The following is a 115343-nucleotide window of genomic DNA, read 5'->3' as shown; positions in this document are numbered from 1 at the left end:
CGTCTGTCCCCCGTTTTCTACGAGGAAGCTCCGACCTTCCGTTCGAAGAGAAAATCTTCATGAAGAACCTTGAATTTAAGGCTAAGATCCCCGGCCAGAAAGGCGGTCTATTCTTGGATGTTCGGAATTTGAGGATGACTTTGTTGGAAAGGAAAGAGTTGGCTCAAGACAGAAACTGCCTACATCTGTTTTGTCATACCGGTTTAACCTCGCTCTGTATGCAGGCTGCCGGCGCTCAATCAATCGTTTCTATCGACGGCTCGAGAGAATCCCTGTTGGAATTTGCATCGCAACTGACCGAGGTTGCACCTGGAAATGCTTTCGAACACAAGAATGTCAAGGTATCAATCGGTATTCATGAGCTCATTAGAGCCGATCTTTTTAAAGCCTGGGATTTTCTAGAACACCGGAAATTTGAACTCATAGTTTTGGATCCGCCGAATCTCGCACCGACTCAGGCCTCCATACCTTCCGCAAGGAAAGCATATCGAGCATTCATTGCAAAATCCTTAGAACATCTGGAGCCGGGCGGAGATCTTGTGCTTCTCTCCTGTTCGGGAAGGATTCCGGAACAGGAATTTGAAAAGATTGGCCGAGAAACTATAGCGTCTCAAGGATGGAATTATAGGAATTTAGTTCGACTATCTCCTGAACCGGATCATCCGATTCGCAAGGAGTTCCCCGAAGGTAGATACTTCAAAGTTCATTTATATCTAAATGTTAATCGACTAAAGTCATACACGAGTACTGAATGAAACGAGCAATATCCAGCGGCACCTACGAACTTATAGATTCGGGTAATTTTAAGAAACTCGAACAGATTGGGCCGTACAAAATCATTCGCCCATCCCCCGTTAGCGCCTGGCCACCGACTAAGATCGCTCTCTGGAAAGATGCCGATGGAGAATACTATAGAAGCGATAAGGGAGGCGGAAATTGGAAATGGGCGGACATGCCCGAGGATGAATTCTTCGTGGAGATCGATGATTTGTCCGTAAAGATTCGATTCACTCCGTTCGGTCATCTCGGACTGTTTGCGGAACAAAGGCAAAACTGGAATAGGATTCGAAATTTTTCTTCGCAACTTTCCGGTAACGGAGAGGTTTTAAATTTATTCGCCTATTCCGGGCTTTCTACTCTTTCAGTATTGGCGGGAGGAATGGATGCTTGCCACCTCGATGCATCCAAAGGAATGGTCGAATGGGCTAAGGAGAATGCGGTAGCGTCCGGATTGGCGAATAAGAAAGTACGATGGATGGTGGAAGACGTACTTAAATTTCTAGGACGCGAAATCCGCAGAAAGAAAAAGTATGCAGGATTTATTTTAGATCCGCCTACGTTCGGAAGAGGAGCCAGCGGTGAAGTTTTTAAAATCGAACGAGATCTTCCGGAGATGATGGACCTCCTCATGCAACTCTGCGATTCAAAACCGGAATTCGTAGTTTTAACCTGCCATTCGGCTGGATTCAGTCCGCTTGCCTTACGAAGAATATTGGAAGGAAGAATTCGAAGCAAAGGAAATTATCTTACCGAAGAACTTTCCATACAAGAAACCACGGGAAGGATTTATCCGGCCGGCTCCAATTGCATCTTCTACTCCGAGAGGTTGGAACTTTGACGGGAAAACGGTACTATCTCGAGATCACCAGCTTCTCAAACGAGAAATTGAAATATATAGCCGGACTCAAGGAAAAAAAGAATAGGGAAAAAGCGGACGCATTCTTTATCGAAGGCTATCGGGAAATTTCCAGAGCCTTTACCTCGGGCAAATTAAAATTCGAATATATACTCACCTGCCCCGAATGCTATTTAGGAGAAAACGAAGATGCATTAGTGGAATCCTTACAAGCAAAGACAATCATCGTTCCTAAACAAATTTTCGAAAAGATTTCGTATCGAGATCGACCGGACGGCCTAATCGCAACTGCCTTCTTACCGGACTTTTCGCTCCCAGAAACAATTCCCTTTAACGGTTCGCCGATTTTAGTCGTCGAAGGCGTGGAGAAACCCGGAAATTTAGGTACGATCCTTAGGACTGCGGAAGGCGCCGGCTTTAACACGGTTTTAGTTGCGGATCCCAAACTGGATTTACTGAACCCGAACGTGATTCGTTCTTCAACCGGAACCTTATTTACTTTAAACGTTTATCAAGCTTTAATCCAGGATTTATACCCTGCTTTAAAGAAAGAGGGATATAAGATAGTAGCCGTTACGCCGGAAGCGAAATCCATCTATTGGGACTCCGACTTACAAGGTAAGATAGCTTTAGTATTCGGGAGTGAACAATACGGATTAAGCGAATTTGCTAGATCAAAAAGCGATCTCTACATCTCGTTGCCGATGAAAGGTCATGCCGACAGTTTAAATCTGGCCATGTCCGCCGGAATTTTAATGTACGAAGTATTAAGGCAAAACAAATAAAAATGGCAAAAGTCCGCTTACTAGTCTATTTGAGTAGTCACGGTTTCGGGCATATAAGCCGGTCCCTTGAAGCGATTTCTTTTTTGCTCGCAAATCATGCCAACTGGTCTGCAACGATCGTTTCTGAACGAGCGGAAGATTTTTCGCTTACTTTAAATAAAAACGAATCTTGGCTTCGATCTTCGGATAGAATCGAATTTCGAAAGGCGAAAACGGATGTTGGTATCGTTCAAAGAGATTCTCTCGGAATGGATTTGTCTGCGACCGAAAAGGAGATCGAGCTATTTCGTTCTCAAAAAGAAATGTGGCTCGAAACGGAATATTCACACTCGCAAAAAGGCGCGTACGATCTCATTTGGTCCGATGCCGCGTCCCTTCCGTTTGCAGTTTCCTCTAAATCAAAAATCCCGTCTATTTTCCTAGGTAATTTTACTTGGGACTTCGTTTATTCACACTATAAGCGACCTATTTTTTCCCGGTTTGCCGAAGAAATTCGGAACGAATATGCGCTCTGTGAGCTCGCGCTTATTCTTCCTTTTTCCTGCCCGACAACATCTTTGAAAAACAAGAGAGAGATCGGATTACTAGGTCGAAAACCGAAGCTATCCAAGGAAGAAGCGCGGCGACAATTCGGCTTTGAGAAGGATGTCGAATATTATCTGTTCTCCTTTGGAGCTTACGGAATCGATCCCGATAGGTTTTCGTGGCAAGATTGGAACCCTGCAAGAAAACGGATCGTGATCAGCGGCACCGAACTGAAGGGACCTGCCCCCAATTCTCTAGGAGTAGTTTCAGTTCCTCCTTGCCACTATCCCGATTTAATTAAGGCCTGCGATTTCGTATTAACGAAACCGGGATACGGAATCTTAAGCGAAACTCTATTGGCAAATACCCGCGTTTTGTACACCGATCGAGGTGATTTTCCGGAATATCCGTTTTTGGTCGAAGCTCTGAACAGGAATTTTTACTCTTCGTTTATCAGTCACGAAGATCTATACAATTTCAACTGGGAAGAAGCCTCCTTAAAGGCAGGTAATAAGCGACCCGAAATCGAGCCCCGTTTACAAAAAAACGGAGCGATAGATATCGATCAAGCGATCGAAGAACTTCTATCTTAAATATATAAGTATTATAATATTCACTAATTGTAATTCCATAATTAGCAACCCGAATACTCAACTTAGCGAATCGTTAAGGCATGTTGGAGCTCCCACAAAATTTCGCGCACAAAAAATACTTGAAATTTTTTCAAACCCGTGATAAATGCGCAACTGCCGCCTGCAGGGCCGGGTACCACCGCACCGGCCCCCACCCAGTAGGGTGGGGCCCGCCATACAGTGATACTTCCGCTTACGAATCGCGTTTGTCGGAATTCGCGCAAACGAACGTTCCGCTTCATCCAGTTTGGATTTCCTTGAAATTCTTTAAAACATTCCTCACAACCGGATAAGCCTGTCCCATCGGGTTCGGGGACCGGTTAAGTTGACACCGAGTTCGCCCCCAAATGCTGAAATATTGGGAAACTTCAACTTTTAAGAAATCCGATTCAAGTCGAAAAAAGAAAATAAGACGGCCGCATAGCGGCCGTCTCTTCTACTCTTACGCTAATTGACTGAATTACTTAGGAACGACTTTCACGAAATACTTTTTAGAATCTTCCCAACTCTTAAGAATCTCGTCCGACAATTCAGAACCGGTAAGTTTCGTATGCTCAGTAATTAAGGTTTTGATAGCATCGTTATCTTCGTGTTCCAATTCAACGATCTTAACATATTCCTTATTCAGTAACGGCTCGAGTTCCCAACCTTTCTGGAAGAAGTAAGCTTTTCCTCCAGTCATACCGGCGCCCATATTCTTGCCGACGGTTCCGAGGCAAACTACGGTTCCGCTAGTCATATATTCCAAGAAATGATCTCCCGCTCCTCCGACAACTGCATCCGCACCGGAGTTTCTGACTCCGAAACGTTCCCCTGCACGACCTGAGCAGAATAGTTTTCCGGAAGTAGCACCGTATAAGCAGGTATTACCTATGATTACGTTTTCATAGGCTTTCAGTTTGGAACGACGATGCTTGCGAATTGCGATCGTTCCTCCGCAAAGCCCTTTTCCGACATAGTCATTTGCGTCGCCGTGCAGCGTAATTTGAACGCCTTTTGCCAACCAGGCCCCCAAAGATTGTCCCGCAGTCCCTTCTAGGATCACTTCGAGTTTACCTGGAAGACCTTTTGAGCCGTACTTCCGGGAAATGATACCGGAAACTTTCGCTCCTACCGTACGATTCGTATTTCTTATGGAATACGAGAGAGACATGGAAGTTTTTCCTTCGAGCGCAGGCTCAGCGTCCTTAATGATTCTATCGTCTAGGACTTCTCCGACAGGCTCTCTTCTTTCCAGACGATTTTTCTTCTTCGCAGGATCGTAGAGGAGAGGAAGGCGAACTAATATCGGATTGAGATCCAACGAGTCCAAACGGTCCTGCTCGTAGCGAGTGATCTGTTTAAGGAGATCAGTACGGCCGACGATTTCGTCCATTGAATGGAAACCTAGTTTCGCTAAGTATTCCCTAACTTCCATAGCGAGTAAGGTCATAAGGTTCGCGACTTGGTCCGGAGATCCTTTATACTTAGCTCTGAATTTAGGATCTTGAGTCGCGATTCCGGTAGGGCAGTTATTTAAATGGCATTTGCGTGCCATGATGCAACCGAGAGCTACAAGGGATGCGGTTCCGATTCCATATTCTTCCGCTCCTAAACAAGCCGCGATGACCACGTCCCGACCCGAAACGATTCCTCCGTCTGTGCGGAGAACGACCCTATCTCTAAGTCCGTTCATTACAAGAACTTGATGCGCTTCGGAAAGTCCCAATTCCCATGGAGATCCCGCATGCTTAATCGAAGTCAAGGCTGCAGCCCCGGTTCCACCGACATGTCCGGAAATCAGAATGATGTCCGCATTCGCTTTCGCGACCCCGGCTGCAATCGTGCCGACCCCGGCTTCCGAAACCAGTTTAACTGAAACTTGAGCCTTATGATTAGCTTGTTTCAAATCGTAAATCAACTGAGACAAGTCTTCAATCGAGTAAATATCGTGGTGAGGAGGAGGAGAAATCAAATCGATACCCATTGGGGTATGGCGATTAGTCGCAATTTCCTCGTTATTTTTCTTTCCTGGAAGCTGTCCGCCTTCTCCCGGCTTTGCTCCTTGTGCGATTTTGATCTCTAGCTCTTGCGCAGAGTTCAGATATTCTGAAGTAACGCCGAAACGTCCCGAAGCGACCTGCTTGATGGAAGAGTTCGCAAGGTCTCCCTTGGAATCCACGACATATCGAGAAGGATTCTCACCGCCTTCTCCCGAAGAGGATTTGGAGCCCAATCGATTCATCGCGACAGCGAGATCGGTATGCGCCTCGATGGACAATGCCCCGTGACTCATCCCGGGAGTTAAGAATCGTTTCTGAATTTCGGAAACGGTCTCCACTTCTTCGATTGGGATCGGTTTTCTTTCCACAAAATCGAATAGATCGCGGATATTAATAGGATCGCTTTCTCTCAGAATCTTGGAAGCTTCCAAGAATGAATCATAATCGTTATCGACGGCCGCTTTGCGGATGAACTTAACGACTTTCGGCGACCATCTATGAGGTTGATCGTCTTTCTCGGAAATGAAGTCCTCTGGATTGATTTCTTTGTAGAAAGCTTGGTCGTGATTCCTCAGAATATTTTGTTCGATACCGCCGATTCCGATTCCTGAAATTCTAGAGTAAGTTCCCGGAAAGTATTTCGAAATCAAAGTTCTGGAAAGACCGATAGCTTCGAATACCTGTCCGCCCACGTAAGAAGACATGATGGAAATTCCCATTTTGGACATGACTTTTAAAAGTCCGTCGTCCACTCCAGCCCGGTAATTCTTACAAAGTTCGGCTAGAGACGGACGTTTTCCGTCTTCGGAATCGAATTCTCCTCTTTCCCAAATATCGAAAAGAGTATCCCAAATTAAGTAGCTATTGACTCCGGAGGCACCGTAGCCAAGGAGAACGGCCACATTATGAATTTCAAATGCGGATCCGGTTTCCACGAGGATGCTCATAGTGGAACGTTTCTTGTTTCTGATCAAGTGATTGTGAACCGCTGCGACCGCCAATTCCATCGGGATCGGAGCACGTTCCTTATTCAATTTTTTATCTGAAAGAATCAGGATATTCACGCCTTCGTTAGCGGCCTTTACCGCATTTGCGAGAAGATTGTCCAAAGATCTTTCTAGATAATTAGAATCTGCGCCTGCTTCGTGATGAGCCTCGAACGTAGCATCTAGAGTAATGATTTTGTACTGCTTTCCGTCCTTTTCCCGAATTCTTTGGAGTCCGAGGTTAGTCAGATACGGATGCGAGAGCACGAGACAGTTTTGAGGTTTCTCGTTCCCGAACAAATTCATCTTCTTGATTAGGCGAGTGTAAAGAGAAGTAACTCCTTTCTCTCTCAAATAATCGATCGGAGGATTCGTAACCTGAGCGAATCGCTGACGGAAATACGTATATAAACCGATTCTAGAAAGCATCAAAATTGAGAGAGGAGTATCGTCTCCCATGGAGCCGATCGCTTCCTTACCGCTGAGGGCTTGGGGACGAATGACTACTTTTTGCTTATACGGAGAATATGCGAATAGGATTTGCCTCCTTCTCAGATCATCGCCCTTGTACGTAACTGCGCTAGCGATAGAATCGTCGATGGTTTGATCCAAATATTCCACGTTTTCTTTGGACCATTCGCGATAATCGTATTTTTTTTCGAAGAGCGCATTGATATCGTCGTTAAAGTAAACTTTGCCCTCTTTTAGATTAACGGCAAGCATCTCGCCGGGACCTAGACGCCCTTTTCTAGTGATGCTATCCTCGTCGATTTGTACGAGTCCTACTTCCGAACCCATTACGACAAGACCGTCTTCGGTCGTTACGTAACGTGCCGGCCTGAGCCCGTTACGGTCCAAACCGCCTCCGACCCAATCCCCTTCGGCAAAAGCCAACGCTGCCGGACCGTCCCAAGGCTCCGTTAGAGTATTATTATATTCGTAAAAAGATTTTAACGCCTCGGACATCTGGAAGTTTTTACTCCAGGCGTTCGGGATCAACATCGCCTTTGCATGAAGGACATCTTTTCCGGAACGTACGATCGCTTCCATCGCGTTATCAAGGCTAGCCGAATCGGACATATGCGGGCGGATGATCGGGTGGATCTCTTTTTGAGCGTCCCCCCATTTTTCGCACTCCAATTCCTCTTCTCTAGCGAGCATCCAGATCCTGTTTCCGACGATGGTATTAATCTCACCGTTATGGGCGAGAATCCGGAACGGTTGAGCCAACGCCCAACTCGGAAACGTATTCGTAGAATAGCGTTGGTGAAAAATACAATACGGAGATTCCATCTCGTCGCTTTTTAGATCTTCGTAGAATTGTGCTACTTGGTTTCCGTTAAAGAGTCCTTTAAAGACGATTCTCTCGGCTGAGAAGGAGCAGATATAGAAGTCTTCGCTCATCGATAATTTCTGAGCGTCGCGCATTACTTTTTTCTGAATTAAGAATAACTTAGTCTCGAAGTCCTCGTTGGACATTCCTTCCGGCTTTCCGATCAGTACCTGTTCGATTTGAGGACGGGAAGCGTTCGCTTTCGGTCCGAGAACTTCCGGATTTACGGGAACATATCTCCAAGCATAAAGCTTAAAGTTGAATTTCATCAAAGCGGATTCGATCAGGCTTCTACAAATATCCTGTTTGTCGATGTCTTCCCGCGGAAGGAAAACCATTCCTACACCTATGGAATCTTCGTCGGGACGACGGTGACCCATATCTTCGATATACTTAGCAAACAATTTTTTCGGGATCCGGAACATTACTCCTGCCCCGTCGCCGGTTTTCATATCGGCGTCTACGGCTCCACGGTGAGTCAGGCATCCAACTGCCTTCAGACCCATAGAAACAATGCGGTGACTGGATTCGCCTTTATATGATGCGACGAAACCTACTCCGCAGTTATCGTGCTCGAAGGATCTCTCATAGAGACCGCTCTCCTCCAAGTACTTTTGGATCCGCAATTGTTCGTCAAGTTTTAACATTCGCGAGGCGTCCTTTCGGGTAGATATGAATTCGAGGCATTGCGCGGACTTCATATGTGGTAAGGGGAACCCCTACTTTTTGCGCTCGAAGGCTGAATTTTCCGGCAAATTTTCGATTCTAAGACCAGTAAATTGGCAGTTGCTTATATTGAAAACGATCTTTTTGGCGGATTCCTCCGCGGAAAACAAGCAGTTAGTCTTCCGCAAACCGTTTTCAGAAATTCACTCAGAGTAACCTGACTCTCGAATTTTCTCGGCCAACGATTTGCGAAATTTCGCAGTTCTACTTTCGCACTTACTTTCGAAGGCTATGAAGCTTTGGTTTAGAACAGAGTGTGATGACGGTATTAAGGAATCACTTTCGTCGGTCCTGCAATTTTAGATTTGGCGATACTTAGGATCGACCTGCCTTTGCCTTCGGGCGGAAAGCTAAAGCAGCAGCCGTTATTAATGGACAAAATGATGGGCCGGACTATCGAATCTAGCTTCCTACTCTGAAAGATAGCGGAGACATTCCGCGAAAGAAAAGCCTAGTAAATCGATCTACATTCGAATTTTCTAATTTTTCCGAATCGATAGAACGGGAGAAAAGAAAAGATCGGATAGTATCTTTCTCTGGCTCACGTCCGGAATTCGGGAGAGAAGCTGATCCATCTTGACCTTTAATTGACCCATCTCCGGGTACTCGTCCATTACCCTTAGAATATGCGGCCAAGCTTTTTTGACAAGATCTGAAACTGCAGGACTCGCCGTCTTGGCCCGATTCCAAGAAGATTCCAGTTGGTTTCGAATCCTAAAAAAATCCCGTCCCAATTCCAGAACCTTCCTCAAGCGATGATCCGATAATCCGGTGCGACCGGCTAATTGGGAAAGAATGCCGTCCCAGTCCACGACCTCGCCTTTTGATTCTTTTAGAAGAGAGGATTGCAATTGAACCAAAGCGTTTTCTTCCGACGGTAGAGTGCTGACCCAACGTTTGTATTCCTCTAATTGCCCCGCTTTTTGAAACGTCCGGACCTTACCGACCTGTTCCATATATCTAGAAAATGCGATGATGACGGGCTGCTCGGGCGGTGTAGCAGGTGGATCGTCGTCGAACGCGAACCCACCTTCGAATTTTAAATCCTCCACCTCGGAAAGAATTTCATTTGCGTTGACTTGGATCGGAATATCATCTTCTTCCAACTCTTCTTTCTTCAGGACGATAGGAGTTCCTACAAAAAGGTCTCCGTACTTGGAAAGAATTTCCTGCAAGATAGGAGTTTCGGGACCCTTTCGAACCGGAACCGGAGCTGCCTTGGTCACGGTTGCCGCAGCTTTGGCTCCGTCGCGAATCGCTTCAGCAGAAGCTACCGACTCGACTTTCTTTCCGGTCGTTCCGTCGATTAAATAGAGAACTTCCTCTTGCTGTTCGAACCGAAATCCTTTTGGAAGTAGAAACCCTAGACCTTCAATGATCTCGTCGGTGATTCGCCCGTATCTTTTTTTCTTGGGAGATTGATCCGCCGCGATTTCCTGTTCGATCAACTTCGTCTTGACCTTGTTTAATGCCCCTAAAAAATTCCGGTTCATATACGCGGAAAGATCTTGGGTACTGATTTCCAAAAATTGCGCGAATTGAGGAAGCTGATCGAAAAAATGATCCGTCTTTTGGACGTTGTTTACTATATAGGAGCGGATTTTATTTTTTAAGGCTTCCTGCTCTTTTGGAGAGATTTTCTTTTGAGAAACGAGTGTTCCAAATAGCTGAATATGAGTATGGAAGTAACTAAGGAATTCGCCGTAGGCAGTAAGAGCATATTCCCCCTCAGCATTCCTCTCAATGACTTTTCGAGTTTCCATAATAGGATTTGCGGTCAAGTTTTTCCCGTTCCGGGCCAAACTTCAAGACAATTAGGATACTTTGAGCGAGTCTTTTATCAAACGGTTTTGGAAATTTCTTCCTCGTTCAAGGACCCGCTTACGATACGATATCTTAGGAACGTGTTACAAGTCGCCTCGTCGGAATATCGGACCAGATCGTAATCCGGACGTGGGGAACGAAAAAAGGAGGAATGAACCAATCTTTCTCCTACTTCTTTTCGAATATGAGAACGAGCCTCGTTTCTTCTTTTATAAATGGAAGGAACGACGATATCGTTCTTATACGAGAGAATATTATTCCTATAAATGGCAACAGTTAACCGGATTCGGTAAACCTTGTCCTCTTCGCTTTCCTTTCTATTTAGAGAATCCATTTTTAATAAAAGCGGGGTCGGAGAATTTGAACAGAACCGCTATAAACAATATCGGCCCGGCTCCCCCCCGATCTCAAATTATCGAAAGAGAATTTTTTCCCTAAAATCCTACATGACAAGCGACCTGCAAACGTCCAATTTGTTATTAGAGACCGCCCCAGATGAATTTCCGATACAATCATTCCCCCTTTTCTTATAAACGTCGTCGTACCAGGGAAGTGAAAGTCGGAGACATAGGAGTCGGAGGCAATAATCCTATACGAATCCAATCCATGATTACGGCTGACACGAGGGACACGGAGAACTCCGTCCGCCAGATATTGGAATTGGAGGAAGCAGGATGCGAAATCGTGAGGTTGACGGTTCCGTCTCAGCCGGATGCGGATAATTTACCGAATATTAGAAAAGAATTAAAACGACTAGGAAGTAGAATTCCCTTGGTCGCGGACATTCATTTTACCCCGAGTGTCGCGATGAAGTCGGTCGAATGGGTCGAGAAGGTTCGAATCAACCCGGGTAATTTTGCGGACAAAAAAAAATTCGCCGTTCGTGATTACTCCGATCTAGAATATCATGAAGAGCTGGAACGAATTGCCGAAGTCTTTTCTCCCTTGGTTTGCCGTTGTAAGGAGTTGGGGGTTTCGATGCGAATCGGAACCAATCACGGCTCTCTTTCTGATAGGATCATGAATCGTTACGGAGATACGCCGATGGGAATGGTGGAATCTGCGATCGAATTTATCCGAATCGCCGAAACGGTCGGCTATAAGGATATAATCGTAAGCATGAAGGCTTCGAATCCTCAGGTGATGATCCAAGCCTACCGACTTCTCTGTAGTCGATTTCTGGAATTGCAGATGGATTATCCGCTCCACCTAGGAGTGACCGAAGCGGGAGACGGAAAAGACGGACGAATAAAATCGGCCATCGGGATCGGGTCTCTCCTTGAAGACGGACTCGGAGATACGATTCGAGTTTCCCTTACCGAGGATCCAATCCATGAGATTCCCGTTGCGAGATATCTGGCGGAGACGTACAATACGAAAGTATTTCCAGATGCAAACGGCAATTCCTATTCGGAATTTAGAAATCCGTATGCATATCAAAGATTCTATAGTAAACCGATTCAAGTTTCGAGTGCCGAAATCGGAGAGAACCATCCGGTTCGTATCGAATCAGTTTTAAATTTTTCCTCTTCAGGAGAATTTTCGAATATACTTTCTTCCCTAAAAAATTTCGCAAAAAATCGGTCCTTGGAGGTGGAATTAATTTCTGTCCCGTTTCCTGCCGATTCTCATCAAAGGGAAGAACTTCTCGAAATTTCCAAATCATCCCCTACTCCGATAGGAGTCATTTTGGAACAACACGAATTATTATTCGCAAATGATCTGGAAGATTTAAAACCGTTTCCTAAAATCACGATCGATCCGTTCTATCATTTTCAGAATATCGATGCACTGATGGATTTCCTGAAACTAAGGGAGGGTCGAGGCCTAACCGAACTCTCGGTTCAATCCTATCAGATCGAAAGTTTGAACGGACTACCGGAAGTATTTAAGGAAAACGGAATAGAATCCATCGCATTCTCTATTCGATCTCCTCATATCCTTCACGATTATCGGAAACTCGCGAGAATCCTGAGCGATTCAGATTACCCGATCGTTCTCGCCGGAGAATTCGAAACGCAAGAGGCCGCATTATTCGAATCCTCCGTAGGTATAGGCGGCTTACTAGTAGACGGAATTGGAGATTTGTTGAGGATTCGGATCACCGACTCTGATCCGGAATCGGTCCTGCAACTCGGATTCGATCTACTCCAGGCAACAAGGCTAAGGCTTACAAAAACGGAATATATTTCTTGCCCTTCCTGCGGTCGTACTCTATTCGATCTACAAACGACCACCGCAAGAATCAAGGCAAGAACCGGGCATCTCAAAGGCGTCAAAATCGCGGTGATGGGTTGCATAGTGAACGGTCCCGGAGAAATGGCGGATGCCGACTTCGGATATGTCGGCGCCGGACCGGGAAAAGTACATTTGTACAAAGGAAAAGAAATCGTCCTAAAAAATGTTCCTTCGGAAGAAGCAGACGAAAAGCTCGTTCAACTCATTAAGGAATCCGGAATGTGGATCGAACGAGAATCCGTGGAAGCGGTTTGATTTTCATCATTTCAGGGAATATTAAATGAATTCCCGATTCCCTTTGACTTGAATTTGTAATCAAATCGGTTTCGATCTTAAATCTTCTTTCCTCGAAAAGTTCTTTTCGAACGCGAAGATCCCTAGACAATCTGATCAACATGCGCCGATTTAAAACTTTTTTTGTAATTTTTGCGGTTACGATAGCCTATAGTTCAGTCTTTACGGCTCCTTCGTCCGTTGCGCCGATTCGACCCAAATTAGTGGTCGTTATTTCCGTTGACCAACTTGCCTCCAGTTTGATCGATCCAAAGTCTCTAAAAACTTGGGGTGGAGAATTTACTAGAGGCTTCAAAACTCTCCAGCAAGAAGGCGTTTATTTTACGAATTCCTATCATGCTCACGGTTTTACCGAAACTGGACCGGGTCATTCCGTTATTCTTTCCGGTCGCTTCCCCACTCATACGAAGATTACTCAGAACAGTTGGACTGATCCTGAGAATGGCGAAGAAATTTATTGTGTGACCGATAAGGATACCGACATTTTGAACTCGAAGAAGAAAGGAACCGGAGCGAGCCCGAAGTACTTCTCAGGGACTACCTTAGGCGATTGGTTTTTATCTCAAATTCCGAATTCCAGAGTTTATACCTTCGCCGGAAAAGATAGAGCTGCGGTCCTGATGGGCGGGACAAAACCTTCCGGAGCGTTTTGGTTTGACGAAGAATCGTTTACCTTTACGACCTCCACGTTTTACGGAAAGGAGTTACCTGAGTGGTTAGAATCGTATAATAAAAAGGTTTTGAATCGATTCTCCGAGGATATCACTTGGAAACTACCCGCTCATAGAAATTTTAATTCCGGGAAATATCAGGTAGGAACGTATTCTCTTAATACCGGAGCGAATAAAGCCATTTATAAAGCGGGAAGTCCACTCGACAAATCGACCTATCTAAGATATCGGGCCTCTCCGTTTTTCGACGACGCAGTTATCGAAGGGGCAATTCGCTTAATCGAAGAGGAGAAATTAGGTCAGGGAGAAACGACGGACCTGATTGCGATCGGATTATCGGCCACCGATTATATCGGACATGGATTCGGAAACCAAGGACCGGAAATGAGAGACCAACTTTTGCATCTGGACGAAATTATCGGAACTTTCATCGATAAAATACGAATGTCTCACCCGGATGCTTGGATTGTTCTCACTGCAGACCATGGAGCTCCCGATTTATCGGAGCGTCTTTTGGAAGTAGGAAAGGATGCGAATCGAATCGATCCGGATGTTTGGAGACGCAAATTCGTACGAGAAGTTGCGGCTCGCTTAGGCACCGGAGAAGCGGAACTATTCTGGAAGATCCGAGATCCTTCCCAAATCTATATCAGACCTAAATACAATCTGGATAAGGCCGGAGTTACCAAGGAAAAAGTGATAACTGCTTCACTTGAAGTATTAAAGACGATGCAAGGAGTTTTGACCGCTATATCCTCCGATGAAATCCAAAAAATGGATCCACCTTCTAAAAATGATCCGGATCAGTACACGATTAAAGAGCGTTTGAGACTAAGTTACGTTCCGGATCGATCCGGAGATATCTTGGTCGCATTCAAAGAATATACGACCGTTGGAGATACGGATAAATTCGAATATCTAGTTCATCATGGAAGTCCACACGACTACGATCGTAAAGTTCCCTTAATATTCTTAGGACCTTGGAAGGCAAAGAAAGTATCGAAGCCGACGAAGATCGTCGATCTTGCACCCACGCTCGCCAAATATTTAGGCTTAAAGCAAGTGGACAAAGTGGACGGCCAAATACTACCCTTGGAATAAATTCCAGTAGGAAAGATATGTGATCGCAGCACGTATCTTTCCTACTGCTTTGATCGATGTTCTATCAGAATTCGTTTTACTTCTAAAAACGTCGGAATATGATTTTGAACGGAATGTTCGGATGGAACTAGTAATTCGGATTCTGCTCCGTCGATATGGGAACTATCGTAAGAAACCACCGAATCGTTGATCCAATCCAAATCCCTCAATCTCGAATTCCCGATAATGGAATGGAACTTCACCTGCGGTTTAACATTGCCGGTGACTTTGATAAATATACTCTGAGGAGATAGACTATCGACTCCGTACGTTTCCGGAACAAAAGAGTCTTGGGTTTTTTCTAAAGTCAAAAATCGGAATACCTTTCCCATGTTGGAAGCGACTCCCTTAGGCAGCACAAATAATAACCTCGCTACTGTACCTAAAAACCCCTCGGCCAATGTGGATCCCTTATGAGGAGTCGCGATAAAAATAGCCCTCTTTACAAAAGGAACCGGATCGTAGTCGAAGACCCGAATCATCTCTTTCTTTAAATCGTCCGGAAGCGAAACAAATTTCGAAGAATCGACTTTTGCAGCCAGCATCCAATCCTCTTTCCTGCTACGAGTCACCATCATTTTCGACAGGATTCCGCCCATGCTATGGCCTACGAGAACCATTCTATCAAAGGATTTATGCTCCTTTTTAGGATCGTATACTTTTCGTAAATCGTATAAAGTTTCTCTAAATTCCGCTCCCGATAGGGATATGGGGCTACCGGTCGGATACCAATATACCCAGAACTGATATTTCTCCTTAATCTGCGGATCGGAAAGCAATTCGTTTATCATCGAAAACCAAATAAATGGGGAAGAAGCCAAACCGTGAACGAATACCACCGGAATCTTATCCGACCGATACGGATAAACGAAATACAATCCTCTTCTTTCTCTCCCGGTTTCCCCGTCAAATGCAGCCCAAAGACTATCGTTTTTTTGAGCGATAGTGAGCATATATGCCAAAGGAGTGGTCGTATCACTCTCCATCGGAAGATCCAATCCGGAAAACTTGATTCTATCCCGATATACCGGGTCGTATAGATGGATGGTTGCTCTAAGATCTAGATTCCGGTTTTCTAAATAAGATTCTTCTAAACTTAAGAAAGCGGTTCCCGGATAAGCCTGACCGACTCCGGCGATAAATTCGTATTTCCTGCGCTCAGCTGGCTCAAGTTCCGGATGTTTCCGAACTAATATCAATGGTGCGCCGATTCCATATTTACTGATATGATTCGAAAAACCCGTAACTTTATAATCGGAAGCGACTTCCACTTGCAGAAAACTTTTGGGAGTCCAAGTAGTTTCGACTTTTACGTTAACCATTGTCAGGGTTCCGCGGATCAAAGGCAGATTCAAATCAGTCATGTTCGCCAATTTTCGATTCCGTTTTGCGAAACGAACAAGCTGCTCCAGGGATCGGTTATATGTTTCCAGTGCGAATCTGAATTCGAGCGAATAAGGATCGGGCTCCGGAATACCGTGAGAATCGAATAAATACGTATAAGAGTAAACGAGCGCGGAAGCGAACATCCGCGCGAACATCGGATCTTCGGGATCTAAGGAAGATCCGGAATGGTAACAGAGCTCGGCCAAATAATAAGACAAATTTCTGGATTTGGTGGCAATGAGACGATTATCCAAATCGTAAATTACGACTCTCGGATATTCCCGATAACTTTCGAACAAGTCGTTGCTCTTGAGAAACCGAACGGTCAGTTCGCTTAATCCTTCGTAATTGACGGCGTTTAAACGAACTAAATTTTCATGTTCGTATTTGGAGTAATTCTTTGTAGTGTATGTGGCGCAATCGGTGAGTAAAAATCCGAGACAAAGGGTTAGTTTTAGATAAGAATTAAAACTGAAAGAGAATCGCATTTCAATTCACCCTTTTTGGATCGCTCAATCCATTGAACGAAGAAACCATGAAGTCAGGTTTTTGAGCTTCCGTAAAGCCGGAGTTTCTCGCGCCGGGAACCCGAGTTTATAAAAATTTCTCAGTCGAGAGGAGCTAATTCGGTAAGACTTAAATCCGAAATAGTATGCGGATAACCTTCTCTATCATTATATAAAACGGAAACTTTGTCTCCGTTGATTTCCAGGATTTCCACTTGAGCTCCGGTTAATACGATCACTCCCTTTAAAAGGAAGCTTCTCTTGGTCAATTTTACCTTATCGCCCGGCTTCATCCTTCTCCATATACACGTCTTTTCCTTCTTTTTTCATGGAAGAAAATATGTGAATCTGCGCTTGGTCTACCCGAGTACCGATATCGTATACTGCGCCTGTAAAATCGGCTCCTTCGATCTTGGCACCCGCAAGCTTGGCCCATCTCAGATCGGCTCCTCGAAAATTTGCACCTTTGAGATTTGCGGAGTTAAGAAAGGCTCCTCTTAAGCGGGCACCTTCGAAATTTGCGCCTTCGAAATTACAGTTGGTTAAAAATGCGTTATTTAAGTTTGCTCCGGAAAAATCCACGCCGTGAAGATCTTCCTTTTCCAAAATAATCGAGGATAGGTCCTCCCCTTTCAAAGAGCCGTTTGCGCTTAGGAGCTCCTTTGCTTTGGATGCGGTGATCCTTCTTTCTTTCGGAACACCGGAACCGTTTTCAAAATCCTGGACGGCCTGACGAAGTGCAGCTACGGCGGATTCGGGATAATTCTTGCGACGTTCAGGGAATTCGAAAAGTTTCTCTACGTCTTCCGGAGTGATCGATTTAAGTTCGTCTATTGATTTGCCTTTGGCGATCTCTGTTGCCATAGCAAGGGCTACGATCCCGAAGCCGCATCCGGTTGTGGTATAGCTGGCGTCCGAAACGACTCGATTTTCGTCGATTTTGAGGTAGATTCTATAGCCGTCTCCGCAACCTACGTTTCGATAATTGGAGACGACTGTTGCATCTTCCATTTCTCTATAGTTCAGTCTTTGGTCGTTGATTTCCTTGTATTTGTCAAAATCCATTACCTTCATGAAACTACCTCCGGCAATAGCTTAGACTCGAAAACAACCAAATCCGACATAGAAATCGGAAGCTTACTTCATCTTATATTTTTTCTTGAATTTATCTACGCGACCAGCCGTATCCAGAACTTTGGATTTACCGGTAAAGTAAGGATGGCAAGCGGAGCAAATCTCCACATGAATATCCCCTACCGTAGTACGAGTCTCGTAAACCGCTCCGCATGCACAACGGATCTTAGCTTCTGCGTATTTTGGATGAATACCAGTTTTCATAATTTTTTCCAATCCTCCTACTAATTAGGCGTTCATGCTGGCCAAAAAGGCTTCATTTGTTTTTGATTGCCGCATTTTTTCTAGCAATAATTCCATGCTTTCCGTGATACTCATGGGAGAAAGTACTTTTCGGAGAACAAAGACCTTCTGAAGGATCTCCTTCGGCAAAAGCAGTTCCTCTTTTCTGGTTCCGGATTTGTTTATGTCGATTGCCGGGAAGATTCGTTTGTCGGAAAGCTTACGATCGAGATGGATTTCCATATTACCGGTTCCTTTAAATTCCTCGAAAATAACCTCGTCCATCTTGGATCCGGTATCGACGAGTGCAGTCGCGATAATTGTCAAAGAACCGCCCTCTTCTATGTTTCTGGCGGCACCGAAAAAACGCTTCGGCTTGTGAAGGGCGTTGGAATCCACACCACCTGAAAGAATTTTTCCGGAAGTCGGAATCACTTGGTTATAGGCGCGGGCCAATCGGGTGATCGAATCCAAAAGAATGACCACGTCTCTTCCGTGTTCCACGAGACGTTTCGCCTTTTCGATTACCATCTCCGCCACCTGAACGTGACGAGTCGCGGGTTCGTCAAAAGTGGAACTTACGACTTCTCCCCGAACGTTTCGTGCCATGTCGGTAACCTCTTCCGGACGCTCATCGATCAAAAGAACGATTAAGGTGACTTCCGGGTGATTACGGGTGATCGCATTTGCAACGTTTTGCATCAAAATCGTTTTACCGGTCCGCGGGGGAGCGACGATCAATGCGCGTTGGCCTTTTCCGATCGGGCACATCAAATCCACGATACGTGTATCTAACTGAGACGGATCATGTTCCATTCTCAATCTTTCGTTTGGGTATAACGGAGTTAGGTTATCGAAAAGAGCTCTCTTGCTCGCGACATCGGGAGTGTATCCGTTAACCGTCTCGACTCGAAGCATGGCAAAGAATCTTTCCGATTCCTTGGGAGGACGAATCTGACCTTCTACCGTATCTCCGGTTCTAAGACCGAATAATTTGATTTGAGACGGAGATACATAGATATCATCCGGGCCAGGAACATAGTTATAGTCCGGAGAACGAAGAAATCCATAACCGTCAGGGAGTCGTTCCATGACCCCTGCCGCATGAACCTGCCCGTCTCGCTCAGCCTGAGCCTGGAGAATGGCAAAAATCAGATTCTGCTTTTTAAGTCCGCCGGTGTTTTCGACACCGAGATCCTTTGCGACTTCGATCAGTTCGGAAATAGATGTCTTCTTTAAAGCGACCAGATCGATTGGGGCAGGGCTTGGTCCGTCATATGCGCCTCTTCGACGCTTTCTAGAACGGATCTCTGCTGTTTCGGGATCATCTTCCGGAAAACTTGGTTCGTCTTCGTGATAATCGTTTTGATTGTCTGTATTGAGTTTGGGCTTAGAGTCTCTTCTTGGGTTAGCCATCAGGATACCATTAGATTTTATAAAAGGTGTACGCTAATACGCCTTCCAGTGTTTATTTTTTATGATTAAGAGCGGGTTATTGAGGATCCGGAAAGATCGGTTTCTTAAGTCGCCCCGAAAACCCATTTATTCTCTGTGCGGGGATCGGCTCTGAGAAGGGAACGGAGGTCGGCTCTTACTTTGGACTATTTCGTGAACATACGCGGTGTCAATGAAATTATTTTCCCTTGGTCTTTTTTTTGGAAGTTACTTTCTTTTTCGGAGCAAAATGCTTCTTCTTAGCTGCGATTTTGGGTTTTGTTTCTAAAGGAATAGGCTTAGAAGAAGTCTGGGGCTTCTTTGAAGAGTTCGATTTACCTGCTTTTTTTCTCGGAATCGGTTGGTCCTTGTTCAATTTAAATCGGACCCCCAGATCCAAAAACTTGATTCTGTTCTGCAAAGTTGTTCTCGGCACCCCCAGGTCTAAGGCCGCATGAGAAACGTTTTCCTGATTTCGCTTTAGAGTATGATATATGTAGCTTCCTTCTACTTCTTTTAACATCGTCTCTAAAGGAAGTTTTTGACTGAATGCTTCGGTCACGGAAGGAAATTCCATGCCATCTTCGTCTTGGGAGTTAAGCTTGGCCCGGATAGGAGAAAAATGATATAGGTAACCCAAGGGTTTCCCCTTTTGCCGTAATATGGATACTCTTACCAAAGATTCCAAATCTTGTACAAATGTTTGAACGGAAATCTTCCCCTCATCCAAACGCAATTCATGCGTTTTTAGATAATTTCCCAGTAGATCCTTAGACATTTCCTTTAAGAGTTTTTCAGCGTATAGAATGCTGTCTCGAAACCATTTCCGAGTTAGAATATCTGTTTCAAAGGTCTCATTGTAAAAAACCGCGTGTCCGTCCAAATCCGTCGCCAATAAGCCATCCGGAAAATTCTGTAGAATCACTTCCATAAACCATTGGCTTTGCTTTGTCCGGTCTTCTTCTTTCGATTCCAAGCTTTGCTGAGCCGGCTTTTCACCCCCCTTTGCGACCCAAGAAGAACGACTAAGCTCCGCCATCAAACGAGGCTTATCCCACTCATCCTTTCTTTCTCCAAATGAATTTAAAACGGGAATCGTTCTTTGTTTTTGAAAGTATCCGAGGAGACTCTCTGGTATTTCCCGAATCAAATATTCTTCCGGAATTCGGGTAAATTCACGATCCGCCACACTTAAGTCGGCTAATTCCATCAGAATCGTTTCTTTAGGAAGAAGGCCCAGCAAACCGTCACTTTCTTCCCAAACGGGAAGAAAGTTCGTCGGAGTGTATAAAAAATGTTTATAGAGACCTTCGATTCTCATTAGTTAGCGTGGCATCGGGAAAAAGAATTTCCCTGAAATGACTTCTATTCCCGATTTACCGGGAAAATTCTTCCCTTTTTTTTCTCGAAGAAAGGAGTTTTTTGTCGGTCGGAAAAAATTTTAGCGGAGTTAGAGAGTGCTACTTAACGATTAATCTTGTCAAGGGGTCTCTCTCCGGCATTTTGAAATTCCTCGGGAACGGGTAACTTAGAGGTTTTTAGACAGGAAAGCGAGTATTTTAAAGAACGTTTATACAGTATGAGTGCATACAGGTAATTTCCGTCTCGATGAAACTTATTTCCGGAAATCCATTCTTCTCTCGCCATACGGAAATAATTATTGGCAAGCGCGTTTTCTTTTGCGGTTAGATGGTGTCGATCCGGCGAATCGATTTTGAGTAATTGAGTTTCCCTGACTGCATATTGCAGAAGTTTAGAGGAGAAATTTTCCGCAAATTCCGACCATCGTTTTAATACTTCCGGAAGTTTTCTTTCGAGAGTCGATAAAGCATCCGATCGCTCCTGTGCGGTTCCAGCTCGGGTCATCGATTCAAGATCGGAGGAGTACGATTCTACGCGTTCTAAATCCTTTTCTAGCTCGACCGAATGAAAAGAACGTCTCATTTCCCGCAGTATGCGAACTTTAGAGTCTACGCTTTTTTTCCGCTCCCGAAACGTAAGAGACTGGGAAGAATCCACTTGCTCCCAAGCAAAAAGCCCCAGAGCCAAGCCGGCGAAAATCACTATCCACTTCCATGATTTTCTCTTACCTCGAAGGGCAAGAATTTCGGAAGGAGTCGGTAAATCCATAAGATCGAGTTATTTCCCCGTCGCCGCGGGTGTTGCTCCGTTCGCGGAAGGCACTTGAGGCAGCGCTTCCTTTCTATTCATATCATCGGAACGAATTTCTTCGTTACTTTTTTCCAAGAAAGAGACACGCCCGCTTGTTATAAAACTATAATTATCGTCGTGTGTTTCCAACAAATCGATCGGATTACTTTTTCCTTCACCGGGAGGGACGATCTTTTGGGTAATCAGTTCGTTATCGATATAATCGATTAATGTATTTCTAATTCTATCGTAATCGGATATATTTTCTTTTTCGGCTGCGTTTCTCATTTCATCTAGATTCACGAATTGATATTCGGCTTTATCGTCGTTCGGAGTCTTTGCGGAAATCATGGCCAAAATGGCAAAACGTTTTGCCCTACGGGCAATCCTAATCCCGTCCCCGTGCAAAACAAGCTTCACTCTATATTGGTGCGGCGAAGAATTATAAGCCGTCGTGAAACTATCCTCGGAGGATTTTAAATCCCTAAAACCCAGCTTCAGTAAATGTTGCGCAATCTTATCGTTAGAGCGGATAATTAAAGGAGAGGCGGCTTCCAACAGGATGCGCGCGGTACGAACGTAATTTTCATGGACGACTTGAAAGAGATCCTTCATTTCGCCTTGAGCGGACTTAAGATTCTTATACGAAAGACTGTAGTTCCCCTGAAAATACCACATATTTCCGTTAAAATCCGCCTGATTCGCTTTTCGAAAGGAACGATAATTATCAAACGTATTCAGTTTTTTATAAAGTTCTTCTTCGCCGGCAGGGGTTGAGCCGGAGGGGGTCTGCCCGCCCTGAGCGTTTTCCGCAGCGGTGGGTGCATTGGTTTGCGGCTTAGTATTCTTTTCTTCCGTGAGTTGGGGAGTGAGGTTACTTGCGCAAATATTGATAAATTTCAGATTCAGCTTATTTTCGTCTATCAAGATAGCCAAGTTGGTCTGATCCGGGGATACTCCGAGGACTCGATCCGACAATCCGCTAACGACTAAAGCCGAGAAGAGTATGACTAAGATTCTAAAACGATTCAGACCCATGGCGTTCTACCTCTCTACTATCGGTAAGAATGAAAAAATTTACCATTTTTTTTGGAATTCTCTAAATTGGATCCCAAGCCTTATAGTAAATTCCCCTAAAAAATCGCCCCCGACTTCGATTTTTCGTAATCCCGGGAGTAAGTGGTCTATGCGTGGTTGCTTGAGAGCGAGAAATTCCCCGCCCTTCCTGGGCGGGGGCCGGAGCGAAGCGGCGGTACCCGTCCCTATTTCACAAAACAGCGAAGACGGCAACTACTTTCCGTTTCTATGAATTGTAGGAGCTCCCACAAACTGTTTCCTTCTGCGAAATAGTTCCCGGTGTGAAAAGTGAAAGGAAAGAATGTACGGGCGACCTAGATTCCTGGATCCTTTGCCCATAGTAACATTGGTTAGATTTCCGCGCATGACTCTGCTAGCCCATTGCGCGGTTGCTCGAGAGCGAGAAATTCCCCGCCCTTCCTGGGCGGGGGCCGGAGCGAAGCGGCGGTACCCGTCCCTATTTCACAAAACAGCGAAGACGGCAACTACTTTCCGCCTCTATGCGTTGTAGGAGCTCCCACAAACTGTTTCCTTCAAGTTTCCATTTACTAACGAAACTCTCAGAGAGCCGAAATTCTTCGAATGGCCTCGACCACGTCCTCTTTCTTACCGAATGCGGAAAGTCTGAAATAACCTTCCCCGGCAGGACCGAATCCGGAACCGGGAGTTCCGACGACCTGCGCCTTATCTAGTAATCGATCAAAGAAATCCCAAGAACTTAAATGGTCAGGAGTTTTTAGCCAAATATAGGGCGCGTTTATTCCACCAAACACGTCATAACCGACATTTTGCAGTCCTTCTCGAATCGCTTTTGCGTTTTCCATGTAATAAGCGATATTTTCTCGAATTTCTTTCTTTCCCTGAGTCGAGTAAATTGCCTCGGCGGCTTTTTGAGTCACGTAAGAAACTCCGTTGAATTTGGTCGTATGACGTCGACTCCAAAGCGAGGCGATTGATATTTCTTGACCGTCCCTTGTCTTGCCTTTCAGCTCTTTCGGAATTACGATATACGCACACCGTAAACCCGTAAAGCCCGCAGTCTTGGAAAAGGATCTGAACTCGATCGCGACTTCTCTCGCTCCTTCTATTTCATAAATCGAACGAGGAATTCCAGGTTCGGAAATAAAAGCCTCGTACGCAGAGTCGTAAAGAATAATGCTCCGATTTTTTTTTGCGAAATCGACCCATCCTTTCAGAGCTTCCTTAGAAGCGACTGTTCCGGTCGGATTGTTCGGGAAACAGAGGTAAATTAAATCAGGACGTTCTTTCGGAAATTCCGGTTGGAATCCGTTCTCTTTCGTCGCGGGCATATAAATCAAATTCGCATAACGCCCGTCAGGTCCCGCTTCGCCGGTGCGACCTGCCATAACGTTCGTATCCACGTAAACGGGGTATACTGGATCTCCGATAGCGATCTTCGCGTCTGCGGAAAAGATTTCTTGAATGTTTCCGCAATCGCATTTGGAACCGTCGGAAACGAAAATTTCACTTTCGTCCAAGGTTACGCCTAATGAAGCGTAATCGTTCTCCGCGATCGCTTTTAAGAGAAAAGAATACCCTTGTTCCGGTCCATATCCATGAAACCCTTGCGACGTTCCCATTTCTTGAGAGGATTTTACCAAGGCATCGACTACGGACGGCGCTAACGGCAGAGTAACGTCTCCGATCCCTAAACGGATAATTTTTGCGCTGGGATTTTTCTCGGAATACGCTTTAACCCTGCGTCCGATCTCCGGAAATAGATACCCGGCTTTTAATTTCAAATAGTTCTCGTTGATATTCGCCATACTCTTTATTCGTTTTCCTCGTCATTATCGTCGATCGGCCTTCGTCCGGAAAAGCCTTCGTCGTACCCGTGTTCGAAGAGGAGATCCTCCTCTCCCAGATGCCAACAATAATATCCTCTTCCGTTATCGAAATCGACTAACCAAAGTCCTTTAACTTCGATCCCTAGTTCGCGGATCTTCTCGGCCCATTCGATTAACAATTCTTCGAGTTGGCTTTCTTTAGCCTCCAACTCGTTTTCTCTTAATATTTCTTCTTTGAGTTCTCGATGTAATTCATTAACGGACGAGTAAAATTCTTCGGTAATCGACCTAACATAAGGTAGAATTTTACGGGCTTCTTCGTATGTCCAGATTTTCCGTTCCATTAAGAATAAGGCTTTGCTTGGGGGATTTTGATTCCAGTGCGATTCGAAACAATTGCGACAAGCAAAATATCGATCAGAACTTCACTCCAAGAGAAAGGCAAAGCAAAGTCATTCTGCTTACGACACCGTATTTTGCCTGGCGAAAATAGGCCGCGTTCGGTAGATCGTCAACGTCGGTCGAAAGCTCATTCACTCTAGGAAGCGGGTGCAATATCGTCGTATCTTTCTTAGACGCAAGAATGAGTTCCTTATTTACCTTAAAGGATTCCTTTAATCTCTCGAATTCTCTGTGATCGGGAAATCGTTCCTCTTGAATTCGAGTCACATAGGCGACGTCGCATTCCCAGACTTTTTTGATGTCCTCGCTTTCTTCGAAAGAGATCGGAAAACCGGAAAGACCTTTCTTATAAGAATCTGGAAGAGCAAGTTCCGGCGGAGAGATAAGATACAAATGTACTTTATAGTGGCGCAATAGATTGATAAGACTATGGATCGTTCGGCCGTATTTTAAATCTCCGATAAACGCAAGCACCAGCCCGTCCAATTTCCCTTTTTCGGAAATGATCGTATACAAATCCAATAACGCCTGAGTCGGATGTTGTCCCGCTCCGTCACCTGCATTAATCACTGGAATACTTACCGCACCGGCTGCGATTCTGGAAGAACCTTCCACAGGATGTCGAATCACCGCGATGTCCGCATACGCTTCGACCATTTTCATCGTATCATATAGGGTTTCACCTTTCGAAATGGATGAGAATTGAAAGCCCACCGTGGAAATGACTCTTCCCCCCAGTCGCTCCATGGCGGCTTCGAAAGACAATCGGGTCCGAGTAGAAGCCTCAAAGAAGAGCGAAGCCAGAAGTTTTCCTTCCAGGATTCCGAAGGCCTTACCGGCCTCCATCAAACGTTCCATTTCCCTAGTTTGCTTCACTAGGAAATCAAGGTCTTCTTTGGAGAATTGTTCCGTATCTAGAATATTCTTATGATCGTACGACATTCCATTGGACAGGATCAGGCGAGGGGAATGGTACGCAAGAGATTTAGATACGAAAAAAGATTCATTCGACGCCGTTCTATTTAATAAACGAAGGTCTTAGGGCGACTCCTGCTTAGGCAGGACCGGGCTGCTACGGGTTCGCGGAGTCCCGCTCATCCGTGCGCTTAAATGCACCCGAGCGGCAACCTACCCTATGAACCACGCGTCCGGACTTTGCCCTTCGCATCCCTGTCGCGAAAATTCAAAATCGGTTGGAGAATCTAATTCCAATCGAATCGATTCAACGCCACCCTGCTTCTAATGATGAACCTTCTTTTTTTTCGAAGCAAACCGGTGAAAAACTGAAAGAGTTACCGGCACATAAAGTAGACTTCCCAATGTGCCGAACCCAAGTCCCCAACCTAAAGCTAAAGTCATCGGAACTAGGACCGGATCCGTTCCACCTAGACCGTAGGCCGTCGGAAGAATTCCCGCAACCGTCGTAAGCGTTGTTAAAAGAATTGGTCGAAATCTCCTTCGACTTGCTTCCAACAGAATTTCGTCCATAGAATCCGTGGATCCCTTTTGAATCGAATCGATGCAATCCACAAGTACGATGGATGCGTTTACAAGCACGCCGGCGAGTCCGATAATCCCGATCATTGCAAGGAAGCTGATCGACTTACCTGAAAGAGGAAAACCTAGTACGATTCCCATGATCCCTAACGGAATCGTGCTCAGAATCAGGAAAGGTTTCCAAAAATTCTGCATCGTCAAAGCTAAAATGGCGAAAATTCCGAATAGCGCCAAAAGGCCGGCCTTTCCTAGAGATTCCATGGATCTTTGTGTATCCTTTTCTTCCCCACCGAATGCAAGCGAGATTCCGGGATATTGGCGCTCTATCAAAGGTTTAAAGACTTCTATAATTTTCGAATTCGCTTCGTGAGCCGTAATTTGATCGACCTTGATCTCCGCATTCACCGTTATTGCCCTTTCAAACTCCCTATGAGATAGAAGTTCGGGGGAATCGACCAGCTCCATTTTTGAAATCTTGGACAAATGGGTAATATTTCCCGCTTTATTCCGCAGCGGAATGTGCTTGATCTCATCCGGATTTTTTCTAAAATCCTTATCGTACATGACTCGAAGATAAATCTTAGTTCGCCCCTTTCTTACGGTTCCTGCTCGTTCCCCGTCGTACGCCGTTCGAAGCATATTTGCCGCCGCGAAAGTAGAGACTCCGGTAAAACTTTCCAAACCTTCGTCCAACCGAACTTGCATCTGTTTGCGACCGTACCGATAATCGTCTCTAACCGAATGGACGCCCGGAATCGTCTTCAGAAAAGTCTGCAATTCCGCAGAAACTTTCGTCAAATCCTTATAATCTTTTCCTAATATTGAAACCGTAATCGGCGCGCCGATCGGAGGGGCCGCCCCGAATTCCTCCATATAAACGTCCACTAAACTAGGAGTCTTACGAAAATCCGATTCTAGAGAAGCAAGGATTTCTCCCGCTTTTCTTTTTCTTTCCGATTCGGGCGTCAGATAAACCAAAATCACCCCAAGATTTTCCCCGTATCGCGAAAGCGGATCTTCCGGATCGGTCTGTTGAACTCCGATTTTAATGGAATAGCTTACGAGTTCGTCCGGCGGAATTCTTTTAATAATCGTCTCCATGTATTTCATTTTTTCCCTAGTTTGATAGATTCGAAACGAGCTGGGAAATTCCGCTTTAACGGTAAAAATTTCTATATCTTCCTTAGGAAAAAGAATGAACTTCATCCGGCTCAACGCCACGAAGGAGGCCAGAATCAGAATCAAGATGGTTATGAAAGAGGAATATTTATGACGTAACGTAAATGCTACGAAATCGGAAAAGCGCTCCTCCATTCTATGAAAGAAAGCGTCCAAGGTTTTTCTAAAACCGGTCGTCCGCTTTAATTGGTCCGGAGTTTTTGCGAATGCGGTGATCCGTGCCGGCAAAAATAAAAAGGATTCTATCAAACTAGCCGTCAAAGCAACAATCACTACGAGAGGAATCTGCCAAACGAACTTTCCCATAACTCCGGACATAAAAAGCATCGGAAGAAACGCGGCAACCGTCGTAAGGTATGATCCGAAAATCGGAACCAGCATTTCCAGAGTACCTTTAACGGATGCAGTAAACGAATCCATATTCTTTCCGAGATACGTGTAAATATTCTCCGAGATCACGATCGAGTTGTCGACGAGCATTCCGAGAGCTATGATCAATCCCATCATGGAAATCATATTGAAGGATACGTCGAAAAAAGGAAGCACGGCAAAAGTCATTAACATGGAAATAGGAAGCGATAAAGAAGTAATCGTAGCCGTTCTGAAATCCAGGAAAAGAAACAGGATACCGAAAACGATGCAAAATCCGATTAAGGCATTATTGGAAACGATATCCAAACGCTTACTGGTCCGCTTTGCTTCGTCGCTTAACATCACGGTTTTAATTTCAGGCGGAGCTGTTTTTTCCAATTCGGCCAAACGCTTACGCACATGATCGGCCACATCTATCGCGTCGGCTCTCTCCTTTTTTACCACGGAAAGAATCAGACCTTGCTTTCCGTTCGCAATTGCGAGAAATCTGGGATATTCAAAAGTATCTTCGACTCGAGCGAGACTCCCCAATTCGACTTTGGAGAAAAGATCGTTGGTGCGAATCGGAATTTTATAAATATCGGATGGATTTCTAAATTCTCCGTCGATTCTAAGGTCGAACGCCGTCTCGGAATCCACGGACCCGGCCGGTAAATTCACATTTCTATTTCGAATCGCAGTGGTAATATCGGAAAGATCCAATTGATAATGCTTCAATCGATTCGCGTTCACCAATATCTGCCATTCACGATCCCTCTTTCCGAAGACGTCCACGCGAGCCACTCCGGAAATTTTTTCTAGCTCTCTTTCCAAAAACTCGGCCGTTGTGTGTAGTTCGATTTCGTCTTTTCCCCCAAAAACGGAAAATTCCAAAACCGGATACGAACTTGATTTTCTTTCTATGATTTTCGGTTTCTCCGTAACTTGAGGCGGGAATTCGGAAATCGCATTGTCTACCGCACGGCGAATCTCGTCTAAAATCTTTTCAGGATCCTTTTCTTCCAGACTAACCCGAACATCTATATCCGATGCGGAATTTCTCGAAAAAGAACGTATTTCGTCTATTCCGTCGATTTCCTTAATTTTCTCTTCGATCGGATATGTGACTCGAAGCTCCACATCGGCCGGTGAGGCTCCCGGAAATTTCGTGGTAATCACGAGCTGCTTCATATCCACATTAGGAAATGTATCTCGGCGTAAACCTAACAAAGATACGATTCCCGCTAGGAAGACAAAGCTAGTTCCTAGATAAAAGAATAATCGGTTCTTAATAAATGATTCTATAATTGCTCTCATTAGTTCCTAAATCCGTAGGTTTGTTTGGCAAAACTGACAAAAATCACGGTGAGGTCAAGGGAAGGAAAAAATAGACGCAGCAAATTTGAAAGACCGGATTCTACCGGAATCGGAATTCAAATTTTTATTTGTGTCTCGAATAACTGAGATTCAAGTACGATTCTGCTGATAGTAAAGGCGTAGCTCAATAATAGCGGATACTTTCACGCTAGACCGAGGACTAATTAAATGGCCCGATTTTAATACCAACCTAATGCGCGAAAATCCCCAAACTTTTTCTGCCGATTTATATTCGATTTTTTTATTTAAGACGGCTAACAGTATTTCAGAAATTTCAAAATATGCATCTCATTAGATGCTTCGAATGAATTCCTTTTTATATAAGTCGTATTTCTTAAAATTCCATCGCTTTAAAGTCTAGTAAGATATCAATTCGGCTCCCGAAAACTATGCCAACGTTTTTAGTAATTATACTGAGGCGAGTTATGCAATCTTTCGAAGATCGGATTTAATAAATGCTATTATTTAAACAGAATAAATACGTTAAATAATTCATCCGATATCAAACTATCATTCTTGCCGAAATATAAAATTCGTTCGGGAGAAACTATAACTCGACTCATTCCGTCGTACTCGTCCAAAATGCCTGTTTAATGCTATCTTGTTTAGTCAGCTCTTCAACCAGACTATCCAACTCCACTCCTTCAACGGAAGTAGAAACTAAAACCGCTCGGATCTGAACTAAATCGCTCCCGAACGGACTGATAATGAGGTCCCGAACCGGGTAGTTGGCCTGCTCCAAGAATTGTTCCAATAGTTGCAGCGCCTCCTTATGTTTTTCCCTTCCTGTAATTACATTCATAGTAGTCGTCGCTTCTACGAATCTAGTATCCAAAGGTTGACGATTAATACGGTTCACGATCGGCCTTAATAACGTATTGGTCGCAAGTACGAAGGCAGAACCTAGAAATGCTTCTAAAAGAAGGTCCGCTCCGGCGCAAGCCCCTACTGCAGCGGAAGTCCAAAGAGTTGCAGCGGTATTCAAACCGCGGACATTACCGTCCCCACGCATGATCACCCCTGCGCCAAGAAAACCGATTCCCGAAACAACATAAGCCATTACGTGAACTGCGCCCTCATGCCCATTCAGTCGATTTGCCGCGTCTACAAAAATTGCAGATCCTACCGACACAAGTACGTTCGTCCGCAAACCCGCCGTTCTTTGCCGATACTGTCTTTCCAACCCGATCAGTCCGCCAAGAACAAAAGCGGCGCTTAAGCTTATGATCGTATCCAACAAAGATATAATATTAATTTTATGAAATGCTTCCATGTTATCCTAATCTTTTCTCGGCTCGTCCAACAAACCGCCCCATTGACTCCAAGCCTGTCCCCAAAATCCTCGATCCCAAATATCCCCGCTCGCTTCCATTTGCACGGGCAATCGGTTCCATGGCACTCCGGGAAATCTGTGATGAATTCGATGATAATTGAAATGAAAAAAATACCCGCTTAATCGAAACGGCAAATACAAATTATACGCCGAGTTCTTATCATCGATCTCCTTCCCATAATGGTAGGCGTTATCGAAAAAAGAAACAAAGAATGCTCTAAGCAATAGCGCAATACATAGAATCCAGCAGTGTTTTCCGAAAAGCCAAACGGAAGGAGCGTAAATCATCGCCGTAAAAAATAAATCTTTTCTGATTTCGCTCAGAATTTCCGGCTTGTACACCCACTTGAAGAATGCTTCTTCGATCGGAAGTTTCGAGATCTTGGTAGAAATCGGTTTTGTTAGATTGGTCGGTAATGCTAAAAATAAACCGACCAAGACCTCAAAACAGTACGTTGCAAGGGTGATCCTAAAATAATACCGCAAACTTTGTAGCCAGCGAGGATAGGCGGACCTCAGCTCAAAGAATTCAATCCGATCTCCTACTTCCCGATTGTATTTATGATGCATCAAATGGCCGGCTTTCAATACGGCAAATTGAGTTCCGAATAGAATCGCAAGACATCTTCCCCAAAATTGATTTTGGGAACGATTATTGGAAAAATTTCCGTGGATGCTTTCATGGATTAAATTCCAAAGCGCATAAGACAATGGTCCAGTCAATATCGCAACCGGCAATCCGATCCAAAACGCGACGGGAGATCGAGCTAGAAAGATCGGTATAGCATAATAGAAGCATCCAAAAAAGAATAAGAATAGCCAGGCCAACCTGACATTCAAGCTGGTAGGAAGATCTCTTGCTGGAATCGCCGAAGAAAAAGACATCTTGATTTCCTATTCTAATTCTCCAGTTTGGGCGGCAATCGTTTCGACAGGAAAAAATTGCCTCCTGTTTTATACACGATCGGTCCAAGTTAACGATATGATAAAAGCTAGACAAGCTACGATTTTTTCTCTACTTCTTATTGGAATTGCAGGGTGCTTTCCGTTAGATCCTGATCGTGTTTCTTCCCCTAGTTATAAAGATGGCCGGTATAGAAACTTGGCTCCCGACGAAGAACTCGTCGGCAAATCCTTATTTTCCGTATTAAAATGGAAACTGTTCGGTCCGCATGATCCTCCCGCAGTCAAGGGACTGAGTAACGAATTACCTTTGATATTAGAAAGATCTGCAGGAGACTTGATCGCAGCGGAGGGAAGGATCAGAACCGTATGGTTAGGTCATTCCACGATCTGGATTTCCATAACTCAAAAAGGAAAAACGATCAATATACTGACCGATCCTATCTTTGAATCTCCGACACCGGTTTTGGTAGACCGCTGGGTTCCTTTGCCGATTCCGAAAGAATCTCTTCCCGCGGTGGATTTCGCGATCGTCAGTCATGCTCATAGGGACCATTTGGATCGGGACAGTCTCCGTTTTCTACGCTCTAAAAACCCTAATTTAAAAATCCTGCTACCGTCCGGAATGAAAGCCTTCTCGGAAGATGAAAAGCTCGGCCTAGCGCAAGTCCAGGAAATCGGCCAAGTAACCCATTATGATTTCGTAAAGATAATATTTCTTCCGGCGTACCACTGGAGTCGCATGGGAGTTAATGATACGAACCAATATTTTTGGGGAAGTTATGTCATCGAGGCAGCCGGTAAACTGATCTACTTTGCAGGGGACACAGGTTACTCCATTCACTTTAAGGAAATCGCAAAGCTTTTAGGAAAACCTATCGATTTGGCATTTCTTCCGATCGGAGCATATAAACCCAGATGGTTTATGAAACACGCGCATATCGGTCCGGACGAGGCTCTTACAGCTTCGATAGACTTGGGTGCCAAATCGTTCGCTCCCATTCACTGGGGAACCTTTCCTCTCGGGGACGATCTCCCGCAAGAGCCTGTATTGGATTTAAAAGGAAAACTTAATTTTCCCGAAATTCCGGACATAAAAGGGTTAAATCCCTTATATACTGGTATATCCTGGGGAAATAAAAACGGGGTCAGAGTGGTTCCTTGGACGATCGGTAGCGGCATCGATTTAGAATAAGTATAGGGAAAAAATCTGGCGTCATATTTCATTTTATGAATTCTGGTATTTTCGAAACAAAGCCAAAGGTACCAGAGAAATGAAAAATAAGTTTTTCCCCGAAACAACCCTAAACGGAAAGTTCGCTTATTATCTAGCGTTGATAATCATCCCTACGATTACTATAACGTCGAACATAGAGTCGAAAGAGCCGGACAAAACGGAGGTGCCGTTCGCTGCGGCCGATGTAAAACAGGAATCGGATTCCTCCAAACCCAAAGCGAACGTTAGGCGAGTCGATGAGAGAAAGGGTACTTGGACGTTTCAATGGGGTTATAATAGAACCGCTTTTTCGCAAAGCGATATCAACTTTAGAGGCCCCGGATACCACTTTACTTTAAAGGGAGTCGATGCACGGGACAAACCCCAAAGTTTAGATTCCTCTTATGTAAATCTCTCTTTATGGGAAACTCCTCAGTTCAATTTCAAGTTCGCGTACTATATTACGGATCATTTTTTCATCTCCTTCGGAGAAGACCATATGAAATACGTAATGACCACCGGACAAGCAGGAACCATATCCGGTTATATCGATCCCTTGGCGATAGAAAAAGCTAGATTCGCGACTTCTCCCGAATCCGCAGTTTATCTATATACGTTTCCGAACAATCTTAATCAGTTTGCCGGGTACCACGGCGGCGGACAAACGGTGAACATCACACCCGACTTTTTAAAGTTCGAACATACCGATGGTTTGAACTTCTTCTTTATCGAACCCGGTTTTACGAATTCATTTTGGGTTTCAAAAGACGGAGAGCATGCGTTCAGTTTGGTAGGTTCCGCAGGGGGCGGACCGGTTATATGCCGAAGTGACGTCCGACTGTTCGGGGAAGGAAAAAATAATCACTTCCATTTGTCCGGGTACGGACTCACCGCCTACGTAGGAGCTAGACTCGACCTGTTTAAATCCTTTTTCATAGAATTCGGCGCGAGAGGCGGATACATAGACTTGCCAAGTATCCTAACAACGGGAAGAAGTAAAGAAAGAGCCTCCCAGAATTTCGACTTTATGGAGATGATCGGATCCGCCGGGACGACCTTTTAAAGGAACGAATCGATAGATGATATCCGGACTCCAAGGTTTTATTCGAAAATTAGAAGTAAACACGGTACAGTTGGATGTGCAAGGGGTGACCTATGAGATCACCATTTCGTTTAAAACCTATTTGGAACTAAAGGATTCCTCTCTCGGCAGTAAGAAAGAAATTCGACTCCATATTCATCATTCGATAACCGAGCGTGGACAGCGTTTATTCGGTTTTCTGCATGAACGCGATAAGGAATTCTTTAAGGTAATGAAAGGATTGCACGGGATCGGTGAAATGACCGCTTTAAAGGTGCTTTCTTTCTTTAGTCCTTGGGAATTGTATAGAATCGCTTCTTCAGGTCAGGCAAAGGATCTGGAGAAAATTCCGAAAGTCCGAGCCAAAACCTCGGAAAAGATTTTCTTCGAAGTAAAACAAAATATGAAAAAGCTGGAGCTATTTTTGGAAGGGACTCCAGCGGATCCCATCCCTTCGGATATCCGACGCGAAGAATTATCTTCCCCCGAAGATAGATTTAAAGAAACGGCAGTGCAAGCTCTGGTTCAGTTAGGGTTCGACGATAAATCCGCATTCAAGGAAGTCGAAAAAACCTTAAAAAAGCAAGAGTTTCAAGACACTGGAGAATTGGTTCGGGAAATTCTAAAAAATCTATGAAAGCGTTACGAAGAGTTTTATAAACGGAAAATCGTAGGTCGCAACCGAACCAAGATTCATCGTTCAATCGACTTATAAATCTTGGACAAGTAGAATGAGGCAAGTATTGCCAAAGTAATTTCTACCTTAAAAGAATTAATTCTGCTATTACATACCAAAAGCCATCACGTATCCCTAGCTACTCCCCTTTCAATCTTAATAAAAATTAGACCTTAGAACAAAAAATGGCTTGATCCAAATACTTTATATTTAAAGTATTAATACATAAACTAATTGTCTCGTTTTTCAGAACAAGGCATAAGGAGCAGAACAATGTTAGAAACTTTACTTTCCACCAATGAGGACTTGGTCCCCCTGATTCTTCGGATCACACTCGCAGTCGTGATCTTTCCTCATGGCGCTCAAAAACTTTTAGGCTGGTTTGGCGGTTACGGCTTTAAGGGAACCTTTGGATACCTAACCCAGCAGGCAGGCCTCCCTGCTGCCGTCGCAGCCCTCGTAATACTCGGCGAATCATTTGGATCTATTGCTGTTTTATTGGGTTTTCTAACTCGCTTTTCGGCCATCAGTATCGGAATTATCATGTTCGGCGCCGCACTCATTCATAAAAGTAACGGCTTTTTTATTAATTGGCAGGGTGCTCAAAAGGGAGAAGGATTTGAATTCCACATATTAGCGATCGGAATTGCATTGGCACTCGGTGTTACTGGAGGGGGATTGTATTCTCTCGATCAGTTCATTCTCACCTTATTCTAAGAAAAAAATCTGCTGCCTTCTCTCAGGATTTAATTCATTGAGGGCAGCCTCTTTCCTCTGGTCCATTTTCACAGAAAAGGCCCCACCCTTCCTGGGCGGGGGCCGGAGCGAAGCGGTGGTACCCGCCCCCTATTTCATAAAATCGATTTTACCGCAACCATTTTAAACCGCTAAAATCTGTAGGAGCTCCTACACCCTTGCCTACCCAAATTTTCTTGGATCACTTCTAACTCTGCCGCGCAGAAATCCGAGCCGCAAAGTTAGGCAAACCGTAAAGATCAAACCGACTAAAGAACTGTTCAGAACTCACGGTTCCGTAAATTCTCTACGAAAGGAATGGACAGGAAATTCCGGCGGAAAATCCTTAGAAAAAGCGATTCGTATCCTTCTTAACCACAATAAAAAGGCCAATTAATGAAAATTCATGAGTACCAGGCGAAAGAAATCCTGAGACGCCATAACGCGAAGGTTCCCTTCGGCGTAGTTATAGATCAAAAAACAGACGGGGCAAAAGCTTACGACGAAGTATCCGGAAAAACTGGCACTCCTGTCGTAGTCGTAAAGGCTCAGATCCATGCCGGTGGGCGTGGAAAAGGCGGAGGAGTCAAAGTAACGAAAACGAAAGATGACGCTCTTACCGCAGTAGATAAAATTCTAGGCATGCAACTTATCACTCCCCAAACCGGACATGAAGGAAAGAAGGTCCTGAAAGTCTATCTGGAACAAGGAATTAACATCGCAAAAGAATACTACCTTAGTATCCTTTTAGATCGCTCGATTCGTAAAACGATTATCATGGCCTCTACTGAAGGCGGTATGGAAATCGAAGAAGTTGCAGAAACTCATCCCGAAAAAATTCTAAAAATCGCCGTCGATCCGGGAATCGGATTGCAACCAAGTCAGGCTTCTCAACTCGCCTTCGACCTTGAACTGCCGGTAGAATCCCATAAATCCTTCAAAGCTTTACTTTCTTCCATTTACCAAGCTTACATCAAAGAAGACGCGTCGCTCTTGGAAATCAATCCGTTGATTTTAACCAAGGAAAATGAAATCGTCGCCGGAGACTGTAAAATGGACCTGGATGAAAACGCTCTCTATCGTCATCCGGACAATGCAGCGTTCCGTGACATTTCCGAAGAAGATCCTCTGGAAGTTAAAGCCAGCGAATACAATATCAATTATGTAAAACTGGATGGAAATATCGGTTGTATGGTTAACGGAGCCGGTCTCGCGATGGCTACCATGGACATCGTCAAATTAGCGGGAGCCGAGCCTGCAAACTTCTTGGATGTAGGCGGTGGAGCGAACGTAACCACAGTGACGAACGGATTTAAATTAATTTTAGGTGATCCGAACGTAAAAGGAATTTTCGTAAATATCTTCGGCGGGATCGTACGTTGCGATCGAGTTGCGACTGGTATCATAGAAGCTGCCAAAGCGGTGAATATCAATGTTCCCCTAGTTGTGCGCTTGAAAGGAACCAACGCAGAAGAAGGAAAACGGATCCTGAACGAATCCGGCCTGAACATCATCGCGGAAGAAGATCTGCGCACCGCAGCTAAAAAAGTGGCAGAAGCCATTAAATAAGAGATTAGGTATACTTAAACAAACATGGCAGTATTAGTAGATAGCAACACCAGAGTGGTAGTCCAAGGGATCACAGGAAAAGAAGGATCTTTTCACGCTCAGCAAATGATCGAATACGGAACCAACGTAATCGGCGGAGTAACACCGGGAAAAGGCGGACAAAAAGCGGATCTAGTCGGTAAGGCAGTTCCGGTCTTTAATAGCCTGAAAGACGCAATTCTAAAAGAAGGCGCAAACGCATCGATCATATTTGTTCCACCCCCTTTTGCGGCGGACGCAATCCTAGAAGGAATCTTCAATGAAATTCCCTTGGTCGTTTGCATCACCGAAGGAATCCCGACTCACGATATGCTCAAGGTATACAGCGCCCTCAGAAGCTCTAAAACGCGCTTGATCGGCCCGAACTGTCCCGGGATTATTTCTCCCAAATACCATGTAAAAATGGGTATTATGCCCGGATTTATCCACCAAGCAGGTTCTATCGGGATCGTTTCCCGCTCCGGAACCCTAACCTATGAATCAGTGGCACAGCTAAGCCAACAGAATTTGGGACAATCCACAGTAATCGGTATCGGCGGGGACCCGGTTCCTGGAATGAATCATACTGAAGCGGTCAAACTCTTAAACGAGGATTCCGAAACAAAAGGAATCGTCATGATCGGCGAAATCGGTGGAACTTCCGAAGAAGAAGCGGCCGAATACATTAAGCATAATGTAAAAAAACCGGTCGTAGGTTTTATTGCAGGACAAACCGCACCTCCAGGTAAGAGAATGGGCCATGCAGGCGCCATAATCAGCGGAGGAATGGGAACTGCTTCCTCAAAAATGAAAGCAATGAGCGATGCCGGTATCCATGTCTGTCAATCAATCGCCGAAGTCGGTGAAAAAATGAAGAAGGCGATCGGCTAAAACCGGTCTAATTTGGGGCGCAAATAGGAGGTTTATCATGAACGACTACCAGGAAGAATCTAAGCGATTTTCATACATTCCCGCTATGAAAGCCTTTGCCTGGGGGGTAATCCTAGTTGTGTCCCAATTCGGCTTACAAGCCCAATCAGCCACGAAGCAACTCAAATTAACTACCGAGGAAACCGTCAAACGAGCCTTGGAAAGTAATTTTAACCTCCAAAACCTACGTTATCAGTTGGTAAAATCGGATTCTGATTATTTAAAAGCTGAATCCAAGTATTCCTGGAGAATCGTCGCTGACGGGAGCTTCAACCAAACGATATTGCCCTTCAACCAAAACAACGTCTTTACCGGTAACAAGATCTCCGATGATACGATTAAAGGCGGAATCGAAAAGACGATTCGGGCGACCGGTACGTATTTCAAGATCGAAGCGGGAAACAGACGATTCGACTCGAACGCCTTCGAGGATAAAAGCAACCCTTTTACCGCAAGTTTCTCGGGCTTAGGACTTCCGCCATTATATACCGGCTTTCTTCGCTTAACATTTAGCCAAGACCTTCTGAAAAACGCGTTCGGTTATCAAGGGCGAAACGAAGAGAAAATTTTAGATAAGCAGACTCAAATAGCTAAGAATCAAGTTTCTCAACAAATTTCCCAAGCGATCGTGGACTCTCTTTTGGATTTCTGGGACTATTCGATCAAATTACATTCCTTAAAAACGTATAGAAAACTTCAAGAAAACGTAAAAGACATCCGTAACCTTACGATGCGCAAGCAAGGCCTAGGCTTGTCCGAAGGCTTCGAAGTCAACCAATGGAATTCCCTACTCGCTCAAGCGGACAGCCAACTTGAAACGGCGATAGTTCAAAAAGATGAATCTAAAAGAAAACTAACTCGCGAACTTAAATTGGATGATGGAACTGAGCTTTCCGAAGAAACGGATTTATTGGAAGAAATTCCCGAAAAACCGGATTATGCTAAAGACTTAGTGATCGCTTACCAAAAAAGAGCGGATTACTTAAACGCAATTAAACAGAAAGAGATCGCCGAGGTTCTGTTAAAGAACGCAAAAAATAACCAGCTCCCCAGCTTGACATTATCCGGAACGGCAGCTTCGCAGGCACAAACTCTCGCTTCTCCTGAAAAGAATTATAGCGACCCTGCGGACGGAGTGAGTTCTTTTAAATATAAGGATTACCAAAGTAAATTAGCTTTTTCTTATCCTTTATTCGATAAAGGAGTGTATGCGGGAAGACGGGATACCGAAATCGGAGTTCGTCAGGCCGTGCTAGCAGAACAGGACATTAAGAATCAGGTCCGGGATGATGTCCGAGGAAGAATCGATTCTCTAGAAGCAAGTTATAGAATATACAAAAATTCGATCGTTACGGAACGCGAGACTCAGAGTTATTATAACGGAGTTCTTCGTAGTTTTCGGCAAGGTAGAGCCGACGCGGTGGCGGTAAAGAACGCTTTAGATACTTTAGTTCAAGACCAACTTAGCCTAACTCAGGCAAAGGTGAATTTTAATATCGATTTAATGCGCTATTATATCGCAAAGAATACGCTCTTGGAACGTTTCGATTTGAGTGTGGATAAACTGCTTCCAAACGTAGAATAAAGCGGGAGATTAAGTTCACTTTTGAAGCGTGGATTTTTCCTTTCACTTTTCGGAATAGCGATCCTAGTTTTATTCGTGGTTCTGGCCTGGAAATTTTGGCCCAAACCATCCGACACTATCTACGAAAATTTCAAAAAAGGAAAATGGGAAAAGGTCGTTAAATCAGTTCGCTTATTGACCGATCCTTCCCCGTACGATTTATTTTACGCCTCACAATCATTAGTTTCTTTTAATGCGGAATTGAAAAAATTAGAATCTTCCGAACAGACTCAGGAAGCTTCCCGTTTTTCTTCCGCATATAAAATTCCGTATATTGGATCGGGCGACGGCGTCGTTTTTCCGGTTTTCGAGGATGTTTTCCTTTCCCAATTATCTCCCGGTAGCTTTCTCCGTCAAAAGGCGGTCGCCTACCGTTTAGAAACCGCTTCGGATTGGGAGGAAGAGACCGCCTTTCTCAAACTCCTGAAGGAATTCTCCAAAAGCAATCCGATTCCGCTTGGTCCGAAATATTCATTAGTACTTCGTAAAGCATTAAAGAGGGAAACTATCCTTTCGGAATCGGATAAAAAAAATCTCGAAGAAAGATTAGGTTTTTTAAGTACTCGAGAAGAATCTTCCTTCTTCGGGGGAAGACTTAAAAATACGGGAGAAAATACCAATCTCAGGACGGGACCGGGAACCGAAAATCCGGGTCGAACAAGATTAAAAAAGGGAGTTCCCATCTTTGTCCTGGATAAGGATCCGCGTTCTGAAACGATCGGCGGCAAAAAAGGGAATTGGCTACAAGTTTTCGTTCCGGAATTACCCGCCGTAGGTTGGATCTTTTCCTCCTTTACCGAGGAGGATCCGTTTCCGTCGGAAAAAGCCGAGTCGATGCTGATCGGATTTTCGGAGTCGGAGAAAAGCCAAGCCTGGGACTTCGCATTTTGGGAACCGGAACAATCTCCTCCGGGATTTCACGGAGATTATATTAAGACCGAAAAGATCGCGTTAGACGGCGATTATGGAATCGTACTCTATCGCTCCCAAAACGGAAAATATAAAGAGATTTGTAGATTAGTGGAAGAACCGTTTCGATCCTTGGAATTCCTAACCGCAAGTTTAAGCGGAGAGGATAGTGTCCCGCTGTTTAGATTATATTCAGGACAGCCTGGAAGTTGGAACTTAGCGTTCCAAATCGACCTTGATAGCGAAAGCGTCTCGATCAATAGAAACAAATACATTACCGGAAACGCTTCGAGCAAGCGTCGATTCCAACTCGCGATTTCGCCGACTGAATCTGGAAGCAATGCACTTGCCTCCCTTCTCGTCGGGGAAAATATTGTATTACAGGGAATCCGCCCGGAGGAAGAATTTTCGCCCGGAGAGGAAACAAGATATAAGCTTTGCCTTCTACAGCCGGAAAAGCGATCGGGTTCAAATTTAGCAGCATTTCGATTTAAGTTTCAGCTCTAAGAGCAAAGATCGCAAAAGGAGAAAGAAAAACAAAATGCCTACTTACGAATATCGATGCAAAAACTGCGGTCAGACTTTCGAATTCTTTCAATCGATGAAGGACGAACCTTTAAAGGAATGCATTCTTTGTAAGAAAGGAGAAGTCGACCGACTTATTTCGAACGGCGGCGGAATCATATTCAAAGGCTCCGGGTTTTACGTAACCGATAATAAGGCTCCCAAGTCATCTTCCGATAGCGGCTCCACTTCCTCTACTCCGTCCGACTCTTCATCGAAATAATCTTGGGACGCTTAGGAATCTTGGCAGGAGGAGGTAACCTTCCTGAAATCGGAATGAGAGAAGCATTAGCCGCAGGCGAAGATCCGCTTTTTCTTTCCATCGCCGAATCCGATTTTAAGCCGGGAAATTATCCGGATAGAGTCGTCCCGATTCATATCGCAAAAATAGGCGGTCTCTTAAAATCCTGCAAAGCCAACAAAATCGACCGCCTTTTACTTTTAGGGAAAGTAAAAAAAGAGATCATTTTTAAAAGCTTAAATTTCGATTTAAAGGCGATCGCCCTCCTGGCTCGGATGGTAAACAAACACGATTACTCCATCTTTAAAACGATAGCCGAAGATTTCGAACAAGAAGGAATAAAAATCCTGTCTCAGAAAACGTATCTACAGTCGCTGCTTCTCTCGGAAGGTCGGTACACCAAAAAGCCTTTGGACAAAAAGCAGCTCGCAGATGTGGAATTCGGAATGGAATACGCCGAAAAAATCGCCAATCTGGATATAGGTCAAACCGTCATCGTCCTCGACAAATCGGTGCTCGCAGTGGAAGCGGTGGAAGGAACGGATAAGGCCATTGAGCGTGGCGGATCGTTCGCAAAGAAAGATAAGGCCGTTGTCTGCAAAAGTTCCAAACCCAGTCAGGACGATAGATTCGATCTCCCCACGGTGGGTCTGGAAACACTAAAGACTATGAAGGATAATAATTGCGGTATCCTTTCTCTTCGGGAAGGGGAGACCATCGTGGTCGATCCGACGGAATTTATTCGCCTTGCCGAAAAATTGAAAATACATATCTTGAGTATCGGCCGTGGTAACCTCTCGAAAATCAATCGCATCCAAAAAAGCGTCCCAAAAGCCTAAGAAAGGTCTCGAAAAGAACAAACATATCGTTCGAGAATGGACCGAAAGCTCCTCTCCCGTATTTCTTTTTCTCGCCGGAGAACATTCCGGCGATTTACTCGGAGGAGAACTCATCAAGGAATTGAAGAAGACGTATCCGGATTCTCCTTACTTCGGTGTAGGAGGTCCCCGCATGATCGAAGAAGGATTCGACTCCATTGAAAATATGGAGGAACTCTCGGTGATCGGCTTTACTGCCGTTCTCTTCAAGTATAAGTTTCTGAAAGCTCTTATGGAAAGAATTGTGGAGGAAGCAGTAGCGCGTTCCTGCACACACGCCGTACTCGTCGATTATCCTGGATTCAATTTACGGTTAGCAAAGCGGTTAAAGGCACTCGGTATCAAAATAATCTTTTACGTCTCTCCGCAGCTTTGGGCCTGGAAATTCGATCGGATCTTTACAATAAAGGAAAATGTGGACTTAATGCTTGTCCTATTTCCTTTTGAAAAAGAGTTATACGACAAATACGATGTTCGTAGCGTTTTTGTCGGCCATCCGATCGCCCAACGGATAAAGGAAAAAATCAAGAAAGAACCCCCGATTCCGAAAACGGGAGAAGATCGTCCACATTCTTCGTTTATAGTAACGTTAATGCCCGGATCTCGAAGCGGAGAGATTAGGCGTATTTTAGGAATTCTGATACAAACTGCAAAGCTGCTACATTCGGATTTGGAAGCTGAAAAAAAACATGTTCGATTTCTTCTTCCTAATATCAATATTAGGGAAGAGGAATATATCCAAAAATCCATCGAACAAGCGCAAACTCAGCTCCCCGGATTGAATATCGAATATTTTTTCGATCGGTCCCTGCGTGCCATCGAAGCTGCGGATTTGGTTCTGGTCGCATCGGGCACCGCAACGTTAGAAGTCGCCTATTTCGAGAAGCCCATGATCATCCTTTATAAAGTCAGCTTCCTGACTTATATAATCGCTTCTCGTTTTATAAGAACTCCGTTTATAGGATTAATTAATATTCTTTCGGGAAGGGAAACTGCGAGAGAGCTGATTCAGGCGGAATGTACTCCGGAAATCGCTCGCGAAGAAGCTCTTGCAATCCTGAAGAATAAGAAATATAGAAATTCGATGATAGAAGAAATCTCCTCCGTTAAACAATCGTTAGGAGACGATCCCAGTTCGCGAAACGCCGCAAAAGCAATCGTGCATTTTCTAAAAGAGAAACATTAACGGATCCATTGAGATCATTAATATTCCGAAATGGCGTCACTCTAAAATACAACCTTCTTTCGTTTCTCGAAACTTCGTAAAGAACGGAGTCGAAACTGCAGGGATAAACGAATCGGATGAAGCCGATTGGGTATTTCCGGTGACCGAATAACGCAATGCGGAAGGTTCCACATAAACCGACGCTGTCGCGCTAAAATTTCCCGATTTCCAGGAAAGATTACGAAGAGGGGGATTGCCCGGGTCGCTGTAATCGAATTCCATTTCAAAATCAGGTTGAAGCGGTAACGGAAAGTTGGCGGCTCCCGTCCAACGCAACCCCTCGAGCCGAACTTCCTGCAAACTAAGATTGAAATGATCGTAAAAATCCAGGAAATTATTTCCAAAGAATCGGATATTCCCTTTTCCGGTGACGGTATCGGAAATTAAATCTTTTCCGCAAAATCGAAACGCCGGAATTTTCCAAGGAAGTTGAACGGCTTCGAAATCGAAATTGAAGTACGGACTTTCGTTTCCGTACGTAAAATAAGAGCTAATTTTCGCATCCGATACGCCGGTAAGTTTCCCTTCCAGCCTGGATTGATATGGAACTAACTTAACATTGAGCGATAATTCACCTATATTAGGAAGACTTCTTTGCAAGCGAATCTGCTTCGAATGCGCCTTTAGATTTCCGGTAGGAAATTCCAAAAAATATTTAAAGACAGGAGTGCGAATAAAACGGATCTCAGGGATCAATTTTTCCATCCGAGTTCGAACATCTTCTCGAACCATGTGTCTTAAACTTCGATACCAGGTTAAGTAATCTTCCAATACCAGCGACTCGGTATCCAATTCGAGATTATACTCTCCCAGCAACGGATAATACGCGGAACCGTCGCCTTTCAACGCCTTCTTAAATGCGGTCTTTCCTTTTGCTTTTGCCGTCAACGGGAACCCGAATTGGGAACCTTTCAAACTCGCGTCGAATATTCCAGCAAGATTCCATTCGAATTTTCCTTCGTCGATCTTAAGATCCAAATCTCCATCCTTCCATCGGAAGTTTCTTATTATCAAACTACTTTCGAATTTCAACCAATCTCCGAAATTTCCCGTTTCCTTACCTGTCCAAAACAATTTTACTCCGCCTCCGAACGATTCTAATTGTCCGGTAAGAGGTAGAAAATCCCTGAGACGATCTATATCCGCTGCTTCCAATTTTAAATCCCAAGAACGCAGACCTTTATCGGTTCTGTCTCTTGCGAGTTCTAAAAAATCGTCTCCGTCATAAATTCGATGGTATTCTTTGTAGGTTAACTCTTGGGATGAGCGCGCCCATTCGTGGTATAGATTTACATTCTTCCAGAGCCAAGGTTCTTCGCGGAGAGGTAAATCCTGGAGGACCTCTCCGGTAACACCCGAAAACTCCGTTTTCCCGCTTACTTTCAAGCTGGTTCCGTCCGTTTCGAGTAACGCCTTACCCGAAATTTTGCCGCTTTGAGGAAAGAAAGGCGAAAATTCGGAATATAAACCTCCGATCGCACTCGCTCGAGCATTCCTAAAATCTAATGAAAGGGACATTCCTTTCGAGCCGATATCCGTAATGAATGTTCCGTTAACGTAACGTAGGCCGGGCCAAGGAAAAACCGAATCCGAAATTCCGACGCTGATTTTCGATCCTTCTTTACGAATCAGAAAATCGACTCCTTGAACTTCTTCTAAAAGTTTTTTTTCTCCCTTGGAAATCGACACGGTTGTATTTTCCAATCGAATCTCGGGAATATTCACTTTGTGAATATACCCTAGAATTTCACCGGAGATTTTATCTTCCAGATCCAGGGAGATTTGCGCGTCCCGAATACGAATAGCGCGGACAGAAGGAGTTCCTTTCCAAAGCCCCCGTAAGACTAATTCGATTTTGTTTGCCTTAAATATGAGATGTTGGGCTGCAAAGTCTTCGTCGCTAGAAATCTTTAGATCTTCGATAAAGACATGATTCGGAAACTCGTACTCCACGACGCCGAGGGCAACCGCCCTACCCAATTCTTCGTTTATAAAGTTCCGAGAAAGTTCTTTAACTGCACGCAAATCCAAAACACGACGAATAAAATACCATTCTGCGCCTTCTTTCACCGCCGCGAGAGCTAGAAAAAAAATAATCGCGAATATGGATATCCTCCGAAAAGAAGGACGTTCCATCGTTCGCTTTGCTCGAATGAAAAATACTCTGGAGTATTTATAAACTAGAATAGGAACCGGAATCTTAACTTCGATTCGGTCCCTTGCAATGAAAGAGTTTTTAGGAAGGGGAAAGGAAAGTCGAATTATCGCGGAAGGAGTTGCGCGATTTTTTCCGAGGTCTCCCTTAATACGGCGCTCTCTGGAAATTTCTGCAATCCTTCTTCCAGAACCATCTGGCATCTTTTGTATTCCTTAATCCGATAGAAACTAACTACAACAGTTTCGTAATAGAACAAGTCTTTCTCAAAATTCTTGTCCCGAGCCGCACGGCCCAGAATTCCTAGAGCCTGACCGTATTTTTCGTCTTCGAAATAAGCTTTTGCCCACATCTTTTTACGATTAGCCGATTCGAAGTCTCGATCAATATTATCAGATTTACGGAAGTGAACGATCGCATTACCATAATCGTTAATTCCCAAATACGCTGAACCTAGATAATGATCCAGATGCAGAAGGTTTTTTCCTTCCTTGGAATTTTGGAGTTCCTTCAAAACAAGCGAAGCTTCTTTAAAGGATTCGATTTTCAGTAAAAGTTTTGATTTTTGAAGAAGAAGTTCCGACCTTTTTTTGTCTTCGGAGTTGGTCGTTTGCAGTTGGGCATCTATGATTTTTATCTCGGCTCTAACCTGGGACTCCAAATTGGCTGAAACCGCCGTATCTCTCTGTGCAGTTGCGCAGGAAAAGAGGGTTAGGTTTCCAAGTATCAATATCGTGAGATATTTATTCATTTTCTCATCCCGTTTTCAATTTTTCAAGTTCTTGGAGAAAGTCATCCGTCTCCTGCTGCCTAGTTTCCTCGTTTGAGAGCCAATCTAGAGTGTCAGGGGTGATCTCTTTTAGGAACCGAGAAGGCTCCGAACTCAATTGCTCCCCAAATTTGCGGCGATTTGCGGCCCCTGTCAAGCATAAATGAGCTTTGGCTCGAGTCATTGCCACGTACATCAGCCTGCGCTCCTCGTCTACGGCATTTTCTTCAGTAGCAATTCTTCCGTTCGGTAAAATTCCCTCCTCCAAACCTACTACATACACTGATTCGAATTCCAGTCCCTTGGATTGATGAATGGTTAACAACTGCACCCTATTATCCTCTTTCTCGTCGGTAGGAGCGTCTTCCATAAGCATTGCAAGTCGGTTAATAAAGTCAAAAAGGGTGGGTTTCTCGGCGGATTCGTTATTTTCCTCAAAAAAGGCCAACATATTCACAAGTTCCGACATATTATAGATTCTTGCTTTAGCAACTTTTTCCTCTTTCTCCTCCAGAACGATTTCCTTTTCCAGAGCCAAATCTGCGATTAACTCACGCAAGGCGAAAAAGAGTCGAGGAGCGGAAGAAAATTTTTTCTTAGCCTTCTCTATCAAATTAACGAAGTTATAGATCTCGGAGGCGACCTTTCGATTCAAATCCGGAATAAAATCCGGAGACTCGCAGACGCGGAATAAGGTTTCGTACAACGACTCCTTATTATGTCCTGCCTTTTCGTGCACGAGTGAAATCGAGCCGGGGCCGATCCCACGTTTAGGGTAGTTAATAATGCGCAACAGCGACGCATCATCCTTTTGATTGGCGATCAAACGAATATAAGAAATTAAATCTCGAACCTCTTTCCTATCGAAGAAATTATAACCGCCGACTACTTTGTAAGGCATGTCCCTGTTTCTAAATGCCTCTTCGAAAGGCCGGGATTGAAAATTGGTTCGGAACAGAATCGCAATCTGACTTCCCTTTCGAGCTTCTTTGATGATTTCTTCCCGAATACTGTCCGCTACCCATTCCGCTTCGTCTTTTTCGTCGATCCGTTCCACATATTTCACCTTTCTCGAACCCGGAACTCTAGAATAAAGTTCCTTCTCTCGACGGGAAGAGTTATGACGAATCAAGGAGTTTGCGGCGGACACGATGATATCGGTGGATCGATAATTCTCAAGAAGACGAATCACGGTAGCGGTGGGAAAATCCTTTTCGAAACCTAGAATAAGACTAACGTCCGAACCGCGAAACGCGTATATGGATTGATCGTCGTCCCCGACTACGCAAAGATTGTCGGAAGTTCCCATCAAAGCGCGTAAGAATTCGTATTGAGTCCGGTTCGTATCTTGAAACTCGTCGACCATGAAATATTGGAATTTTTTATGATACTCTTCCCTAACTTCCTCGAAATTGATCAAGAGTCTGGACGGTAATAAAATTAAATCGTCAAAGTCTATGAAGTTCTGTTCTTTCAAAGAATCTTGATATTGCTGAAAAAGAGATGCTGCCGTTAAATCACCTTCGTTAATCGAAGTGCGAAGAAATTCCAGATATTCCGGCCCCGAGTTTTTGACTCTGGAAATCTTTCCTAAAATCTCGCTGACCTGGGCTCGCTTAGGTTCTATTTTTTGAGCGACTAGCATACCGGTAATCAATCCTTCTTGGTCCGCCTGGTTTAGCAAAAGGAACGGTTGTTTATAACCTAATTTTTCGATATGCTTTTTTAGAATTCCCAACCCCAACGAGTGGAATGTTGACAAAACGATTCCTTTCAGCAAGTTGCGGGGAACAAGCTTCCGGACGCGTTCCGCCATTTCTTTTGCGCTCTTATTCGTAAAGGATAGAGCAACGATTTTCGAAGCCGGAATATGATGGTCCTGGACCATATGGGAAATCCGATTCGATATCACTCTAGTCTTACCTGATCCTGCTCCGGCAAAAATGAGCAGAGGGCCTTGGACGGTTTGCACCGCTTTTTCCTGTTCGGGGTTCAGCTTCATGGAATCATGGGACATAATTCCGAGTTTTCGCTTCTTGTCAACCTCGTACAGGCAAAGGTTTGCGAATCAGAAGGGGGGCGAATATCTTGGAAGAAACGCCAATCCGATGCAAGAATTCCGCCCCGAAGATTATCACCCCGACTCAAACCTCTGGAAACGAGGCGCAAAAAAACTTCTGTTTCATACTCCCATCTTCGATTTGGTAGCCTGCCATACTGAATCGCCGGACGGAAATGTCTCAAGGGATTTCTTCCATCTGATCTCGAAGGATTGGGTAAACATTATCGCACTAACCGAGGAAGGAAAAATTCTTTTGATCAATCAGTACAGGCACGGTTTAGATCGATATTCCCTGGAAATTCCGGGAGGAATCGCCGAAAAGAAAACTCTACTTGAATCTGCGCAGGCCGAATTGCGGGAAGAAACCGGATATATCTCCGAAGATTGGGAGTATCTGGGAAAGGTCTCCGGAAATCCGGCCGTATTCGATAATTGGTGCCACACTTATATTGCTCGAAATGTTCATCCGCACGAAGCCGGGCAGGACTTGGATGAAAGCGAACAGATAGACTTCTACGAATATCCTTTGGAAGGAGTTCCTTCACTCGTGGAACAAAACATACTTCACCACGGCATGATGGTTGCGGCGCTCGGAATGTTTTTCCTCAAATACCCTTTAAAAAAATAAAACGGATCGTTTCATGAAAAAAAAATTCTTTTCTAGAACTCCCTTCGAGTCCCTCCTAATTCCGGAATTTCGAAACTTCATTCTCGCAAAATTTCTAATCACTACATCCTTTATTCTTCAATCCACGATCGTTTTCTGGCAAATCTACAAGATCACAGGTGACGCATTAAGTTTAGGTCTGATCGGATTGACGGAAGCGATTCCCTCCATCTTCATCGCTTTTTTTTCCGGATTAGTGGTCGATAGTGTTCCTCGCAAAAAAGTAATCGTTTCCTCCCTGGCATTATTGACTTTATGCTCCATCCTCCTCTTTTCATTCACGACCTCGTATTTTTCCTGGGTCATCCTGAGCTATGGAAGCGTCCCGATTTATTCGGTAATTTTTCTATCCGGAATCGCGAGAGGATTTTTAAGCCCGAGCGTAGCTGCTTTCCAAACTCAACTCGTCCCGAAGGAAGTGTTTCCTAACGCGGCAACTTGGGGAGGTATTGCTTGGCAGGCCTCGTCCGTACTCGGTCCTTTCTTAGGAGGATTATTGATCGGATTCAGTGGAATCGAATTGGCATACTTTACGGACATGAGCTTGATGATTCTTGCCTTTGGTCTTTTAATCTTCATTCCATCTAAGCCCCTACCTGAAAGCGGACCGAAGGAATCTATCTTAGTAAGCTTAGCCTCCGGATGGAAATTCGTATTCGGACACCAGGTTATCCTAGGCGCAATCTCTTTGGATTTATTCGCGGTTCTTTTCGGAGGTGCCGTCGCATTGCTGCCTGCTTTCGCAGAACAGATTCTTTCGTTAGGCCCGGAAGGATACGGGATATTAAGAATGTCTCCTGCAGCCGGAGCGGTTTTATGTGCGTTATTCATAGCCGCCAAGCCGCCTAAAAAAGATTCCGGAAAGCTGTTGCTCGCCTGCGTTTTCGGATTCGGCCTTAGCATGATTCTTTTCGCCTTTTCTCGTAACTTCTATCTGTCAGCGTTCGCTTTGATAGCGAGCGGCGCCTTCGATATGGTCAGCGTGGTTATTCGACAAACGATCGTGCAATTATATACACCCGAACATATGCGAGGTCGAGTTTCCGCCGTAAATAGTATCTTTATCGGCTCCTCGAATGAAATAGGCGCGTTTGAATCCGGAGTGATGGCAAAGTGGATGGGGTTAGCTCCTTCGGTCGTTTTCGGAGGACTGATGACTCTAGTCACCGTAGGCTTTGTCGCGACCGTAGCGCCTCGCCTCAGAAAGTTGGACTTGAAAGACGTAACGGGATAAATCAATCTTCATAAACCGCAAGAATCCTTGCTTAAACCGAATGATCGAGGTCTAATTTCATCGAATGGATAATATCTTAACCCAACAGGAAGCACTTTTAAGATCCAACCAAATCTCGGACGTATCTTATTCCCTTAAACTCGAATTGGAAGCGGGCTCTCAGGAATATTCCGGAGATTCGACTCTACGATTCGTTTATTCCGGAGGAAAGAAAGGACAACTCAAAGTCGACTTCGTTTCCAAAAAGATAGAAATTCTTTGGCTGAACGGCAAAGAAGAAACCAATTATGAGAAAAAGGAATCCAGTCTTCAGTTTCCGGCGGAGCTACTCTTAGCGGGAAAGAACGAACTACGAGTCAAATATAAAAATACGTTCGATCATACGGGTTCGGGATTCCATAAATTCAAAGATCCGGCGGATTCCGCCGAATATATGCATACGGACTTTGAACCGTTCGAAGCCCATCGACTGTTTCCTTCTTTCGATCAACCCGATCTAAAAGCGGTTTACGATCTGGAAGTCACCGGTCCGATTCAATGGACTTATATTCATAATACTCTTCCTATTTCGGAAGAGTTATTGCCGAACGACAGAAAGAGGATTCGGTTTAACGCGACTAAAAAGTTTTCCACATATCTATTCGCATTAATCGTAGGTCCTTATGCGGTCTGGGAAGATAAGGCCGGAAATATTCCGCTGCGATTGTTTTGCCGAAAATCTCTCGCAAAATTTATGGACGCACCGAATATTTTTGCGATTACTAAGGAAGCTTTCGGCTTTTTACAAGATTACTTCGGGATTCCGTATCCGTACGGAAAATACGATCAAATCTTTGTTCCGGAATTCAATATGGGCGCGATGGAAAACGTCGGCGCGGTAACGTTTTCTGAAAGTTACATATTTAGAGGTCCTAGAATATATTCGGAATATCTAAATCGAGCTAATACGATTTACCATGAAATGGTTCACATGTGGTTCGGAAATCTTGTGACGATGAGATGGTGGAACGACCTCTGGCTGAACGAAAGTTTTGCCGATTATCTTTCGTATTACTCGATGTCCAAGGGAAAACTATTTTCAGATGCGTTGGAACACTTCTACGTTCGGGAAGAATGGGCTTATCGGGAGGATCAACTTTCTACGACCCATCCGATCGCCGGGAAAGCGGAGAATACCTTGGAAGCGATCAGCAATTTTGACGGAATCTCTTATTCCAAAGGCGCCTCGGTTTTAAGGCAGTTAATGTACTACGTCGGTGAAGAGAAATTTCGAAATGCGATGCGGCTTTATTTCAAACGCCATGCGGAGGGAAATACAGTACTCGAAGACTTTTTAGCAAGCATGTCCGAAATAAGCGGGATCGATGTTCGAGGTTGGAGCCGAGAATGGTTGGAAACCACCGGAGTCAATACGTTAAGTCCCGCACGCAAAAATGAAAAATCATTTCTACTGCAAAGACCGTCGGATGGAAATAATCTTTATAGGACCCACGCTTTGCAAGCGACATTGTATCGGGAAACCGACGGTCAGTTTGTCCAAATTGAAAGAAAGAGAGTGCTGATCAAAGGAGAAGAGACTCTTTTAGAAGAAAGCTTACAACCTGCGGCAACCGATCTTTTGCTCCTGAACACCGAAGATTATGCGTATGCAAAAACATATCTTCCCGCGGAATCGATTTCGCTTATAAAAAAACGTTTGGATACCCTTTCGGATCGTTTCTCTCGACGAATCGTTTGGGGAAGTCTATGGCAAATGGTGCGTGACGCCGAACTCTCCCCACGAGACTTCCTAGAACTGGTCTTTGACCAAGGCATGAAGGAACCGGATTTATCCGTTCGAAACAGCCATATACTGACCAAAGCGCTGACGACGATTTCCAATTATCTTTCGCAAACGGAGCGGGAAGCTTGGTCCGAAAAACTGAACGTAATCGCAAAAATGCAACTTGCAAAAAAGACGAATGTAGAGCAGGAACAGATACTGTGGTTTAGAATTTTGGAAAGTACATCCCGTACGCAAAACCAACTTGCATACTTAAAGCTTCTATTACAAGGCAAAGAATCGATTTTCGGATTACCGATCGACCAGGAACGAAGATGGGGAATTCTCGCCCGACTCAGCGCCTTCGGAGATTCCGAGGCATTAAATCTACTATTGCAAGAAGAACAAAAAGACGGCTCCGATCTAGGTGCCAAGAAAGCCTTTCTAGCTCGCATTTCCTTTCCGGATCCGGAAATCAAAAAGGAAGCGTGGGATCGATTTAAAACACCGAAAGAAGAAGATTCCTCCGACTTTCTACGTTTTGGAATGCGAGGATTTCAGTGGGATCATCAGAAGGAAATATTAATCCCGTTCGTGAACGAATACTTCGATTCAGTCATCCCGATTTATGAAAAAAGAGACCCGCATTTTTCGGGAGCCTTCGGTCATATGCTGTTTCCATCCTTCGAGCCCGATCGCGCACTTCTTCAGAAAACTCAGGATTTTCTTAAGAATCACCCGAACCTTCCCAAGCTATTGCGGAAAGATTTGCAGCAGCAACGGGATGATTTGGTTCGAACCTTAAGGATTTTGGAAAAATATAAGAAGTAAACGGCAGTTCGAGCCCTTCGCTGCGGGGAATTAAGAGGAATAAAAGAGACGAGGAAAGCGAAGAGCGCTCTACTATAAGTAATTTCTTTTAGAGAAGCGTTCTTCGTTTTTTTGCGGAAACTAGTTTTAAACTACCGCGACCTTTCCTTTTTGCATAGCGTCGCTATCTTTTCTTCGTTTATCACCGTCCGCAGAACCGTAGTATTTTTGTTTCCAATTCTCCAATCTCCAATCCATCATCCTGTACCATAAACTCGGAACTAAGGCGATCAGAATCATGACCGTATAACCGTACGGAAGTTGGGGACTTTCTTCAAAATGTCTAAGACTTTGGTAACGACGACCAGCGTTTGCATGGTGATCCGAGTGTCTTTGAAGATGGAATAAAAAGGCGTTCGATACCGCGAAGTTTTGATTCCAGGAATGAATCGGAAGAACCTTTTCGAATTTACCTGGAGATACTTCCAAGCGTTTCAGACCGTAATGCTCTATGTAATTCACGAGTTCCAAAAGCGAAAAAGCGATCCAGCTTTGAACTAAGAAAAAGACCGGAACCTCCCATTTTAAATTTCCGGTGATGGCATAAAATACTCCGAGCACGATTCCGATAAACGATACCGGAACTATTATGGAAGTAATCATCTCGTTTTCCAGAGTCCAAACCGATCGTCCTTTCTTTTCCAACCGTTTCTTTTCAAGGTGCCAAGCGTCCGTCAGACTTCCTTTCAACGTCCTCGGATAGAAGGAATAGAAAGATTCCCCTTTTTTACTGGTAGCAGGATCTCCATCGGTCGATACGTTGATATGATGTCCTCTATTATGCTCGATAAAGAAATGCATGTAGCAGACGGTCATCAGAATGAATTTAGAATACCACTGCTCTATTTTGGTATTTCTATGTCCTAACTCGTGAGCCACCGTTATTCCGATTCCTCCGGTATTGATTCCGATCGCCAAAACAAAACCGACCGACTCTAACCAAGTCAACGTATGAGTTTGGACTTCCCACAGCGACCATAGCACTAAAGCAAACTGAATCCAGGCCCACACATACGTCAAAAATCGAAAATAAAATTCCTGCTGCAATCCGCCGACATCCGCCTCATCCGGGTTAGAAGGATCCGAACCCACCAGAACATCCAAAATCGGCAAAACACCGAAAACGACTGCGAACGTGAGGAAGTTAAATCCTCCTCCTAAATAATAACCCGCTACCGCTAAAACGGGTACGATGAACGCGACCAGGAACGCTAATCTCTTCCAGTTGCTCATTGCTCTCTCTCCCTTTTTTCGTGATTCGAAACGAATTCCGTTGGCCTGAGCTTCCGTTTTATTTTATTTCGAACGATTGATATATATCTATGTATATATTAAAGCAAGAAAGAGTTCAAGAAAAAAATCTAAAATTGCCCCAGTTTTTCATTTTTTTCTAACGATTGTTAGTAATACTCTCTGTCCAGGACCGAATTTTAAAAAAACTCAGTCATAGTGGCAGTTAGGAGTTGGAGGTAAGGAGATAGAACAGAAACGGCAGAAAATTCCATGCTACAAAATTATTCCCCCAGCAAAGAGTTTTTCAAAAATGAAATCTGTTGGACCTCCTATGCAGAGGATTGAGGACAGATCGTTGATGAGCGGGGTTTCCACGTTATTAAGAAAGATTCTTATGTTAACGGTGGATTTTCCTCCGACCCTGCCGCCTTTTCCAACTTCGAGCGGCTTCCGGCTTCGGCCCTCTGCTAGCGGCAACGATGTGCAGGGTGCGAAGCAGTCGCAGCGTTTGCGGATAACGGATTATCGCAAGGGGAAAAGAGTCGCTGAGACCGTAGCGAACGCGAAGCCCGAAGCAGCGTGACCGCGAACGAAGTGAGGGGGCCGCCCGCGCAACTTCTGTCTTCCGACACCTAACACCTACAAAAAGAAATTTCCGAATTTGCGTCCGGATTAACGAAGGAGAAAATTTGAAAAATCGGATCGATCCCGCTCAAAATCGAAATCAATCCGAATGAAACGAAGCCTAGATCAGAATCAGGAATCGTGCGAATCAACATCACCGAAGATCAAGAGAAACTTTCTATCCATCCTTTATCCTAGAACGTTTAGATTACGCCTAAAGCGGTATGGGGAATAGATTTTTTATCTTGTGAAAGTACCCTAGGCAGAAACGATGACTTGAAGGTCTATCTCAGACTTTCAGAAACGAAAAGAAACACAAGATCCAAAGCCAAGCTGAAAATCAAAAATAGTTTTCTGGTTATTCGAGGTCTTCGTGCATCACAAAGATTTTAATCTTTATTCATCCTTAAATAAAATCCCATTTTTAAAATCTTATGCTCGTAAGATCATGACAGTCGCCTTTTTAGGCGCGCTAATTCCGCTCAGTTCCCTTCTTTTCTTCTTCGCGATCTTTGCAAGGACCGATTCCGAAAACACGACTCAGGTTATTTTCCTCGCGTTGCTTTCGACGTCTATCGGTACGTTCGTTACATTATTCGGATTACATAAACTTTTAGCTCCGGTCGTTCATACCTCCAAATCCTTGCACAGATATAAATCGGAAAAGATTCTACCCGATTTACCGACGGAATTTCACGACGAAGTCGGAATTCTAATGAGAGATACTGCGAGCACGGTCAGAAAATTAGACGAACTTGTACATTATTTGGTAAATTACGACGGATTAACCGGTCTTCCCAATAGGACACACTTCCTAGAAAGATTCTCGATCGCTTTACGGGAGCTTTCCGAAAAGGACAATGCGCTAAGCATTCCGATTCTTTCTCTAGAGGTTACCCGAATCAAAGAGATACGATTCAATTACGGTCTGCATGTGGGAGATTTGTATCTGCGCGGATTATCTCAAAAGCTGGAAGTCCTACTCGGACAAGAAACCGTATTTGCTCGCACGGGAGACGGGGAATTTTCTTTTTTTCCTGTTCTCCCTGACTCGAAAGTTTTATCCGATGCGGAAGAATGGGCTAAGAAAATTCAAGAAGCGGCTTCGTCCTCGATTCAAGTCGTCAGCCGGAGTATTTCCTCCGAAATCAAGGCAGGAATCGCAGTATACCCTTTTGACGGAAAATCTTCCGATCAACTTCTATTAAAATCGGAAACCGCATTAAACCAGGCGAAGCAATCCGGCTTTTCAAAAGTGCAATCATATTCATCCGAATGGAAAATTCGTATGAAAGAGAAATACTTAATGGAAAAGGACCTGGCACAATCCATAGCCAAAGAGGAATTGTTTCTGAATTACCAACCGCGTATCGATTTACAAACGGGTAAAACGGTATCCGCCGAAGCGTTGGTTCGCTGGCAGCATCCGGATCTTGGAATCGTTTCCCCGGCCGTTTTTATTCCGATAGCGGAGGAATCGGGTTTTATTATGGAGATCGGCGAATTCGTCTTGGAAAAGGCGCTGGAGGATTTGGCAAAATGGAAAAAGGCAAACCTTTCTCCTATTCGTATTTCGATTAATCTTTCCGCAAAGCAGCTGGAAGATTCTCAGATCCCCAAAAAAATTCTGCGCTCGGTCGAAAAATACGAGATCGAAGTCGGAGATATCGAATTAGAGATTACTGAATCTAGTTTGATAACAAACATGACCTCCGCACTAGAAATTCTAGCCGAACTCCATTCCTGGGGAATCGCACTCTCCTTAGACGATTTCGGAACCGGTTACTCGAATCTCGCCTATTTGAGCCGACTTCCGTTACGCACCTTAAAAATAGACCAATCATTCGTGCGTAGGATCTTAGTCGATTCCAACTCCCTTGCAATTTCCCGAACCATCGTTGCATTGGGTAAAAGTCTCGGACTTAGAATTACCGCCGAGGGAATCGAAACCGAGGACCAGCTCAGAAAAATCCGCGATCTAGGTTGTGATGAAGTACAGGGCTTTTATTTTAGCCGACCTATTTCGTTTCAAGACCTCATCGAATTCACTCATAAAAGATAAGGAACGCGAGTCCATTCACGAGGAAAGTGTTCCGATTAAGTTTTGGATCCCTTCAAATTTCGTTCGGCTCGGGTTCAAGCAATGAAACGAAGGAAAAAGACCCTTTTCTAGAAATTGATGTTCCAGAGTTAGTTCCGTCAAAGAAATTGTTTTAGGTAAACTAATTGACATATTTTTAGTTTACCTACCTTTATGACATGGAAGAAACCACCGACGTGTTAATCTGCGGCTCCGGGCCGACCGGCTTAATGGCTGCTTGCCAATTAGCCGATCGGGGAATTTCACTTTGAATGAGATGGATTCCAAAAAGTTCCATTTGATACTTCTAAAGCGGAATTTGCCGGAATTCGATTTTTCATCCGAAGAGATTCCCGTGAAAGTTCATCATTTCAATCCTGAAGTCGAGCTGGATTTATGCGCCGTTACGGGAATGAAAAGTGGAATGATATTGGTTCGTCCTGATCAATATGTTTCTTTTTCGTCCGAAACTATTTCGATCGATCTGTTAAATCGATATTTCTCCGTTTTACATGAATCATAAAATTATAGAAAGCAGCTTGGCCCTGTTCTTAGCCCGAGGGTTCCATAAGGTAAATACAGATGAAATCGCGCAGGCTGCAGGCATCAGTAAACGAACGTTATATCGCTACTTCCCTTCCAAAGACGAATTAGTGACCGCGACGCTTGAACATTTTAAAATGCAAGTTCGCACAAAATTCATCCTCGTTCTATCCCAGAAGGAACTCCCTCCTCTCCATCGATTCAGGCAAATTCTTACCCAAGTCGCACAGGAACTTTCTAAAGTTTCTCCTAGCTTGATGGTGGATCTGCAAAGAGAAAGAGAGGATATATTCGCACAGATGGTGGAGTTTCGAACTGCGAATATCAGAAGTCTGATCGGCTTGTTAAAGGAAGCTCAGGAAAGAAAAGAAATTAACTCCGATCTGGATGTACCTTTCGCAATCGATATGCTGCTTGCTTCGATTAACACTTTGCTGATCCCGGAATATCTCATTTCGCATAATTATTCCTTCGATTTCGGGCTAGAGAAAATTACTCAGATTTTTCTAGACGGAATCATAATCAGAGAAAACGAACATTCATCTAAAAGGAGAAAAAAATGAAGAAAATTGGAAAAGCGATCGGCATAATCATAGCCGGACTATTGGCGATCTTACTAATCGCGTTCGGAATTATATTTGGAATCAGCTCCAGCCGATTGCAAAAAAGATATCCTGCTACTACAGGTACCGAACAATTCTCGCTCCCTACCGATCCGGCAAGTATCGAAGAAGGTAAACGACTCTATATTTCCCGCGGTTGTGTAGATTGCCACGGAGATAATCTGGCTGGTAAAGTCTTCGCGGAAGATCCGGCGATCGGACGATTCGCAGGATCTAATCTTACTCTAGAAACGAACGCATTCGGAATCGCGCGCGCGATTCGAAGAGGAATCGGAACAGACGGCCGATCCTTGATTTTTATGCCTGCCACTGATTATCAAGGATTAAGCGACGAAGACACTGCGCGTATCATTTCCTTTATCAAAAGCCGACCAAAGATGGATCAACCTTCCATACCGCAAAGCGTAGGGCCCGTCGGAAGACTTCTATTCGTTTTCGGCAAACTTCCTTTGTTGGCGAGCGCCGAACAGATATCCGACCAAAACAAACCTCCCAAGCGGATCCAGCCGACAATTACGATCGAATTCGGACATTATATCTCCGAGTCCTGCACAGGTTGCCACGGTTCGAACCTTTCAGGAGGTCCGATTCCCGGCGCACCGCCCGAATGGCCGCCCGCCCAGAGTATTACCGGCGAAGCATTAAGTAAATGGAATGAACGCCAATTTATTTCAGCGATCAGAACGGGTAAAAGGCCGGATGGTTCGATCATGAAAGCTCCGATGCCTTGGGAAAACTTCGCACATATGAGCGATATCGAGCTGCAAGCGCTCTGGTTATACTTAAAAACGACTCCGAAAGAAGGGAAAAAACTATAGCCGATTGCACATTTCTCGAATGAAAGATATTTTATCCTATTCTAAAGTATCTTAAAAAAACCGGGCGGCTCCCCTCCGGTGCCGGGCTGCTCCGGGTTCGCGGAGCCCCGCTCATCCGAACGAATATCGAACGCGGCAGAATATTAAAACTAAACGCGTTCGGACTTACGCCCTGCGCATCCCTGCCGCTGCCGATGATTTGATCGGATACGACTGAATTTAGAGATCCCCTTTATCCTTCTTTTCACGGAAGAAACTGAAAAATTACTTCGAGGAATCGATTATTCTAATCAAATCAGCTTCGACTTCCTTAGCGACTTCTGCGAGACGCGAAGAACTTGATAAGATCCCCAAAAGAGCGGTCGGTTTGATCATTCCGATCCTTGTTTTTCCTTTTTCCGAATAAACCGAGACTCTGCAAGGAAGCACCAAGTTCATTTCCATATCTTCCTTTAATACTTCATTAGCTTTCTGAGGATTGCAAATTTCGAATATTTGGCATTCATTCGGAAACTCTACTCCTTTTTTCCTCATAGTTTCTTTTAGATTATGAATATGTAAAACTCCGTATTTCATTTTTGTCACTGCCTCCTGCAAATCTTCAGATGCCTTTTGAACGGACTTACCGGTTTCTACGATATACTTCATTACAATCTCCTTTTATTATACGAAAGAATGAGTCGACTGCTTGAAAATCGGCGCCTAAAAATTCGAAGCTTTAGAACGGTGATTTTGCCAACGGGAGCTAATCCTTTATGATTTTCTCATTCTTTCGATTTACTCTTTACACGCTCCGGCCGAAGAAGTTCCCGATTCGTTTGAAATCGATCGAGAAGTTCTTATACAATAATAGCCGCTCTTAGAATATTTATCATTCCAAAAGCCAAAGCCCCTCCATCCTTACCCGTGTACTTTATCCGAATTACTATATTCAACTTCTATAAATCATATAGATTCCGATGACGATCATACAACCGCCAAAAACCCTTTCGAGGAGTTGGGAACTTATACTTTCGGCAATGTTCGCGCCGAAATATCCTCCTGCTATAAAACCGAGGGCGATCCAGAAGGCAGCAATCATATCCACATCGCCGGCTTTATAATACACGTACGTGGCTGCAATTCCGATCGGCGGTATCATGGCGGCTAAAGTCGTGCCTTGCGCCGATTTCTGGGTAAAACCCAAACTCCAGACCAAAGCCGGAACGATTAAAATTCCACCGCCGATACCTACTAATCCGCCTAAAAGCCCGGCCATTGATCCGATTATAAAAATCAAAATGAATTTCATGCACTTCCCTCTCCGTTTCCTTTCGAATTTTTCAGCGAGTCAAATCCTGCCTAATGTCTAAACCAGCTATTTTGCAAAACCGATAAGTGATGATTATCTTACTTATCCGGCAGAATGCAAGTTCTAGCAAGTTTTTATGCAGGAAACCTGGTGATCTTGATCCTCTCATTGCGATCCTTTGCAACGAATTTATACGTATCGAAACGGTTATTTCAAATTGAAAATTGTAATTCAGAATTAGCCGTTTCGTTTAAAAAGCAATAACTATGGGTGCGAATCCGTCTGACAAATATCAAAATAACCTGATACATCCATAATGAATATAACATTGACCGGCTATAATTTATACGTTAAAAAGAAACGACCGACGGCCATAGATAAAGGTATCTATGATGAATTTTTCTCAATCCCGAGTGAACTTCTCCATTAAAATAACTTTAGAAAGGAATGGCCGAGTAAAAATCATCGAACACTTAAAAAGGAAAATATGACATGAAACGAATATTATTAACGTTAACGATCCTCTTTGTCTGCGCCTCGCTGCAGGCCCAAGGGAAAATGAAGGGAAAGCACGACATGGATATGAAAGGTAGTCCTTGCTATGACGATCGACAAAAGTATTGCAAAGACATAGATCACGAACATTCAAAAATTCATGCTTGTCTCAAGAAGAATGAAACGAATCTTACTGCAGCCTGTAAAGAACACTTAAGCAAAATGGATCAAATGCACAAGGACAGCCCGTGTCGCGAAGACAAAGAAAAATATTGCAAGGGTTCCGAACACGAGCATGGTAAAATGCATGAATGCCTAAAAGAAAACGAGGCAAAACTAACCGCGGCCTGCAAAGAGCATATCGATCGGAAGGAAACGAATAAAAAGAAATAATTTTTTCTTAATTTCAGGCGACGGATCGGCTTCATTAAAACCGATCTGCCGTCTCTTCAGTATTAATCTTCCCTAGCCATTGCTCCCGAAAGGACGCCCTTCTCTTACGGATTTTTCTCAACTATACCCTTACTGCCCGTACTAAACTCCCGCAAAAATATAGAAAGGCAATCGACTCTCCCTCTTATAGCTCTGAAGTGATTTGAAACATCAATTCTAAGCTTGAGCTCGGCTATATTCTCTTCGAATTATCGCCGAATAGAGTCCAGTATTCTTATTTTAAGAATTCCAATTAATTTTAGGACTCCTAATTTCTGAATTTTGGAAAATTGTGACCTAATTCTTATTACTGCGTAATCGGTTTGTAACGATATCCGGCCATTCTGACACTTGAAACTAAAACACTTAAAATCGCCCTCAGAAAAGGGTTCAAAATAAAAACACACGGTAACTCTAAATGAAAAAAAGAAGAAACGGAGAAATTTCACTCCGTCCGATTCAGGATTCTATCTGCCGATTGCTCCTACTGGGAATTTATACGATTTGCGTTTCCGCAAGTTTTGCCCAAGGAGCACCGGAGAAGACTCAACCACAACCGACTGTCCCGCCGGCATCCCAATCAGCCGCTCCGGAACAGAAAGAAAAGCCGACTGAAGAATTCATGATCTATGAAGATTCCGAAGGGCAACTGTATACCAAGCCGGCCCCCGGTCGAGTTCCGAGTAAATTGAATAAAGGGATCAATAAGCACGATCCTAAATTCAATCCTTACCCGAACCACCTCACGAACCGGCCACTAGAACCCCAAAAGGAAAAATTGACCATCACTGGTCGTATTCAATTTCGCGGAATTTCTGCACAAGAAGGTTCGAACTATAGTAACGGCCATTCTGACTTCGGTTCCGTGGACTGGAACTTCCGTCGACTTCGTTTAGGTTTCCAATACCAAGGTAGTTCTTGGTGGGGAGCTCTTCTGAATATTCGCGGGGAAAATATGCTGAATAACCCTCAGCTGAATAGCTCGACGAATGCGGCTGGTCAAGTCACTTCAGTTTCCCTAAAAGACTCTCGCGGGTTTATCCAAGAAGCGGCAATCTTCTTCAATATTCCTTTCATGGGAGCTCGGATTAGCTTAGGGCAATTGCCTACGCAATTCCAAAGAGAATACCTAATGTCTTCGGCACAATTCATCGCTTTGGAGCGTTCTTACACGACCCAAGCTTATCCTCAGTTCGATGACGGGGTCGGAATTCAACTTTCTCCATTGAAAGATATTTTCGACGGTAAATATGAAAAACACTTAACGGTAAACCTCATGGTCGGTAACGGAAAAGGCGCGGGCGGGGACTTCGGAAACGGACGTCGTCAAGACCTTACTTATACCTTCGACGGTAACCAGCCGCTAATTACTTCGCCTACTTATTACGGTCGAGTTCAGTGGAATGTCTTCGGTGGACTCGTTAAACCGAATGGCGCAAACGTCGGTTGGCAAGAAGGAGAGGAAATATTTCAAAGAGAAGCGAAACTCTCCATCGGTGCGGCTCATATGCAAACCCGAAATGCCGCGTTTAGTAGTTCTCCAGGCTCTACCCTCGCGGTCGACGGAGCGGTTCCGAGAGGTTACGGTAACGTTACCATGTTGACCACCCAAACCAATCCCGATTGCGGAACGAACGGAAACTTCAACGTCCAGAACAACTTAACCACCCCAGGTCGCTGTAGACTAGACCTTGCAGGTAATACCTTCGACTACACCTTTACTTGGAAAGGAATTTACCTAAGCGGTGCTTATACTAGATTCTCCGGTGCAGCTTCCAATAATATGATCGGTTGGCAACAAACCGTAGGATACAATATAGCACTCAACGACAAGTTTTGGTTAATGCCGGTATTCCGTTACGACTATATGCAAGGCGATTTCAACAGAAACGGTCATATGGATCCGAGCGATTATAGAAAGTATTATTGGGTGGGACTGGATTTCTTCGGAGATAGACACCTCTTCAAAGCGCAACTATTCTATCAACTTCCTGTGCTTGAATTAGGTATAAATCCTAATAATGGAAACGCAACGGCCATCAATAACCAGACGGTTTACTTCCAGCTCCAAGGAACCTTTTGGACTGGGGTAACTTCGCCCGACTATCTGGACACACGTTTAGAATAAATGGAAAGGTATATACTTATGAAATTTCTTAAATTAGCGATCTTCGCTCTGGCAGCAGCATCCTTCTCCATAAACTGTCATAGCCACCAGGCGGATACTAGCTCCCTATTATTGGCTTTGGCAGGAGCCCAAACTGCGGACGGAAAGAATTCGATCGTTATTTTTGATACGACCGACGGAATTTCCTTCACCGGAAAATGCTATGATTCTTTCACCGTTGGTGGTGCGAGCGGGGTAAGCGGGCCGGCGATTTCTCCGACTGCATACTTCAATATAGTATTGGGTGGAACTGCCGCAAATAACGACTTCCATAAACAGAACACTAGCTCGAGCACCTGCGCTTCCGGAACGACCAATTTAGGTTTTACCGGAGGAGGAGTTCCTGCAATCGGATCAAGTTTCGCATTTAAAGCATACTATTGCGATCCGAACTATTCCGCTTGTAAATCGGCGCAGTGGAAAGCTGCGGGCTTTTAAACCGATTGAGGATTGTTCCATTTATGAAAAACCCTTCTCCTCTGGTTTAGGGTTTTTCATTTCTTTTTAGTACGGGAAATTCCCGGACGTTCTTATTCGTCTCATGTCCACCTAACCGTGGATTCTTCCGGTTGAATGACAAATCAATCACGTACGTCCGGAAGAAATCGAGATTCTGATGACTCGGAAGAATGCGTCATGCCATCTTAATTCCGAAGAAATCAGTTTGTAATAATACTCGAATAAGGTTACAAATTACGAGGAGAGCTCTTTTTAGATGAAAAATATAACCCTAAAAGTCCTTTTGCTTACTGCAGCGCTGCTAATTACCAGCTCTGCGTTCGCACAAGAAAAAAAAACAATCACAATCAAAGGCTCCGACACCATGGTCATCTTGGTCCAAAAATGGGCGGAAGCATATCCTGACAAAAAAGTACAATTTCAGGTCACCGGCGGCGGATCTGGAACCGGAATCGCAGCCTTAATCAACGGAACAACCGATATCTGCTCTTCTTCCAGACCTCTAAAACCGCAGGAAATTCAACAGTTAAAGGAAAAATACAATTCGAACGGCGTCGAAATTAAGGTCGCCGTCGATGGACTTTCCATTTATGTGAACAAACATAATTCTATTTCGAAATTAACGCTCGGCCAGATCCGGGAAATCTTCACAGGCAAAGTCAAGAACTGGAAGGATGTAGGCGGGGAAGATCATAAGATCATTCTCTATAGCCGCGAAAATAATTCCGGAACTTACGAGTATTTCAAAGATCATGTTTTAGAGAAAAAGGATTTTGATCCCGCCTCCCAGCATATGGTCGGAACTGCCGCATTAGTCAATGCAGTCGGTAAAGACAAATGGGGAATCGGTTACGGCGGTGCGGCCTATGCTTCGGACGTAAAGGATGTCGCGGTTTCCATAGATGAAAAAAGTAAGCCCGAACTGCCCACCGAAGTAAATATTCTCTCGAACAAATACCCTATATCTAGATATCTATATTTTTATCTTAGAGAAGTTCCGAAAGACGATACGAAAAAATTCGTCGATTGGGTGATCGGCAAAGAAGGCCAAAAAGTCGTTCACGACGTTGGTTACTTTCCTTTAAAGAAAAAGTAAGGGTCGGCAAAATAATTTAATGGGCAAATTCGAATCTCTTCTAAGATATCTATTTCATCCTAAAAAAAGAAGAGTTGATAGTATCGCCGAGGCGACGGTTAAGATCGTCGCCGGCACTTCGATTTTGCTCATTCTCCTTATTTTTCTTTTCGTATTCAAAGAGGCTTCTTCCCTATTCTTTACCAAATCGCCGTCGACCATTTCGGCGGAGAGTAATGCACCCGCGAGCTACGGTTCGGATACGCCGAGCGAATACAATCCGGACGGAGAGTCTCAAACTCAACTAGGGCCCAAGTTAGAATCTAAAGAATCGTCCCAAACCGAAACGGAGACTTCCCTTTGGGAAAGTCTAACAAGCTCTATCTGGCAGCCGATTTCTACGGTTCCTAAGTTTGGAATTCTACCGTTAATCGTCGGAACGGCCAAGACTACGTTTATCGCGATCCTGATCGGTGCTCCGCTCGCAATTTTAGCGGCTCTGAATGTGACCTTCTTTTTACCCGGAAGAATTCGAGAAATTATCAAACCGACGATTGAGCTACTCGCCAGTTTTCCGTCGGTCGTTATCGGATTCTTCTGTCTTATGGATGTCGCTACGGTTGTGAAAGAAGTCTTTGATTTGGATTTTCGATTGAATGCGATTACAGGCGGAATCGGTTTAGCGATAGCCGTAACTCCGATTATTTTCACGGTAGCCGAAGACGCATTAAATACGGTTCCACAATCGTACAGACAAGCTTCCTTGGCCTTAGGCGCAACCGAATGGCAAACTGCATATCGGGTGATGTTGCCTGCGGCTTTACCGGGAGTATTTGCGGCGATTTTACTCGGAATCGGTCGAGCTTTCGGCGAAACAATGATAGCATTGATGGCGACCGGGAATGCCCCTTTGATGTCTTTCGGACTATTCGATCCGACTAGAACGTTTGCGGCCACGATCGGCGCAGAAATGGGGGAAGTGATCTGGGGATCAAACCATTATAATATTCTGTTTCTACTCGGTGTTCTCCTATTCATATTTACTTTTTCATTGAATGCAGTTACTGAACTTTACGTAAAGAAACGGCTCATGAGAAAATTCCAGGGTTCTTGATGATTCGAAATCTATATACTGACTGACGGTTATCCCATTGAAATGGAAAAAAGTCCGCTTAAACCGCAAAAGACGACTCAAAGATAGAATCGGGACGATAGTTGCCGAAGGTATTCCGATGCTGGCCACGGTATTGATCGTCTCGATCATTCTTATCATGCTCGGAAATTTCGTATTTCGGGGAATCCTAAACGTTTCGTGGGAATTCTTAAGCGCCGTTCCTAAAAACAATAACCTGGAAGGCGGAATATTTCCCGCAATTTACGGAACAGTATATCTCGTTTTTATTATGATATTATTCAGTATTCCGATCGGTACGATGACCGGAATTTTTTTGGCGGAGTACACTGCGCGAAATTCTTGGTTCACCTCTACGGTCCGTTTTGCGATCAATACGTTGGCTGGAGTTCCCTCTATCGTATTCGGGTTATTCGGAGTCGGTTTTTTCATTCAATTTGTAGGTAAAGGAGTCGATTCCATCGCAGGGAATCCTTCTCCGGTCTGGGGCAAGCCTGCAATCATCTGGGCCGCCGCTACCTTAGCCGTTCTTACACTACCGGTAGTGATCATATCGGTGGAAGAAACGATGCGTAGCATCCCGAGGGAAATGCGCGAAGCAAGTCTAGCTTTGGGTGCCACGAAATGGCAAACGATTTGGAAATTAGTACTTCCGAATTCGCTTACAGGAATTCTAACCGGAGCGATTCTTGCCATCGGGCGCGGGGCTGGAGAAGTCGCTCCGATTCTCTTTGTAGGGGTCGTATATTCGCTTCCGGATCTTCCCACAAAATTGACCGATCAGTTCATGCAATTAGGATATCATTTATTCGTATTGGCGACCCAATCGCCCGATGTAGATAAGGCCCTTCCTAAACAATACGCGACAACTTTAGTTTTATTAATGCTCACATTCGGAATGAGTTTCTTTGCGACGTATTTTCGCTATCGGATTCGAAAAGGGAAACACAAAGCAAGTACATAATAAATTCGCTTAACAATAGAATCATGCGAGGAGAAATTCGCAGGTGAAAGACAGCCACAAGGTAAAAATCAAATCTCGCCATTTCAACTTTTTCTACGGAGAAAGCCAGGCTCTGCACGATATCTCCCTGGACATTCATGTAAAGAAAGTCACGGCTTTTATCGGCCCGTCCGGATGCGGGAAGTCCACTTTCCTCAGATCCATCAACCGAATGAACGACGTAATAGACGGAACTCATACGGAGGGAAAACTCGAGATCGACGGGATCAACGTTTATGATCCGTTGATGAACGTGGTCGAGTTAAGAAAACGGGTCGGCATGGTGTTCCAGAAGTCTTTTCCGTTTCCAAAATCCATTTATGAAAATATCGCTTTCGGTCTGAAACTGAATTATAAAATTCCGAAGAGCGAAATGGATCAGATCGTAGAGGAAAGTCTGCGCAAAGCGGCGCTATGGAAGGAAGTCAAAGATCGGTTAGACGACAGCGCCCTAGGACTTTCCGGAGGGCAGCAGCAGCGACTTTGTATAGCAAGAGCGATCGCGATGAACCCGGAGGTCATTCTCATGGATGAACCTTGCTCCGCCTTAGATCCCATTTCTACCAAAAAGGTGGAGGAGTTTATCAATGAATTTAAGGACTCGTATACGATCGTAATCGTTACGCATAATATGCAACAGGCGGCCCGTATCAGCGATTATACCGGCCTCTTTTATATGGGAAAATTGCTGGAGTTCGATACTACTAAAAAAATCTTCAATGATCCCTCTAAAAAGGAAACCGAAGATTATATTTCTGGCAAATTCGGTTAGTCGATATTCTTAATATTTATCATTTTTGAGGCTAAATTCCGTCCGAAAAATAGCTTTTCAAGTATAGTCATGTAACCTATAAAAAGGCCAGGACGAAACTTGTTGTGATGCGTGTAAAATCTTCAAATTTAGTAGAATCTCTTTCCGCAGTTCTTCTGCAACTTGCCGACGTTATAGCGAAAGTTTCGACCGACCAGTATTCTCTCGCTCTTCCTGTTCTTTGCGGCTCTTCGATAGGAAAACACGTCAGGCATTCTCTCGAATTCGTCGAGGCTCTCTTAAAAGGGAGAGAAACGGAAATCGTTTCGTACGATCGTCGAGAGCGAAACCTTTTATACGAAAAATCGCCAATCGCTGCGTCGGAGAGACTTGTCGAATTGACATCGATTTTATGCGCTCGGACTTGGTCGGGGCCGATGAGGCTTTCCTATACTGCGGACCCATACTCCGGGGAAGAAGGTAGAACCGAATCATTTTGGGAGCGAGAGCTTTTATACGTGCAAGAGCATACGATTCATCACGACGCAATGATAAGAATCGCTTTGGAGCACTTAGGCACGAAGGATGTTCCGAAAAGTTTCGGCTTCGCATTTTCCACGATACAATTCGAGAGATCGACGCCGATTCTTTCGGACTGGGATCCGGTTATATAAAATTCGGATGAATTCGGATCCTTGCGAAGAAGAACTATTAAGGCTTTCGGATCCGATGGAGTTTTGGCCGACTTGGAAACTTTATCTTCCTCTAATCCCCTGGATCGCACTACTAAGCTTCCGCTCGATTCGATTAGGTTCCCTTTCCTCTTTGGGCTTCGGAACAATCGCAGCCGCAAATCCCGGAATACCGTTAGGCGGGTTGGTCGGCGAATCGAAGTTCGATATACTCAATCGACTTAAACAGGATTACGTTTTAAGAAACTTTTTAGTTGATACTCCATTCCGCAATTCGGAAAACATTCTCGCTCAAATGAAAAAGATCGGTTTGGACTTTCCAATCATCATTAAACCTAATGCAGGCCAAAGAGGTCAAGGAGTAAGACTCGCGAGTAGAAGCGAGGACCTGCCACTTATTTTATCCGAATCTAATGTTCCGTTACTCGTTCAAGAATTTCATCCGGGTCCTTACGAAGCCGGTATATTTTATTACCGCTTTCCTTCGGAGTCGTCCGGTAAGGTATTTTCCATTACTAGAAAAGCTTTTCCTCGAGTCATGGGCGATGGTCGTTCTACGCTGGAAGAACTCATACAAATGCATCCTAGGTTTCGCATCCAGACTAAAGTTTTCAGAGAAAGATTTTCGCAACGTTGGAAAGAAGTCTTACCGAAAGGTCGTATTTTAAAACTCGCCGAGGCCGGCAATCATTGCCAAGGTGCCTTATTCTTAGATGGAAAGAATTGGATCACTCCCCAACTGGAAAGATCTATAGAAGAGGCGACTCGACCGTTTACCGGTTTTTACTTCGGCCGATACGATATTCGTTTTTCTTCGGTGGAAGAGTTAAAATCCGGAAAAGGATTTAAGATCATCGAGTTGAACGGAGTAACTTCCGAATCTACCAATCTATACGATCCGCGATTTTCCGTCGGAGAAAGGTATGCAATTCTATTTAAACAATGGCAACTGCTATTTAAAATCGGAAGAGAGTCCGAAGGAAAGAAAGCAGGCCTGTTCCCTATTTTACGAGCATTGTGGGATTTTTATAGAGGAGATAGAAAAGTTCCCGACCTTTCTAATTAAGGAAGGAAAGAATAAAAAATTGCTTTCTTCGATTTGTCTTAATGCGAATATAAAAATCTTTTTCCCGATCTGTTCCGGAGGTCAAAGCTTTGAAACATAGGTTCTTAAACTTAATTTTCTTCCTTGTTGGAGATCCTAAAAAAAACTCTCTCGAACACAGATTGTTTAACTCCGTCGCCCTAGTTAACGGGGCTCTCAACATATTAGGCTCGATCTTTCTCCCGGAACACGAATATTATCTTCGCATATTAATTTTAAATTTAATATCCGGAGCGGCCTTGCTCCTAATGTATTATCTTTCGCGCGTGAAGAGTATTTACTATGCCTTATACTGGCCGTTTAATCTTACGATTCTAGTTTATCTTTCGTCCGTTTGGTTTTTAAACGGCGGTTCACAAGGCGGAAATCACTATTATTTCATACCCGCCCTCGTAATCGCGACGATTCTACTTAGAGATCATAACGTATTCTTAGTCTACGGACTGTATGCATTGTTTACCATGGCTTTGTACGGAATAGAATACTTCCATCCGAATTTCATAGTAGAAGTTGAAACCCGGGAGATAAAATACTCCGATTTAGCGGGAAATTATCTTTTCGTCCAAATACTTACAGGAATATTGATATTCATTTTGGCAAGAAATCTGAACATAGAGAGAGCCAAGTCGGATAATTTGCTTCGAAACATTCTTCCTGAAGCAATCGCAGACGAACTAAAGAGAAACGATAAAGTCCTTCCCGTACGCTACGAAAACGTATCCGTTCTCTTTACCGATATGGCCGGATTTACCCAGATTGCGGAGACTATGACTCCGGAAGAACTCTTGAACGAGCTTGATTCATTCTTCAAATATTTCGATCGAATCTCTAAACGTTACGGTTTAGAAAAAATTAAAACGATCGGAGATTCTTATATGGCTGCCGGAGGTTTACCGATTCCGAATTTCACCCACGCGGTCGATGCGGTACTTTGCGGACTCGAATTTCAAGTGTTTATGAAACAACAGAAAATAGAAAAAGACGCAGAGGGTTTGCCTAGCTGGTCCTTACGACTAGGAATTCATACCGGAAGCGTAGTCGCAGGCGTGATCGGTACGGAAAAATTCGCGTACGATATCTGGGGAGACACGGTAAATACCGCAAGTCGAATGGAAAGTTCTGGATTGCCGGGAGAAGTTAATATCTCTAAAGAGACGTACGATCGAGTGAAGGATTTCTTCGATTGCGAACCGAGAGGATTGATAAAGGCGAAAAACAAAGGAGAGATAGAAATGTACTTAGTGAAGGGAATCAAGACGGAACTTGTAGACAATGGAACGAGGGACACTCCGAGCCATGCTTTCTGGCATCTCTATTCGGAATTGGAAGGAAAGGAAAAAAACAAAGTCAGTTGAAATGATCCCATCCTCCGAGTAAGGCGGAAGAATCGACCTTTGCATCGTAGGGAATCTCCTCATCGTAACCCGGATTTCTTTCTTTGTACTCGTTTCTTTCGTTGATTTGATTTGCAAAACGTTCTTCGACGCACGGAGAAATCGATTGAGGCGGAAATCTGTCAGGATTGTCTTCGATGTAACGAAGATAAGAACCTAGAATCTGTAGGAGGAGGTCCAACTCGGAAGAAAAAAATCCATAGATATTACCTAAGGTCATATTTCCGCTGCGATAGGAGAAAACGGATGCGAGAGAAAAAAGTTTTTTGGGTGCAAGAATCTCCAAACTTCTCCATGCGCTTGCGTCTCTGGTCGCTAAGGAAAATGAAAGGAACTCTGCGTTGATTTTAGAAATCGTTACGATAGGTGCATTTTGACCTATATACGGTTGATGGGAGCGGACGATACCGTCGATTTCGGCCGGATCATCCAAAATGAAGGACATACAATCTTGAGAATAAACATCATCCAATCTTCTAGCGACGAGGCCCGCGAGATACACGCAAATCTCGCCGCCCGGTTTCGAAGACAAAGGGCTCAAAAAATTTTCGAGCATCAAAACATGGTTCTCGAAGGTTCCTTTCCAAGAACCTTTAGGAAGTTTCGACAGGTCCATACGATCCTCCCAGTTCCTCTCTATAAGAACGATCCTTTTCGCAAAAAGTTAAGCAAATTTCGAATTTTTTTATGAAGCTATATAGATCCTTTACTCTAGTTTTGATTTTTTTTTCCTTAGAAAGCTGCACATCCTTTAAGGAATGGAGAATGACCGAAGAAGAAGCCTTCGAAGATTTTTCCAAATCCGGAATTCGGTATCGGGATATATCCTTGCAGGACCAACGCCAGGATACGATTCATTCGGTTGCGGTAGGATGCGACGATAATTCGCCCAAAGATATTCTAGTCTTCGTGCACGGTTCTCCGGGAAACTGGATTCATTACTGGAGCTACTTAAAAGATTCGGAATTGCTTCAAAGATATTGCATGATCGGCATTGACCGCCCCGGATTTGGAAGATCGGGAAATCCTTTACCTGATATTAATCTTCAGGCTAAACGAATTATAGATTCCTTGTCCTTACTTCGGATTCCCCGTCCGAAAAAGAAATATATACTAGTCGGACATTCTTACGGCGGTCCAGTCGCTGCAAGAATTGCGTCGCTTAAAGAAAACAAGATCACTCATTTAGTATTATTGGCTGCCGCCCTAGATCCGGAGAAAGAAGAATTAAAATGGTACAATCGGCTGGCGGATACGAAAATAGCCCGTTTGCTGCTGCCATCCCCTTGGATCGTCAGTAATGAAGAAATGATCCCGATGAAAGATCAGCTGAAGGAGATAGAAGCGGATTGGAAAATGATCCGGTCCGCTACTTACATTGTACAGGGAGGAAAGGATACGTTAGTTGATCCAGCAAATTTAGAATTCGTCCGACGCCTATTTCCGAAAGGGTCCGTTAAGGAAGAAATTTTTTTACCGGACGGGGATCATTTTTTACCCTGGAACAGTTTCCCGCTTATAAAAAGGATTTTATTAGATATTGCTCAAGAATGAATGGAGAATTCTCATAATCTATATCACAAACATACTGTATTATTATGATTCGAACCCACCTATCTTAAAAGCAAAGATGCCAAAGTTTGTATGAGCTCCCACGGATTTGCGCGTAAGAAAAATACTTGAAACTTTTCGGAACCGGTGCTAAACGCGCGATTCAGCCCGTAGGGCCGGGAGGGTACCACCGATCCGGCCCCCGCCCAAAAAGGGCGGGGACTTCCAAAATCCCCTCAACAGTCGGAATCAAAGAGTCAAATCCTCGTTTTTCCGAGACAATTCCTTTATTTGAGGGGAATTGAGCTCCTTTTTTATGAAAATCAAGTATTCTCAACTTGACAATTTACTCATTATAACAGAATATATTTCTATTATAATGAAAATATTATTACGAAATAAAATCGCTTTTCTGTCAAATAATCGCCCACTTTCGCTTCCGGGCGGATTGAAAAGCGAGGTTTGTGCGAATTGAAAATGATCTCAGTCAATACGGAAAACATGTTCGCGTAAACTGCATGATAGGTTCGGAAATCGTATCGAATCGGAAGACGATTCAAAATCAAATAGAACGAAATGAAATATTCATTAAATTGTTCGTTTCCAAATCGGAGACGGCACATTCCCGCCCGACGATTCTGTCAGAATTTCGACTTAGGGTTTTCAGTTTTGTATTTACGAATCTTACGAACGTCGTAACACTAATCGGATTGAAATTTCCTTTCGGGAAAAATAAAGAACAATAAATCTATATAATACTTTATCGTTTAAACGAATGAGAAAAAGAAAATATACTTCGGAGATTTTACTATGAGCAGAAAAATAATAGTCGCATCGATGATAGCCTTCGCATTTTTATTCGGGTGCAAGAAAGGCGAGGCCCCTAACCTACCCGGAGATAGAAAGAATTTAAAAATCGGAATCTGTCCGGGCCCTTATGGAGACCTCCTTAAGAAAGCGGTTTTCCCGATTTTAGAAAAGAAAGGATACCATTTCGAAATCGTGCAATTTAGCGATTACATTCAGCCCAATTTAGCGTTGGCGGGCGGAGATATCGACGCGAATCTATTTCAACACGTTCCATATTTGAAAAAATTCTCCGCAGATAAAGGATTAAAGTTGGCTGCCATTATCAATGTTCCGACCGCCCCCATGTCCGTCTTTGCTGGAAAAACAAAGCACCCGAAGGATTTAAAAGACGGCGGTTCGATAACTCTTCCTAACGATCCGACAAATCAACTTAGGGCGTTAAAGCTTTTTGAAGAACTTGGACTTATAAAGGTAAACCCTGGGGCAAACCCGGCAAAAGCTTCCCTTAAGGATATAGCGGAAAATAAAAAGCGGATCAAATTTTTGCCCTTGGAGGCAGCTCAACTTCCTCGCTCGCTCGAAAGCGCGGATTTTGCCGCGATCAACGGTAACTTTGCAATCGCATCCGGATTGGATCTGACAAAGGCTGTAATCTTGGAGACTTTAGCTGAAGAACACAAAAACATTATCGTAGTACGAGAAAGTGAAAAAGATTCAGTTTTTGCAAAAGACATCATAGAATCGATAAAGTCCCCCGAATTTGCCGCAGTTATAGATAAGGATTTTAAGGGATTCCAAAAGCCAGAATGGTTCGGACAGAAAAAATAGACGAGTCAAAGAACGGTAAAACGATATTAGAATTTCGAAATGTATCGAAATCGTTTTCGAAAGCGAATTATCGCGCCGTAGACGATATAACTCTTTCGGTTCGGAAAGGAGAAGTTTTCGGAATTATCGGACAAACCGGAGCGGGTAAAAGTACCCTGCTTCGCTTTGCTAATCTTTTGGAAACACCTGATGCCGGTCAGATACTATTCGAAGATAAAAATATTACCCATTTAAAAGGTGCCCTCCTTCGGGAGCACAGAAGAAACGTCGGGATGGTATTTCAACAGTTCCAACTTTTTTCCAACAGACAGGTATTCGATAATATCGCCTTACCCCTGAAAGCGGCAGGTTGGAAACAAAGGGACATTGATGATCGAGTCGTCGAACTTTTGTCTCTGGTTGGAATCGGCGACAAGAAACATTCCTACCCTGCACAACTTAGCGGAGGACAGAAGCAAAGAGTCGGGATTGCAAGAGCTCTCGCCAATCGCCCACATCTTCTACTCTGCGACGAGCCGACGTCGGCTTTGGATCCCGAAACGACTAGATCCATTCTTAGTCTATTAAAGCAGATCAACAAAACTCTGGATGTGACGATTCTTTTGGTTACTCATGAAATGGGCGTAGTGCGCGATGTTTGTGATACGGTCGCAGTTATGGAACAAGGTAAAGTGGTGGAAAGCGGCTCTTGTTATTCGCTTTTTGCAGATCCTTTAAATCAAGCTACAATAAGACTTACCGGCAATGTATTATCGACGTCGATTCCCGCGGAAACTCTCGCCAGGACTAACGGGAGAATTCTACGTATCGTATTGAAAAACGAAGTCGCAACTCAGCCGATTTTGGGAAAAGTCATTCGCGCGACAAATATCGTTCCCAATATTCTGCACAGCAACGTGGAATATATTTCCGGTCAACCGATCGGGATTTTCTATTTGGAAACGGATTCTAACGACGGGACTACCGAAACGATACGATCCGCCTTTATCCGGTACGGAGCATTAGTAGAGGAAATCTTTAAGTGAACTTTGCAAAGTGGTACGAACTATTACCCGATTTATATGCGGCATTCGGACAGACATTCCTTATGCTTGGGATTTCCTTAACCGCGGCATTGATTCTCGGAATCCCGCTCGGGTTTCTGATTTTTTTAACCGATAAAGGAATCTTCTTACGAAATAAACTGTTGAATGGGACGTTAGGAACATTCGCTAATCTTATCCGATCCATACCTTTCGTAATCCTATTAGTCGCTTTAATTCCGATAACATTAGCCGTTACGGGAACTACAATCGGACCGCTTGCCGCTTCAGTTCCGCTCTCTGTCGCGGCTATCCCGTTCCTTGCAAGACTTGTCGAATCCTCTTTACGGGAAATTCCTGACGGAGTTTTGGAAGCAGCCGTATCGACGGGAGCCCATTTGGTTTTAATCATTCGTGAAGTACTTCTTCCGGAGGCATTACCCGGAATTCTTTCCGGAATCACGGTAACAACGATCAGTCTACTCGGCTATTCGGCCATGGCAGGTATCGTCGGCGGAGGAGGAATAGGCGATTTGGCGATTCGATTCGGCTATTATCGCTACGAAGACGACATCATGTTTTCGACGGTGGCCGTTTTAATTATAATCGTTCAAATCTTTCAATGGGCAGGAGATAGATTGCGAAAGAAGAGCGATAAACGGGTAAGAAGCTAGACTATCATTAAATTCGAATCGAATACCCGAAAGCCCAGATAACGCTATGAAGCGGTATCCTTTGTGCCAGATGATGATTTACTAACGCTTGCTTAATATTCGGATCCAAATTCGAATTTGCGATCGAGTTAAGTACGAACTCATTCGCCGTGCCGTAACTTTTGGATGGATCGACCGTCAATCCGTCGTTCGTATTTGACGGTAAAGGAAGAACCGTGCTTGCCCCCGGAACAACACCGACGGTTTGACCGCCTACGATATTCGGATAATAATAGTTATTATCTATCATATAAGTGTTCGGCCGATAGACGTCCGTTAAAGAAGCGAAGAAAGAAGCGTACTTAACCAAGAGTTTAAAATCGATATTTTTAAACCCGGATCTTTTATCGATATTATCGTTATAATACTGATACCCTAGGTCGAGTCCAGGTTGAATCTTAAATTCCTTCGTTATATCGTATTCATGATGCACGGAAAACCTATGAAACGTAGTTCCGTTGAAGGCGTTCGTAGGATAACCGGAATCCGTATCGTTCTGCCCGCCTATCGCGGCGCCGCCTATTCTTTCGGAAGTGAATCGAATATTAAAGAAATAGGAAGGATTTAAGTACGTCAAAAATGGGAGATTCCAGCCTACCGTAAATAACCCTAATGCGAAAGTGGGCTGACTATTGGCATAGTAAATCATTCCCACGTTAAAGTCCCCAAGACGATTCGTTTTCCATTTATAGAGCAGAACGGCGGCTAACGAGTCCCTTAAACCGTTTGTTTCCTTTCTTTGCCTATATACTCCCGGATTCTGCAAAGCTTGATTTAAGCTCACGTCAGGAGCGTACGGAGCCGCCTGAAATCCCCCGTCGATATCGCGGTTGGATCTCCCGTTAAGCGGAGAATATTCTCTAATCGTTAAGTGTAATCCTTCTAAATTCGTGGGAATATTGACGGCAGTATCCAAGATCAGAGACTTTGGCATACTGGAATATTTAAGATCCCCTCGTCTAGCATAGGCATTCCCATACAGGCTATTCCCGTTTATAAAAACGTCGTTTGTCACTGACTGGCTCCATGTTAAATCAAAGTCACGCTTTTTTTCCGATCCCGGGATCTCCGCAACTTTCAAGGTGCCCGTGCTCGTTGTAGGTTGTTCAATTGCCTCCGATCTAACGTGACTAGCAATATCCGACTTCGGAATTCGAATCGGAATCCCATCAACTAAAGTAAATATATAGTAATCATTCCCTTCTTTTTCGAATTTTAGATCGGATATTTTTCTACCGGACTTCAGGATGATTTCATCGGCAGAGAGCGATTGAGTTAACAATATTAAAAATAATGTCAACACTAAGAACAAAAAAATTTTACCGACGGTCTTCATAGTATTCAATACCTCCAAAACAATAGTACAGTTATTTAATATTCCATGGTATTTACGCATTTTCGACCAACGGTCGTTTTTTAAATAGGGATCGGTTAGACGTGATAGCTATCAAAACGAAGCCCAATAACTCGAAGGTCGCGCCGGCTATCCCTAGATTCGAGACCGAGGAATGTGCAACGATTGTCGAACCTACTAATGAACCTAATGAAATTCCCACGTATATCGCTGACGCGTTCAAAGATAGTAATACGGAGGACGATTCGGGTTGCAAAGATACTAATCTAGACTGCTGAGCGGGAGTGAATGCCCAACCGGCTAAGCCCCAAAGAGCAATCAAGAGAAAAATAATTACCGTCCTGAGTTGGACCGAGGCAATGCGATCCATATAAGATAAACTTAAAAAAGCAAAAAATAGGATTAGCGACGCACTTAATACGACATTCCTTGCCCCTCCCTTATCGGAAGAATACCCGCCGATCTGATTTCCTAAGGCGGATGCGAAGCCGAATGTCATCAGCACGAAACCGATCCCGCTTGCAGGAAGTCCGATTATCCGGTGTAAATACTCGGCAAGATAAGTGTAGATGCTAAATGCTCCGCTCAATCCCAAGATTGTTAAGAGAAGAATATTTAGGATTCGACCCTGTCGCAAAAAAGATAGACGCTCTTTTAAAAGAATAGGCCTAGATGGAGATTGTTCGGGTAAAAAGAATAAGACGCCTAGTAAGCTTAGGCTCGCGAGAACGGCAACGCCCAAAAAGGTGGCCCTCCAGCCGAATTCGCTACCCAGAAACGTTCCGAGCGGTACTCCCAAAACAAGGGCGATTGTCATACCGCTATAGACAAAGGATAAAGCTCTCCCTCTCCGCTCCGGCTCGACCGCGTTAGCCGCGTATGCGCTCGCAGTGGGCATAAATAAGCCTGCGGAAAGTCCTAAAAAGAAACGGATCAGCAGTAAACTAATGAAACTATCTGCAACTGCCGAAAGCAGATTCGAAAGAGTAAAGGCGATTAACCCCAAGGAGAGGCTGGTTTTTCGATTTAAGTTTCCGGTTGCCATTGCGAGAATCGGAGAGCCAAAGGCATAGGTGAAAGAAAAAACCGTAACGAGATAGCCTGCTTGCGCAATCGATACGGATAAATCGGAAGCCATTAAAGGTAAGATTCCGGCTATCATAAATCCCTCTGTTCCTACTGCGAACGCTCCCAGCGCCAAAGATGACAAAAAGACAGGCATTACGAACCCCCAATAGTTCAATTATATTTGAACTATTGAACTACTGGATTTTTTGTCAACCAATAGTTCAATAGTTCTTGAATTATAAAACTGTTGAGAATACTAGAGATAATCGATGCCAAAGCCGTTTTCACATCCTACTCCTGATCAAATCGAACTCTCCGCAATCTTCGAAGCGGTCAGTGATCCGATACGTAGAAAGATTCTTGTGAGACTCTCCGAGTTAAAGGAGGCTAATTGCTCTACTTTTCTGGAATTTGCCCCCAAAACGAATCTTTCCTATCATATAGGAAAACTCAGAGAGGCCGGGATTACTAAAACTCGCTTAGAAGGAACGCAAAAGTTCCTGTCTTTACGGGAACAAGAACTGGAACAAAAATTTCCTGGATTGTTAGAGGCGATTCTTAGTAGCGCTCGCTATGAGAAAGACTAAAGAAAGTTTTTCGGAAAGCGAACTTACAGAATCTAAGAAAGCCCGATGACCCTTGGATCGCGAACTGTCCTAATTGGCTTCGATTCTTGGCGGAAAATTCGAAGCACTAATATCTTCTTACTGGATGCGAATTCAGAATCGTAAGAATTAAAATCTCGGCCCTTGAACGATTGCTTCGTATATTCTCCACCTTTTTTCCTGATAAATCCGAACGCATCCGATCCGGATGTCTCAGATAGAAAGACGGGCTTAGAGAATGTTTGTGACGGCGGTTAAAGAATATTTAGCAACGTATTCAGATTTATTTTATATCGATAAGCGTCTTCTACTTGAAGAAACATATAAAACTTAGGGTCGCGATCTCTCTTCTCATCTAGTCGATCCGAGAAGCTATCATCCTAATTTTTACAAATATCGCAATTATTACATTCAGGAAGATTCGCACCAAAGTACTCGTAAACGAATTCTCTTCTACACTTATCCGATTTCAAATATTGAAGCATTTGGTAAAGGCGGTTTAGACCGGCCTTCTTCCTTTCCTCTCTCAGTTCTTTCGAAAGAAGTTCCTCCGGTAGCTCACCTTCGATTCGAAGAGAATTTCTTTCTAATTCTCCGGAGGTTACTCCGTGTCGTTCGAAAAGGTTTAAGACTGTCTGCAATCGATGATCGCCTCGATTTTTATGTACTACTTTCGCCTGGAGTTCTTCATAACTAATGGAAGAAAGCCGGTCTCCAAGCTGACACATGGTTCGGAAAGTTCTGAGAATGAAGGATTCGTCCGGATTCTGCCATTCTATAAAATCCATCAACACGGCAAGATCGTCTTGATTATAAAAAAGATGACAATCGGACGATTTACCGTCGCGGCCTGCCCTGCCTATCTCTTGATAATACGCCTCCAGAGAGGACGGAAGTTCCGCATGCACAATCGTTCGAATATCCGGCTTATCCACTCCCATCCCGAAAGCGTTCGTAGCCAAAAGAAGACGATCTTCCGACTTTAGAAATTGATTCTGAATTTTCCTTCGTTGTTCCGACGAGAGTTGTCCATGATAAATTTTATACGCGATTTTTTTTAAATCCAGCTTCTCGGCGAATTTCTCCAAATTCTTGATAAGATTAAAATAAACGATGGTGTTTCCGCTCTTCTCCTTCAATAAAGATAGGATCGCCTCGGTTTTTGAAGACTCGTCCAAGAACGTTTTGACGTCCAAAAACAGATTCGGCCTGCATATTCCTTCGTTATAAATTTGAATTTCGGACTCGGATAATCCGATCTGCCGAATAATATCCGACTGAATCTCCCTGGTCGCCGTCGCTGTAAGGGCGATCGTAACAGGATTATGTAATACGTTTCTAAACTCGGAGATCTTAGTATAATCCGGACGGAAATCATGCCCCCATTGACTGATGCAATGTGCCTCGTCGATCGCCAATAGGGAAATTTTTCTCTTTTGCAATGAATTGATAAATTCGGACTTTCGAAACCGTTCCGGAGAAACATAAACAATCTTGTATAATCCTTTCCTTATATTTTCGTAACGCTGAATTCTCTCGGGCTTGGATAAGGAGGAGTTGATGAATTCCGCGTCGATTCCGAGTTCCTTTAGTTTTCCCGTTTGATCTTGCATAAGAGCGATCAGAGGGGAGATTACGATTGCTAGTCCGTCCAAAGCCATGGCAGGCATTTGATAGCAGATCGATTTTCCCATTCCTGTGGGCATCACTACCAGACAATGTTTGCCGGATAGAATATCCTGTATAATTTTCTCTTGCGTAGAACGAAACCGGGAAATCCCGAACAATTGCTTCAGGGCGGAAATAGAGAGCATTACAGTTACGATATCTCAAGGCTCGGATTCGACAAGCCTTTGACTTTTTTCTTTCGATCCGGCTTTAAATGCAGAATGTTCTTAGCAAATCTTGTTAAGCGGCCCGGCGGCCGACCGGAGTCAATCAGTCGATCTTCCCGACCTTTCACTAACAAAATCCGGATGCAAATAGTAAGGACAAAGAGAACTGATGTATTCCGCCGCACAACAAAACTGCAAACCGGACAATTCCGGAAGGGATTGATTGTAATTTTGGATGTCGCTTAGAAGAAGTCAATCTTATTCGTTATATTAGATAGACCCCAATTAACTATCAGAATTTTTAATTCTAGTTCGATCAGCTCTATAATAGTGAATCGAATATTAAGTGATTGATCGCAGGATGAAAAAAATAGAAAAAGAAAAAAAGAAACTGGTCTTTCCTTCTAATTCGCATAAATTTTAAATCCTCATGAAAGACTTCCCAATTTGAAGCTCTTTCCGAATTCAGAAATCTTCGACCGAAGTCAAAGAGCGAGCAGAATAATGAAATTTTCGCGAGATCGAATTCTTGTCAAAGAATCGTGAAAGTGAAAACGTTATTGCCAGATATATAATATACTTGCAGGGTCGTCCATTCAGTAACGGCCTTGTGAAACATCTAAAGGAAAAGAGTGAATGCAAATAAAATCCGTCGTCTCAATTAAAAATCTTTCTAAAACTTATGCCTCCGGGTTTCAAGCGTTGAAGAATGTAAGCCTGGAAATTCGCGAGGGGGAAATCATCGCCTTATTGGGGCCAAATGGAGCCGGTAAAACTACGTTAATCTCGATCATCTGCGGCATCGTAAACCCAAGCTCAGGCTCGGTTACCGTCGCAGGGTATGATATCATTCGCAATTATCGGCAAACCCGCTCCCTAATCGGACTTGTCCCGCAAGAACTGACCGTTCATGCATTCGAAACCGTTTGGGCGACGGTTAGCTTTAGTCGCGGTTTATTCGGAAAGCCGCCGAATCCCGCTTATGTGGAAAAAGTATTAAAATCTCTATCGTTATGGGAAAAGAAAGATCAAACGATCATTACTCTTTCCGGAGGTATGAAGCGACGCGTATTGATCGCTAAGGCCCTCGCCCACGAACCTTCCGTATTGTTTTTAGACGAACCCACTGCCGGTGTGGATGTGGAATTAAGGAAAGATATGTGGAACATCGTGCGATCATTGCGCGACAACGGAGTCACGATCATTTTAACGACACATTATATAGAAGAGGCTGAAGAGATTGCTGATCGAGTCGGAATTATAAATAACGGAGAATTGATTCTTGTCGAGGAAAAAAGCGAGTTGATGCACAAGCTGGGGAAAAAACAGATCATCATCGACTTGATATCGTCCCTGAATTCGATCCCAAGCTCTCTCAGCAATCACGAATTAGAAATCGTTAATAATGGCTTGCAACTCGTCTATACTTACGATAGCAACGGGAAACAAAACGGAATCACTTCTTTCTTGGACGATCTCAGAAAGGCCGGTATCGGTTTCCGAGATTTAAATACCACGCAGAGTTCTTTAGAAGAGATCTTCGTTAAATTAGTAAAGGAGTCCAAATGAATTTTCACGCAATCAAAGCGATTTATATTCTCGAAATGTCCCGGACCAGAAGAACTCTGATGCAGAGTATCGCGTCCCCGGTTATTTCCACTTCGCTATATTTCGTCGTATTCGGTTCCGCCATCGGATCCAGAATACAGGAAGTGAGCGGAGTCGCATACGGATCCTTTATCGTTCCGGGTCTTGTAATGCTTACGCTTTTGACGGAAAGTATTTCTAATGCGTCCTTCGGAATCTACTTCCCTAAATTTACCGGAACGATTTATGAAATCTTATCGGCGCCCGTCTCCAGTTTGGAAGCCGTACTCGGTTTCGTAGGCGCTGCCGCTACTAAGTCCGTCATCCTGGGCGTCATAATGTTAGCTACCGCGTCGATGTTTGTTCCCATAAGAATCGCGCACCCGTTTCTAATGGCATTTTTTCTAATCTTAACCTGCATATCATTCAGCTTATTCGGTTTTATCATAGGAATTTGGGCCGATAACTTCGAAAAACTGCAAGTCATTCCGATGCTGATCATTACCCCATTGGTGTTTTTGGGCGGAAGTTTCTATTCTGCGAATATGCTTCCTCCGTTTTGGCAATCTCTAACTCTCTTTAATCCGGTACTCTATTTAGTTAGCGGTTTTCGTTGGAGCTTTTTCGAGATTTCGGATGTAAGCGTCGAAGTAAGTTTGGCCATGATCCTCGTATTCCTAACTAGCTGTTTAGCCGTAGTGACTTGGATTTTCAGAACCGGATATCACATTAAGAAATAAGAAATTTCATCGAACGTCGGGAGCCGATTCGACTAAGCTCCCAGTTTCATGCGAGATCCATCTTCGAATCTCGGCGAAGTACCGTGAATTCGTTTATATGCTTTGGAAAAAGCGAATGCGGAGGAGTAGCCGACGGTTCGAGCTACTTCTTCCAAAGTCGTATTTTGCTCCCGGAGCAATGACTTCCCTTTTTCTATCCGCAATCTTGCGAGATAATCCATAGGAGTGCAACCCAGCGTCTCCCGAAATCGATTTGCCAAGGAAGCTCTGGAAATACCTACAACTCGGGAAAGTTTTTCCAAAGTCCAACCGTAGGACATTTTTTTATGCAAAGCTTCCAGCACGGATAAAATTTTTTCATCCTTAAAAACGGTTCTCCATCCAGGCGAAGAAGACGGGTGAATTTCCAGCCAATGCCGAATAACGTAGTACAAAAGAATATCCGTTAGCCTTTGCAGAATCAAATCCGATCCGATGCCGGAATCAATTTCTTGAGAAATTAAAACCAAGGTCGTTTGCAGCGGATGATGGGAAGAAATTTCACCGGACCTCACCAATATATGGTCGGGAAGCTCGAAGAAAAAGGGATGCTGAGGAAAATCAGGCACTTCATATCTAACGGAAACAAAAGTCGTTAAAGGAACCTTATTCGATTTTGATTCTTTCTCCGCGACTTCCTTGAATCGAAGGAGATTCATTGCTTGTTGGTCGGGAGACGATACGAGATCATGATCAAAACCTTTCGCAATAAACAGAATATCTCCTTTTTCCAAACGTATGGATTTACCTTTAAATCGAACGTAGCAGGAGCCCTGCGAAAGCATATGAAATCCCCCGCTCTTATCACAAGGGAACTGCAACCCCCAAGCTTTATACATGGAAGTTCTGGCGAGCAAATCCGCTTTCCATCCCGCGCCGGTCAATATTTCGGAAAGTAAATCCATTCTCATAGTATCTAACACCATATCCAAAAGTCTACCTAATTATACGATTGGATATGTCTTTTGGATTCACGGACATAGCCAAAAATTAAGAGTCGGAGTATGCTTCCGGAACAAAGGAGCGAAGAATTATGAAAATTTTCGTATACGGCGGCACCGGCCTTGTTTCAGGCTTTATTGTAGACTTACTTTTAGCCTCGGGCCATGAGGTATATGCCGGAACCCGAAACCCTTTGACGGGAGCCAGAAAACCAAATCTGCATTGGGTTTTTGCGGATGCCCTTCAACCGGATAAGGGTCTAGAAGTTTTAGAGAAGGTGGACAGAGCGTTTTTCCTTTCTCCACCGGGTTATACGGATCAATATGCGATTCTGAATCCGTGGTTAGAGAAAGCTAAATTAAGAAAATTAGATAAAGTCGTGCTGATGTCCGCGATGGGAGTGGAACACGCACCCCCCGAAGCTCCTTTCAGAAAACTGGAAATCGCGTTCGAAAATTCCGGGCTACCCTTTACGATCTTAAGGCCGAACTGGTTCATGCAGAATTTCCATACTTTCTGGATTTCAGGAATTCTAAAGGATAAGAAAATCTATTTTCCCGGAGGCGAAGCAAAGACTAGCTTTATAGATGCCAGGGACATTGCTTCCTCGGCAGTATCCGCTCTTTTAAACGATTCGTTTAATGGAAAAGGGATCGCGCTTACCGGACGCGAAGCATTAACGCACAGAGAAGTAGCGGACAAAATTTCGAATGCGACCGGATTAGCTGTCAGTTACGTAGATATAACTGCGGAAGACTTTAAAAAAGGATTATTACAGGCAGGCCTCTCGGAAGATTACGCTAATTTTATGGTGTACATAGCCGGGGCGCTCAAAGAAGGCTATTCATCTCCTGTATTAACAAGCGTCAAAGAGATGACTGGAAAAGACCCGATAAAATTCGACGAGTACGCATTAGATAACAAGGCAGCTTGGTTAAACTAGATCCGGAGGAGAGCGACGAATATCGCCGCTCTCCTTTTACCCGCTTCTTATAGAGGATCTTCAAGAAATCGATCCGGCAAAAGAGAACGCGAAACCATTGCTTATACTGGAAAAATCGCGGTTCAATATGTTTGCTATCCTGCATCAAAAATGTCAAATTCTTGGTATGCCAAATAGATTAATCACAAATATATATATAATGTCCGATGAAAATTCGGGATTCCTACGCCTAACCGTCCCGCGACGAGTTTAATGCCGGGGAGAAAGAAAGCCCTTTTTCGCACAATCCTTCGACTTAAATATGATTTCCTAAGAGGAACATAACGTAATTTAGAGCATCTCTCTTCCATTTCTAGACGGCGATAACTCGTAAAATGGAATCAACTTGACTTTCTATAATTTCCCCATATTCTTACAGATCCATCATGTATGATTCTATCTTGTTTTCTCATCATGCTATCGGCGTTTTTTCCCTTTTTCTGTTAACCTGCGTTCTTTCCGGATTCCTTATCTTCAAGAAAAACAAAACGCGTCCTACATATTACTTAATTATAATGTATATAGCCTACGGAATCATGTTCCTAGGATATTTTATTTCGTATTCCTTATTCGACCCCATTTCCGCGTATCACAGATACTTAACAGTGTTCATGATATTTGGAATCATCGCATTTATAGGATTTTCCTATAATTTTCCCAAAAATATCCATCAAAAAGAATCTAAAATCGTCATTATCCTTAGTTTAATCATCGGATTAGGGGCCTGGCTTCATTTTGTTTTTAAAACTTACGGCAAAGAGAAAGTCTTTTCGTTTACGGCCCACCAATTCAGCTTCGATTTCGGGAAGGAAGCGAGTGCGGTAATTCTTTTATGCTTTATCATCAGCATAGTCATATTAGTCAGAAAAATTCTCTTTTACTCCTCTTATTCCGGTATTCTCCAAAGGTGGAAAAACAATTTTGCAGATTCAAAATCTGCCATTCGAATTCCGATTCAATTCGCGTTAGGAATTCCTATCGGACTTATCAAAATCGTTTTCGCCAAAGGAAAGGAAGCGATCGCGCTACGCGCCTTCCTATTCACGGTCGTATTAAATATTCTTAACGCGTATAATAACTTATTAAACAAATCAGGTGCAATCTCTTACGATACGTTCGCCATCGCTTATTTTATTCTATCGGTAATCGCAATCTTCTTCATTCAGAGCGCATACTTAAACCATTCCCCCGAACCCACTAGCTTCATGGTGAAAATTCTCTCGAGTGCGGTCGTTAGCTTGATTTTAGCGTTAGGAGCCATCAGCTATGTAACCGTCTTTGCAATCGATAAGGCCAATGAAAAAGAAAACATCGTGGAAATGGATGCCGTCAAGAAAGCGATAGAGAACGGGGATAGTGCTTATCCTAATAATGTCAAATATATCCTTTCCCGTAAATCCGGACCGGGGGTTTTTGATCATAATTATAACATAATATTCTCAAATGACCCTTCATTCGGATCGTCGACGTTACAAGAAGGCGAAGCTAGATACAAGAAACAGGAACTTCATGAGTTAATCGAACGAAACAAGAATAAATATAGAAATAAAACGGAAAGTGAAATTCTATCCCTTTCCTCGGACGAGTTAAACCGCATTCAGCTGCCTCTTCATACTAGATTGTACCGAATGGCCGGAAATTTTTATACGCATTACGACTTTGAAATCGGTCGGACGAGATACGAAGTAGGTTTTAGTTATCATGAATTCAGGGAGGTCATTCATAATGTGGCCCGCTGGTTAGTTTTGATACAGCTAGGAACGACGATTTTTATTCTGATATCTTTTCCGATATTACTACACGTTAGCCTAGTCAACCCTCTGAATAAATTATTATCGGGAGTTGAAAAGGTCAATCACGGCGATTTAACCGTCAATGTTCCGATTAAAACCATGGACGAAATAGGTTTCCTGTCCCTTTCTTTCAATTCAATGGTCGACTCGATTCGGACCGCGAGAGAAGAACTGCAAGATCACGCGGACCATCTAGAAGAAAAGGTGGAAGAAAGAACGAAGGAAGTTCAGGAGAAGATGCGGGAAGTCCAACAGTTAAAAATCCAGCAAGACGGCGATTACTTCCTGACCTCCTTACTAGCAAAACCGCTTTTTTATAATGCGAATAAATCCGCAGTTGTGAATACGAATTTCATAATTAGACAAAAGAAGTATTTCGAATTTCGTAATAAACAAGGGGAACTTGGAGGAGATATCTGCCTAACCGGAAATTTGAGACTCGGTACTGCCGATCGATTTAAAAAATACACTATGGCAATGAACGGCGACGCTATGGGGAAATCGATGCAAGGGGCCGGAGGTTCCTTGGTTATGGGAGTGGTTATGAACTCCATTATGGCTCGGTCTGCCGCCAATAAAAGAATCCTGGACAGGACTCCGGAAGAATGGTTAACCGACGTCTATCATGAAATTCATTCGGTATTCAAAAGCTTCGACGGAAGCATGGTTATCTCAGCCACAACGGTGTTAATCGACGACGAAAGCGGCGAAATGTTCTATTGGAATGCGGAGCATCCGTTTTCAGTACTGTATAGGGACGGAAAAGCATCCTTTATCGAAACGGATCTAGAACTTAGAAAGCTAGGGTTGGATTCGGAATACGAATTTAAAGTCAGAAAGTTTCAATTGCATACAGGCGATGTCGTCATACTTGCTTCCGACGGAAGGGACGATCTTTTATTAGGCACTAATAATGGTAAAAGAATCATAAACGAGGACGAAACGATTTTTCTGGGCATAGTAGAAAAAGCTAAAGGGGAAATCGAAGAGATCGAGCATAATATTCGGCAAGTCGGAGAGATCATAGACGATTTATCCATACTCCGAATCGGTTATCAAGAGGTAGGAGCACGGGCTCTTACGAACGGAAACTCTGAGAGAGATGATTCCGAAGAAAAAACAACCGTACAAGATCTGTATAAAGAAGGAAGGGAATTATATAAAAACGGAGAAGTGCAGAAAGCAATATCCATCCTGTTAGATGCCTATACTACCGATTCCTCGAATCAAAGGCTAAATAAACTATTAGGTTTGATGAGTTTCAAAGAAAAAGATTATCCTTTAGCGATAAAAGTTCTGAGCCAATACTTATCCTACGACCCGGATACGGCGGAACTTTGGCATTACCTTTCTATCGCAGAAAAACGATTAGGAAATCTTGCAAACGCTTTGGAAGCTGCAACGATGGTGAACAAACTACAACCCTTGAATGTTCAGAATTTGATACATCTTTCGGATCTAAATCGCCTATTAGGAAATAAGGACGAAGCCATCGAATTCACGAAGACCGCGGAAGAAATCGATCCTGAAAACAAGAACGTAAGGAAATTGAAAAAACTTCTGGAGATCGAATGAAGGGAAATTAATCTTTTTTCTCGTAAAACTGGGCGAAAGCAAAATCTCGAGCATTCTACAAGGACCGCCACAGCGATCATTCATTCTGTCTCTTATCAAAAATGAAACATTTCGCATAAGAAATTTCGATATGCGAAATTAACTGCGGTATTTTTTATTTGACTACATGCCAATAGAAGCCTAGCATGATATGAGCCTGCTGTTTTCTTTTCTAGATTACAATTTTGTGAAAAAACAGGATTCTTTCGTATTCGCCTTTATCGGAAGTATCGAGAAGAATAAAAGCGCTTTCTGCCGGTTTATGCCAGTTCCATATGACTCGTTTTATATATTCAATTTTCGTAATAGCGATATTTTTCTTAAATTCGCCGGATGATATCGAGGAACGGATCCTACAATCCGATCTCGCCTGGGTAAAAAGCGGTTCCGAAAGTATTTCCGTACCCTGGCGGAAGTATAAACTTAATTACTTCGTTAATGTCCTGGCCGTCTTCGATCAGAACGAAGGAAGCCAACAAGTCGAGAAAGACAAAGCAAATCATCCCGACAGTCGAGTTTTTGCCCGAACTTTGACTTTTTCATTTTTAGTATTCCGCAACACTCCTTTTAAATCGTTCGCATCCGTTCCGAATCTTTTTTCTCGACCGCCCCCTGAGTCGATCCTTATCTAAGCAATCTCGTTCATTCACTGCGAGTCCGTATGTCGATCCCTCCGGCATCCTGACACGTAGTCGAAAAAATGCCATCGTTCTCACGAGCGGTTTTATTCCGAATGTTGAGTAATGTCTGCTTCAGAAGTATTCAGGAAATTATGGTCCGTATGAAATTCGTAAAAAAAATATTCTTCCTTCTATTGATTCAATCTATCGCGATATTCCCGGTCGTCGGACAGGAGGAAGTCAAAACCGAAGAGACAGCCGAGAAACCTCCCGAAAAGAAAGCCCAAGTAAACGAATCGACCCGGGAAAAATCGAATGCAATCAAGTCCGAAGCCGGAAAACTTCTCGATTCGTTGGATATCCACGGATTTGTGGACGTATATTACCAAGATAATAATAATCAATCGTCCGGAACTCAGACGGACACTTCTCGCGGTTTTGAAACGTACAACCTTCAATTTACGATCAATCTTATCAAATTAGAAATTCAAAAACTTGCGGACAAGAAAGATCCTTGGGGCTTTCGCCTGGATTTGATGAACGGAACGAATACGATCTATCAGGAAGTTCCTCGCAGTCAGACGAATTCTATTAATAATATGAACGCATTTCAACAGGCGTACGTATCTTTTTATCTGGACTATCATAAAGGATTTACTGTCGATGTCGGAAAGATGGCGACGCACATGGGATATGAAAAGATAGAATCTAAGAATAATCCGAACTATACGATAGGAGCGATATTCTTCAATACCACTTCTTTCCTGCATACTGGTGCGCGCATAAAGGGTAAAATCACGGACGATTGGGACGTTGCATTCTATCTTTATAATAGTGGATTGGGTTCCGGATATCAAAACGCATCCTTTCTTACCTCTACAAATCCTGCTTCGAACCCGACTAATACGAACATAGTGATCGACGGATTTAGACAACAAAAAGCCTACGGAACGCAAATTAAAGGTAATTTGATTCAAGACAGACTGGTATTCACTTACAATACTCTTTTTAGCAGCGATAATCCCTTTGCACGACAAAATCCTTCCCAAGTCTACTTAGGACAAACGATTAACTCTCAGTCGGGCGTTCAAAATTCGGCGCCCGTTCAATCGCGAGGGAAATTCTTTCAGGATATGTGGAATACCAACGAAGTCATACTTTCCCTCGGATTAACGGAAAACTGGACGGTAGATTTGGATTGGGTGCACGGCGAAAAAGGAGGAAGCGTATCGACGAACAATTCGCTCCTACAGCAGGAATATAATCCGAACGGAGTCATCAACGCATCCACATTATTAACGGGACAAACTACGCCTGTTCATATCAAGTCGATTTACAATGCCTACGGGATATGGTCGAAGTATAAGATCAATGAGAAGCTGGATATAAACGGAAGATTCGAATACATCGACGATAAAAGTAATAACGGGGCCCTAATTTCCGGTCCCGGTGTCGCCAATAATCCGGCCGAGAAGCAGTATGAAAAAGATTTTTATGCGAACGTAGCCGATATCATCCTTCAATCCTTGAACTTAAATCCGAACTCGCCGGCTTACGGACCAAACAGCCCTTTAACGCTACACACAGTCGTTGTTGAACGAATCGATAAGAACCAAAGAGATTATTCAGGATTTCGAAATTACGGACAGTACCATACCTTGACCGTCACTCCGGTCCTGAACTGGACACAAAACCTCCAGTTTAAACTAGACATTCGAAGAGACTGGGCGGATGGAATGCAATTCGTGGACAGCGGCGGGCATCGACTAAACTATCAAAATGGACTTACTCTTGGAATTGTTGCAAAGTTCTAATTATCATTCGGTATTTTTCGTCGTATATAAGGATATAAACCTTTGAACATAAAATATTTCCGATATATCCTTAATATATTTCTGTTTGTTAATGTAATTATTCTTCCTTCGGGCTTTTTATCCGCACAACAGGATCTTTTCAATGTTCCCGCCATGAAAATCACCGGAAAGGGAAAAAACTTCATACAAGAACAGATCATTTTTTATCCGGTTCAGACCCAATTCGATACTACTTATGTACACGGTTTGGGAAATAATCAGGAGATCGGATTTAGCGCCTTCAATTATTTTTTAACTTCACCCTATACCAATAGTCCTGCGCCGAACATCTCCTCTTCGTTAGGGCCTTATCCGACCGCAGCGCCGAATTTTCAATTCGTTTATCAAAAGAAATTCGAACCGACCGAAAATTTTCACGTAAGTTTCGGAACAAAGACCGGAATCGCCTCCGGCGCGACTCCCGCAAGTACCAGCTTCGCAACCTATAATTTCGCGGTGACCTCGACTCGCATAGAAAGTCTTCGGACAACCCTCTATATAGGAGCTTATTCTGGAAATCCCGCTTTCTTCGGATATTACAAGCATCGGCTTCTACCCGGCTCCGAGTCGAGTATCAGTCTTGTAGGAATGATGTACGGAATAGAAATCGATGTCGTCCCGGAAAAATTTAGGCTGGTCTGTGATATGATCGCGGGGGTAAACTCGGTCGGAGTATCGGTTTGCGGCTTTTCTTACGATTTTAATAAATCATATTTCATTTCCGTTGGATACCAGATTCCGAATCCGAAAGATGGCACATTCAATCCACATGCTTTATTAATCGAATTGAATGCGTATTTTTAATCCGATACGGAATCCTCCTAATTCATTCTCCTTCGTTTATCAAAATGCATTTAATTTTCTTAAATCATAAACGTCAGTCCCGTTTTTAACGGAAGTAAACCGGTCAGCACCGCAAAACAAAATAGAAGGGTCTCACCGGATTTTTTCGCGGCGACAAGGGCCCTCAATAAAAGTTCTTTCGGAGGAACACCCGTTAGGCGACCGGAACTAGTTTTATAAATTCTACATCCCGTTCCTCCGCAAGAGTTCTGTCCGCCTATATCCTTGTCATTAACGAGAATCGTAGGTGAGGAAAATTGTCGATACTCGTCGGCTAAGTCGATCGAGTCTTTATTGATCTCCGAAATATTTTCAGGTAGTTGCAGCTCTTTTAATACCTCTATAATTATCTCTTTAGTTGCTGCAGCATTCGGACAATTTGTGTCGTAAATTAATTCTATCTTCAAAATTATTCTCCAAAAGATTTAAAATCGGGCAAGGATCGGTTACATTCGCCGTTTCACAAACTTCGTGCAACTCCAGTAAGGTTTTTTCTAATTTCTGAAGTTCCGAAAGTTTACGACGAATTTCATCCAGCTTGCCACTGATTTTCGATTTTATGCGGGAGCATTGATTCGAATTTTGGATCTTCAAATCTAATAGCTCTTTAATCTCGTCAAGATTGAAACCCAATCTCTGGCTTCTCCTGATGAAACGAATTCGAAGAACCGCATCGGAATTATATAATCTATACCCGGCGGAACTTCTAATAGGCTTGCTCAGAAGATTCAAAGACTCGTAGTAACGTACTGTTTGAACGGAAACTTCGCTTTGATTCGCCACTTGGCCGATTTTCATAAACTTTTGCATATAGTTTAATCCCTATAGCGAACTATAGAGTCAATACTGGAATTTTAAAAAGCTATTTTTATCGCTAATAAACCCTTTGAATATCGTAACGATAGGCATGTACGTTAAGGAACTTACTAGATCCAGTTGCGCTGGGCGCCGGGAATATTCTTAATTATCTGCGGGAGGACCTACGATTTTTAGATGATTTTGGATTTTCCTTGCCAATTATGGGGTTTATGAACAGCAACGCTGACCCCTCTTCCGAAGCATGGCAGGAGGACTTTACCGATTCCGAAAAGGCCTCCGTTTATAAGGCGATTTATAGTAGAAGGGATATCAGGGCTTATACGAGTAATCCTATCGATGAAGACATTATTCATAAACTGCTAGATGCCGCACATCATGCCCCTTCGGTCGGATTTATGCAACCTTGGAACTTCGTAATCATTCAGGATATGTCGATAAGAAGAAAAATTTACGATCATTTCATAGAGGTAAACGAACGCGCAGCGAATCTGTATCGGGATGATCGTAAAGTAAAATACTCATCGTTAAAACTCCAAGGAATCCTAGACTCTCCGGTCAATATACTCTTCACTTGTGATCGAAATCGTGACGGTGAAAATGTCCTCGGGCGATCCACTAATAAGGATACGGATATTTACAGTACATGTTTGGCGGTTCAAAATTTTTGGTTGGCCGCGAGGGCGGAGGGATTAGGCGCAGGATGGATGAGTATTCTCGAATCCGAATTCATTCGCGAATTATTGGAAATTCCCGAGCACATTTTGCCGATCGCATATATGACTTTAGGAACGCCGGTATGGGTACCTAAAGAGCCGATGCTGGAATCCGTCGGATGGAAACATCGGGAAAATCTCTCCGACCTTGTTTTTAAAGACAAATGGGGAATCAAGCCTAGCTCAAATTCAATGACGCGAGACATTTCGAAGGAAACTCATACTATCTCCCCGCAAGAGCGATTAGATTCGCTCACCAAACCCAAACACTCGCTGGGTTTTATCGAAGAGTGTATAATAAAACTAGCAACTATTCAGCGAAAACAATTCCCAGCGTCCGAGAAAAAAGCGATTTTCCTGTTCGCGGGCGACCATGGAATCGCTTCGGAAGGAATAAGCGCATATAATAGCGATGTAACCGCGCAAATGATGTACATGTACATAGCTGGAGGAGCTGCAATCAATTCGATAACCCGAAAAAATCAAATCGATTTAGTTTTATTTGATATGGGAATTAACCACGATTTTAATAATGCGCCGGGAATGAAACATTTAAAAATCAGAAAAGGAACTAGGAATTTTTTGGAAGAGCCGGCGATGACGCAGGAAGAAGTGGTGCTTGCCTTTGAAAGCGGCAAAGATGCCGTTAAAAAAATAGGGACAAAATACGATATGATAGGTCTGGGAGAGATGGGCATCGGGAACACTACCGCATCTACTGCAATCGCTTCCATTATTTTGAATAAGGATCCTTTGACTCTTACCGGTGCGGGTACAGGTATCGGGAATTCTACCATATTAAAGAAAATTGAAATCATTAGAAAAGGTATTTTAGGGCATAAAAGCCGGACTTCAAACGAATGGGAGGCCCTTGTTTGCTTCGGCGGTTACGAAATAGCGGCCATGGTCGGTGCTATCGAAGAGGCATATTCTCTGGGTATTCCCGTCGTTTTGGACGGGATGATCACTAGCGTCGCTGCCTTAATCGCATATAGAAGAAATCCCGAAATCGTTTCAATACTAATAGCCGGCCACCTTTCAAAGGAACCTACTCACAAATTCATATTAAACGAACTAGGCTTAAGACCGGTGTTAGATTTGAACTTAAGCCTCGGAGAAGGATCAGGATCGGCGCTTGCGATGGGAATTTTAGATACTGGATGCGCGCTTTTTCGAGAAATGAAAACTTTTGAAGAAGCTAATATTCGATTTGCAGAAAACGAAGACGCCCGACTTTAAGAAATCGATCGAAATTTAATGTTAAAATCAAACGGATCATATTGTCGATCTACAGTTGATCTATACGAAACCATAATTGAAGTAAGAGGAATAAGATGACTAAAACAAGGATGGAGGCTTTTAGCGACGCCGTTTATGCGATCGCATTGACTATTCTAGTTCTCGAGCTTAAAATTCCGACAGTCGAACCCGATCGACTATTTCAGGCGACCCTAAGCCAATTACCCAAACTTTTAGCGTTTATACTAAGTTTTCTAATCGTTGGAAAATACTGGGTCGCTCATCATTCAATGCTTAATTTGATTAAGCAGGTCAACCATGTCTCGTTGTGGTTGAATTTATTATTATTATTGTTTGTTTGTTTTATCCCTTACCCTGCGGGAGTATTAGGCGAATATCCGTATAGTCAATTTGCGATCGTCCTATATTCTGTCAGCCTTTCATTCGTAAATATCGCCGGAGCTATTTTTTGGACATATACGACGCGCAAGCGCGAAAATACGATCGGAGTAAGTAGAGAATATAGAAAATACGTAATTTACATTCATTTGTTTCCGCTAATCCCCTACACGTTGGCCATTCTTTTTACTTTTTATTCTATGACGGTTTCATATATCCTTATAGTGTTCGTTCCAATATTATTTATTGTACCCAATAGATTCATAGTAAGGTCCCCCCCGCCATTACCCTAGATCCGTTGCTCATCGTCGAGGGATATCTTTCTGAACCCCTTATAAGCGAGATTCATTATAGAAACAGAAGAGACTCGACCGTTGGCTTTAACGAATTTTAGCCTTCAATGATTTTTGGATTTTGGAGTATGGATAAATTCCACGAATTCTTTAATAAACCGATCCAGTCCCAGAAGTTTCCCGCAATTAGAATTTAGGATAGAACTTCCGAGCTGTCAAGCCGCGAGCTTTGAAATTTCGAATTCTTTTAACTTCTCGATGTCGATACACTTTCGGTTCTGCATCAGGAAGGGTCGCTTAAATTTATCTTAGTATAGCGTTTTATTCGGCTTCTTATGCAAGATAATCAGGAAATATTTTATGGAAACGCCGACGACCAAGTTCTAAAAATATTAAAACTTGGTCGCGACATTTCGATTTACGTTTCTGAATCCTTTCGGATAAACGAAGTTTATCTTACGGAAGCTGATTCTTTGACGCCCATTTTTGAAAACGATTTATAAAGAACCTTATTCCCGCCTGGAGGTTTTCCGATGTCCACTCCCGCTTTCAATAGGTCTGATTTTAAATCCTTGCGAAAACCGTGATAATCCACTTCGACCGCATGACGTTGACCGCCTCCGAAACTAAAATGCGGATGATCGATTTCATATTGAATGGCAGCTTTCAAATCCTTCGGTCTTTGGTATTTTCCCAAAATTTCCAAACAGGCTAATTTAGCTTGATAATCGGCCATCGGCCAGATGCAACCTACCGGTTGGAATAAGCCGATAAAATAAAGATTCGGATAGTCCGCGTGCATCATCTTTCGGTAAAGGGGAATTTTTTCAGCGTATTGAAAATCGATAAAAGATTTATCGAAGAACGGAAACGTCGTCCAGAATCCCGTGCAAGCGCAGATAATGTCATAGTGTTCCTTCATTCCGTTAACGAATTCCACTTCCTTACCGCGCAACGCTTTGATGGCCGGCCTCGGTACTATTCGCCCGTGACGAATGAAGTCCAATAAATCGGAATTTAAAGTAGGGTGATGGCTGAGAGCCAACGTAGTATTCTCGGGTAATCCGTAATTTTTATAGGATCCTTGGAGAACATGAAGAAGCTTTGTCAAAGTGAACTGCTTTATTTTCGCCGGGATCCAACTAGGAGTTAGGGCGGCAAATACGTCCGAGGGCATTCCGAATAAGAATTTAGGAAAAAACCATTGTGGGCTTCTCATGGAAAGCTTTACGCTTTTCGCAACTCTGGCGGATTCGACGGCAACATCGCATGCGGAGTTCCCACCTCCGATGATCAGTACATCTTTCCCTCTCCATTCTTCCGTAACACCTTTAAAATCGTGAGAGTGCAGAAACTTTCCAGTAAATTTTCCTTCATATTCGGGATACTTAGGATTCCAGTGATGTCCGTTCGCTACCATGAGGACGTCGAAGTTTTCCGTTTTTTTCTTACCGGCAGCATTCAAGAATTCGACCTTCCAGTCGCCCGTTTCAGTGCGTGTAATCTTTTGAATTGTATGCTTAAACCGAATCTTCTCGTACACTCCGAAATGCTTTGCATAAGACTCGAAATAAGCTTGTAGCTGCTTATGATTGGGATAATCCGGATAATCGTCAGGCATCGGAAAGTCTTCGTACTCCGACCAAACCTTGGAACTGATAATATGTGTATTTTCATAAACGCTAGAGTGACCCGTCTTAGCGTTAAAAACCCAATTCCCGCCCACTTTGTCATTTTTCTCGAAAACAACCACATCCAATCCGTACTGAACGCAATTTTTTCCCGCTGCAATTCCGCTAGGGCCAGCTCCGACGACGCAAACACGTTTATTCGGCTGCATGAAATTTTTCCCTTCCCTTTTTACGAATACATTTATTAATTTAGTCAAAAATCCAACAAATGTCACGTTTTCAAATATCCTACTTTTGTCGGATTCGGGAGCAAGAAATTTTTCTCTCTCGAAAATATTCTAATTTAAAGAAATATAACAAATGTTAGATAATTCTGCTAAAGCGCCCAAAATTTTATTAGAAAACAAATCGCTATCCCGTTCTAGAACGCCATTACAGGAACGTTCTCAGTTGAGAGTTGCCTTAGTTCTCGCAGCCGCAGAAAGGATTCTTGAAAAAGTGGGTCCTGAGGAAGCTTCGATACCGGAAATCGCCAAACAATCGGGTGTTCCTCGGGCAAGCATTTACCAATTTTTTCCCGATAAGTACGCCCTGTTTACTCGACTGGCAGAAATACACTTGGCAAAGGTCGGCGAAATATTGGCCCGCAAGGGCTCCAAGAACGAGAATATTTCCTGGAGGAAATTAGTCGGAGTGCTGGTAAACGCAGCGTCCGACTATTACGATTCCACTCCGGTAGCGGGTATGCTTATACTTGGCGGCCCTTTTAGCAGGAACGCCTACCTTGCGCAAGAGGTTACGATCGATACGATCGGTGCCGGAGTTCGGATACAACTTTCAAAACTTAAAAAACCTTTGCATCTCCCTAAAAAACCCGATGTAGCCACTCTAGGCGTAGAGATCGCCTTTGCATGCATGAAACGAGGTTACTATAAGGAAAATAGAATTTCCAAAGGGATTCGCGAGCAGGCAAATAATGCCGTTACCGCTTATTTTTCAAACTGGGCAATGTAAGAATGACATGCGAACATAGGAGAGAAACTTAACGTTTTCCTAAAACTCCGCAAAACCATCGAAAATATTTATGAATGCATAAACGATCATACGATCATGAAAAGAATATCATTTTTCGAATTTCAGTCCGAAAAATAAATCATGTGATTGGACTATAAATAAATTTTAATAATCCTCGTCCGCCCAACCTACATCCGACAAAAAGTCGTCATAAGATCCGTCAAACGTGCGAATCGTATTATTATCGAAAACAATTAATTTAGTAGCTACAGCCTTTAGATGCATTTCATTGTGAGTGACCATAATCACCGAACCGTCAAACGCGTCAATGGCCTCAATTAAGGAATCACAAGACTGCATGTCCAGGTGATTGGTAGGCTCATCCAAATATAAGAGATTACACGGTGTAACTAAGATCTTCCCGAGCAGAACCCTACTTTTTTCTCCGCCCGAGAGAACTTTAATTTTCTTTAATGCTTCGTCGTCGGAGAACATCAATCCGCCGGCGATGGTTCTCGCCAACCATTCCGAACAGGACCTATCGGCATTCATAATCTCTTCTACGACGGTGGCATTCTCGTTTAAATTCAATTTGTTGGTCTGTCCGAAATATCCTTCCTTTAGAGTAGGATGCTTCTGAATCTTTCCTCCGGTCGGAGATAATTCGCCCGCTAGAAGTTTCAACAGGGTCGACTTACCCTTTCCGTTTTTTCCTATAATACAGATCCGGTCCCTCTTTCCCACCGAGAGAGAAAAATCTTCGATTAAATACGGTTCTTTACCGGTGTAAGAAAATGAAAGATCCTCGACCGATAGCATTTGATTCGCGGCAAAAGGAGCGCTGTTAAAATATAATTCCAAATCTTGAATGGCTTCCAAAGCCTTCATCTCACCCTGCTTTTCCAATCTTTTCACTCGGGATTGGGCTCTACTCGCAAAACTCGCTTTAGCTTTAAATCGAGCGATAAATATCTCTTCCTGTTTTCTCTTCTTCGCTTCGTTTAATCTCGTACGCTCGTAAATTTCCTCGGCTTGATTGATTTGATTGTAAAGCTTATCGGTGTCTCCTTGGACTTTGATCGCTTTGGACCTATGAATCGCCGCTGTATGGGAAACTACGCTGTCCATGAAGCTTCTATCATGCGTCACAAGAATGATCTCACCTTCCCATTCGCGCAGGAACTCCTCCAGCCAGCGAATCGTCACGATATCCAAATAATTATTCGGTTCGTCCAGCATAAGCAAATCGGGCCCCGAAACTAGAAGCTTTGCTAGATTCATTCTGATCTGATACCCTCCGGAAAATTCGTCCGGATTTCTTTCCATGTCGGCTTCGGAGAAACCCAAACCGGAAAGAACTTTTTCAACCTGCCAGGTTTCGTATTCCTCCCCCTCCGGAAGTCCGAGTGCGCACTCTTCCAACACCGTCGGCTTCGTAAATTTTAAGTGCTGCTGTAAATGACCGATCTTATATCCCTTAGGAACGGTAATCGTCCCCGAGTCCGGTTCTACGGATCCGAGAATCATCTGGAAGAGGGTGGATTTTCCGTGACCATTCCGGCCAACGAGCCCCAATTTTTCTCCACGGTTTAAACTTAGATTTAAATCCTCAAAAAGTGTCTTCGAGTTATACGTCTTCTGAAGGTTGGATATCTTGATCATTTACGATAGCGCTCACGGTTGATATTAATGCCAAGGTTTTAGATCGAGGTAAGATTTCTATTCGGATTTAAGCGGGAGAACGGGAAATCAGGATATTAACGGAAAGACCTATCGGGTTTTCGTAATTACCATCCGAAAACTGCGCGAAGTTCGAGGCCACAAAAGAAGAGAAGCGGAAAAATCGGCTCCGGAAAATTCTACAAACCCGAAAGGTGAAGATAAGAAGACCGTCGAATACTTCGCTTTATCCGGACGATTACATGAAATAATGCAGAGTGATAAATTCCCCTCAAGTTAACGCGAAGCTTTTTTAAAATATATAGTAAATTAATAATATTCTAAATTATAAAATCCACTGCAAATCTGGCACATGAATATCTCAACAATCCTATTGATAAAAATCACCGACAAAAGGTGGTGTTCCCTTTCGAACTCATTTGCACATTTGCCTCACTTTATAAATATTGCATAATACAAATATTTCATACCGTATTAGTGAATCGAATACTGCCGAGTCCATAATAGGCTTTGCAAAATGGGAATCGCTGGAGAAAAAAAAATGAAAAAAGAAAAGAAACTATCTTCAAATAATAAAGAAAATATTGAAAACCGTGCTTATTTAGTGGGAGGAGGCATCGCCTCCCTATCCGCGGCCGCGTTTCTAATTCGGGACGCGGGATTCCCCGGCAATAAGATCAGCATCCTCGAGGAATCCGCAATAAGCGGCGGAAGTCTGGATGGTAGCGGAACTCCTCGAGGAGGTTACGTTATCCGAGGCGGAAGAATGATGAATTTGTCCTACCTTTGCACATACGATTTGTTTTCATCGATTCCATCTTATATAGAACCTAAAATTTCCGTATATCAGGAAATACTAAATTTTAACCGTAAAATTAAATCCCATTCCTTAAGCAGAGTCGTAGAAAGCGGCCGAAAAATAGACGTAACTAAAATGGGATTCAATCATAAAAATAGAATGGAATTGCTGCGCCTTTTAGTGAAATCCGAAGAATCTTGCGGAGCAAATCAGATTCGGGATTTTTTTTCCGATTCGTTTTTTGAAACGAACTTTTGGTATATGTGGGCTACTATGTTTGCCTTCCAACCCTGGCATAGCTTGGTTGAATTTAAAAGATATTTGCATAGATTTATCCATGAGTTCCCAAGGATAAACACGCTCGCAGGCGTAGACCGAACCCCTTTAAATCAGTTCGATTCTCTCGTATTACCGCTCCAAAAATGGCTGAAAGAAAAAGGGGTTAAATTCGAATACGGGTGCCGAGTTATCGACATCGATTTTCAAACGGACGCGATTCAAAAAAAGGCAGTAGGAATTCGTTATACTCAGAAAGGACGAATCAAAAATACTTCGCTTAACGAAAAAGATCTTCTATTGATTACGCTGGGTTCGATGACGGAAGGCTCGAGTTTAGGATCTATGAAAAAGGCTCCAAAATTGCTTTCCAAAAAGGCAGGAGGATCTTGGCCCTTATGGGAAAAGATAGCGAGTAAGAATAACGAATTCGGAAACCCGAAAATTTTCGACGAAAGAATTGCGGAATCAAAATGGGAGTCGTTTACAGTCACTTTTAAAGATCCGACTTTCTTTGATAGAATGGAGAAATTTACCGGAAACAAAGCCGGAACCGGTGGACTCGTGACTTTTAAAGATTCGAACTGGTTGATGTCGATCGTACTCGCGCATCAACCTCACTTTCTAAAGCAACCTGCGAATATACAAGTTTGTTGGGGGTATGGATTATTCCCCGATAAGATTGGAAACTTTGTTCATAAAAGAATGTCCGATTGTACTGGTGAAGAAATTTTAAATGAATTGCTTGGGCACTTGCGATTCGATGACGATCGCCGAAAAATAATAAACCATGCGATTTGTATTCCGTGCATGATGCCTTTCATTACCAGTCAATTCCTGACACGGCAAACAGGCGACCGTCCTGCAGTCGTTCCGAACGGTTCGGTTAATTTCGGATTCATAGGTCAGTTCTGTGAAATTCCGGATGATGTCGTCTTCACCGTAGAGTATTCCGTGCGAGCCGCTCGAATGGCCGTCTACTCATTACTCAATATCAAGAAAGAAATACCGAAAGTTTATAAAGATCCGAACACATTGAAAATTCTTTTCGAAGCGACTAAAACGATGTTTCGTTGATAGTTTTAATATCAAACGAAAGCGAAATTACTTCCTTTTGATACATTAAAACTGACTCATTCATGTTGCGAATCGGGAAAGAAGCGAATTCTTTCCCGATTCTCCGATCGAAATCCATGTTCGAAAGATTTTAGATTTTTTCTCGCTTTACGCAAATCCGGCTAAAGAATAAAACAGCTCCGCGATTCGCGATGAGGAAATAAATCACAATGATCAATCACCAATACCGTCTTGCTGCTCGTCCAGTCGGCTTACCGAAACAGACAGATTGGACATATACCGAAGAACCGACACGTTCCCCTTCCGATGGAGAATTTCTTGTTAAGATATTATATATTTCTTTAGATCCTGCGATGCGCGGTTGGATGAACGACGTTAAATCGTATGTTCCACCGGTGAGAATCGGTGAAGTGATGCGAGCTGGAGCGATCGGTAATATCATCGAATCCAAGCATCCCGACTTCAAAACCGGAGAATACGTCTATGGAGTTTTCGGAGTACAGGAATATGCAATCTCCAATGGAAGAGGCGTAACCAAAGTGGATGCCGCATTAGCGCCCTTACCGACTTACCTCGGAACTTTGGGAATGCCGGGAATGACGGCTTACTTCGGACTCTTAGATGTAGGAAAGGCAAAATCCGAAGACGTTGTCGTAGTATCCGGAGCTGCAGGCGCCGTCGGTATGCTCGTTGGACAAATTGCAAAGATCAAAGGATGTCGAGTCATCGGCATCGCGGGAGGAGCCGACAAATGCAAATACATTGTAGACGAACTCGGCTTCGATGCGGCAATCGATTACAAATCGGAAGATGTAAAGAAGTCGCTTCGCAAACATTGCCTGAAGGGAATCGACGTGTATTTCGATAATGTCGGAGGAGAAATCCTAGACGCAGCTATGACTCGCTTAGCGAAACATGCAAGAATTGTAATATGTGGGGCTATCTCCCAATACAATAATACCGAAGCGCCTCAAGGTCCTCGAAACTATATGGCCCTTTTAGTATCTCGTGCAAGGATGGAAGGCTTCGTAGTCTTCGATTATGAAGATCGATATCTGGAAGCTATTCGAGAAATGTCCGGCTGGATGGCGGAAGGAAAACTTAAGTCCAGAGAAGACATCGTAAAAGGCCTTTCTACATTTCCGGAGACACTCCTGCAATTGTTTAAAGGCGGCAATACGGGGAAATTAGTCATTGAAGTTACCTCCAACTAGCTACTTTGTCATTCCGATAAAATTCATCGCCGCATGACAAAAAAGTGTTGATTCAATTCATTATATAACCTATAGGATATATAATGAATTTATTGGATCTTTGGACGCCCTTAGCTGGAGCCCAAAGACGATTCTTGGCCGCGGCATGCACGTTGGCGCCTCGACTAAGCAACCACGGTAGAACCTCGTATTAGATAAACCGATTCTCGCGAGCCCCGTCCGACAGAATCAACGAGGTAGGGCTCGCGGGAACGGAAAGTAAGGAAACACTATGAAGAAGATCACGCCATTTTTAATGTTCGATAATAATCTAGGGGCGGCGGTAGAGCTTTATACTTCGTCATTTCAAAACTCGAGGGTTGAAAGCCGGAACGGATCCGGAGAAACGATGCAATCCGCTACCTTCTCTCTGAATGGACAAGAGTTCCTGACCTTCAACGGAGGACCTCATTTTAAGTTCACTCCTGCAATTTCTTTTTTCGTAAATTGCAAAACCTCGGACGAAGTGGATCAGTTATGGTCCAAGCTGAGTAAAGACGGCCTGGTCTTCATGGAATTAAATGCTTATCCTTTCAGCGAAAAATTCGGATGGGTTCAGGATAGATTCGGAGTTTCCTGGCAATTGAATTTATCAAAAGAGGAACAAAAAATCTATCCGTTCTTATTATTCTCAGGCAAACAGGAAGGAAGGGCGGAGGAAGCAATCGGCTTTTATACATCCCAGTTTCCTGATTCCAATATCCTTAACATACAACGTTATGCGACAAGCGAAGGTAAGAAGGAAGGAACGGTCAAGAGATCCACATTCTCGCTTTGCGGCCAAGAATTCATGGCTATTGATAGCGCTATTCCACATCCATTTACCTTCAGCGAGGCGATTTCTCTTTTTGCAAGATGCGAAACTCAGACCGAAATAGACGAACGATGGGAAACACTTTCCGCCGGGGGGAAAAAGCAGAAATGCGGCTGGCTAAAAGATAAGTTCGGCGTAAGCTGGCAGATCATTCCGCCGACTCTGGGCGAAATGCTGCAGGACAAGGATCCGCAAAAATCGCAACGAGTTTTAAGCGCGATGCTAAAAATGGACAAGATCGATATCGCGGAATTAAAGCGAGCCTACATTGGTTGAATAGGGCAAAAGTATAAACGATTTTTCCGATAGGAATTGCGATTGGAATTTTACTTAAAAATGTTTTATAAATCTCTAAAATTACCCCTCTTTGATTCGATCCAGCGTAGGATTTCTCCTTTTGACCTAATAGGCTCGGTTCTGCATTAGGAAAATTTCAGGTATTGACCCTGATATTAATTCGGAGATCCTAAAAAATCCTCGATTAATGCTGCGGTCAATTCATGATAACGACTCTTATCTTGAGACATGATGGCTTCTCCCAGATAATCTCCGTGTCCGCCTGGCAGAATCAGAAGTCTGGAATCCGGAAACAAACGAAATAACTCAACTGCATGTTCCGGCTTCGGAATATCCTTATCCCCTAGAAGCACAAGAACCGGAGCCTTAACCGAGCGAATTTCGTTCTCCTTCACGTTCGGAAAATTACGCATTCTATCCACGTCCTTATCGAACATATTCCTTAATTTTTGAGGATCGGGATTCACCTTTAGAAAAGCGTCTTTGAGAACCTGAGGCATATCCGAAAAAGTGACTCGCTTCATAGAAGCCCAAAACTGAGGATAGGTTCCTTCTTTCTTCGTCAAGGAAGAAGCGAACACCATCTTCCGAACTAATTGCGGATGACGGATAGCGACTTGCAGAGCAACATTCGCACCGTTACTGAACCCAAGCAGGTCAGCTTTATCTACTTTTAAAAATTTAAGAAGAGCGACCACATCCTCTGCGGAAGTTTCAAACCTAACGGGTCCTTTTCGATCCGTCGTTCTTCCATGAGCCTGTTCGTCCAGAGCGATTACTTTTCGATGCTTTGCAAATATAGGAAGAATCTTACTATAGGTGACTTCGATCGTCGATCCTCCTCCGTTCAGTAAAACGAGAGGAACCCCCTCGCCTTTACCGTGGACTTCGTAGTATAACCGCATTTCTCCGATCGGAAGATGTCCCTTTTCTATCGGGTCGGATTCTATCATAGGAGGAGTTTCCTTGATAACAAAAGGACGATTAGAGGCGCATGTAATGAAAAAAAATGCTGCGACGATATTAGCCAAATTACTTAAGACTTTCATGAATATTCTCCTCCTTACTTTCCTAAATATTCCGCTAATTTTTCCAAAAGAGCCATTGTACCTTCTCTACGGGAAGCTACACCCTTACTACCGATCGTATCGTCTAAAAACGCCACCTGCTCGGTAAATTTTAGTCTCGTATTAGCCATATCCACTTTGTCTATTTCCACCGAGGCAATGGATACCGAATGCAGTTTATTATGAACATGCATGTCGTAAACGAACACGATCCTTTCGTTTAGAAGAATATTATAAAATTCCGCTCTATATATCGTTTCATTTCCGTTCTGAAAACGGCCGTGAAGAAGTTCCTTGCCGCCGACTCTAAAATCCAATTTGCGATCCACGAGTGTCCAGTCTCCTGGACCGATAAACCACTGGGACTTAGAATCCAGATTACTCCACGCCGAAAAAACGGCTTCCTGACTCGCTTTATATATTCTTTCTATACTGAAAATTTCATGAGCCACTTTAAGTTTTTCCATTATGTCATTTCCTTCCTTTTTCCGTTTTCTCCAAAAACTCACCCAAACGATCCAGATTTCTTTCCCAGAATTTTCTGCGCTGTAAAAGCCAAGTTTCGATTCGCTCCAATGCAACCGGCTCCACTCTACAGGTCCTAACCCTTCCGACTTTCCGGGTCTTAATTAGGCCGCTTTCTTCCAAGATTTGAATATGCTGAACGACTGCTGCCATACTCATATCCAAAGGACTTGCAAGTTCGCTTACGGACGCTTCCCTTTTACTCAACTGCTCGACAATTATGCGGCGAGACGGGTCCGATAGCGCGTAGAAGATTCGATCCAGCGAGGGCGAATGGTTAAGCATTTGCTTAAATATTAATTATGGCCGCGAATAGTAAAGCATTTGCTTTAGTATTTTTTGAGATTATGATTTATAGGGTAGTCCGAATCCCTAGTTCAAGGGAAGTTTTCGGAATGGGGCCGATTTTCGGTCTCCTCAGCCGCGGGCATTACGCTCCTTCCCAATGGCGAAAGTTTCTCTTCCATTTCCGCATAACCCATGTTTGCAGTCTGAAAGACCAGATCGACTTTTCGGAAAAAAGGAATTAGTGACTCCCACGAATATTCGTCTCCGACTGCTACCTCTATACCCTGCAGCCTTCCCCACTCTTCCGGAAGAGTTTCTAATTTTAGCTTACCTCTCTTCCTAAGATCACAGTTTGGATCCCTCTCGAAAGAAGTTCCAAAACGATCGCCTGATCGCTTCCTCAGGTTCCACCTAGTTCTAAAGCTCTCATCACATTTCCTCCAACAATAGTTATTGATTAATCAATAACTAAATAAGTTCAAAAAAAATCAGCCCTTTCTTTGATAAGTCAGCTCGGGAGCATGAAGAGCAAAGGCCAAATTGCATAAAAAACCCCTGGCTAAAAAATCCTTAGCTTGATTTTCAGAATCCTTGAATCCGGCATTTTCGAATTTAGTTTTCACCTGCTCTTTCAAGCGAACGATGGACTTCTTCACCAGTTTCTGGATATTCTCTTCGGCGATTCCCCAGGTCTGAATTTGAAGAAGGATTTCATTCGGATACTTTTTCATAAGATCTTCATAAGCACGGATCAAGTCCTCGAGTAAGGTGGCTTTCTTCCCATGAATCTTTTCGAATTCCCGGTAGATCCGATCGTAAACCAATTGAATCACCTCTAAGAATAAAGCCTCTTTCGTATCAAAAAAACGATAGATATACGGCTGGGAAATTCCCGCGACTTTTGAGACATCTGCAGTAGTCACCTTATGGTAACCGAGCGTGGCAAATACCTCGATCGCCGCCTCTAAAATATCCGCCCTTCTTTCCTCGAAAACGGGACGATTCGTTTTGGTTTTACGGGGCATATATATTATTGATTGATCAATAATATATATGAAAAAATTGTCAAAGGAAATAGGTTTTTTCTTCGCGGAAACTTTCTCATAATTAGGTCTACGATTCCCAACATACGCGAGGATAGCACCGCTGCTTGCATCGTGTTATTAACTTGTAATAAACTATCCTCGCACCGTGCGGACGTGATCGCACTTCCTTTTATAATAGGAAGAGAAAAATCGGCCTTTCTCTAGCTGAACACGAGGGGCAACTGCGAAGCGGAATTTTATTCTCTAGCTCAAAGCGCTAAAATTTCAGGAATCAATCGGCCTACCTAGTAGCGAGACCTATTTAAGTCCTGAGAAAGAAAGCCGAGTAGCTTTCATACGAAGATCTACCTCGATTATCACGGAACGCGTTTAATAGCCGCTTGCACCTTAGACCTCGACATTATTAAACGAAGTTCGATGAAGTAACGCGTTCTATTATTCGAATAGGAACCATAAAAACTAACGTGTTTAACTTCTCATACAAGGCGACCTGAGTTTAAAGTCAACGATGGAAGAGTTAAAATTCATTAAATAGCATGCCGGCTTCAGTTATTTTGGATCAGGTTTCTAAAGAATTTATGGAGTTTGGAACAAAAGTTTCTTTAAAAATCATCCTAATTTGCTCACTTTTTTATTTCTTTTAAAAAAGATAAAATGAAATTTTGTCTTATATTACGCCTAAAAATAATTTAATTAAAACATGAATTATTTTAAATATTTCGCGTGACCTGAAAGATCAACTTTAAGCATCTAGAAAGAATTATGAATACCAAACGAAAAATCGCAACCGTTATCGTTTTACTAACATCCAGTCTAATTTTCGCTCAATCGGGATCTGACAAAGGTTCAATGAAGAAAACGTCGGAAGATTCCGAACGGACCAACCCGAAGACCGGCAATAAGAACGACCCGTCCGCTAGTATTTATGTGAATTTTAAAAATGCAGTTTTTGAAATAGATGCAGTAGATGATTCCTCTCAGGTCGACTACGTGGAATACAAAATAGACGATTCCGATTATATCCGTTATTCGGGACCCGTGTATTTATCGAAGGAAGGATTGGCAAAAATATCATATCGCTCCGTCGATAAGGCCGGAAATAAAGAAGCATTACGGACCGTACAAATTTTAGTCGATAATACTGCTCCCGAGCTGAAGTTAACCGCTAATGAGGGTTCTCTGAAGAACATTAGCGGGAATACGTTCGCGTCCAGAAATGTAAGCTACACGATCTCTGCTACGGACGCTCTATCGGGAATAAAAGAAGTCAAGTTCTCCGTAAACGGTGGAGAATATAAATCTTATGAGGGTCAACCTATGAGATTAGAAAAACAGGGAGTCAATTGGATTCGAGTTACCGCCATCGACAAATCCGGAAACAATACGGATATGCTCACGGTCGTGACAGTTGACGACGAAAAACCCAATGTTGAAATTATCAGCTCCATCCCGCTCATATCGATTAACGGTAAGCAATTTGTAAAGCAAGGAACCGTGTTTTCGGTTAAGGCCGGCGATTCGCTATCCGGTGTAAGTCAGACTTTGTATAAAATCGACAAGGGAGAATGGACTTCATTTACCAAACCGATCGCCGTCACAACCTCGGGAGAGCATTCAATAGAAGTGCGGGCGGTAGATAATGTGGGAAACGAAAGTGATTTAAAAAAAGTCAGCTTCGTCGTCGATATGGAACCGCCTCACGCCAATTTCAAGAAAGCTGGATCTAATAGAGAGTAAAAACAATGCCCGATTGGATACCCGAAAAATACTCACCGGAACTTTATTCAAAGAATACATTTCATACGGAAATGTCGGGATATTTTCGTGCTTTGGAAGATTCTTCCCTCAGAACATTTAAAGAACGATTCGATAAAATTGGCCGCAGAATGGAGTCAATTCCGCTAGACAATTTTAGCCGTTTTATTAGAGCCTCCGGTGAAGAATTATCCAATTGGCAATCTACAAAGGAAAAGATGGCGGAAGATTATTTTTCTTTGCAAAATAATCGTAGATGGGAACTGGAATTAGCGCTTAAAAATCGACGCCCGTCATCCACGCAGGAAGTTAATTCATCATCAAATATTGTAAGTCAAGTTTGGACAAGCTTATGGGATGGATTAAACGATTGGTTTTCTTCCAGTTCACGCACCGCTGATTCCGGTAAAAAAAGGATGAGTGCTTCGACAGATTCGGTTCCCGATCCGGACTTAGCGAATTTTCTGGATGAAAGAGAAAAATCTTTTAAAAAATTTCACTCCCTCTTGGAATCATCAGCACTTCGCTTAAACAAGACTTATAAAATCCGATTTCATAAAAGCTTGGATTTGCAGATCCAGAAATTAAAATCGGAAGATCGGTCTTATAGTCAGATTCGCTCTTCTCTTGAAGCCGCTCAGAACGCAGCAAATGCGCATATCCCCGATAAAAAAATCAAAGATTATTCTTTTTTTATGATGAACAAGTTTTATGCGATCGTCTTCAAGCAAAGTAAGGAGACGGATCAGACGGACGCACCTGTCTCGAAGTTGAGTTTGAACATTCAAAAAACAGAATCGACCCAACCGAAAGAAGATTTAAAAATTTGCAATATAACCGACTTACCGCCCGAGATCATCAAGGAATGCGAAGAGGATTACATTATTTTAAACATTTCCACGCAGGAAAAGAAGCATAGATTCCACCGTGCACTTTTGGAAACGGCAAACGTGGAATCTAGGCAGCACGCCGAGGAATTTTTTTCGGAATGTAAATTTCAAGATAAATCGGTTCTTGCGTTGGCAAAGAAGATAATAGCCAGATCGGATATCTCCCTTGCAGAAAGAGCGAGTTTACAAAAAATGATTCAAGTGCAAGAATCATGTTCTTTGTAAAGATACAGAGGAATCGTAGAAAGCGGCCAGAATGGAAAAACCGCCGAATCGTTCGCTCCAGGAATTTAAGGCGTCGCGTCTGAATCGGATCCGACTTTCAGATCCTACCTACATACCTAGCGCCGGAAAATAGTTCTTTCTATTTGCAATCAAGGATAGATTCAACAGAAAGATCATAGGACGGGAATTGACTCCTACTCTCGAAATTAGACGCCGACTCACTGCGTTCGAATAATCGTTGATTGTAGGAAATTGCCGAAAGGAATTATATTCCATTCCGATGGAGAGGCCTAATATGCAAGATAGGACTTTAGAAAAGTATTACATACAAATGAATTCGCCCAAAGCATGAGCGGGAAAGGCAACTGCCACGATAACATACCGCCGGACTCATTCTTTAAAACCCTGAAGGTGGAAGAAATTTATAGTATGAAATTCAACACAAGTTAGGAAGCAAAATAGTTTCCGTTTTCCTCGATCGAAAGATATTCCAGCTGAAGGAGAAGTTACCCAGCTGCGGGTCATCTTATCCCCACCGATTTCAGAAAGTAATTTACTGCATGTCCATTTTTTCGGAGGAGCCCTAGTAGAGTGACAAGTGAATATATCTGCGACCAGTTTAGGTATATTAATTATCATTTTAGCAATATTTTAAATATATTTCGCGTAATTAACAAATTTTCTTTTTAGCAAATATTAAATTAAAATTTTATCGTATTGATAAATTTAGATTGATCGATTGCCAATACGATTTATTACGGTAAAATATCATTCTAAGGTGAAATCATGAAAAAAAATAAGTATCGGATTGGTTTAATCGTATTCTTAGCGGCTTTAGCTTGGAATTGCAGTAGTTCCGCAACTCGTGAAGTTCCGAACACAAAAGTAAATTATAAATCCGCTAAATTCAACGAAACGGTTAATTTATCTTTCGAAGAGGCGGCCGACAAAGAAATAAAAGAAGGCAATTATTTCAAATCGGAAGAATTTCTAAATTATTTCAAACAAGAGCTTTCTAATAAAGGCGTCCTCTTAGCCAAGGCGAAGGAAACAATCGAAATCAAAATAACGGAAGCCAGAATACGCTCCCTCGGTGTTGCAATCTGGTTGGGAACTTTCGCCGGCCCCGACAGGATTAAGGGAGATGTAACAGTTAAGAATTCCAAAGGGGAAGTTATAGATACAATTAAAATATCTGTTGCCTATGCTCTTGGCGGCTTTGTTGGAGGTCAGAATAAAAATCGAATCGGCTATCTATATTCTGAATTTACAAAGCTATTAATTGAACAATTCGGACTAAATTAAATCTGGCTCAACTATTTTATTCAAGTCGATGGTTCTGTTCATTCTAGAACTACCGACTTAACATTTTCCCGTCTGTTGGTAATTTGCGCTAGGGGCCAATCCTTCGTATCTCTAACGCAAAGTTCCAAAATCAAACCTTCGAAGTCTTCCATCCACCTTTCCGGAATAACCAAAGAGTGAACAATCCTACGGAAGTTTCCGTGATCATACTTGCCCAGAACACTCCCGAGTATCCGTATGAAAGCACCTTCGCCAGAACATAAGCGAATGGAATTTGGAAGATCCAGAAAAAGACCAGATTGATTATTGTAGGAGTCATAGTATCTCCCGCACCGTTAAATGCCTGAACGCTTACCATCCACCAAGCATATACAAAATAGGAATAGGAAACAATCCCAAGCCATTCCGAACCGATCGAGATCACCTTGGCGTCACTAGTAAAGATCGATACCAAAGATTCTCGAAAAATAAAATAGCAAATCGAAACTCCGATCAGAAAGAACATATTCCAAGCTCCAACAATCCAAACGGAACGTTCTGCTCGATCCGGTCTTCGCGCTCCTAAATTCTGACCGACAAGAGTCGCCACAGCATTCGACATCCCCCAAGAAGGCATCAGAGTAAACATCATGATCCGAAGAGTGATCGTAGCTCCCGCAACCGCCTCACTCCCAAAATCCGAAATGATCCTTACAAGAAAGATCCAAGAAGTCATTCCGATAATCGTTTGTCCGATCCCACCAAGAGAAGTACGAACGATATCAGAGATAATTTTCCAATGCACACTAATTTGAGAACCAAGCACTCGAATATGTTTTCCACCTTTTAAAAGCAGATAAACTTGGAAAACAACTCCGACCCCTCTCCCGATATTCGTAGCAATTGCGGCACCTTCAATGCCCAAGGCCGGGACTGGACCGAAGCCGAAGATAAAAATCGGATCCAAGATTATATTGAGACCATTCGAAATCCATAAAACTCTCATCGCAATCGCAGCGTCACCCGCTCCTCTAAAGACCGCATTGAGTCCGAATAAAAGCATGATTACGATATTTCCACCGAAGATCCATTGCGTGTAACGAGATCCGTGTTCTATGACCCAAGGATCTCCTCCCATGAGTAAAAGGAGATCTTTTGCAAACCAGACTCCGAAGATAGCAAAAGGCAAGGAAACAAGTATGGAAAGAAAAACGGATTGGACTGCGGCAATCCCGGCTTGCTCCTTATCCCCTTCTCCGATCCTTCGCGCGATAATTGCCGTTACAGCAGTGGACATTCCGATCGCAAGAGAATACAAAAGAAATAGATACGTCTCCGTAAGCCCGACCGCCGCAACAGCGGAAGGCCCGAGAGCCCCCACAAAATAAATATCAACGACTGCAAATGCGGACTCCATAACCAATTCCAAAACCATTGGAACGGAGAGTAAGAAAACGGCCTTGCCGAGCGAAATTTGAGTGTAATCCGCTTCCGTTCCCGTAAGCGCTTTTTTTAATTCCCCCCAAATGGAAGTTCGTTCTAATTCTAATTGAGTATCTTTTTGTATTGCTTCCATCCAAACTACCTTTGCGATCAAGGTCTGAATGATCTTGAAGAAAATCAAGACTCTTTATAAAATAAAAATATGCGATTCGACTATACTATGTTCGGTTCGTTACTTAGGTCGCTCGAATAATATAATAATGCAGGAGGGGTTCCCACACGCCTTCCGTATGTCCAAGGAAATTTTCTCTGAGATAGTATGATCCGGCTACTACGGACTACGCTTCGCTTAGGACCTTGCGAACGGCCCGCAAGAAGAAGCAAGCCCAAGATAGCCAGAGACGTTAATCAAGGGCATTCTAAATAGTCCGTCTTCGGCTGCGTGGTCCGCTGCGCTTCCTTCGCATCTCTAACGCGGCGACCCATAGGGAGCGAGTTAACGACCTCGCGAACGACCCATAGGGAGTAAGCGAGCCCGAGATAGCCGGAGGCGTAATCGAGGGCATGCCAAGTTTATTCGAAGGCGAGTCGGTGCCATCGAAAGATGGCAAACGAAATCAAAGTTAAAATCAATACCTGCAAATATAATCGTAAGCACAAATCAACATGCTGCATTCTAACGCGAGGGTGCATAAATACTTTACAATTCTTATATATACCAAATCATTCATAATAAGTCGGATTCATTATCCTTCCTTGAAATCGCCGAAAAAGCTCTGAATGAGACAAGAAAGCTTATGAGCCTTTCCGAAATATGGAGTCTCGCAAAAGAACGGAACTGGAAAACAGACTTCGTTGGAATAACCCCTTGGGCAACGATCTCGGCGCAAGTCTGTGTGAACATAAAGTATAAAACACAAGGCAAAATCTGACACATCCTTTTTATTAGGTGATTTTTTCGCCTTGTCTTGAATATGCTCGATGTTCTTTTTTTGGGCTAATTTTTCCGGTCTAAAAAAGTCTGCATAAGAGTTTTTCCATAGCAGTATTTTCCGTGGCGCGGTCTTTCGTTGCCATTATGCTCAATCCAATTATCAACATCCGCCTAAAGGTCCTCAACTTCTTTATATTCTTTTGTTCTAAATTCTATATCATAAAATTCTGATTGAATCATTCTATGGAACCTCTCTGCAATCCCATTACGCTGTGGACGTCAGGCTTTGTCTTTCAGTGACTGGAAATTTTAACTTCTTATCGAATCAAGGTCCCCACCAAATAAAAAAGGCGAAGATTGCTCTTCGGCTTTTAGGATTTCATCCGAATAACGAAGATGATCAGGTATTGATCGCAAAATTCTCGAGCGTCGTAGCGTCTTCCGCCTACTAAAGAAGAATTTAATAAACGATCCTGACTCAAGTCCAAGCTCTCTCATTTTGGAAAGAAGAGAGAGCTTTTTATTTTAAAAACCGGCAAGTCACCAAGAAAGAGATCTTATTCGTCCCAACCTTCTTTTATCAGTTTAAAAAGGGAAACTAAAGTAGCCTTAGGATTAGAAGAATCGATCGCACGATAAAACGCATCTAAGAGGAAGCGAGCAATCGCTTCTGCCTGGGCTCTTTGCAATTTCTTGGAAGCTTCTTTCTGTAGGACATCCGCCAGGGATTTTTCATAACGCATAGACAACTGTCTTTCGTAGGCGGAAAGTTCCGGAGTAGACTGGACCAATTCTCGAAAGGATCCGGAATTGTTCAGGTATTCAGGCTTGAATGCGGAACTTTTCAGACCATGATCCAAGAGCGCATCCAAGATGGAAGTGCCCTTCTTTCTATTTAGGACCGCATCCAGGAAGCCTCTTTCTCTCTCCGTTTCTTCGTCAAAAACGAAGGATTCCTTGGTCGGAAAATAATTGAATAAGGTAGGAACGGAGACTTCCGCTTTTTGAGCGATCTCAGCCACCGTTACGTTGGCAAATCCTTTCTCTATGAATAAACCGGTAGCCAGATCCGAGATCCTCTTCTTAGTCTTTGCCTTCTTTTCTTCCCTAAGTCCCATAAATCCTGCTCTTTCGACAGTATTTCCAGGGACTTTTTAAGATCAAATTTATTTTATTTACTTGAATTTTTAAGTAAGTTAAAAATTTAATTTACTAATAATAATATTTAAGTTACTTAAAAATTATAAAGAGGTAATCCATATGAACAAAAAAGAAGAGGGATTTATTCCCACAAAAACCCAGGAGCAGACAGAACACTGTTCCGTATTGATTGTAGGAGGAGGACTCGTAGGTTCTTCCGCAGCAGTCTTTCTAACCCAAAAAGGAGTCTCCGTGTTATTGATCGAAAAGCATGCAGGAAGCTCTCCCCATCCACGCGCGATCGGATTCACTCAGAGGACCTTGGAGTTGTTCCGATCCGTCGGTCTCGCAGATAGTATTCCCCAAGTCCACGGGTCGAAAAAAAATGTCCGAAGGATCCGGATCGAAAGCCTGGCAGGAGAATGGTTTGAAGAACAGGCCTGGTCTAGTGTTCAGGAAGAAGATACAAATATAGAGTATTCACCCTGCGGAGCCTCTGCGATCGCGCAAGATCGCTTGGAGCCTATGCTTCAACAAAAAGCCTTAGAGTTCGGGGCAGATCTGAGATTCAGCACCGAATTATTGGAATTCAAACAGGATTCAGAAAAAGTCACTGCATCCGTTCGAGATAAGGAAGGAAACCGATATACTATCCAAGCAGACTATATGATCGCGGCAGACGGTCATAGAAGTCCGATCCGAGAGGCTCTCCGGATCGAGCGCAAAGGAAAAGGATATCTAACCACAGGAAGGAGCGTTTTATTCAAGGCTCCTTTGAACGAATATCTAGAAAAAGGATTCTTTCAATTCTCGATCGATCAGCCGGGATTCAGCGCATATCTCACCACATATAACGATGGACGCTGGGTGCTTTTCTATCCGGATGATACGGAAAGAGACGAGTTAACTCTCAAGTCGGATATCGTAAAGGCGATCGGTCGCTCCGACCTGCCGATAGAGATTGTAACCACGGGCCGTTGGGAAGTAAGCGCATTGATCGCGGATTCTT

96 protein-coding genes and 1 pseudogene (2 of these 97 running past the window's edge) are annotated in these 115343 nt (G+C 43.4%); 58 read left to right on the top strand and 39 right to left on the bottom strand.

All coding sequences use genetic code 11. From position 1 onward, the window contains the following. The 4 genes in view from LEP1GSC050_RS00650 to LEP1GSC050_RS00635 are tightly spaced (at most 2 nt apart) and all read left to right on the top strand, a layout consistent with a single transcriptional unit that may run on beyond the window. A protein-coding gene (locus LEP1GSC050_RS00650; protein ID WP_010569137.1) for a class I SAM-dependent rRNA methyltransferase crosses the window boundary here: on the top strand, window positions 1–755 show its 3' portion. Its footprint begins 511 nt before the window's first position; 755 of the gene's 1266 nt are visible here — the last part of the coding sequence; its start codon lies beyond the left edge, outside the window; the stop codon is at window positions 753–755. Further along, the gene (locus tag LEP1GSC050_RS00645) at window positions 752–1618 is read left to right on the top strand and encodes a class I SAM-dependent methyltransferase (protein WP_010569136.1); all 867 of its coding nucleotides are present in this window, start codon (window positions 752–754) and stop codon (window positions 1616–1618) included. The genes LEP1GSC050_RS00650 and LEP1GSC050_RS00645 overlap by 4 nt, the downstream gene beginning before the upstream one ends. Next, window positions 1615–2421: a TrmH family RNA methyltransferase gene (locus LEP1GSC050_RS00640; protein WP_010569135.1), complete on the top strand. Its 807-nt coding sequence runs from the start codon at window positions 1615–1617 to the stop codon at window positions 2419–2421. Before LEP1GSC050_RS00645 ends, LEP1GSC050_RS00640 begins: the two co-directional genes overlap by 4 nt. Window positions 2422–2423: 2 nt before the next feature. Further along, window positions 2424–3539 carry a glycosyltransferase family protein gene (locus LEP1GSC050_RS00635; protein ID WP_010569134.1) on the top strand — a complete coding sequence of 372 codons (1116 nt, stop codon included), beginning with the start codon at window positions 2424–2426 and terminating at the stop codon, window positions 3537–3539. A 62-nt stretch (window positions 3540–3601) separates the two neighbouring features. Here the strand turns inward: LEP1GSC050_RS00635 and LEP1GSC050_RS00630 are convergent, their stop codons facing one another. The 4 genes from LEP1GSC050_RS00630 to LEP1GSC050_RS00615 all read right to left on the bottom strand — a co-directional run bounded on the left by LEP1GSC050_RS00630 (window position 3602) and on the right by LEP1GSC050_RS00615 (window position 10763). Next, window positions 3602–3820 (bottom strand): hypothetical protein, encoded by a 219-nt coding sequence (locus LEP1GSC050_RS00630; protein ID WP_010569133.1) that lies wholly within the window; start codon window positions 3818–3820, stop codon window positions 3602–3604. A 218-nt stretch (window positions 3821–4038) separates the two neighbouring features. Continuing rightward, entirely contained in the window at window positions 4039–8526 is a 4488-nt protein-coding gene (gltB, locus tag LEP1GSC050_RS00625) for a glutamate synthase large subunit (protein ID WP_020986965.1), read from the bottom strand. 558 nt (window positions 8527–9084) lie between these two features. After that, a complete protein-coding gene (locus LEP1GSC050_RS00620) occupies window positions 9085–10368 on the bottom strand; it encodes a hypothetical protein (protein WP_010569131.1) in 1284 nt (427 codons plus the stop codon). A 77-nt stretch (window positions 10369–10445) separates the two neighbouring features. Further along, the gene (locus LEP1GSC050_RS00615) at window positions 10446–10763 is read right to left on the bottom strand and encodes a hypothetical protein (RefSeq protein ID WP_010569130.1); all 318 of its coding nucleotides are present in this window, start codon (window positions 10761–10763) and stop codon (window positions 10446–10448) included. Between the two features lie 161 nt (window positions 10764–10924). Here LEP1GSC050_RS00615 and ispG point away from each other — a divergent pair, with 161 nt between their 5' ends. Both ispG and LEP1GSC050_RS00600 read left to right on the top strand, forming a co-directional pair. Continuing rightward, window positions 10925–12922 carry a (E)-4-hydroxy-3-methylbut-2-enyl-diphosphate synthase gene (ispG, locus tag LEP1GSC050_RS00610; protein ID WP_020986937.1) on the top strand — a complete coding sequence of 666 codons (1998 nt, stop codon included), beginning with the start codon at window positions 10925–10927 and terminating at the stop codon, window positions 12920–12922. Window positions 12923–13062: 140 nt separating this feature from the next. Then, entirely contained in the window at window positions 13063–14733 is a 1671-nt protein-coding gene (locus LEP1GSC050_RS00600; protein ID WP_010569129.1) for an alkaline phosphatase family protein, read from the top strand. A gap of 41 nt (window positions 14734–14774) precedes the next feature. On the opposite strand, the gene LEP1GSC050_RS00595 is transcribed toward LEP1GSC050_RS00600, so the two are convergent. From LEP1GSC050_RS00595 to LEP1GSC050_RS00525, 14 genes are all read right to left on the bottom strand, one after another. After that, window positions 14775–16646 (bottom strand): esterase/lipase family protein, encoded by a 1872-nt coding sequence (locus tag LEP1GSC050_RS00595; protein WP_010569128.1) that lies wholly within the window; start codon window positions 16644–16646, stop codon window positions 14775–14777. 119 nt (window positions 16647–16765) lie between these two features. Then, window positions 16766–16957 carry a hypothetical protein gene (locus LEP1GSC050_RS00590; protein ID WP_010569127.1) on the bottom strand — a complete coding sequence of 64 codons (192 nt, stop codon included), beginning with the start codon at window positions 16955–16957 and terminating at the stop codon, window positions 16766–16768. Next, window positions 16941–17738, bottom strand: coding sequence for a pentapeptide repeat-containing protein (locus LEP1GSC050_RS00585; protein ID WP_010569126.1), 798 nt, complete (start codon window positions 17736–17738; stop codon window positions 16941–16943). The genes LEP1GSC050_RS00590 and LEP1GSC050_RS00585 overlap by 17 nt, the downstream gene beginning before the upstream one ends. A 63-nt stretch (window positions 17739–17801) precedes the next feature. Next, window positions 17802–18002, bottom strand: coding sequence for a 50S ribosomal protein L31 (gene rpmE, locus LEP1GSC050_RS00580; RefSeq protein WP_010417788.1), 201 nt, complete (start codon window positions 18000–18002; stop codon window positions 17802–17804). A 24-nt stretch (window positions 18003–18026) separates the two neighbouring features. Then, the gene (gene rho / locus LEP1GSC050_RS00575; RefSeq protein WP_010569125.1) at window positions 18027–19436 is read right to left on the bottom strand and encodes a transcription termination factor Rho; all 1410 of its coding nucleotides are present in this window, start codon (window positions 19434–19436) and stop codon (window positions 18027–18029) included. Window positions 19437–19653: 217 nt separating this feature from the next. Further along, complete coding sequence (locus tag LEP1GSC050_RS00570; RefSeq protein ID WP_010569124.1) at window positions 19654–20775, bottom strand: helix-turn-helix domain-containing protein; 1122 nt, start codon at window positions 20773–20775, stop codon at window positions 19654–19656. A gap of 143 nt (window positions 20776–20918) precedes the next feature. Then, window positions 20919–21584 carry a hypothetical protein gene (locus tag LEP1GSC050_RS00565; protein WP_010569123.1) on the bottom strand — a complete coding sequence of 222 codons (666 nt, stop codon included), beginning with the start codon at window positions 21582–21584 and terminating at the stop codon, window positions 20919–20921. A 9-nt stretch (window positions 21585–21593) separates the two neighbouring features. Beyond that, the gene (locus tag LEP1GSC050_RS00560; RefSeq protein ID WP_010569122.1) at window positions 21594–22643 is read right to left on the bottom strand and encodes an adhesin OmpL37 family surface protein; all 1050 of its coding nucleotides are present in this window, start codon (window positions 22641–22643) and stop codon (window positions 21594–21596) included. Between the two features lie 599 nt (window positions 22644–23242). Then, a complete protein-coding gene (locus tag LEP1GSC050_RS00550) occupies window positions 23243–24469 on the bottom strand; it encodes an LL-diaminopimelate aminotransferase (protein WP_010569120.1) in 1227 nt (408 codons plus the stop codon). Between the two features lie 5 nt (window positions 24470–24474). Then, on the bottom strand, window positions 24475–24834 hold the full coding sequence (locus tag LEP1GSC050_RS00545) for a DUF2203 domain-containing protein (protein ID WP_010569119.1): 360 nt from the start codon (window positions 24832–24834) through the stop codon (window positions 24475–24477). A gap of 73 nt (window positions 24835–24907) precedes the next feature. Next, window positions 24908–25834 (bottom strand): aspartate carbamoyltransferase, encoded by a 927-nt coding sequence (gene pyrB / locus LEP1GSC050_RS00540; protein WP_010569118.1) that lies wholly within the window; start codon window positions 25832–25834, stop codon window positions 24908–24910. 297 nt (window positions 25835–26131) lie between these two features. Next, a complete protein-coding gene (locus LEP1GSC050_RS00535; protein WP_010569117.1) occupies window positions 26132–29236 on the bottom strand; it encodes an efflux RND transporter permease subunit in 3105 nt (1034 codons plus the stop codon). A 619-nt stretch (window positions 29237–29855) separates the two neighbouring features. After that, window positions 29856–30569 carry an MgtC/SapB family protein gene (locus LEP1GSC050_RS00530; RefSeq protein WP_010569116.1) on the bottom strand — a complete coding sequence of 238 codons (714 nt, stop codon included), beginning with the start codon at window positions 30567–30569 and terminating at the stop codon, window positions 29856–29858. Window positions 30570–30575: 6 nt separating this feature from the next. Next, window positions 30576–31514, bottom strand: coding sequence for a fatty acid desaturase family protein (locus LEP1GSC050_RS00525; protein WP_010569115.1), 939 nt, complete (start codon window positions 31512–31514; stop codon window positions 30576–30578). Between the two features lies 1 nt (window position 31515). Here LEP1GSC050_RS00525 and LEP1GSC050_RS00520 point away from each other — a divergent pair, with 1 nt between their 5' ends. The 11 genes and pseudogenes from LEP1GSC050_RS00520 (at window position 31516) to lpxB (ending at window position 43159) form a co-directional block, all read left to right on the top strand. Next, on the top strand, window positions 31516–32727 hold the full coding sequence (locus LEP1GSC050_RS00520; RefSeq protein ID WP_010569114.1) for an MBL fold metallo-hydrolase: 1212 nt from the start codon (window positions 31516–31518) through the stop codon (window positions 32725–32727). A 79-nt stretch (window positions 32728–32806) separates the two neighbouring features. Next, window positions 32807–33811, top strand: coding sequence for a hypothetical protein (locus tag LEP1GSC050_RS00515; RefSeq protein ID WP_010569113.1), 1005 nt, complete (start codon window positions 32807–32809; stop codon window positions 33809–33811). A 16-nt stretch (window positions 33812–33827) separates the two neighbouring features. Beyond that, window positions 33828–34466, top strand: coding sequence for a Holliday junction branch migration protein RuvA (gene ruvA / locus LEP1GSC050_RS00510; RefSeq protein ID WP_010569112.1), 639 nt, complete (start codon window positions 33828–33830; stop codon window positions 34464–34466). Window positions 34467–34778: 312 nt separating this feature from the next. Then, complete coding sequence (locus LEP1GSC050_RS00505; protein WP_010569111.1) at window positions 34779–35222, top strand: DoxX family protein; 444 nt, start codon at window positions 34779–34781, stop codon at window positions 35220–35222. Window positions 35223–35636: 414 nt separating this feature from the next. After that, a complete protein-coding gene (gene sucC, locus LEP1GSC050_RS00500; RefSeq protein WP_010569110.1) occupies window positions 35637–36809 on the top strand; it encodes an ADP-forming succinate--CoA ligase subunit beta in 1173 nt (390 codons plus the stop codon). Between the two features lie 24 nt (window positions 36810–36833). Next, a complete protein-coding gene (sucD, locus tag LEP1GSC050_RS00495) occupies window positions 36834–37718 on the top strand; it encodes a succinate--CoA ligase subunit alpha (protein ID WP_010569109.1) in 885 nt (294 codons plus the stop codon). Window positions 37719–37851: 133 nt separating this feature from the next. Then, a pseudogene (locus LEP1GSC050_RS00490) lies at window positions 37852–39342 on the top strand (TolC family protein); the annotation flags it as partial. A 21-nt stretch (window positions 39343–39363) separates the two neighbouring features. Further along, window positions 39364–40797 carry an SH3 domain-containing protein gene (locus LEP1GSC050_RS00485; protein ID WP_010569107.1) on the top strand — a complete coding sequence of 478 codons (1434 nt, stop codon included), beginning with the start codon at window positions 39364–39366 and terminating at the stop codon, window positions 40795–40797. A gap of 34 nt (window positions 40798–40831) precedes the next feature. Continuing rightward, window positions 40832–41077: an FmdB family zinc ribbon protein gene (locus LEP1GSC050_RS00480; protein WP_010569106.1), complete on the top strand. Its 246-nt coding sequence runs from the start codon at window positions 40832–40834 to the stop codon at window positions 41075–41077. A 2-nt stretch (window positions 41078–41079) separates the two neighbouring features. Further along, a complete protein-coding gene (locus LEP1GSC050_RS00475; protein WP_020986900.1) occupies window positions 41080–41934 on the top strand; it encodes an LpxI family protein in 855 nt (284 codons plus the stop codon). After that, entirely contained in the window at window positions 41882–43159 is a 1278-nt protein-coding gene (gene lpxB, locus LEP1GSC050_RS00470; RefSeq protein ID WP_010569105.1) for a lipid-A-disaccharide synthase, read from the top strand. The genes LEP1GSC050_RS00475 and lpxB overlap by 53 nt, the downstream gene beginning before the upstream one ends. Window positions 43160–43195: 36 nt before the next feature. Here the strand turns inward: lpxB and LEP1GSC050_RS00465 are convergent, their stop codons facing one another. From LEP1GSC050_RS00465 to LEP1GSC050_RS00455, 3 genes are all read right to left on the bottom strand, one after another. Continuing rightward, complete coding sequence (locus LEP1GSC050_RS00465) at window positions 43196–45334, bottom strand: LIC_12586 family protein (RefSeq protein ID WP_020986940.1); 2139 nt, start codon at window positions 45332–45334, stop codon at window positions 43196–43198. Window positions 45335–45459: 125 nt separating this feature from the next. Beyond that, a complete protein-coding gene (locus LEP1GSC050_RS00460) occupies window positions 45460–46104 on the bottom strand; it encodes a tetratricopeptide repeat protein (protein WP_010569103.1) in 645 nt (214 codons plus the stop codon). A 4-nt stretch (window positions 46105–46108) separates the two neighbouring features. Beyond that, complete coding sequence (locus tag LEP1GSC050_RS00455; RefSeq protein WP_010569102.1) at window positions 46109–48124, bottom strand: ATP-dependent helicase; 2016 nt, start codon at window positions 48122–48124, stop codon at window positions 46109–46111. A 106-nt stretch (window positions 48125–48230) separates the two neighbouring features. Between LEP1GSC050_RS00455 and LEP1GSC050_RS00450 the strand changes: the two genes are divergently transcribed. The 3 genes from LEP1GSC050_RS00450 to pepN all read left to right on the top strand — a co-directional run bounded on the left by LEP1GSC050_RS00450 (window position 48231) and on the right by pepN (window position 52678). Beyond that, window positions 48231–48812 (top strand): NUDIX hydrolase, encoded by a 582-nt coding sequence (locus LEP1GSC050_RS00450; protein ID WP_020987042.1) that lies wholly within the window; start codon window positions 48231–48233, stop codon window positions 48810–48812. Between the two features lie 13 nt (window positions 48813–48825). Then, window positions 48826–50085, top strand: coding sequence for an MFS transporter (locus tag LEP1GSC050_RS00445; protein WP_020986953.1), 1260 nt, complete (start codon window positions 48826–48828; stop codon window positions 50083–50085). Window positions 50086–50149: 64 nt separating this feature from the next. Beyond that, on the top strand, window positions 50150–52678 hold the full coding sequence (pepN, locus tag LEP1GSC050_RS00440; protein WP_010569099.1) for an aminopeptidase N: 2529 nt from the start codon (window positions 50150–50152) through the stop codon (window positions 52676–52678). 126 nt (window positions 52679–52804) lie between these two features. Here pepN and LEP1GSC050_RS00435 read toward each other — a convergent pair whose 3' ends face one another. After that, window positions 52805–53950 (bottom strand): alkane 1-monooxygenase, encoded by a 1146-nt coding sequence (locus LEP1GSC050_RS00435; RefSeq protein WP_010569098.1) that lies wholly within the window; start codon window positions 53948–53950, stop codon window positions 52805–52807. 997 nt (window positions 53951–54947) lie between these two features. Here LEP1GSC050_RS00435 and LEP1GSC050_RS00425 point away from each other — a divergent pair. From LEP1GSC050_RS00425 to LEP1GSC050_RS00410, 5 genes are all read left to right on the top strand, one after another. Beyond that, complete coding sequence (locus tag LEP1GSC050_RS00425) at window positions 54948–56636, top strand: putative bifunctional diguanylate cyclase/phosphodiesterase (protein ID WP_010569096.1); 1689 nt, start codon at window positions 54948–54950, stop codon at window positions 56634–56636. A gap of 197 nt (window positions 56637–56833) precedes the next feature. Continuing rightward, window positions 56834–56926 carry an FAD-dependent monooxygenase gene (locus tag LEP1GSC050_RS21260; RefSeq protein WP_156895919.1) on the top strand — a complete coding sequence of 31 codons (93 nt, stop codon included), beginning with the start codon at window positions 56834–56836 and terminating at the stop codon, window positions 56924–56926. Continuing rightward, complete coding sequence (locus tag LEP1GSC050_RS00420; RefSeq protein WP_156895918.1) at window positions 56923–57177, top strand: hypothetical protein; 255 nt, start codon at window positions 56923–56925, stop codon at window positions 57175–57177. The genes LEP1GSC050_RS21260 and LEP1GSC050_RS00420 overlap by 4 nt, the downstream gene beginning before the upstream one ends. Next, complete coding sequence (locus LEP1GSC050_RS00415; RefSeq protein ID WP_010569094.1) at window positions 57167–57760, top strand: TetR/AcrR family transcriptional regulator; 594 nt, start codon at window positions 57167–57169, stop codon at window positions 57758–57760. Before LEP1GSC050_RS00420 ends, LEP1GSC050_RS00415 begins: the two co-directional genes overlap by 11 nt. After that, window positions 57757–58638: a c-type cytochrome gene (locus LEP1GSC050_RS00410; protein ID WP_010569093.1), complete on the top strand. Its 882-nt coding sequence runs from the start codon at window positions 57757–57759 to the stop codon at window positions 58636–58638. The genes LEP1GSC050_RS00415 and LEP1GSC050_RS00410 overlap by 4 nt, the downstream gene beginning before the upstream one ends. Before the next feature lie 264 nt (window positions 58639–58902). On the opposite strand, the gene LEP1GSC050_RS00405 is transcribed toward LEP1GSC050_RS00410, so the two are convergent. Both LEP1GSC050_RS00405 and LEP1GSC050_RS00400 read right to left on the bottom strand, forming a co-directional pair. Beyond that, window positions 58903–59286 (bottom strand): DUF302 domain-containing protein, encoded by a 384-nt coding sequence (locus LEP1GSC050_RS00405; protein ID WP_010569092.1) that lies wholly within the window; start codon window positions 59284–59286, stop codon window positions 58903–58905. A gap of 283 nt (window positions 59287–59569) precedes the next feature. Beyond that, the gene (locus LEP1GSC050_RS00400; RefSeq protein WP_010569091.1) at window positions 59570–59929 is read right to left on the bottom strand and encodes a sulfite exporter TauE/SafE family protein; all 360 of its coding nucleotides are present in this window, start codon (window positions 59927–59929) and stop codon (window positions 59570–59572) included. Between the two features lie 492 nt (window positions 59930–60421). Between LEP1GSC050_RS00400 and LEP1GSC050_RS00395 the strand changes: the two genes are divergently transcribed. The 10 genes from LEP1GSC050_RS00395 to LEP1GSC050_RS00350 all read left to right on the top strand — a co-directional run bounded on the left by LEP1GSC050_RS00395 (window position 60422) and on the right by LEP1GSC050_RS00350 (window position 70595). Continuing rightward, window positions 60422–60817 carry a hypothetical protein gene (locus LEP1GSC050_RS00395; protein WP_010569090.1) on the top strand — a complete coding sequence of 132 codons (396 nt, stop codon included), beginning with the start codon at window positions 60422–60424 and terminating at the stop codon, window positions 60815–60817. Window positions 60818–61274: 457 nt separating this feature from the next. Then, window positions 61275–62984 carry a hypothetical protein gene (locus LEP1GSC050_RS00390; RefSeq protein ID WP_010569089.1) on the top strand — a complete coding sequence of 570 codons (1710 nt, stop codon included), beginning with the start codon at window positions 61275–61277 and terminating at the stop codon, window positions 62982–62984. An 18-nt stretch (window positions 62985–63002) separates the two neighbouring features. Next, window positions 63003–63461: an LA_3150 family lipoprotein gene (locus tag LEP1GSC050_RS00385; RefSeq protein ID WP_020986915.1), complete on the top strand. Its 459-nt coding sequence runs from the start codon at window positions 63003–63005 to the stop codon at window positions 63459–63461. Window positions 63462–63738: 277 nt separating this feature from the next. Then, the gene (locus LEP1GSC050_RS00380; RefSeq protein ID WP_010569087.1) at window positions 63739–64578 is read left to right on the top strand and encodes a phosphate ABC transporter substrate-binding protein; all 840 of its coding nucleotides are present in this window, start codon (window positions 63739–63741) and stop codon (window positions 64576–64578) included. Between the two features lie 19 nt (window positions 64579–64597). Next, entirely contained in the window at window positions 64598–65671 is a 1074-nt protein-coding gene (gene pstC / locus LEP1GSC050_RS00375) for a phosphate ABC transporter permease subunit PstC (protein ID WP_010569086.1), read from the top strand. 37 nt (window positions 65672–65708) lie between these two features. Beyond that, window positions 65709–66653, top strand: a complete 945-nt coding sequence (pstA, locus tag LEP1GSC050_RS00370; RefSeq protein ID WP_010569085.1) for a phosphate ABC transporter permease PstA — start codon at window positions 65709–65711, stop codon at window positions 66651–66653. Window positions 66654–66696: 43 nt separating this feature from the next. Then, on the top strand, window positions 66697–67464 hold the full coding sequence (gene pstB / locus LEP1GSC050_RS00365; protein ID WP_010413283.1) for a phosphate ABC transporter ATP-binding protein PstB: 768 nt from the start codon (window positions 66697–66699) through the stop codon (window positions 67462–67464). Window positions 67465–67571: 107 nt separating this feature from the next. Then, the gene (locus tag LEP1GSC050_RS00360; protein ID WP_010569084.1) at window positions 67572–68117 is read left to right on the top strand and encodes a hypothetical protein; all 546 of its coding nucleotides are present in this window, start codon (window positions 67572–67574) and stop codon (window positions 68115–68117) included. 7 nt (window positions 68118–68124) lie between these two features. Continuing rightward, complete coding sequence (locus tag LEP1GSC050_RS00355; RefSeq protein ID WP_010569083.1) at window positions 68125–69201, top strand: ATP-grasp domain-containing protein; 1077 nt, start codon at window positions 68125–68127, stop codon at window positions 69199–69201. 89 nt (window positions 69202–69290) lie between these two features. Then, a complete protein-coding gene (locus tag LEP1GSC050_RS00350; RefSeq protein WP_010569082.1) occupies window positions 69291–70595 on the top strand; it encodes an adenylate/guanylate cyclase domain-containing protein in 1305 nt (434 codons plus the stop codon). On the opposite strand, the gene LEP1GSC050_RS00345 is transcribed toward LEP1GSC050_RS00350, so the two are convergent. After that, window positions 70588–71250 (bottom strand): hypothetical protein, encoded by a 663-nt coding sequence (locus LEP1GSC050_RS00345; protein WP_010569081.1) that lies wholly within the window; start codon window positions 71248–71250, stop codon window positions 70588–70590. The two genes, LEP1GSC050_RS00350 and LEP1GSC050_RS00345, sit on opposite strands and share 8 nt — an antisense overlap. Window positions 71251–71321: 71 nt before the next feature. On the opposite strand from LEP1GSC050_RS00345, the gene LEP1GSC050_RS00340 reads away from it, so the two are divergent. From LEP1GSC050_RS00340 to LEP1GSC050_RS00320, 5 genes are all read left to right on the top strand, one after another. Continuing rightward, window positions 71322–72188, top strand: a complete 867-nt coding sequence (locus LEP1GSC050_RS00340; protein ID WP_040910797.1) for an alpha/beta fold hydrolase — start codon at window positions 71322–71324, stop codon at window positions 72186–72188. Between the two features lie 461 nt (window positions 72189–72649). After that, window positions 72650–72931, top strand: a complete 282-nt coding sequence (locus LEP1GSC050_RS00335) for a hypothetical protein (RefSeq protein ID WP_156895917.1) — start codon at window positions 72650–72652, stop codon at window positions 72929–72931. Between the two features lie 64 nt (window positions 72932–72995). Then, on the top strand, window positions 72996–73823 hold the full coding sequence (locus LEP1GSC050_RS00330) for a MetQ/NlpA family ABC transporter substrate-binding protein (protein ID WP_010569078.1): 828 nt from the start codon (window positions 72996–72998) through the stop codon (window positions 73821–73823). After that, window positions 73802–74848 (top strand): methionine ABC transporter ATP-binding protein, encoded by a 1047-nt coding sequence (locus LEP1GSC050_RS00325; protein WP_010569077.1) that lies wholly within the window; start codon window positions 73802–73804, stop codon window positions 74846–74848. The genes LEP1GSC050_RS00330 and LEP1GSC050_RS00325 overlap by 22 nt, the downstream gene beginning before the upstream one ends. Next, window positions 74845–75519: a methionine ABC transporter permease gene (locus tag LEP1GSC050_RS00320; protein WP_010569076.1), complete on the top strand. Its 675-nt coding sequence runs from the start codon at window positions 74845–74847 to the stop codon at window positions 75517–75519. The genes LEP1GSC050_RS00325 and LEP1GSC050_RS00320 overlap by 4 nt, the downstream gene beginning before the upstream one ends. Before the next feature lie 7 nt (window positions 75520–75526). Here the strand turns inward: LEP1GSC050_RS00320 and LEP1GSC050_RS00315 are convergent, their stop codons facing one another. Together LEP1GSC050_RS00315 and LEP1GSC050_RS00310 are read right to left on the bottom strand one after the other, a co-directional pair. Beyond that, window positions 75527–76894, bottom strand: coding sequence for a hypothetical protein (locus tag LEP1GSC050_RS00315; protein WP_010569075.1), 1368 nt, complete (start codon window positions 76892–76894; stop codon window positions 75527–75529). A 52-nt stretch (window positions 76895–76946) separates the two neighbouring features. Further along, a complete protein-coding gene (locus LEP1GSC050_RS00310; RefSeq protein ID WP_010569074.1) occupies window positions 76947–78134 on the bottom strand; it encodes an MFS transporter in 1188 nt (395 codons plus the stop codon). Between the two features lie 115 nt (window positions 78135–78249). Here LEP1GSC050_RS00310 and LEP1GSC050_RS00305 point away from each other — a divergent pair, with 115 nt between their 5' ends. After that, a complete protein-coding gene (locus LEP1GSC050_RS00305; protein WP_010569073.1) occupies window positions 78250–78567 on the top strand; it encodes an ArsR/SmtB family transcription factor in 318 nt (105 codons plus the stop codon). A gap of 398 nt (window positions 78568–78965) precedes the next feature. Here the strand turns inward: LEP1GSC050_RS00305 and LEP1GSC050_RS00300 are convergent, their stop codons facing one another. Further along, on the bottom strand, window positions 78966–80399 hold the full coding sequence (locus tag LEP1GSC050_RS00300; protein WP_010569072.1) for a RecQ family ATP-dependent DNA helicase: 1434 nt from the start codon (window positions 80397–80399) through the stop codon (window positions 78966–78968). Between the two features lie 657 nt (window positions 80400–81056). Here LEP1GSC050_RS00300 and LEP1GSC050_RS00295 point away from each other — a divergent pair. Then, a complete protein-coding gene (locus LEP1GSC050_RS00295) occupies window positions 81057–81989 on the top strand; it encodes an ABC transporter ATP-binding protein (RefSeq protein ID WP_010569071.1) in 933 nt (310 codons plus the stop codon). After that, window positions 81986–82747, top strand: coding sequence for an ABC transporter permease (locus LEP1GSC050_RS00290; protein WP_010569070.1), 762 nt, complete (start codon window positions 81986–81988; stop codon window positions 82745–82747). The genes LEP1GSC050_RS00295 and LEP1GSC050_RS00290 overlap by 4 nt, the downstream gene beginning before the upstream one ends. Window positions 82748–82779: 32 nt before the next feature. On the opposite strand, the gene LEP1GSC050_RS00285 is transcribed toward LEP1GSC050_RS00290, so the two are convergent. Beyond that, a complete protein-coding gene (locus LEP1GSC050_RS00285; protein ID WP_040910877.1) occupies window positions 82780–83691 on the bottom strand; it encodes an AraC family transcriptional regulator in 912 nt (303 codons plus the stop codon). Between the two features lie 128 nt (window positions 83692–83819). On the opposite strand from LEP1GSC050_RS00285, the gene LEP1GSC050_RS00280 reads away from it, so the two are divergent. From LEP1GSC050_RS00280 to LEP1GSC050_RS00260, 4 genes are all read left to right on the top strand, one after another. Further along, complete coding sequence (locus LEP1GSC050_RS00280) at window positions 83820–84671, top strand: NmrA family NAD(P)-binding protein (protein WP_010569068.1); 852 nt, start codon at window positions 83820–83822, stop codon at window positions 84669–84671. A gap of 425 nt (window positions 84672–85096) precedes the next feature. Next, the gene (locus LEP1GSC050_RS00275; RefSeq protein ID WP_010569067.1) at window positions 85097–88078 is read left to right on the top strand and encodes a SpoIIE family protein phosphatase; all 2982 of its coding nucleotides are present in this window, start codon (window positions 85097–85099) and stop codon (window positions 88076–88078) included. Between the two features lie 820 nt (window positions 88079–88898). Further along, window positions 88899–90551, top strand: coding sequence for an outer membrane beta-barrel protein (locus LEP1GSC050_RS00265; protein ID WP_010569065.1), 1653 nt, complete (start codon window positions 88899–88901; stop codon window positions 90549–90551). A gap of 42 nt (window positions 90552–90593) precedes the next feature. After that, the gene (locus LEP1GSC050_RS00260) at window positions 90594–91394 is read left to right on the top strand and encodes a hypothetical protein (protein WP_010569064.1); all 801 of its coding nucleotides are present in this window, start codon (window positions 90594–90596) and stop codon (window positions 91392–91394) included. A gap of 59 nt (window positions 91395–91453) precedes the next feature. Here LEP1GSC050_RS00260 and LEP1GSC050_RS00255 read toward each other — a convergent pair whose 3' ends face one another. Then, a complete protein-coding gene (locus LEP1GSC050_RS00255; protein ID WP_010569063.1) occupies window positions 91454–91840 on the bottom strand; it encodes an alkylmercury lyase in 387 nt (128 codons plus the stop codon). Then, complete coding sequence (locus LEP1GSC050_RS00250; protein ID WP_010569062.1) at window positions 91788–92243, bottom strand: heavy metal-responsive transcriptional regulator; 456 nt, start codon at window positions 92241–92243, stop codon at window positions 91788–91790. Before LEP1GSC050_RS00250 ends, LEP1GSC050_RS00255 begins: the two co-directional genes overlap by 53 nt. Window positions 92244–92461: 218 nt before the next feature. Between LEP1GSC050_RS00250 and cobT the strand changes: the two genes are divergently transcribed. Continuing rightward, entirely contained in the window at window positions 92462–94204 is a 1743-nt protein-coding gene (cobT, locus tag LEP1GSC050_RS00245) for a nicotinate-nucleotide--dimethylbenzimidazole phosphoribosyltransferase (protein WP_010569061.1), read from the top strand. Between the two features lie 95 nt (window positions 94205–94299). Next, the gene (locus tag LEP1GSC050_RS00240) at window positions 94300–94896 is read left to right on the top strand and encodes a TMEM175 family protein (protein WP_020986906.1); all 597 of its coding nucleotides are present in this window, start codon (window positions 94300–94302) and stop codon (window positions 94894–94896) included. 451 nt (window positions 94897–95347) lie between these two features. Here LEP1GSC050_RS00240 and LEP1GSC050_RS00235 read toward each other — a convergent pair whose 3' ends face one another. Continuing rightward, on the bottom strand, window positions 95348–96736 hold the full coding sequence (locus LEP1GSC050_RS00235) for a flavin-containing monooxygenase (RefSeq protein ID WP_010569059.1): 1389 nt from the start codon (window positions 96734–96736) through the stop codon (window positions 95348–95350). A gap of 151 nt (window positions 96737–96887) precedes the next feature. Here LEP1GSC050_RS00235 and LEP1GSC050_RS00230 point away from each other — a divergent pair, with 151 nt between their 5' ends. Next, window positions 96888–97541 carry a TetR/AcrR family transcriptional regulator gene (locus tag LEP1GSC050_RS00230; RefSeq protein ID WP_010569058.1) on the top strand — a complete coding sequence of 218 codons (654 nt, stop codon included), beginning with the start codon at window positions 96888–96890 and terminating at the stop codon, window positions 97539–97541. Between the two features lie 165 nt (window positions 97542–97706). Here the strand turns inward: LEP1GSC050_RS00230 and LEP1GSC050_RS00225 are convergent, their stop codons facing one another. After that, window positions 97707–99203 (bottom strand): ABC-F family ATP-binding cassette domain-containing protein, encoded by a 1497-nt coding sequence (locus LEP1GSC050_RS00225; protein WP_010569057.1) that lies wholly within the window; start codon window positions 99201–99203, stop codon window positions 97707–97709. A 559-nt stretch (window positions 99204–99762) separates the two neighbouring features. Between LEP1GSC050_RS00225 and LEP1GSC050_RS00220 the strand changes: the two genes are divergently transcribed. The 3 genes from LEP1GSC050_RS00220 (at window position 99763) to LEP1GSC050_RS00210 (ending at window position 103716) form a co-directional block, all read left to right on the top strand. Continuing rightward, window positions 99763–101373, top strand: coding sequence for an oleate hydratase (locus tag LEP1GSC050_RS00220; RefSeq protein WP_051184816.1), 1611 nt, complete (start codon window positions 99763–99765; stop codon window positions 101371–101373). A 209-nt stretch (window positions 101374–101582) separates the two neighbouring features. Then, window positions 101583–102587, top strand: coding sequence for an NADP-dependent oxidoreductase (locus LEP1GSC050_RS00215; protein WP_010569055.1), 1005 nt, complete (start codon window positions 101583–101585; stop codon window positions 102585–102587). A gap of 271 nt (window positions 102588–102858) precedes the next feature. Beyond that, on the top strand, window positions 102859–103716 hold the full coding sequence (locus LEP1GSC050_RS00210) for a VOC family protein (RefSeq protein WP_010569054.1): 858 nt from the start codon (window positions 102859–102861) through the stop codon (window positions 103714–103716). Window positions 103717–103892: 176 nt separating this feature from the next. Here LEP1GSC050_RS00210 and LEP1GSC050_RS00205 read toward each other — a convergent pair whose 3' ends face one another. The 4 genes from LEP1GSC050_RS00205 to LEP1GSC050_RS00190 all read right to left on the bottom strand — a co-directional run bounded on the left by LEP1GSC050_RS00205 (window position 103893) and on the right by LEP1GSC050_RS00190 (window position 106642). After that, window positions 103893–104786 (bottom strand): alpha/beta fold hydrolase, encoded by an 894-nt coding sequence (locus LEP1GSC050_RS00205; RefSeq protein WP_010569053.1) that lies wholly within the window; start codon window positions 104784–104786, stop codon window positions 103893–103895. 14 nt (window positions 104787–104800) lie between these two features. Next, complete coding sequence (locus LEP1GSC050_RS00200) at window positions 104801–105271, bottom strand: SRPBCC domain-containing protein (protein WP_010569052.1); 471 nt, start codon at window positions 105269–105271, stop codon at window positions 104801–104803. 4 nt (window positions 105272–105275) lie between these two features. Further along, window positions 105276–105614, bottom strand: coding sequence for an ArsR/SmtB family transcription factor (locus tag LEP1GSC050_RS00195; RefSeq protein ID WP_010569051.1), 339 nt, complete (start codon window positions 105612–105614; stop codon window positions 105276–105278). A 491-nt stretch (window positions 105615–106105) separates the two neighbouring features. Continuing rightward, the gene (locus LEP1GSC050_RS00190) at window positions 106106–106642 is read right to left on the bottom strand and encodes a TetR/AcrR family transcriptional regulator (RefSeq protein ID WP_010569050.1); all 537 of its coding nucleotides are present in this window, start codon (window positions 106640–106642) and stop codon (window positions 106106–106108) included. A 783-nt stretch (window positions 106643–107425) separates the two neighbouring features. Between LEP1GSC050_RS00190 and ompL47 the strand changes: the two genes are divergently transcribed. From ompL47 to LEP1GSC050_RS00175, 3 genes are all read left to right on the top strand, one after another. Continuing rightward, a complete protein-coding gene (gene ompL47, locus LEP1GSC050_RS00185) occupies window positions 107426–108400 on the top strand; it encodes a multi-beta-barrel domain surface protein OmpL47 (RefSeq protein WP_010569049.1) in 975 nt (324 codons plus the stop codon). A 5-nt stretch (window positions 108401–108405) separates the two neighbouring features. Next, entirely contained in the window at window positions 108406–109533 is a 1128-nt protein-coding gene (locus LEP1GSC050_RS00180) for a hypothetical protein (RefSeq protein WP_010569048.1), read from the top strand. A 786-nt stretch (window positions 109534–110319) separates the two neighbouring features. After that, entirely contained in the window at window positions 110320–110838 is a 519-nt protein-coding gene (locus LEP1GSC050_RS00175; RefSeq protein ID WP_020987048.1) for a hypothetical protein, read from the top strand. 130 nt (window positions 110839–110968) lie between these two features. Here LEP1GSC050_RS00175 and LEP1GSC050_RS00170 read toward each other — a convergent pair whose 3' ends face one another. Beyond that, window positions 110969–112393 carry an MATE family efflux transporter gene (locus tag LEP1GSC050_RS00170; protein ID WP_020986935.1) on the bottom strand — a complete coding sequence of 475 codons (1425 nt, stop codon included), beginning with the start codon at window positions 112391–112393 and terminating at the stop codon, window positions 110969–110971. 562 nt (window positions 112394–112955) lie between these two features. Here LEP1GSC050_RS00170 and LEP1GSC050_RS20480 point away from each other — a divergent pair. Further along, window positions 112956–113192 carry a winged helix-turn-helix domain-containing protein gene (locus LEP1GSC050_RS20480; protein WP_332248724.1) on the top strand — a complete coding sequence of 79 codons (237 nt, stop codon included), beginning with the start codon at window positions 112956–112958 and terminating at the stop codon, window positions 113190–113192. 559 nt (window positions 113193–113751) lie between these two features. Here LEP1GSC050_RS20480 and LEP1GSC050_RS00160 read toward each other — a convergent pair. Continuing rightward, on the bottom strand, window positions 113752–114312 hold the full coding sequence (locus LEP1GSC050_RS00160; protein WP_010569045.1) for a TetR/AcrR family transcriptional regulator: 561 nt from the start codon (window positions 114310–114312) through the stop codon (window positions 113752–113754). A 142-nt stretch (window positions 114313–114454) separates the two neighbouring features. On the opposite strand from LEP1GSC050_RS00160, the gene LEP1GSC050_RS00155 reads away from it, so the two are divergent. Next, window positions 114455–115343: the 5' portion of an FAD-dependent oxidoreductase gene (locus tag LEP1GSC050_RS00155; RefSeq protein ID WP_020987004.1), read on the top strand. It continues 716 nt past the right edge of the window; only the first 889 of its 1605 coding nucleotides appear in the window; it begins with the start codon at window positions 114455–114457; the stop codon falls past the right edge of the window.

This window comes from Leptospira broomii serovar Hurstbridge str. 5399, assembly GCF_000243715.2.
GTDB lineage: Bacteria > Spirochaetota > Leptospiria > Leptospirales > Leptospiraceae > Leptospira_B > Leptospira_B broomii.
This window is presented reverse-complemented; position numbering and strand designations above follow the sequence as displayed.

Excerpts from the sequence above, each read along its gene's own strand:
- LEP1GSC050_RS00645 (WP_010569136.1), top strand. The coding sequence starts at position 752 with ATGAAACGAGCAATATCCAGCGGCACCTACGAACTTATAGATTCGGGT.
- LEP1GSC050_RS00635 (WP_010569134.1), top strand. The coding sequence starts at position 2,424 with ATGGCAAAAGTCCGCTTACTAGTCTATTTGAGTAGTCACGGTTTCGGG.
- LEP1GSC050_RS00630 (WP_010569133.1), bottom strand. The coding sequence starts at position 3,820 with ATGAAGCGGAACGTTCGTTTGCGCGAATTCCGACAAACGCGATTCGTA.
- gltB (WP_020986965.1), bottom strand. The coding sequence starts at position 8,526 with ATGTTAAAACTTGACGAACAATTGCGGATCCAAAAGTACTTGGAGGAG.
- LEP1GSC050_RS00620 (WP_010569131.1), bottom strand. The coding sequence starts at position 10,368 with ATGGAAACTCGAAAAGTCATTGAGAGGAATGCTGAGGGGGAATATGCT.
- LEP1GSC050_RS00615 (WP_010569130.1), bottom strand. The coding sequence starts at position 10,763 with ATGGATTCTCTAAATAGAAAGGAAAGCGAAGAGGACAAGGTTTACCGA.
- ispG (WP_020986937.1), top strand. The coding sequence starts at position 10,925 with ATGAATTTCCGATACAATCATTCCCCCTTTTCTTATAAACGTCGTCGT.
- LEP1GSC050_RS00600 (WP_010569129.1), top strand. The coding sequence starts at position 13,063 with ATGCGCCGATTTAAAACTTTTTTTGTAATTTTTGCGGTTACGATAGCC.
- LEP1GSC050_RS00595 (WP_010569128.1), bottom strand. The coding sequence starts at position 16,646 with ATGCGATTCTCTTTCAGTTTTAATTCTTATCTAAAACTAACCCTTTGT.
- LEP1GSC050_RS00590 (WP_010569127.1), bottom strand. The coding sequence starts at position 16,957 with ATGAAGCCGGGCGATAAGGTAAAATTGACCAAGAGAAGCTTCCTTTTA.
- LEP1GSC050_RS00585 (WP_010569126.1), bottom strand. The coding sequence starts at position 17,738 with ATGAAGGTAATGGATTTTGACAAATACAAGGAAATCAACGACCAAAGA.
- rpmE (WP_010417788.1), bottom strand. The coding sequence starts at position 18,002 with ATGAAAACTGGTATTCATCCAAAATACGCAGAAGCTAAGATCCGTTGT.
- rho (WP_010569125.1), bottom strand. The coding sequence starts at position 19,436 with ATGGCTAACCCAAGAAGAGACTCTAAGCCCAAACTCAATACAGACAAT.
- LEP1GSC050_RS00570 (WP_010569124.1), bottom strand. The coding sequence starts at position 20,775 with ATGAGAATCGAAGGTCTCTATAAACATTTTTTATACACTCCGACGAAC.
- LEP1GSC050_RS00565 (WP_010569123.1), bottom strand. The coding sequence starts at position 21,584 with ATGGATTTACCGACTCCTTCCGAAATTCTTGCCCTTCGAGGTAAGAGA.
- LEP1GSC050_RS00560 (WP_010569122.1), bottom strand. The coding sequence starts at position 22,643 with ATGGGTCTGAATCGTTTTAGAATCTTAGTCATACTCTTCTCGGCTTTA.
- LEP1GSC050_RS00550 (WP_010569120.1), bottom strand. The coding sequence starts at position 24,469 with ATGGCGAATATCAACGAGAACTATTTGAAATTAAAAGCCGGGTATCTA.
- LEP1GSC050_RS00545 (WP_010569119.1), bottom strand. The coding sequence starts at position 24,834 with ATGGAACGGAAAATCTGGACATACGAAGAAGCCCGTAAAATTCTACCT.
- pyrB (WP_010569118.1), bottom strand. The coding sequence starts at position 25,834 with ATGTCGTACGATCATAAGAATATTCTAGATACGGAACAATTCTCCAAA.
- LEP1GSC050_RS00535 (WP_010569117.1), bottom strand. The coding sequence starts at position 29,236 with ATGAGAGCAATTATAGAATCATTTATTAAGAACCGATTATTCTTTTAT.
- LEP1GSC050_RS00530 (WP_010569116.1), bottom strand. The coding sequence starts at position 30,569 with ATGGAAGCATTTCATAAAATTAATATTATATCTTTGTTGGATACGATC.
- LEP1GSC050_RS00525 (WP_010569115.1), bottom strand. The coding sequence starts at position 31,514 with ATGTCTTTTTCTTCGGCGATTCCAGCAAGAGATCTTCCTACCAGCTTG.
- LEP1GSC050_RS00515 (WP_010569113.1), top strand. The coding sequence starts at position 32,807 with ATGAAAAATAAGTTTTTCCCCGAAACAACCCTAAACGGAAAGTTCGCT.
- ruvA (WP_010569112.1), top strand. The coding sequence starts at position 33,828 with ATGATATCCGGACTCCAAGGTTTTATTCGAAAATTAGAAGTAAACACG.
- LEP1GSC050_RS00505 (WP_010569111.1), top strand. The coding sequence starts at position 34,779 with ATGTTAGAAACTTTACTTTCCACCAATGAGGACTTGGTCCCCCTGATT.
- sucC (WP_010569110.1), top strand. The coding sequence starts at position 35,637 with ATGAAAATTCATGAGTACCAGGCGAAAGAAATCCTGAGACGCCATAAC.
- sucD (WP_010569109.1), top strand. The coding sequence starts at position 36,834 with ATGGCAGTATTAGTAGATAGCAACACCAGAGTGGTAGTCCAAGGGATC.
- LEP1GSC050_RS00480 (WP_010569106.1), top strand. The coding sequence starts at position 40,832 with ATGCCTACTTACGAATATCGATGCAAAAACTGCGGTCAGACTTTCGAA.
- LEP1GSC050_RS00465 (WP_020986940.1), bottom strand. The coding sequence starts at position 45,334 with ATGGAACGTCCTTCTTTTCGGAGGATATCCATATTCGCGATTATTTTT.
- LEP1GSC050_RS00460 (WP_010569103.1), bottom strand. The coding sequence starts at position 46,104 with ATGAATAAATATCTCACGATATTGATACTTGGAAACCTAACCCTCTTT.
- LEP1GSC050_RS00455 (WP_010569102.1), bottom strand. The coding sequence starts at position 48,124 with ATGAAGCTGAACCCCGAACAGGAAAAAGCGGTGCAAACCGTCCAAGGC.
- LEP1GSC050_RS00450 (WP_020987042.1), top strand. The coding sequence starts at position 48,231 with ATGCAAGAATTCCGCCCCGAAGATTATCACCCCGACTCAAACCTCTGG.
- LEP1GSC050_RS00445 (WP_020986953.1), top strand. The coding sequence starts at position 48,826 with ATGAAAAAAAAATTCTTTTCTAGAACTCCCTTCGAGTCCCTCCTAATT.
- pepN (WP_010569099.1), top strand. The coding sequence starts at position 50,150 with ATGGATAATATCTTAACCCAACAGGAAGCACTTTTAAGATCCAACCAA.
- LEP1GSC050_RS00435 (WP_010569098.1), bottom strand. The coding sequence starts at position 53,950 with ATGAGCAACTGGAAGAGATTAGCGTTCCTGGTCGCGTTCATCGTACCC.
- LEP1GSC050_RS21260 (WP_156895919.1), top strand. The coding sequence starts at position 56,834 with ATGGAAGAAACCACCGACGTGTTAATCTGCGGCTCCGGGCCGACCGGC.
- LEP1GSC050_RS00415 (WP_010569094.1), top strand. The coding sequence starts at position 57,167 with ATGAATCATAAAATTATAGAAAGCAGCTTGGCCCTGTTCTTAGCCCGA.
- LEP1GSC050_RS00410 (WP_010569093.1), top strand. The coding sequence starts at position 57,757 with ATGAAGAAAATTGGAAAAGCGATCGGCATAATCATAGCCGGACTATTG.
- LEP1GSC050_RS00405 (WP_010569092.1), bottom strand. The coding sequence starts at position 59,286 with ATGAAGTATATCGTAGAAACCGGTAAGTCCGTTCAAAAGGCATCTGAA.
- LEP1GSC050_RS00400 (WP_010569091.1), bottom strand. The coding sequence starts at position 59,929 with ATGAAATTCATTTTGATTTTTATAATCGGATCAATGGCCGGGCTTTTA.
- LEP1GSC050_RS00395 (WP_010569090.1), top strand. The coding sequence starts at position 60,422 with ATGAAACGAATATTATTAACGTTAACGATCCTCTTTGTCTGCGCCTCG.
- LEP1GSC050_RS00390 (WP_010569089.1), top strand. The coding sequence starts at position 61,275 with ATGAAAAAAAGAAGAAACGGAGAAATTTCACTCCGTCCGATTCAGGAT.
- LEP1GSC050_RS00385 (WP_020986915.1), top strand. The coding sequence starts at position 63,003 with ATGAAATTTCTTAAATTAGCGATCTTCGCTCTGGCAGCAGCATCCTTC.
- LEP1GSC050_RS00380 (WP_010569087.1), top strand. The coding sequence starts at position 63,739 with ATGAAAAATATAACCCTAAAAGTCCTTTTGCTTACTGCAGCGCTGCTA.
- pstC (WP_010569086.1), top strand. The coding sequence starts at position 64,598 with ATGGGCAAATTCGAATCTCTTCTAAGATATCTATTTCATCCTAAAAAA.
- LEP1GSC050_RS00360 (WP_010569084.1), top strand. The coding sequence starts at position 67,572 with ATGCGTGTAAAATCTTCAAATTTAGTAGAATCTCTTTCCGCAGTTCTT.
- LEP1GSC050_RS00355 (WP_010569083.1), top strand. The coding sequence starts at position 68,125 with ATGAATTCGGATCCTTGCGAAGAAGAACTATTAAGGCTTTCGGATCCG.
- LEP1GSC050_RS00345 (WP_010569081.1), bottom strand. The coding sequence starts at position 71,250 with ATGGACCTGTCGAAACTTCCTAAAGGTTCTTGGAAAGGAACCTTCGAG.
- LEP1GSC050_RS00340 (WP_040910797.1), top strand. The coding sequence starts at position 71,322 with ATGAAGCTATATAGATCCTTTACTCTAGTTTTGATTTTTTTTTCCTTA.
- LEP1GSC050_RS00330 (WP_010569078.1), top strand. The coding sequence starts at position 72,996 with ATGAGCAGAAAAATAATAGTCGCATCGATGATAGCCTTCGCATTTTTA.
- LEP1GSC050_RS00325 (WP_010569077.1), top strand. The coding sequence starts at position 73,802 with ATGGTTCGGACAGAAAAAATAGACGAGTCAAAGAACGGTAAAACGATA.
- LEP1GSC050_RS00315 (WP_010569075.1), bottom strand. The coding sequence starts at position 76,894 with ATGAAGACCGTCGGTAAAATTTTTTTGTTCTTAGTGTTGACATTATTT.
- LEP1GSC050_RS00310 (WP_010569074.1), bottom strand. The coding sequence starts at position 78,134 with ATGCCTGTCTTTTTGTCATCTTTGGCGCTGGGAGCGTTCGCAGTAGGA.
- LEP1GSC050_RS00305 (WP_010569073.1), top strand. The coding sequence starts at position 78,250 with ATGCCAAAGCCGTTTTCACATCCTACTCCTGATCAAATCGAACTCTCC.
- LEP1GSC050_RS00300 (WP_010569072.1), bottom strand. The coding sequence starts at position 80,399 with ATGCTCTCTATTTCCGCCCTGAAGCAATTGTTCGGGATTTCCCGGTTT.
- LEP1GSC050_RS00295 (WP_010569071.1), top strand. The coding sequence starts at position 81,057 with ATGCAAATAAAATCCGTCGTCTCAATTAAAAATCTTTCTAAAACTTAT.
- LEP1GSC050_RS00290 (WP_010569070.1), top strand. The coding sequence starts at position 81,986 with ATGAATTTTCACGCAATCAAAGCGATTTATATTCTCGAAATGTCCCGG.
- LEP1GSC050_RS00285 (WP_040910877.1), bottom strand. The coding sequence starts at position 83,691 with ATGGATTTACTTTCCGAAATATTGACCGGCGCGGGATGGAAAGCGGAT.
- LEP1GSC050_RS00280 (WP_010569068.1), top strand. The coding sequence starts at position 83,820 with ATGAAAATTTTCGTATACGGCGGCACCGGCCTTGTTTCAGGCTTTATT.
- LEP1GSC050_RS00275 (WP_010569067.1), top strand. The coding sequence starts at position 85,097 with ATGTATGATTCTATCTTGTTTTCTCATCATGCTATCGGCGTTTTTTCC.
- LEP1GSC050_RS00265 (WP_010569065.1), top strand. The coding sequence starts at position 88,899 with ATGAAATTCGTAAAAAAAATATTCTTCCTTCTATTGATTCAATCTATC.
- LEP1GSC050_RS00250 (WP_010569062.1), bottom strand. The coding sequence starts at position 92,243 with ATGCAAAAGTTTATGAAAATCGGCCAAGTGGCGAATCAAAGCGAAGTT.
- cobT (WP_010569061.1), top strand. The coding sequence starts at position 92,462 with ATGAACAGCAACGCTGACCCCTCTTCCGAAGCATGGCAGGAGGACTTT.
- LEP1GSC050_RS00240 (WP_020986906.1), top strand. The coding sequence starts at position 94,300 with ATGACTAAAACAAGGATGGAGGCTTTTAGCGACGCCGTTTATGCGATC.
- LEP1GSC050_RS00235 (WP_010569059.1), bottom strand. The coding sequence starts at position 96,736 with ATGCAGCCGAATAAACGTGTTTGCGTCGTCGGAGCTGGCCCTAGCGGA.
- LEP1GSC050_RS00230 (WP_010569058.1), top strand. The coding sequence starts at position 96,888 with ATGTTAGATAATTCTGCTAAAGCGCCCAAAATTTTATTAGAAAACAAA.
- LEP1GSC050_RS00225 (WP_010569057.1), bottom strand. The coding sequence starts at position 99,203 with ATGATCAAGATATCCAACCTTCAGAAGACGTATAACTCGAAGACACTT.
- LEP1GSC050_RS00220 (WP_051184816.1), top strand. The coding sequence starts at position 99,763 with ATGAAAAAAGAAAAGAAACTATCTTCAAATAATAAAGAAAATATTGAA.
- LEP1GSC050_RS00215 (WP_010569055.1), top strand. The coding sequence starts at position 101,583 with ATGATCAATCACCAATACCGTCTTGCTGCTCGTCCAGTCGGCTTACCG.
- LEP1GSC050_RS00210 (WP_010569054.1), top strand. The coding sequence starts at position 102,859 with ATGAAGAAGATCACGCCATTTTTAATGTTCGATAATAATCTAGGGGCG.
- LEP1GSC050_RS00205 (WP_010569053.1), bottom strand. The coding sequence starts at position 104,786 with ATGAAAGTCTTAAGTAATTTGGCTAATATCGTCGCAGCATTTTTTTTC.
- LEP1GSC050_RS00200 (WP_010569052.1), bottom strand. The coding sequence starts at position 105,271 with ATGGAAAAACTTAAAGTGGCTCATGAAATTTTCAGTATAGAAAGAATA.
- LEP1GSC050_RS00195 (WP_010569051.1), bottom strand. The coding sequence starts at position 105,614 with ATGCTTAACCATTCGCCCTCGCTGGATCGAATCTTCTACGCGCTATCG.
- LEP1GSC050_RS00190 (WP_010569050.1), bottom strand. The coding sequence starts at position 106,642 with ATGCCCCGTAAAACCAAAACGAATCGTCCCGTTTTCGAGGAAAGAAGG.
- ompL47 (WP_010569049.1), top strand. The coding sequence starts at position 107,426 with ATGAATACCAAACGAAAAATCGCAACCGTTATCGTTTTACTAACATCC.
- LEP1GSC050_RS00180 (WP_010569048.1), top strand. The coding sequence starts at position 108,406 with ATGCCCGATTGGATACCCGAAAAATACTCACCGGAACTTTATTCAAAG.
- LEP1GSC050_RS00175 (WP_020987048.1), top strand. The coding sequence starts at position 110,320 with ATGAAAAAAAATAAGTATCGGATTGGTTTAATCGTATTCTTAGCGGCT.
- LEP1GSC050_RS00170 (WP_020986935.1), bottom strand. The coding sequence starts at position 112,393 with ATGGAAGCAATACAAAAAGATACTCAATTAGAATTAGAACGAACTTCC.
- LEP1GSC050_RS00160 (WP_010569045.1), bottom strand. The coding sequence starts at position 114,312 with ATGGGACTTAGGGAAGAAAAGAAGGCAAAGACTAAGAAGAGGATCTCG.